Annotated in this window: 108 protein-coding genes, 2 tRNA genes and 1 pseudogene (2 of these 111 only partly in view); 43 read left to right on the forward strand and 68 right to left on the reverse strand. The window is 73.3% G+C overall.

Features of this window, described 5'->3' with window-relative positions; all coding sequences use genetic code 11:
* Nucleotides 1–495: the 3' portion of a DUF3090 domain-containing protein gene (locus PED38_RS02470; protein WP_270979508.1), read on the forward strand. Its footprint begins 63 nt before the window's first position; 495 of the gene's 558 nt are visible here — the last part of the coding sequence; the start codon falls outside the window, past its left edge; the stop codon is at nucleotides 493–495.
* Nucleotides 495–1,262, forward strand: a complete 768-nt coding sequence (locus tag PED38_RS02475; protein ID WP_270979510.1) for an SCO1664 family protein — start codon at nucleotides 495–497, stop codon at nucleotides 1,260–1,262. The genes PED38_RS02470 and PED38_RS02475 overlap by 1 nt, the downstream gene beginning before the upstream one ends.
* A 456-nt stretch (nucleotides 1,263–1,718) precedes the next feature.
* Here PED38_RS02475 and PED38_RS02480 read toward each other — a convergent pair whose 3' ends face one another.
* The 3 genes from PED38_RS02480 to ychF all read right to left on the reverse strand — a co-directional run bounded on the left by PED38_RS02480 (nucleotide 1,719) and on the right by ychF (nucleotide 4,720).
* Nucleotides 1,719–2,198, reverse strand: a complete 480-nt coding sequence (locus PED38_RS02480) for a hypothetical protein (protein WP_270979513.1) — start codon at nucleotides 2,196–2,198, stop codon at nucleotides 1,719–1,721.
* Nucleotides 2,199–2,209: 11 nt separating this feature from the next.
* Nucleotides 2,210–3,016, reverse strand: coding sequence for a hypothetical protein (locus PED38_RS02485; protein WP_270979516.1), 807 nt, complete (start codon nucleotides 3,014–3,016; stop codon nucleotides 2,210–2,212).
* Between the two features lie 630 nt (nucleotides 3,017–3,646).
* Nucleotides 3,647–4,720 (reverse strand): redox-regulated ATPase YchF, encoded by a 1,074-nt coding sequence (gene ychF, locus PED38_RS02490; protein WP_270979519.1) that lies wholly within the window; start codon nucleotides 4,718–4,720, stop codon nucleotides 3,647–3,649.
* 98 nt (nucleotides 4,721–4,818) lie between these two features.
* Between ychF and PED38_RS02495 the strand changes: the two genes are divergently transcribed.
* From PED38_RS02495 to fbaA, 3 genes are all read left to right on the forward strand, one after another.
* The gene (locus tag PED38_RS02495) at nucleotides 4,819–5,448 is read left to right on the forward strand and encodes a 3'-5' exonuclease (protein ID WP_270979522.1); all 630 of its coding nucleotides are present in this window, start codon (nucleotides 4,819–4,821) and stop codon (nucleotides 5,446–5,448) included.
* A gap of 88 nt (nucleotides 5,449–5,536) precedes the next feature.
* A complete protein-coding gene (locus PED38_RS02500) occupies nucleotides 5,537–6,916 on the forward strand; it encodes a DNA recombination protein RmuC (protein WP_270979524.1) in 1,380 nt (459 codons plus the stop codon).
* A 105-nt stretch (nucleotides 6,917–7,021) separates the two neighbouring features.
* Nucleotides 7,022–8,047, forward strand: coding sequence for a class II fructose-bisphosphate aldolase (gene fbaA, locus PED38_RS02505; protein WP_063072593.1), 1,026 nt, complete (start codon nucleotides 7,022–7,024; stop codon nucleotides 8,045–8,047).
* A 96-nt stretch (nucleotides 8,048–8,143) separates the two neighbouring features.
* On the opposite strand, the gene PED38_RS02510 is transcribed toward fbaA, so the two are convergent.
* Nucleotides 8,144–8,947 carry a DUF6264 family protein gene (locus tag PED38_RS02510; protein WP_270979526.1) on the reverse strand — a complete coding sequence of 268 codons (804 nt, stop codon included), beginning with the start codon at nucleotides 8,945–8,947 and terminating at the stop codon, nucleotides 8,144–8,146.
* Nucleotides 8,944–9,978 carry a 4-hydroxy-3-methylbut-2-enyl diphosphate reductase gene (locus tag PED38_RS02515; protein ID WP_270979893.1) on the reverse strand — a complete coding sequence of 345 codons (1,035 nt, stop codon included), beginning with the start codon at nucleotides 9,976–9,978 and terminating at the stop codon, nucleotides 8,944–8,946. The genes PED38_RS02510 and PED38_RS02515 overlap by 4 nt, the downstream gene beginning before the upstream one ends.
* 103 nt (nucleotides 9,979–10,081) lie before the next feature.
* Here PED38_RS02515 and xseA point away from each other — a divergent pair, with 103 nt between their 5' ends.
* From xseA to PED38_RS02545, 6 genes are all read left to right on the forward strand, one after another.
* Entirely contained in the window at nucleotides 10,082–11,398 is a 1,317-nt protein-coding gene (gene xseA / locus PED38_RS02520; protein ID WP_270979527.1) for an exodeoxyribonuclease VII large subunit, read from the forward strand.
* Between the two features lie 10 nt (nucleotides 11,399–11,408).
* Nucleotides 11,409–11,663: an exodeoxyribonuclease VII small subunit gene (locus PED38_RS02525; RefSeq protein WP_270979530.1), complete on the forward strand. Its 255-nt coding sequence runs from the start codon at nucleotides 11,409–11,411 to the stop codon at nucleotides 11,661–11,663.
* A gap of 2 nt (nucleotides 11,664–11,665) precedes the next feature.
* Complete coding sequence (locus PED38_RS02530; protein ID WP_270979533.1) at nucleotides 11,666–12,385, forward strand: DUF4245 domain-containing protein; 720 nt, start codon at nucleotides 11,666–11,668, stop codon at nucleotides 12,383–12,385.
* Nucleotides 12,382–13,044, forward strand: a complete 663-nt coding sequence (locus PED38_RS02535) for a carbonic anhydrase (protein ID WP_270979535.1) — start codon at nucleotides 12,382–12,384, stop codon at nucleotides 13,042–13,044. The genes PED38_RS02530 and PED38_RS02535 overlap by 4 nt, the downstream gene beginning before the upstream one ends.
* Nucleotides 13,045–13,125: 81 nt before the next feature.
* Complete coding sequence (locus PED38_RS02540) at nucleotides 13,126–14,553, forward strand: class II fumarate hydratase (protein ID WP_270979538.1); 1,428 nt, start codon at nucleotides 13,126–13,128, stop codon at nucleotides 14,551–14,553.
* A 16-nt stretch (nucleotides 14,554–14,569) separates the two neighbouring features.
* On the forward strand, nucleotides 14,570–14,848 hold the full coding sequence (locus tag PED38_RS02545; RefSeq protein WP_063072580.1) for a hypothetical protein: 279 nt from the start codon (nucleotides 14,570–14,572) through the stop codon (nucleotides 14,846–14,848).
* Between the two features lie 72 nt (nucleotides 14,849–14,920).
* On the opposite strand, the gene PED38_RS02550 is transcribed toward PED38_RS02545, so the two are convergent.
* Together PED38_RS02550 and PED38_RS02555 are read right to left on the reverse strand one after the other, a co-directional pair.
* Nucleotides 14,921–16,267 (reverse strand): PhoH family protein, encoded by a 1,347-nt coding sequence (locus PED38_RS02550; protein WP_063072591.1) that lies wholly within the window; start codon nucleotides 16,265–16,267, stop codon nucleotides 14,921–14,923.
* A 238-nt stretch (nucleotides 16,268–16,505) separates the two neighbouring features.
* On the reverse strand, nucleotides 16,506–17,291 hold the full coding sequence (locus tag PED38_RS02555) for an isoprenyl transferase (RefSeq protein ID WP_270979541.1): 786 nt from the start codon (nucleotides 17,289–17,291) through the stop codon (nucleotides 16,506–16,508).
* Nucleotides 17,292–17,372: 81 nt separating this feature from the next.
* Here PED38_RS02555 and trhA point away from each other — a divergent pair, with 81 nt between their 5' ends.
* Complete coding sequence (trhA, locus tag PED38_RS02560) at nucleotides 17,373–18,116, forward strand: PAQR family membrane homeostasis protein TrhA (RefSeq protein ID WP_270979543.1); 744 nt, start codon at nucleotides 17,373–17,375, stop codon at nucleotides 18,114–18,116.
* A gap of 23 nt (nucleotides 18,117–18,139) precedes the next feature.
* Here trhA and PED38_RS02565 read toward each other — a convergent pair whose 3' ends face one another.
* The 8 genes from PED38_RS02565 to mca form a co-directional block, all read right to left on the reverse strand.
* On the reverse strand, nucleotides 18,140–19,516 hold the full coding sequence (locus PED38_RS02565) for an extracellular solute-binding protein (RefSeq protein ID WP_063072577.1): 1,377 nt from the start codon (nucleotides 19,514–19,516) through the stop codon (nucleotides 18,140–18,142).
* A 60-nt stretch (nucleotides 19,517–19,576) separates the two neighbouring features.
* The gene (locus PED38_RS02570) at nucleotides 19,577–20,485 is read right to left on the reverse strand and encodes a carbohydrate ABC transporter permease (RefSeq protein ID WP_063072576.1); all 909 of its coding nucleotides are present in this window, start codon (nucleotides 20,483–20,485) and stop codon (nucleotides 19,577–19,579) included.
* A complete protein-coding gene (locus PED38_RS02575) occupies nucleotides 20,482–21,480 on the reverse strand; it encodes a carbohydrate ABC transporter permease (RefSeq protein WP_270979550.1) in 999 nt (332 codons plus the stop codon). The genes PED38_RS02570 and PED38_RS02575 overlap by 4 nt, the downstream gene beginning before the upstream one ends.
* A 156-nt stretch (nucleotides 21,481–21,636) precedes the next feature.
* Nucleotides 21,637–22,098, reverse strand: coding sequence for a hypothetical protein (locus PED38_RS02580; protein ID WP_063072574.1), 462 nt, complete (start codon nucleotides 22,096–22,098; stop codon nucleotides 21,637–21,639).
* A 151-nt stretch (nucleotides 22,099–22,249) separates the two neighbouring features.
* Nucleotides 22,250–22,519, reverse strand: coding sequence for a hypothetical protein (locus tag PED38_RS02585; protein WP_063072573.1), 270 nt, complete (start codon nucleotides 22,517–22,519; stop codon nucleotides 22,250–22,252).
* Nucleotides 22,520–22,685: 166 nt separating this feature from the next.
* A complete protein-coding gene (locus tag PED38_RS02590; protein ID WP_063072572.1) occupies nucleotides 22,686–22,952 on the reverse strand; it encodes a hypothetical protein in 267 nt (88 codons plus the stop codon).
* Nucleotides 22,953–23,058: 106 nt separating this feature from the next.
* Nucleotides 23,059–23,394: a hypothetical protein gene (locus PED38_RS02595; protein WP_214583887.1), complete on the reverse strand. Its 336-nt coding sequence runs from the start codon at nucleotides 23,392–23,394 to the stop codon at nucleotides 23,059–23,061.
* Nucleotides 23,394–24,314: a mycothiol conjugate amidase Mca gene (gene mca / locus PED38_RS02600; RefSeq protein WP_270979559.1), complete on the reverse strand. Its 921-nt coding sequence runs from the start codon at nucleotides 24,312–24,314 to the stop codon at nucleotides 23,394–23,396. Before mca ends, PED38_RS02595 begins: the two co-directional genes overlap by 1 nt.
* 67 nt (nucleotides 24,315–24,381) lie before the next feature.
* Here mca and PED38_RS02605 point away from each other — a divergent pair, with 67 nt between their 5' ends.
* Entirely contained in the window at nucleotides 24,382–24,876 is a 495-nt protein-coding gene (locus PED38_RS02605; protein WP_063072589.1) for a DUF4307 domain-containing protein, read from the forward strand.
* A 60-nt stretch (nucleotides 24,877–24,936) separates the two neighbouring features.
* Nucleotides 24,937–25,425 (forward strand): transcription elongation factor GreA, encoded by a 489-nt coding sequence (gene greA, locus PED38_RS02610; RefSeq protein ID WP_012299701.1) that lies wholly within the window; start codon nucleotides 24,937–24,939, stop codon nucleotides 25,423–25,425.
* Nucleotides 25,426–25,516: 91 nt separating this feature from the next.
* On the opposite strand, the gene ilvA is transcribed toward greA, so the two are convergent.
* Nucleotides 25,517–26,887: a threonine ammonia-lyase gene (gene ilvA / locus PED38_RS02615; RefSeq protein ID WP_063072588.1), complete on the reverse strand. Its 1,371-nt coding sequence runs from the start codon at nucleotides 26,885–26,887 to the stop codon at nucleotides 25,517–25,519.
* Nucleotides 26,884–28,119, reverse strand: coding sequence for an AI-2E family transporter (locus tag PED38_RS02620; protein ID WP_270979575.1), 1,236 nt, complete (start codon nucleotides 28,117–28,119; stop codon nucleotides 26,884–26,886). The genes ilvA and PED38_RS02620 overlap by 4 nt, the downstream gene beginning before the upstream one ends.
* Nucleotides 28,120–28,226: 107 nt before the next feature.
* Between PED38_RS02620 and PED38_RS02625 the strand changes: the two genes are divergently transcribed.
* Nucleotides 28,227–29,456 carry a winged helix-turn-helix domain-containing protein gene (locus PED38_RS02625; protein ID WP_270979577.1) on the forward strand — a complete coding sequence of 410 codons (1,230 nt, stop codon included), beginning with the start codon at nucleotides 28,227–28,229 and terminating at the stop codon, nucleotides 29,454–29,456.
* Between the two features lie 15 nt (nucleotides 29,457–29,471).
* On the opposite strand, the gene PED38_RS02630 is transcribed toward PED38_RS02625, so the two are convergent.
* Both PED38_RS02630 and PED38_RS02635 read right to left on the reverse strand, forming a co-directional pair.
* The gene (locus tag PED38_RS02630; protein WP_270979580.1) at nucleotides 29,472–30,038 is read right to left on the reverse strand and encodes a LemA family protein; all 567 of its coding nucleotides are present in this window, start codon (nucleotides 30,036–30,038) and stop codon (nucleotides 29,472–29,474) included.
* Between the two features lie 85 nt (nucleotides 30,039–30,123).
* A complete protein-coding gene (locus tag PED38_RS02635; RefSeq protein WP_270979583.1) occupies nucleotides 30,124–31,542 on the reverse strand; it encodes a glycoside hydrolase family 1 protein in 1,419 nt (472 codons plus the stop codon).
* Between the two features lie 268 nt (nucleotides 31,543–31,810).
* On the opposite strand from PED38_RS02635, the gene PED38_RS02640 reads away from it, so the two are divergent.
* Together PED38_RS02640 and PED38_RS02645 are read left to right on the forward strand one after the other, a co-directional pair.
* On the forward strand, nucleotides 31,811–34,024 hold the full coding sequence (locus tag PED38_RS02640; protein WP_270979587.1) for a hypothetical protein: 2,214 nt from the start codon (nucleotides 31,811–31,813) through the stop codon (nucleotides 34,022–34,024).
* Nucleotides 34,025–34,153: 129 nt separating this feature from the next.
* The gene (locus tag PED38_RS02645; protein ID WP_063072564.1) at nucleotides 34,154–35,593 is read left to right on the forward strand and encodes an amino acid permease; all 1,440 of its coding nucleotides are present in this window, start codon (nucleotides 34,154–34,156) and stop codon (nucleotides 35,591–35,593) included.
* A 123-nt stretch (nucleotides 35,594–35,716) separates the two neighbouring features.
* Here the strand turns inward: PED38_RS02645 and opgC are convergent, their stop codons facing one another.
* The 5 genes from opgC to PED38_RS02670 are packed head-to-tail and all read right to left on the reverse strand — an operon-like array spanning nucleotide 35,717 to nucleotide 42,317.
* The gene (gene opgC / locus PED38_RS02650; RefSeq protein WP_270979592.1) at nucleotides 35,717–38,338 is read right to left on the reverse strand and encodes an OpgC domain-containing protein; all 2,622 of its coding nucleotides are present in this window, start codon (nucleotides 38,336–38,338) and stop codon (nucleotides 35,717–35,719) included.
* Entirely contained in the window at nucleotides 38,338–38,772 is a 435-nt protein-coding gene (locus PED38_RS02655; protein ID WP_063072587.1) for an ATP-binding protein, read from the reverse strand. Before PED38_RS02655 ends, opgC begins: the two co-directional genes overlap by 1 nt.
* A 13-nt stretch (nucleotides 38,773–38,785) precedes the next feature.
* Complete coding sequence (locus tag PED38_RS02660) at nucleotides 38,786–39,124, reverse strand: STAS domain-containing protein (protein ID WP_063072562.1); 339 nt, start codon at nucleotides 39,122–39,124, stop codon at nucleotides 38,786–38,788.
* Nucleotides 39,121–41,073 carry a glycosyltransferase family 2 protein gene (locus PED38_RS02665; RefSeq protein ID WP_270979894.1) on the reverse strand — a complete coding sequence of 651 codons (1,953 nt, stop codon included), beginning with the start codon at nucleotides 41,071–41,073 and terminating at the stop codon, nucleotides 39,121–39,123. Before PED38_RS02665 ends, PED38_RS02660 begins: the two co-directional genes overlap by 4 nt.
* Before the next feature lie 47 nt (nucleotides 41,074–41,120).
* Nucleotides 41,121–42,317, reverse strand: a complete 1,197-nt coding sequence (locus tag PED38_RS02670) for a PP2C family protein-serine/threonine phosphatase (protein ID WP_270979597.1) — start codon at nucleotides 42,315–42,317, stop codon at nucleotides 41,121–41,123.
* Nucleotides 42,318–42,523: 206 nt separating this feature from the next.
* Here PED38_RS02670 and PED38_RS02675 point away from each other — a divergent pair, with 206 nt between their 5' ends.
* A complete protein-coding gene (locus PED38_RS02675; protein ID WP_270979600.1) occupies nucleotides 42,524–43,687 on the forward strand; it encodes an acyltransferase family protein in 1,164 nt (387 codons plus the stop codon).
* 48 nt (nucleotides 43,688–43,735) lie between these two features.
* Here PED38_RS02675 and PED38_RS02680 read toward each other — a convergent pair.
* The 9 genes from PED38_RS02680 to PED38_RS02720 form a co-directional block, all read right to left on the reverse strand.
* Nucleotides 43,736–43,809 (reverse strand) — tRNA-Leu (locus PED38_RS02680).
* A gap of 121 nt (nucleotides 43,810–43,930) precedes the next feature.
* Entirely contained in the window at nucleotides 43,931–45,418 is a 1,488-nt protein-coding gene (locus tag PED38_RS02685; protein WP_063072559.1) for an NAD(P)/FAD-dependent oxidoreductase, read from the reverse strand.
* A 37-nt stretch (nucleotides 45,419–45,455) separates the two neighbouring features.
* On the reverse strand, nucleotides 45,456–46,754 hold the full coding sequence (locus PED38_RS02690; protein WP_270979602.1) for a S8 family peptidase: 1,299 nt from the start codon (nucleotides 46,752–46,754) through the stop codon (nucleotides 45,456–45,458).
* Nucleotides 46,751–47,266 (reverse strand): DUF501 domain-containing protein, encoded by a 516-nt coding sequence (locus PED38_RS02695; RefSeq protein WP_063072557.1) that lies wholly within the window; start codon nucleotides 47,264–47,266, stop codon nucleotides 46,751–46,753. The genes PED38_RS02690 and PED38_RS02695 overlap by 4 nt, the downstream gene beginning before the upstream one ends.
* A complete protein-coding gene (locus PED38_RS02700; protein ID WP_270979604.1) occupies nucleotides 47,263–47,826 on the reverse strand; it encodes an FtsB family cell division protein in 564 nt (187 codons plus the stop codon). The genes PED38_RS02695 and PED38_RS02700 overlap by 4 nt, the downstream gene beginning before the upstream one ends.
* 175 nt (nucleotides 47,827–48,001) lie before the next feature.
* The gene (eno, locus tag PED38_RS02705; protein ID WP_063072549.1) at nucleotides 48,002–49,282 is read right to left on the reverse strand and encodes a phosphopyruvate hydratase; all 1,281 of its coding nucleotides are present in this window, start codon (nucleotides 49,280–49,282) and stop codon (nucleotides 48,002–48,004) included.
* 116 nt (nucleotides 49,283–49,398) lie between these two features.
* Nucleotides 49,399–50,706 carry a histidine--tRNA ligase gene (hisS, locus tag PED38_RS02710; RefSeq protein ID WP_270979605.1) on the reverse strand — a complete coding sequence of 436 codons (1,308 nt, stop codon included), beginning with the start codon at nucleotides 50,704–50,706 and terminating at the stop codon, nucleotides 49,399–49,401.
* Nucleotides 50,707–50,768: 62 nt separating this feature from the next.
* Complete coding sequence (locus tag PED38_RS02715) at nucleotides 50,769–51,404, reverse strand: TetR/AcrR family transcriptional regulator (RefSeq protein WP_063072547.1); 636 nt, start codon at nucleotides 51,402–51,404, stop codon at nucleotides 50,769–50,771.
* Between the two features lie 262 nt (nucleotides 51,405–51,666).
* Nucleotides 51,667–52,389, reverse strand: a complete 723-nt coding sequence (locus tag PED38_RS02720) for a MazG family protein (RefSeq protein ID WP_270979606.1) — start codon at nucleotides 52,387–52,389, stop codon at nucleotides 51,667–51,669.
* A gap of 165 nt (nucleotides 52,390–52,554) precedes the next feature.
* On the opposite strand from PED38_RS02720, the gene PED38_RS02725 reads away from it, so the two are divergent.
* On the forward strand, nucleotides 52,555–53,727 hold the full coding sequence (locus PED38_RS02725) for a hypothetical protein (RefSeq protein ID WP_270979608.1): 1,173 nt from the start codon (nucleotides 52,555–52,557) through the stop codon (nucleotides 53,725–53,727).
* Here the strand turns inward: PED38_RS02725 and mfd are convergent.
* The 4 genes from mfd to PED38_RS02745 all read right to left on the reverse strand — a co-directional run bounded on the left by mfd (nucleotide 53,710) and on the right by PED38_RS02745 (nucleotide 60,906).
* Entirely contained in the window at nucleotides 53,710–57,342 is a 3,633-nt protein-coding gene (mfd, locus tag PED38_RS02730) for a transcription-repair coupling factor (RefSeq protein WP_063072544.1), read from the reverse strand. The genes PED38_RS02725 and mfd overlap by 18 nt on opposite strands.
* Before the next feature lie 88 nt (nucleotides 57,343–57,430).
* Entirely contained in the window at nucleotides 57,431–58,018 is a 588-nt protein-coding gene (gene pth, locus PED38_RS02735; protein WP_063072543.1) for an aminoacyl-tRNA hydrolase, read from the reverse strand.
* A 135-nt stretch (nucleotides 58,019–58,153) separates the two neighbouring features.
* A complete protein-coding gene (locus PED38_RS02740; RefSeq protein WP_063072542.1) occupies nucleotides 58,154–58,792 on the reverse strand; it encodes a 50S ribosomal protein L25/general stress protein Ctc in 639 nt (212 codons plus the stop codon).
* 170 nt (nucleotides 58,793–58,962) lie between these two features.
* Nucleotides 58,963–60,906, reverse strand: coding sequence for a gluconokinase, GntK/IdnK-type (locus PED38_RS02745; RefSeq protein ID WP_254654583.1), 1,944 nt, complete (start codon nucleotides 60,904–60,906; stop codon nucleotides 58,963–58,965).
* Nucleotides 60,907–61,046: 140 nt separating this feature from the next.
* Here PED38_RS02745 and gndA point away from each other — a divergent pair, with 140 nt between their 5' ends.
* On the forward strand, nucleotides 61,047–62,501 hold the full coding sequence (gene gndA / locus PED38_RS02750) for an NADP-dependent phosphogluconate dehydrogenase (RefSeq protein WP_063072540.1): 1,455 nt from the start codon (nucleotides 61,047–61,049) through the stop codon (nucleotides 62,499–62,501).
* Nucleotides 62,502–62,571: 70 nt separating this feature from the next.
* Here gndA and PED38_RS02755 read toward each other — a convergent pair whose 3' ends face one another.
* Nucleotides 62,572–63,015 carry a hypothetical protein gene (locus PED38_RS02755; protein WP_131798141.1) on the reverse strand — a complete coding sequence of 148 codons (444 nt, stop codon included), beginning with the start codon at nucleotides 63,013–63,015 and terminating at the stop codon, nucleotides 62,572–62,574.
* 158 nt (nucleotides 63,016–63,173) lie between these two features.
* Here PED38_RS02755 and PED38_RS02760 point away from each other — a divergent pair, with 158 nt between their 5' ends.
* The gene (locus tag PED38_RS02760; RefSeq protein WP_063072538.1) at nucleotides 63,174–63,548 is read left to right on the forward strand and encodes a hypothetical protein; all 375 of its coding nucleotides are present in this window, start codon (nucleotides 63,174–63,176) and stop codon (nucleotides 63,546–63,548) included.
* A 49-nt stretch (nucleotides 63,549–63,597) separates the two neighbouring features.
* Here PED38_RS02760 and PED38_RS02765 read toward each other — a convergent pair whose 3' ends face one another.
* The 4 genes from PED38_RS02765 to PED38_RS02780 form a co-directional block, all read right to left on the reverse strand.
* A complete protein-coding gene (locus tag PED38_RS02765; protein WP_063072537.1) occupies nucleotides 63,598–64,575 on the reverse strand; it encodes a ribose-phosphate diphosphokinase in 978 nt (325 codons plus the stop codon).
* Between the two features lie 33 nt (nucleotides 64,576–64,608).
* Entirely contained in the window at nucleotides 64,609–66,135 is a 1,527-nt protein-coding gene (gene glmU / locus PED38_RS02770; RefSeq protein WP_081235129.1) for a bifunctional UDP-N-acetylglucosamine diphosphorylase/glucosamine-1-phosphate N-acetyltransferase GlmU, read from the reverse strand.
* 51 nt (nucleotides 66,136–66,186) lie between these two features.
* A tRNA-Gln gene (locus PED38_RS02775) sits at nucleotides 66,187–66,258 on the reverse strand.
* Between the two features lie 121 nt (nucleotides 66,259–66,379).
* The gene (locus tag PED38_RS02780; RefSeq protein ID WP_270979614.1) at nucleotides 66,380–67,240 is read right to left on the reverse strand and encodes a HEAT repeat domain-containing protein; all 861 of its coding nucleotides are present in this window, start codon (nucleotides 67,238–67,240) and stop codon (nucleotides 66,380–66,382) included.
* A 100-nt stretch (nucleotides 67,241–67,340) separates the two neighbouring features.
* Between PED38_RS02780 and PED38_RS02785 the strand changes: the two genes are divergently transcribed.
* Nucleotides 67,341–67,844: a MarR family winged helix-turn-helix transcriptional regulator gene (locus PED38_RS02785; protein ID WP_063072536.1), complete on the forward strand. Its 504-nt coding sequence runs from the start codon at nucleotides 67,341–67,343 to the stop codon at nucleotides 67,842–67,844.
* Between the two features lie 21 nt (nucleotides 67,845–67,865).
* Here the strand turns inward: PED38_RS02785 and PED38_RS02790 are convergent, their stop codons facing one another.
* From PED38_RS02790 to PED38_RS02800, 3 genes are read right to left on the reverse strand one after another with little or no spacing between them, the layout of a single operon-like run.
* Nucleotides 67,866–68,222, reverse strand: a complete 357-nt coding sequence (locus PED38_RS02790) for a TraR/DksA family transcriptional regulator (RefSeq protein WP_270979616.1) — start codon at nucleotides 68,220–68,222, stop codon at nucleotides 67,866–67,868.
* A gap of 7 nt (nucleotides 68,223–68,229) precedes the next feature.
* A complete protein-coding gene (locus PED38_RS02795) occupies nucleotides 68,230–69,237 on the reverse strand; it encodes an LLM class flavin-dependent oxidoreductase (protein ID WP_270979618.1) in 1,008 nt (335 codons plus the stop codon).
* 2 nt (nucleotides 69,238–69,239) lie between these two features.
* The gene (locus PED38_RS02800; RefSeq protein ID WP_333720432.1) at nucleotides 69,240–70,040 is read right to left on the reverse strand and encodes a LysE/ArgO family amino acid transporter; all 801 of its coding nucleotides are present in this window, start codon (nucleotides 70,038–70,040) and stop codon (nucleotides 69,240–69,242) included.
* Between the two features lie 69 nt (nucleotides 70,041–70,109).
* Here PED38_RS02800 and PED38_RS02805 point away from each other — a divergent pair, with 69 nt between their 5' ends.
* Nucleotides 70,110–71,006: a LysR family transcriptional regulator ArgP gene (locus PED38_RS02805; protein WP_081235127.1), complete on the forward strand. Its 897-nt coding sequence runs from the start codon at nucleotides 70,110–70,112 to the stop codon at nucleotides 71,004–71,006.
* 47 nt (nucleotides 71,007–71,053) lie between these two features.
* On the opposite strand, the gene PED38_RS02810 is transcribed toward PED38_RS02805, so the two are convergent.
* The 3 genes from PED38_RS02810 to PED38_RS02820 are packed head-to-tail and all read right to left on the reverse strand — an operon-like array spanning nucleotide 71,054 to nucleotide 73,696.
* Complete coding sequence (locus PED38_RS02810) at nucleotides 71,054–71,713, reverse strand: methionine ABC transporter permease (RefSeq protein ID WP_270979621.1); 660 nt, start codon at nucleotides 71,711–71,713, stop codon at nucleotides 71,054–71,056.
* 1 nt (nucleotide 71,714) lies between these two features.
* A complete protein-coding gene (locus PED38_RS02815; RefSeq protein WP_063072532.1) occupies nucleotides 71,715–72,752 on the reverse strand; it encodes a methionine ABC transporter ATP-binding protein in 1,038 nt (345 codons plus the stop codon).
* Nucleotides 72,749–73,696, reverse strand: coding sequence for a MetQ/NlpA family ABC transporter substrate-binding protein (locus tag PED38_RS02820; RefSeq protein ID WP_270979624.1), 948 nt, complete (start codon nucleotides 73,694–73,696; stop codon nucleotides 72,749–72,751). The genes PED38_RS02815 and PED38_RS02820 overlap by 4 nt, the downstream gene beginning before the upstream one ends.
* 343 nt (nucleotides 73,697–74,039) lie before the next feature.
* On the opposite strand from PED38_RS02820, the gene PED38_RS02825 reads away from it, so the two are divergent.
* Nucleotides 74,040–74,936: a hypothetical protein gene (locus PED38_RS02825; protein ID WP_270979626.1), complete on the forward strand. Its 897-nt coding sequence runs from the start codon at nucleotides 74,040–74,042 to the stop codon at nucleotides 74,934–74,936.
* A gap of 59 nt (nucleotides 74,937–74,995) precedes the next feature.
* A complete protein-coding gene (locus tag PED38_RS02830) occupies nucleotides 74,996–75,835 on the forward strand; it encodes a hypothetical protein (RefSeq protein ID WP_270979628.1) in 840 nt (279 codons plus the stop codon).
* A gap of 66 nt (nucleotides 75,836–75,901) precedes the next feature.
* On the opposite strand, the gene PED38_RS02835 is transcribed toward PED38_RS02830, so the two are convergent.
* The gene (locus PED38_RS02835; RefSeq protein WP_063072528.1) at nucleotides 75,902–77,719 is read right to left on the reverse strand and encodes an ABC-F family ATP-binding cassette domain-containing protein; all 1,818 of its coding nucleotides are present in this window, start codon (nucleotides 77,717–77,719) and stop codon (nucleotides 75,902–75,904) included.
* Between the two features lie 148 nt (nucleotides 77,720–77,867).
* Here PED38_RS02835 and PED38_RS02840 point away from each other — a divergent pair, with 148 nt between their 5' ends.
* The 4 genes from PED38_RS02840 (at nucleotide 77,868) to PED38_RS02855 (ending at nucleotide 81,842) form a co-directional block, all read left to right on the forward strand.
* The gene (locus PED38_RS02840; protein WP_270979630.1) at nucleotides 77,868–79,118 is read left to right on the forward strand and encodes an MFS transporter; all 1,251 of its coding nucleotides are present in this window, start codon (nucleotides 77,868–77,870) and stop codon (nucleotides 79,116–79,118) included.
* A 183-nt stretch (nucleotides 79,119–79,301) separates the two neighbouring features.
* Nucleotides 79,302–79,472 carry a hypothetical protein gene (locus PED38_RS02845; protein WP_270979631.1) on the forward strand — a complete coding sequence of 57 codons (171 nt, stop codon included), beginning with the start codon at nucleotides 79,302–79,304 and terminating at the stop codon, nucleotides 79,470–79,472.
* A 136-nt stretch (nucleotides 79,473–79,608) separates the two neighbouring features.
* Nucleotides 79,609–81,336, forward strand: coding sequence for a DUF2142 domain-containing protein (locus tag PED38_RS02850; RefSeq protein WP_270979632.1), 1,728 nt, complete (start codon nucleotides 79,609–79,611; stop codon nucleotides 81,334–81,336).
* Nucleotides 81,333–81,842 carry a GtrA family protein gene (locus tag PED38_RS02855; protein ID WP_270979633.1) on the forward strand — a complete coding sequence of 170 codons (510 nt, stop codon included), beginning with the start codon at nucleotides 81,333–81,335 and terminating at the stop codon, nucleotides 81,840–81,842. Before PED38_RS02850 ends, PED38_RS02855 begins: the two co-directional genes overlap by 4 nt.
* An 89-nt stretch (nucleotides 81,843–81,931) precedes the next feature.
* On the opposite strand, the pseudogene PED38_RS02860 reads toward PED38_RS02855, so the two are convergent.
* The 8 genes and pseudogenes from PED38_RS02860 to PED38_RS02895 form a co-directional block, all read right to left on the reverse strand.
* A pseudogene (locus tag PED38_RS02860) lies at nucleotides 81,932–82,234 on the reverse strand (DUF2304 family protein); the annotation flags it as partial.
* Nucleotides 82,231–82,965 (reverse strand): glycosyltransferase family 2 protein, encoded by a 735-nt coding sequence (locus PED38_RS02865; protein WP_270979634.1) that lies wholly within the window; start codon nucleotides 82,963–82,965, stop codon nucleotides 82,231–82,233. The gene PED38_RS02865 and the pseudogene PED38_RS02860, both read right to left, overlap by 4 nt.
* 76 nt (nucleotides 82,966–83,041) lie before the next feature.
* Nucleotides 83,042–83,734: an ATP-binding cassette domain-containing protein gene (locus PED38_RS02870; protein ID WP_270979635.1), complete on the reverse strand. Its 693-nt coding sequence runs from the start codon at nucleotides 83,732–83,734 to the stop codon at nucleotides 83,042–83,044.
* Nucleotides 83,734–86,010 (reverse strand): bacteriocin-associated integral membrane family protein, encoded by a 2,277-nt coding sequence (locus tag PED38_RS02875; protein ID WP_270979636.1) that lies wholly within the window; start codon nucleotides 86,008–86,010, stop codon nucleotides 83,734–83,736. The genes PED38_RS02870 and PED38_RS02875 overlap by 1 nt, the downstream gene beginning before the upstream one ends.
* Before the next feature lie 134 nt (nucleotides 86,011–86,144).
* Nucleotides 86,145–86,576: a molybdenum cofactor biosynthesis protein MoaE gene (locus PED38_RS02880; protein WP_063072522.1), complete on the reverse strand. Its 432-nt coding sequence runs from the start codon at nucleotides 86,574–86,576 to the stop codon at nucleotides 86,145–86,147.
* Nucleotides 86,573–87,127, reverse strand: a complete 555-nt coding sequence (locus PED38_RS02885; RefSeq protein WP_063072521.1) for a MogA/MoaB family molybdenum cofactor biosynthesis protein — start codon at nucleotides 87,125–87,127, stop codon at nucleotides 86,573–86,575. Before PED38_RS02885 ends, PED38_RS02880 begins: the two co-directional genes overlap by 4 nt.
* Complete coding sequence (gene moaC / locus PED38_RS02890; RefSeq protein WP_063072520.1) at nucleotides 87,124–87,621, reverse strand: cyclic pyranopterin monophosphate synthase MoaC; 498 nt, start codon at nucleotides 87,619–87,621, stop codon at nucleotides 87,124–87,126. Before moaC ends, PED38_RS02885 begins: the two co-directional genes overlap by 4 nt.
* Complete coding sequence (locus PED38_RS02895) at nucleotides 87,614–88,909, reverse strand: molybdopterin molybdotransferase MoeA (RefSeq protein WP_270979638.1); 1,296 nt, start codon at nucleotides 88,907–88,909, stop codon at nucleotides 87,614–87,616. The genes moaC and PED38_RS02895 overlap by 8 nt, the downstream gene beginning before the upstream one ends.
* Nucleotides 88,910–89,136: 227 nt before the next feature.
* Here PED38_RS02895 and PED38_RS02900 point away from each other — a divergent pair, with 227 nt between their 5' ends.
* From PED38_RS02900 to PED38_RS02915, 4 genes are all read left to right on the forward strand, one after another.
* Nucleotides 89,137–89,910, forward strand: a complete 774-nt coding sequence (locus PED38_RS02900) for an isocitrate lyase/PEP mutase family protein (RefSeq protein WP_270979640.1) — start codon at nucleotides 89,137–89,139, stop codon at nucleotides 89,908–89,910.
* A gap of 97 nt (nucleotides 89,911–90,007) precedes the next feature.
* On the forward strand, nucleotides 90,008–90,946 hold the full coding sequence (locus PED38_RS02905) for an MTAP family purine nucleoside phosphorylase (protein ID WP_270979642.1): 939 nt from the start codon (nucleotides 90,008–90,010) through the stop codon (nucleotides 90,944–90,946).
* Entirely contained in the window at nucleotides 90,943–92,007 is a 1,065-nt protein-coding gene (locus PED38_RS02910; protein WP_270979644.1) for an NAD-dependent epimerase/dehydratase family protein, read from the forward strand. The genes PED38_RS02905 and PED38_RS02910 overlap by 4 nt, the downstream gene beginning before the upstream one ends.
* A gap of 238 nt (nucleotides 92,008–92,245) precedes the next feature.
* Nucleotides 92,246–92,695 carry a hypothetical protein gene (locus tag PED38_RS02915; RefSeq protein ID WP_063072516.1) on the forward strand — a complete coding sequence of 150 codons (450 nt, stop codon included), beginning with the start codon at nucleotides 92,246–92,248 and terminating at the stop codon, nucleotides 92,693–92,695.
* A 28-nt stretch (nucleotides 92,696–92,723) separates the two neighbouring features.
* On the opposite strand, the gene PED38_RS02920 is transcribed toward PED38_RS02915, so the two are convergent.
* The 3 genes from PED38_RS02920 to PED38_RS02930 form a co-directional block, all read right to left on the reverse strand.
* Nucleotides 92,724–93,512, reverse strand: a complete 789-nt coding sequence (locus PED38_RS02920) for a glucose 1-dehydrogenase (RefSeq protein ID WP_063072515.1) — start codon at nucleotides 93,510–93,512, stop codon at nucleotides 92,724–92,726.
* A 79-nt stretch (nucleotides 93,513–93,591) separates the two neighbouring features.
* Nucleotides 93,592–94,620, reverse strand: a complete 1,029-nt coding sequence (locus tag PED38_RS02925; protein ID WP_270979646.1) for a CPBP family glutamic-type intramembrane protease — start codon at nucleotides 94,618–94,620, stop codon at nucleotides 93,592–93,594.
* 112 nt (nucleotides 94,621–94,732) lie between these two features.
* Entirely contained in the window at nucleotides 94,733–95,263 is a 531-nt protein-coding gene (locus PED38_RS02930) for a Dabb family protein (RefSeq protein WP_270979648.1), read from the reverse strand.
* Between the two features lie 167 nt (nucleotides 95,264–95,430).
* On the opposite strand from PED38_RS02930, the gene PED38_RS02935 reads away from it, so the two are divergent.
* From PED38_RS02935 to PED38_RS02955, 5 genes are all read left to right on the forward strand, one after another.
* The gene (locus PED38_RS02935) at nucleotides 95,431–96,531 is read left to right on the forward strand and encodes a hypothetical protein (protein WP_270979650.1); all 1,101 of its coding nucleotides are present in this window, start codon (nucleotides 95,431–95,433) and stop codon (nucleotides 96,529–96,531) included.
* A 476-nt stretch (nucleotides 96,532–97,007) separates the two neighbouring features.
* Entirely contained in the window at nucleotides 97,008–97,901 is an 894-nt protein-coding gene (locus PED38_RS02940) for a permease (protein WP_043588478.1), read from the forward strand.
* A 22-nt stretch (nucleotides 97,902–97,923) separates the two neighbouring features.
* Nucleotides 97,924–98,799 (forward strand): TIGR03943 family putative permease subunit, encoded by an 876-nt coding sequence (locus PED38_RS02945; RefSeq protein WP_254654581.1) that lies wholly within the window; start codon nucleotides 97,924–97,926, stop codon nucleotides 98,797–98,799.
* A 7-nt stretch (nucleotides 98,800–98,806) separates the two neighbouring features.
* Nucleotides 98,807–100,198: a hypothetical protein gene (locus tag PED38_RS02950; protein ID WP_270979653.1), complete on the forward strand. Its 1,392-nt coding sequence runs from the start codon at nucleotides 98,807–98,809 to the stop codon at nucleotides 100,196–100,198.
* A 29-nt stretch (nucleotides 100,199–100,227) separates the two neighbouring features.
* A complete protein-coding gene (locus PED38_RS02955) occupies nucleotides 100,228–100,611 on the forward strand; it encodes a cupin domain-containing protein (protein ID WP_063072511.1) in 384 nt (127 codons plus the stop codon).
* Nucleotides 100,612–100,733: 122 nt separating this feature from the next.
* On the opposite strand, the gene PED38_RS02960 is transcribed toward PED38_RS02955, so the two are convergent.
* The gene (locus PED38_RS02960; protein WP_063071052.1) at nucleotides 100,734–101,429 is read right to left on the reverse strand and encodes a hypothetical protein; all 696 of its coding nucleotides are present in this window, start codon (nucleotides 101,427–101,429) and stop codon (nucleotides 100,734–100,736) included.
* Nucleotides 101,430–101,692: 263 nt separating this feature from the next.
* On the opposite strand from PED38_RS02960, the gene PED38_RS02965 reads away from it, so the two are divergent.
* Nucleotides 101,693–102,397 (forward strand): PadR family transcriptional regulator, encoded by a 705-nt coding sequence (locus PED38_RS02965; protein ID WP_270979656.1) that lies wholly within the window; start codon nucleotides 101,693–101,695, stop codon nucleotides 102,395–102,397.
* A gap of 71 nt (nucleotides 102,398–102,468) precedes the next feature.
* On the opposite strand, the gene PED38_RS02970 is transcribed toward PED38_RS02965, so the two are convergent.
* The 4 genes from PED38_RS02970 to PED38_RS02985 all read right to left on the reverse strand — a co-directional run bounded on the left by PED38_RS02970 (nucleotide 102,469) and on the right by PED38_RS02985 (nucleotide 106,643).
* On the reverse strand, nucleotides 102,469–102,732 hold the full coding sequence (locus PED38_RS02970) for a hypothetical protein (protein WP_063071054.1): 264 nt from the start codon (nucleotides 102,730–102,732) through the stop codon (nucleotides 102,469–102,471).
* Nucleotides 102,733–102,847: 115 nt separating this feature from the next.
* Nucleotides 102,848–104,467 (reverse strand): molybdopterin-dependent oxidoreductase, encoded by a 1,620-nt coding sequence (locus PED38_RS02975; protein WP_270979657.1) that lies wholly within the window; start codon nucleotides 104,465–104,467, stop codon nucleotides 102,848–102,850.
* The gene (locus PED38_RS02980; protein ID WP_270979659.1) at nucleotides 104,464–105,726 is read right to left on the reverse strand and encodes a sensor histidine kinase; all 1,263 of its coding nucleotides are present in this window, start codon (nucleotides 105,724–105,726) and stop codon (nucleotides 104,464–104,466) included. Before PED38_RS02980 ends, PED38_RS02975 begins: the two co-directional genes overlap by 4 nt.
* Nucleotides 105,723–106,643, reverse strand: coding sequence for a response regulator transcription factor (locus PED38_RS02985; protein WP_254654485.1), 921 nt, complete (start codon nucleotides 106,641–106,643; stop codon nucleotides 105,723–105,725). Before PED38_RS02985 ends, PED38_RS02980 begins: the two co-directional genes overlap by 4 nt.
* Before the next feature lie 109 nt (nucleotides 106,644–106,752).
* Here PED38_RS02985 and PED38_RS02990 point away from each other — a divergent pair, with 109 nt between their 5' ends.
* The 3 genes from PED38_RS02990 to PED38_RS03000 are packed head-to-tail and all read left to right on the forward strand — an operon-like array spanning nucleotide 106,753 to nucleotide 108,835.
* Entirely contained in the window at nucleotides 106,753–107,460 is a 708-nt protein-coding gene (locus PED38_RS02990; protein WP_270979661.1) for a glycosyltransferase family 2 protein, read from the forward strand.
* Complete coding sequence (locus PED38_RS02995) at nucleotides 107,457–108,140, forward strand: TIGR04282 family arsenosugar biosynthesis glycosyltransferase (protein ID WP_270979662.1); 684 nt, start codon at nucleotides 107,457–107,459, stop codon at nucleotides 108,138–108,140. The genes PED38_RS02990 and PED38_RS02995 overlap by 4 nt, the downstream gene beginning before the upstream one ends.
* The gene (locus PED38_RS03000) at nucleotides 108,137–108,835 is read left to right on the forward strand and encodes a methyltransferase domain-containing protein (protein WP_063071059.1); all 699 of its coding nucleotides are present in this window, start codon (nucleotides 108,137–108,139) and stop codon (nucleotides 108,833–108,835) included. The genes PED38_RS02995 and PED38_RS03000 overlap by 4 nt, the downstream gene beginning before the upstream one ends.
* Here PED38_RS03000 and PED38_RS03005 read toward each other — a convergent pair.
* Together PED38_RS03005 and PED38_RS03010 are read right to left on the reverse strand one after the other, a co-directional pair.
* Nucleotides 108,784–109,272, reverse strand: coding sequence for a hypothetical protein (locus PED38_RS03005; protein WP_063071060.1), 489 nt, complete (start codon nucleotides 109,270–109,272; stop codon nucleotides 108,784–108,786). The two genes, PED38_RS03000 and PED38_RS03005, sit on opposite strands and share 52 nt — an antisense overlap.
* A complete protein-coding gene (locus PED38_RS03010; RefSeq protein WP_063071061.1) occupies nucleotides 109,272–110,501 on the reverse strand; it encodes a molybdopterin-dependent oxidoreductase in 1,230 nt (409 codons plus the stop codon). Before PED38_RS03010 ends, PED38_RS03005 begins: the two co-directional genes overlap by 1 nt.
* A 78-nt stretch (nucleotides 110,502–110,579) precedes the next feature.
* Here PED38_RS03010 and PED38_RS03015 point away from each other — a divergent pair, with 78 nt between their 5' ends.
* Nucleotides 110,580–112,028 (forward strand): glycosyltransferase family 87 protein, encoded by a 1,449-nt coding sequence (locus PED38_RS03015; protein ID WP_063071062.1) that lies wholly within the window; start codon nucleotides 110,580–110,582, stop codon nucleotides 112,026–112,028.
* 1 nt (nucleotide 112,029) lies between these two features.
* On the opposite strand, the gene PED38_RS03020 is transcribed toward PED38_RS03015, so the two are convergent.
* Nucleotides 112,030–112,337 carry the end of an ABC transporter ATP-binding protein gene (locus PED38_RS03020; protein ID WP_270979666.1) on the reverse strand. 745 nt of this gene lie beyond the right edge of the window, so the window shows 308 of its 1,053 coding nt (coding positions 746–1,053); its start codon lies beyond the right edge, outside the window — the gene reads right to left on this strand; its stop codon occupies nucleotides 112,030–112,032.

Below are 112,337 nucleotides of genomic sequence, written 5' to 3' on the forward strand. Positions count from 1 at the left end.
CCGGGCGCGCGCACGTTCTACTTCCAGGTGCGCTCCGGCCCGCAGCTGGTGACCATCGCCCTCGAGAAGCAGCAGTCCGCCCTGCTCGCGGAGAAGATCGACGAGATCCTCGACCAGCTCGTCACCGTCGAGGGCAACCCCTTCAGCGTCCCCACGAGCACGCCCCCGGAGCTCGTCGACAACGACCCGCTCGAGGACGTCGACGAGCGCTGGCGCACCGGCGCCATGGGCCTCGGCTGGGATCCGACGACGGCGCAGATCGTCATGGAGGCCTACCCCCTCGCGGACGACGACGACAGCGACGACTTCGACCTGCCGACCGCCGACGACGACGCGGCCGACACCGAGATGCTCGTGGTGCGGATGCCCGTCGGCGCGGCCCGCGCGTTCGCCAAGCGCACCCACGAGGTCGTCGGCGCCGGCCGCCCCATCTGCGCGCTGTGCGGCTACCCCATCGACCCCGACGGGCACGTCCACACCTTCCCCGACAACTGATGCCGGAGACGGACCTCGTCGCGGCCGAGCTGACGATCACCGGCCGGATCCGGACGGCGTCGAACGCGACGTTCCTCGGCACCATCGGTGACGTCGAGGTCGTCTACAAGCCCGTCGACGGCGAGAACCCGCTCTGGGACTTCCCCGACGGCCGGCTGGCCGACCGCGAGGTCGCCGCGTTCGCGGTCTCCGAGGCGCTCGGCTGGAACGTCGTCCCGCGCACGTGGCTCCGCGACGGCCCCCTCGGCGAGGGCATGGTGCAGCTCTGGCAGGACGAGGATCCGGACCAGGACGCCGTCGACCTGATCCCCGCGGCCGAGATCCCGGAGACCGGATACAAGACGGTCCTCGGCGGCGAGGACGAGGAGGGCAACACGGTCGCCCTCATCCACGAGGACACCCCGGCGCTGCGCCGCATGGCTGTCTTCGACGTGATCGTGAACAACGCCGACCGCAAGGGCTTCCATGTGCTCGCGATGCCGGACGGCCACCGCTTCGGCGTCGACCACGGCCTCACCTTCCACGCGGAGCACAAGCTCCGCACGGTGCTGTGGGGGTGGGTCGGGGATGCGCTGACCGCGGAGGAGCTCGAGGGCGTGGATCGGGTGCTCGCGGGGCTGGATGGGGAGCTGGGGCGGGAGTTGGCGGGGCTGTTGACGGTGGAGGAGGTCGCGGCGTTGCGCGATCGGTGCTCCAACCTGCGCTCGGAGGCGCAGTTTCCGGCGCCGGCCGGGCGGCAGTCCGCGGTGCCCTGGCCGCTCTTTTAGCAGCGCGCCGAAGACGTTCTTTGTCGCATAATGCGACAAACCGGCATTAGCTGCTGAGCATCGGAGGGGTGCTGGTGAGCGTTCCGGATACCGGAACGGCAGGCATCTGAGCATGATGTGTGTAGTACAAAGCTAGGCCAAGTGCCCTATGCGGACCGACTCGCCACGGCGCCGCACAGGGTTCGGTTACAGTGGACGAATATTTCGACGAACTGGGCCGCCTTGGCATTCACCCGGTAGTGCAGTAGTCATCGTCGAGGCGAATCATTTTCCGACTGCCCTTCCAGGTGAAGCGCACGCGGCCCACGGTCATCGACGGTCAAATCCTGCGCGCGGTGCCCTTGACGCGGGCGGCGACTGAAGGCACGGATGGCCACTGGTTGGATGTGACAATCCTTGTTTTTGCGCGATACGCGACCCTCGGGCAACGAGATGGCCTGGACGTCACATGGGCGACTACACCTTGCCCTTGTACGGATTAGGAGTACGAGCAGTCGCATTCCCACTGCGCTCCCAGGCGAAAGCGCTGTTGATGAGCAAAGCTGTTGCGATGAGAGTCACGAGCATGACGGGAATGGTGAAGGCCAGCACATAGCGAGTCCACATTTGCTCCGCCCACATTACCGAAACTGCACAAAGCAATGAAGCCGTTACTAGAACCGAGAAGCCGCCGAAGAGCACGAAGCGGATCGCGGACCCGAACCGCTCGACGATCCGCAGCGTGTACCTACCGCTGAGAGTCAGGACCGCGGTGCCACTCAGCGAGAGCCCACTCACGATCCCACCGATGGTGGCTACGTTTGTGAGGCCGGCCGCTAGCCGTTCGTCGCAGACGTCGGCCAGGAGCGCAGACAGTCCGATGCCCGCCCCAGCAACGACCGCTAGGCAGATCGCTAGCGTGATCCATAGCGAGTGGTCTCGCCTAGCCTCGGGCATGATGGGGTTCCTTAGTCATCGTTCATACGAAGCCCAACGAGGTCCGTCCGGTCAACGATGTATGCGTCGATGATAGATCCAAGCGCCGACAACGGCGTGAAGGCACGCGTGGTCCCGGTCCCGATGCGAACCTGCGTCTTCCGAGTCAGGCGGTGATGCAGAAGGTCAAGCTCGGTAGGCGGGGTGTCTGCTTCCGCTGTCACAGTGACCTGAGCCTTCTCAACCCGCCCCTGTAGTTCGCCAAAGTTCTGATTGAACCACTCGAGCATGATCTGCTCATCGCCGTGCGTGCTCTTCCCGCGGACGAGCGTCGCCTTGATCTCGATGCGAAGAGCACCTGGCGTCCGATTAGGACCGCGGAAGAGCGCCTTCACACCGCTCGCGTCATTGACAGCCGAGCCAAACTCGCCTGCATAGTTCACAAACTTCAGACCGTCAGCCTGTGAGAGCATCGCGACGCGCTCCTGGTCGATGACGGGACGAGCGAGCCAGGCGAAGTCTGGGTCGTCGAAGTCCCCGGCGGTCGCCTTAGTGAGCCAGTCCGCGAATGTCACGGCACGGGACGCGGATACCGACTCCGCGAGGATTCCGAACATGTTGCCAAATGGTAGGAACCACACGAAGAGGTTGTCGACTGGTTCCCAATCGTCGCCATCGAGACGCATAGCCTTCTGAGATCCCGATCGGACGTTCTCCTGGTTCGGTACGAAGTCCTTGCCGGAGGCTAGGACGATACCGTGGGTCACGTCGAGGTTCTCTCGTCCGACGGCATTGGGAACATCGCTTGTACCCAGTCCGTCGGCCCACTCTTCGGGCACCTGGAGGGGGTACGCGGTACCCGCCTGATCACGCCCGTCGATTACGTAATTCGTGCGCCTGTTGACGAAGCGGCGGAGCACGCCATCCCAATCGACTTCGTCAACACGAGCTCCGGTGCGCGCATCGACCAGACGCCAGTACTGGACCGTTCGCGTAACAGTTGTCTTCCGCGCCATGCCGGCCGGTTCCCTTCGTCGGGCGAGTAATTACCACCCGCTTTGCTGACGTTAGCTACGCGACGGCGGCATGTCGACCGCCAAAAAGGGGGGGTCCTGTCTCCGCAGGGACGAATGCCTACGCTCAATGACCCCGGACAGATGACTGAGCGGTCTCTGCGTGGTAAGACCGGGAGGGGGAGTCCATCGGCGAAAGGCACGGCAGAGGCAGTAGAGAGAGCACGCCTTCGTCTAGGCCCCGCTGCAGACACCAGGGCCGGCTGCTTGAAGTAGGAGGAATCGAGCCCTGCGGGGCCCCCTAGCGCCGCCTCGGATAAGGCGCGTCAGGGGCTGCTTCCACGGCCATAACCGCCGCGCTAGGGGACCTCTTCGGGGGCGCTCGCTCAACTCCTGCGGACTCGTAGCCCAACGCAGGGGCCTGAACGTCCGTATATCCGCACGACAGTTAAGAGGTCAGTTGTTGAACCGGAACTCCACCACGTCGCCGTCCTGCATGACGTACTCCTTGCCCTCGATGCGGGCCTTGCCCTTGGAGCGCGCCTCGGCGATGGAGCCGGTCTCGACCAGGTCGTCGAAGGAGATGACCTCGGCCTTGATGAAGCCCTTCTCGAAGTCGGTGTGGATCACGCCGGCCGCCTGCGGGGCCTTCCAGCCGCGGCCGATGGTCCAGGCCCGCGTCTCCTTGGGGCCCGCCGTCAGGTAGGTCTGGAGGCCGAGGGTCTCGAAGCCGATGCGGGCGAGCTGGTCGAGGCCCGACTCCTCCTGGCCGGTGCTCGCGAGCATCTCGGCGGCGTCCTCGGGGTCGAGCTCGATGAGCTCCGACTCGATCTTCGCGTCGAGGAACACGGCCTGCGCGGGCGCCACGAGGGCGGCCAGCTCATCCAGACGACCCTTGTCGCCGAGCACCTGCTCGTCGACGTTGAACACGTAGATGAAGGGCTTCGCGGTCAGCAGGCCGAGCTCGCGCACCGGCTCCAGGTCGATCTTGGACGCCGACAGCGGCTTGCCCGAGTCGAGCCACTCGCGGGCGGCCTTCGCGGTCTCGAGCACGACGGGCTCGATGCGCTTCGTCTTCAGCTCCTTCTCGTAGCGCGGCTCGGCGCGCTCGAGGGTCTGCAGGTCGGCGAGGATCAGCTCGGTGTTGATGGTCTCCATGTCGCTCGCGGCGTCGACGCGGCCGTCGACGTGCACGACGTCCTCGTCCTCGAAGCCGCGCACGACCTGCGCGATGGCGTCGGCCTCGCGGATGTTCGCGAGGAACTGGTTGCCGAGGCCCTCGCCCTCGCTCGCGCCGCGGACGATGCCCGCGATGTCGACGAAGGAGACGGGAGCCGGGAGGATCCGCTCGGAGCCGAAGAGGCCGGCGAGCACCTCGAGGCGCGGGTCCGGCAGGTTCACCACGCCCACGTTCGGCTCGATCGTCGCGAACGGGTAGTTCGCGGCGAGCACCTGGTTCTTGGTCAGGGCGTTGAAGAGCGTCGACTTGCCGACGTTGGGGAGACCGACGATCGCGATAGTGAGTGCCACGGGAGTCCATCGTACGGGGCGGGCCGGCTCCTCCCCCGCCCGCGGTCGGGCTGGGCTCTCCGGAGATCGGCGTCGGTCGTGCGTGGAACACTCGACCCATGCCGTTGGACTTCACCGCGATCGACTTCGAGACCGCCAACAACTCGTCGGCGAGCGCCTGCTCGGTGGGTCTCGTGAAGGTGCGCGACGGCGTCGTCGTCGAGACCGCGTCGTGGCTCATCCGGCCGCCCGCGGGGCACGACTCCTTCTCGGTCTGGAACACGCGGATCCACGGCATCGTCGAGGACGACGTGGCCGGCGCCGACGGCTGGGCCGACCAGCTGCCGCGCCTCATGGCCTTCGCGGGCGACGACCACCTCGTAGCCCACAACGCGCGCTTCGACATGGGCGTGATCCAGGGCGCGTGCAAGGCCACCGCGCTCATCCCGCCGCCGTACTCCTACCTCTGCAGCCTCCAGGTCGCGCGCCGCACCTACGAGCTCGACTCGTACCGGCTGCCGGTCGCCGCGCGGGCCGCGGGCTTCGAGGACTTCTCGCACCACGAGGCGCTGGCGGATGCGCGGGCGTGCGCCGCGATCGTCGTACATGCTGCCAGCCGCCATGGCGCCGCGTCGATCGCGGGGTTGGCCGAGGCGTCCGGCGTGGGCCTCGGCCGCATCGGCGCGCCGCGCACGCAGACCGTCACGCGGGCGTCGGCCGCCGCGACGCCGCCCATCGACTGGGTCTGATCCTCCCCAGGCCCGCCCCGCCGGATCCGCCCCTCGGGCGCGCGCCCCGCGTCCCGGCCGTGTCGGGGGCCGCTGGCACACTGCACGCATGGATCCCGTCATCGCCCTGCTCGTCGGCCTCGTCATCGGCCTGGCCGTGGGCGCGGTGGTCGGGATGGCGCTGTCGCGCGCCCGCTCGGGGGTGGATGCGCCGGGCAGCGCCGGCGAGGCCGCGCGCCTCGCTGCCGCGGAGGCCACGGTCACGGCGCTCCGCGAGCAGCTGCATCGCACGGAGCGGCTCGCCGAGGAGCAGGTCGCCCAGACCACCGCGCAGTTCGCCGAGCGCGCCCAGACGCAGGACGCCCTCCACCGCGAGCGGCTCGACGCACAGGAGTCCCACCTCCGCGAGCAGATCGGCCAGCAGGAGGACCGCATCGCGGAGCTGCAGACGCGGCTGCGCGAGATCCAGCGCGCCGAGGTCGCCCGCACCGAGGAGGACGGCCGCGTGCTCACCGCGCTCAGTCCGGTCGCTGAGAGCCTCAAGCAGGTGCAGGCCAAGGTGCACGAGCTGGAGGAGCAGCGCCGGCAGCAGCACGGCGAGCTGAGCGAGCAGCTGCGGAGCGCCACCGAGGCGGAGGAGCGGCTGCGCGCCACGGCCGAGACGCTCGCGTCCGCGCTCCGCTCGAACAGCACGCGCGGCGTGTGGGGTGAGACGCAGCTGCGGAGCGTCGTGGAGGCCGCGGGCCTCATCCACCGGGTCGACTTCGACGTGCAGACGTCCGTCTCCACGGCGCAGGGCGTCGGTCGGCCCGACATGGTCGTGCACCTGCCCGGCGGCAAGCACATCGCGGTGGACGCGAAGGCGCCCTTCACCGCGTACCTCGAGGCGAGCGCCATCCCCGCCTCGGCCACCGGATCCGAGGGCGCCCGCCGCGACGCGCTCATGAAGCAGCACGTGCAGGCGGTGCGCGACCACATCACGGCGCTCGGCAGCCGCGCCTACTGGGAGGGGCTCGACGCGAGCCCGGAGATGGTCATCGCGTTCATCCCGAGCGAGTCGCTGGTCTCGTCGGCGCTGGAGGCGGATCCGAGCATCATGGAGTTCGCGTTCTCCCGCCGGGTCGCGCTCTCCTCCCCCGTCACCCTGTGGTCGGTGCTCAAGACCGTCGCGTTCAGCTGGCAGCAGGAGGTGCTCACGGAGGACGCGAAGCAGCTCTTCGACCTGAGCCGCGAGCTGCACGCACGCCTCGCCACGAGCGGCGAGCACATCGCCAAGCTCGGCCGCTCGCTCACGGGCGCGGTCGGCGACTACAACCGCGTCGTCGGATCCCTGGAGCGCCAGGTGCTGCCCACCGCCCGCCGCCTCACCCGGCTCGACGAGTCCAAGGTCATCGGCACGCTCGAACCGCTCGAGGCCACCGCACGCGAGCTCACGGCCGACGAGTTCACCCGCCCCGCGTCCCCGGTCGCGGACACCCCCGCTGGGTAGAGTGGCGACCACGCGGGGCCCGGCCGCGGGATGCGCTCCCACCGGCCTATGGTTCACCGCGACAGCCGCACGGCGCCGCCGTGGATCCGCCGAAGGAGATGCACCATGCCCGTAGCAACCCCCGAGCAGTACGCCGAGATGCTGGATCGCGCCAAGTCCGGCGCCTTCGCGTACCCGGCCGTCAACGTCTCGTCGTCGCAGACCATCAACGCGGTCCTCCAGGGGCTCACCGAGGCCGGCTCCGACGGCATCATCCAGGTCACCACGGGCGGCGCCGACTACTTCTCCGGCCACACCGTGAAGAACCGCGCGGCCGGCGCGCTCGCGTTCGCGCGCTTCGCCACCGAGGTCGCCAAGAACTACCCCATCACGGTCGCGCTCCACACCGACCACTGCCCGAAGGACGCCCTCGACGGCTTCGTCCTCCCCATGATCGAGGCCAGCGAGGAGGAGGTCCGCGCGGGCCGCAACCCCATCTTCCAGTCGCACATGTGGGACGGATCCGCGATCCCGCTCAACGAGAACCTCGACATCGCGACGGACCTGCTCCCCCGCATGAAGGCCATCAACGCGATCCTGGAGGTCGAGATCGGCGTCGTCGGCGGCGAAGAAGACGGGGTCAGCCACGACACCGGCTCGCACCTCTACACGACCCTCGAGGACGCCATCTCCACGGTCGAGGCCCTCGGCCTCGGCGACAAGGGCCGCTACATGGCCGCGCTCACCTTCGGCAACGTGCACGGCGTGTACAAGCCCGGCGGCGTGCAGCTGCGCCCGTCGCTGCTCAAGGAGATCCAGGACGGCATCCAGTCGAAGTACGGCACGGGCGAGAAGCCGTTCGACCTCGTCTTCCACGGCGGATCCGGCTCCTCCGACGACGAGATCTCGGAGGCCGTCCGCAACGGCGTGGTCAAGATGAACATCGACACCGACACGCAGTACGCGTTCAGCCGCTCCATCGCCGACTCGGTGCTCCGCAAGTACGACGGCTTCCTCAAGGTCGACGGCGAGGTCGGCGACAAGAAGACGTACGACCCCCGCGCCTGGGGCAAGACGGCGGAGTCGGCCATGGCTGCCCGCGTCGTCGAGGCCACGCGCCAGCTCGGCTCGCACGGCAAGTCGCAGAGCTAGCGCGACCCGCGCGACGCCTGCGCGACGCGGCGTGAACGACGGAGGGGCCGGTCCACCAGGACCGGCCCCGCCGTCGTGCGCGCTGCGCGCCGGGTGCTACCCGCGGTTCATGACGAACTGCTGGAACGCCGGATCCGCCGTGAGCAGGCTCGACAGGAGCAGGGCGGAGACCACGGTCGCGACCACGACGCCGACCAGCGGGACCCAGAACGCGATGCGGCCGAGTCGGATCCGGCGGAGGGAGAGGGCCACGGTCGCCGCGAAGACGGACACCGTGATGACCAGGAGGGCCACTCCCACGGGGCCGGTCGCCGACGTGGGCGTGTACGCACCCGCGATGCCGAGGGCAGGGAACGCGCGGGAGAGGGCCCCCGGCAGGTCCGTGTACGAGCCCAGGCTGAACAGCAGGTTCAGCGCGCCCACCGCCAGCAGGGCGATCGTGACGGCGGCGTCGAGGCGTCGACCGGCACGGCGGGGCTCCTGCGTCGGCAGGTACCCCGGCCGACCGGGCTCGCTCGACGGACCGGGACCGGAAGTGGGACCGGCGGACGGCGAGAGCCGCGCCTGGCGACGCTCCGCCTCCGCGGCCTTCTCGGCGTCGCGGCGCTCGGCGAGCATCCGCTCGCGGGCGGCCTTGCGCTCCTCCGCCATCTGCTCGGCGAGGGTCTGCGGCGCGGCGGGTGCGGCGCCCTTCTTCGCACCGCGGCCCGCGGGGGCGGCGGGCGCATCGCGCTCCGCCTGCGCGCGGCGGTACTCGGCGGCCTCGGCGACGATGCGGGCATCCGCCTCCGACAGGCCGGACCCGTCCGAGGACGAGCCAGCGGACGACGACGACGACGCGTACTCGCCGTAGCGCGGGGCGGGTCGGCCGGGACGGCGCGGGCCGTCGTCGTCGCTCACGCGCGGGTGCGCCCGCCGATGGCGCGGGAGTCCGTGTTGCCGGACTGGTCCTTGCGCAGCTCCTTGGGGAGCGAGAAGACGAGGTCCTCCTCGGCCGTGACGACGGCGGTGACGTCGCCGTAGCCGGCGTCGGCCAGGTCGTCGAGCAGCTCCTGCACGAGGACCTCGGGCACGGACGCGCCGCTCGTGACGCCGACCGTCTGCACGCCGTCGAGCCACTCCTGCTTGACCTCGGACGCGTAGTCGACGCGGTACGACGCCTTGGCGCCGTACTCGAGCGCGACCTCGACGAGGCGCACGGAGTTGGAGCTGTTCGCGGATCCGATGACGATGACGAGGTCGGCGTCGACCGCCACCTTCTTGATGGCGACCTGGCGGTTCTGGGTGGCGTAGCAGATGTCGTCGCTCGGCGGATCCTGCAGGTTCGGGAAGCGGGCGCGGAGGCGGCGGACCGTCTCCATCGTCTCGTCGACCGAGAGCGTGGTCTGCGAGAGCCAGACGAGGTTGTCGGGGTCCTTGACCTCGATCACGTCGGCGTGCTCCGGGGAGTTGACCACGATGGTCTGCTCGGGCGCCTCGCCCGCGGTGCCCTCGACCTCCTCGTGGCCCTCGTGGCCGATGAGGAGGATCTGCATGTCGGCCTTCGCGAAGCGCACGGCCTCGCGGTGCACCTTGGTGACGAGGGGGCAGGTCGCGTCGATGGCCTGGAGGCCGCGGTCGGCGGCGCCCTGCACGACGGCCGGCGAGACGCCGTGCGCGCTGAAGACGACGTGGGCGCCCTCGGGCACCTCGTCGACCTCCTCCACGAAGACCGCCCCCATGCGCTCGAGCGTCGAGACGACGTGCACGTTGTGGACGATCTGCTTCCGCACGTACACGGGGGCGCCGTAGCGCTCCAAGGCCTTCTCGACGGCGACGACCGCGCGGTCGACGCCCGCGCAGTACCCGCGGGGAGCGGCGAGCAGGACCTTCTTGGGTCCTCCCACCGGGTTATCCTTGAGCCTGTTGCGGACGCCGGGCATCCGCGGCATCGACAGGCTGACGACGGGTGCTCCCACGAGTCGCTGGTCAGTGGTCGCTGTAGTCACGTGTCAATTGTATGCGCCCGATCTGGGCGTCGAGCGGGGTGGACGGATGAGCGAGACGCGCACGGTGTCGATGCCCGCGGCCGGCGCCCCCACGGTCGACGCACCCTGGCCCGTCTCGGTGCTCTCGGGCAAGGTCAAGGGCTGGATCGATCGGCTCGGCACGGCCTGGGTCGAGGGCGAGATCACGCAGTGGGGCGGATCCGGCGGCAACGTCTACGGGAAGCTCAAGGACCTCGACGTCGACGCCACCATCAGCTTCACCGTCTGGTCGTCGGTGCGCGCGAAGATCCCCGCGGACCTCGGCCAGGGCGCCCGCGTCGTCGCGCTCGTGAAGCCCAACTACTGGGTCAAGGGCGGCACGCTCACCATGCAGGTGCTGGAGATGCGCCACGTCGGCCTCGGCGACCTGCTCGAGCGGCTCGAGCGCCTGCGCCAGACGCTGCGCGCCGAGGGCCTCTTCGACGCCGACCGCAAGCGCCGCCTCCCGTTCCTCCCCGGCTGCATCGGCCTCATCACCGGCAAGGACTCCGACGCCGAGAAGGACGTGCTCCGGAACGCCCAGCTGCGCTGGCCGAGCGTGCGGTTCCGCGTCGTGCACACCGCGGTGCAGGGCGACCGCGCCGCGGGCGAGGTGACGCGGGCCATCGGCGTGCTCGACGAGGATCCCGAGGTCGACGTCATCGTCGTCGCGCGCGGCGGCGGCGACTTCCAGAACCTGCTCGTCTTCAGCGACGAGAAGCTGGTGCGCACGGCGGCCGCGTGCCGCACGCCGCTCGTGAGCGCCATCGGGCACGAGGCCGACCGGCCGCTGCTCGACGACGTGGCCGACCTCCGCGCGTCCACGCCCACGGACGCCGCCAAGCGCGTCGTGCCGGACGTGTCCGAGGAGCTGTCGCGCGTGCAGCAGGCACGGGCCCGCATCGGCATGCGGCTCACGTCGCAGGTGCGCGGCGAGATCGACCGCATCGAGCAGCTGCGCTCGCGTCCCGTGCTCACGAGCACGGCGTGGATCGTCGACTCGCGCGCCGAGGAGCTCGGCCGCTACATCGCGCGCTCCGCGGAGCTCGCGGGCCGCGTCGTCGAGCGAGGCGTGCAGCAGACGAGCGAGCTGTCCCGGCAGCTGCGCACGCTCTCGCCGCAGCACGTGCTCGACCGCGGGTACGCCATCGTGCAGACGGCCGACGGATCCGCCCTGCGCGCCCCCGCGGACGCCCCCGACGGCACCGGCCTCGTGCTGCGCCTCGCCGCCGGCGCGCTCGGCGCCACCTCCACCGGCCCCACCGACGACATCCCGTCGTCGGCCGCGCGCCTGCCCGCCTCGCCCGCCTCCGACGCCCGGCTCGCGTCCGGCCCCGAAAGCTAGGATCTCCCCCATGCCCACCAGCCCCGCCGACCCCGGCGCCGACACCGGCGCACGCCTGCCCGACGTCTCCGAGCTCAGCTACGAGGAGGCGCGCGACGCCCTGGTGCGCGTCGTGAACGACCTCGAGCAGGGCGCGACCACGCTCGAGGAGTCGATCGCCCTGTGGGAGCGCGGCGAGGCCCTCGCGGCCCGCTGCGAGGAGTGGCTGCTCGGCGCCAAGGCGCGCCTCGACGCCGCCCGCACCACCGCGTCCGACGCCGGCTGACCGTGGCGAAGGACCGCACGCCGAACGTCGTCGCCGAACTCGGCCGACCGGAGACCCCCGAGGAGACCGCCGCCCGCAAGGCCGCCCAATCCCGCCGGCACCGCGCCAAGCAGACGTTCCGCAACCTGCTGTACTCGCTCATCGTCACGGTCGCGACCGTCGCGGTGATCATCGCGCTCGTCCCCCGCTCGAACACCACGATCCTGCCCGACGTCGACTACGGCGCGGCGGCCTCCGAGGCCCAGGGCGGCTTCCCGCAGACGCTCGTCGTGCCCGACCTGCCGACGGCCTGGAAGAGCAACGACGCGGAGATCCGCCCGGCCGGCCGCGACGGCGTGGCCGTCTGGTACATCGGCCTCATCACGCCGAGCAACCGCTACATCGGCATCTCGCAGGGCATCGACGCGAACCCCACGTGGCTCGACGAGACGCTGCAGTCAGCGCCCGAGGTGAGCTCCGAGGAGATCGGCGGCCTCGAGTGGACGCTCTACGACAACGCGCGGGCGGAGGATCCGGGCAACGTCGTCCTGGCCGCGAGCGCGGTCGAGGGCGACAGCACCTACGCGATCTACGGCACGGCCGACGCGAACGAGCTGCGCACGGCGATCGAGGCGGTCGCCGCCGCGCGCACCGCCCCGGCGGGCACGACGCGGACACCCGCGCCGACGCCCAGCGACGGCACCACCAGCACCACCGCACCGGAAGAGGGGATCGAGGGATGACGGATCAGGCAGAGACCGTGCAGGAGCACACCGTGCAGGCGCCCGCCACAGTATGGGCGGAGATGGTGGAGGGCAACGCGCGCTTCGTCGCCGGCACGCCCGAGCACCCGCGGCAGGACGTGGAGCGCCGCGCCGCGCTCGCCCACGTGCAGCGCCCGGTCGCCGCGCTGTTCGGCTGCAGCGATTCGCGCCTCGCCGCCGAGATCATCTTCGACAAGGGCCTCGGCGACCTCTTCGTGATCCGCAACGCCGGCCAGATCATCTCCGACTCGGTGCTCGGCAGCCTCGAGTACGCCGTCGGCGTGCTGGGCGTGCCGCTCATCGTGGTGCTCGGGCACGACGAGTGCGGTGCCGTGCGCGCCGCCATCGAGAGCGCGGCGCCGGGAGCCGAGGTGCTGCCGCCCCACATCGCGAACCTCATCGCGCCCATCGCGCCGGCCGTGCGCCGGGTCGCGGGCGACCACGTCGTGCCCGCCGAGGTCGACGCGGGCGAGGTCGGCCGCCAGCACCTGCGCGGCACCGTGACCCGCATGCTGGAGGCGTCCGAGATGATCTCCGACAGGGTGGCGGCCGGTAGCCTGGCCATCGTCGGCGCCAACTACAAGCTCCTCGAGGGCACCGCGGTGCCCGACGTCATCGTGGGCGACATCCCCCGCTAGGGGCCGTCCGCGCTGATCCGCACACCCCGGCGGCCCCTCCGGCCCCGGCGCATCACCCGTCCCGAAGGAGAGAGAAACAGCGTGGTCGACACTTCCCCCGGATCAGACAGCGGCACGACGGACGAGTTCCGCATCGAGCACGACACGATGGGCGAGGTGCGCGTCCCCAGGACCGCCCTGTACGCCGCCCAGACTCAGCGTGCCGTCGAGAACTTCCCCATCTCCGGCCGTGGGCTGGAGCCCGCGCAGATCCAGGCGCTCGCCCGCATCAAGCGCGCCGCCGCGATCGTGAACGGCGAGATGGGCATCGTCGACGCCGACGTCGCCCAGGCCATCGTCGCCGCGGCGGACGAGGTGGCGGGCGGATCCCACCACGAGCACTTCCCCATCGACGTGTACCAGACGGGCTCCGGCACGAGCTCCAACATGAACATGAACGAGGTCCTCGCGGCCCTCGCCACGGCGTCGCTCGGGAAGCCCGTGCACCCGAACGACCACGTCAACGCGTCGCAATCGTCGAACGACGTCTTCCCCACCTCGGTGCACGTCGCCGTCACGGGCGCGCTCCTCGCCGAGCTGATCCCCGCCCTCGAGCACCTCGCCGAGGCGCTGGAGACCAAGGCCGAGGCGTGGAAGGGGCTCGTCAAGGCGGGCCGCACGCACCTCATGGACGCGACCCCGGTCACGTTCGGGCAGGAGTTCGCGGGCTACGCGCGCCAGATCCGCCTCGGCATCGAGCGCGTCCGCACCGCGCTCCCCCGCGTCGCGGAGGTCCCGCTCGGCGGCACGGCCACCGGCACGGGCATCAACACGCCGCTCGGTTTCCCGCAGAAGGTCATCCAGGTTCTCGCGGACGACACGGGCCTGCCCGTCACCGAGGCGCTCGACCACTTCGAGGCGCAGGGCGCGCGCGACGGCCTCGTCGACGCCTCCGGCGCGCTGCGCACCCTCGCGGTGAGCCTCACCAAGATCTGCAACGACATCCGCTGGATGGGCTCGGGCCCCAACACGGGCCTCGGCGAGCTGCACATCCCCGACCTGCAGCCCGGATCCTCGATCATGCCCGGCAAGGTCAACCCGGTCATCCCCGAGGCCGTGCTCATGGTGTGCGCGCGCGTCATCGGCAACGACGCCACCGTCGCCTGGGCGGGTGCGTCGGGCCTGTTCGAGCTCAACGTCGCGATCCCCGTGATGGGCTCGTCGCTGCTCGAGTCGATCCGCATCCTCGCCTCCTCCACGCGCCTGCTCGCCGACAAGACCGTCGACGGCCTGCGCGTCAACGAGGAGCACGCGCGGGCGCTCGCGGAGTCGTCGCCGTCGATCGTCACGCCGCTCAACCGCATCATCGGCTACGAGGCCGCGGCGAAGATCGCCAAGCACTCGGTCGCGCAGAAGATGACGGTGCGCGAGGCGGTCGTCGACCTCGGCTACGTCGAGCGCGGCGAGATCACCGAGGAGCAGCTCGATGCGGGCCTCGACGTGCTGCGGATGACGGCGCCCGGCCTGTAGCCGCGAGGGTCGAGGCATGACCGCCGACCGGGGCTCCGTGGAGGAGCCGCGCACGCCGCTCGCGGCGGTGGACGCGGCCATCGCCGCGCACCCGCTGTCGTCGGAACGGGTGACTCGGGCCAACGCGATCATCGAGGCGTCCGACCGCGACGACAAGGCAGCCGTCGAGGCGCGGCTAGCCGAAGAGGGCCTCCCCGGGCTGGCGGAGCTCGGGAAGATCCAGGTGCGCCACTCGGTCAGCTGGTGGAGGCTGCACCGCCGACGCCGCAAGATCCTCGCCCGGCTCGACCGCTAGCGGAACCAGGACGCCGACGGGCGCCGCTCCCCTCGGGGACCGGCGCCCGTCGTCTTGCGGGGAGCGGGAGGATCACATGGGGTCGCCGTCGAGCAGCCCGGTGACGAGCGCGGCGATCGCGCTGCGCTCCGAGCGCGTCAGCGTGATGTGCCCGAACAGCTCGTGGCCCTTCAGCGTCTCGATCACGCTCGCGACGCCGTCGTGCCGGCCGACCCGCAGGTTGTCGCGCTGGGCCACGTCGTGCGTGAGCACCACGCGCGAGTTCTGGCCGATGCGGCTGAGCACCGTGAGCAGCACGTTCCGCTCCAGCGACTGCGCCTCGTCGACGATCACGAACGCGTCGTGCAGCGAGCGCCCGCGGATGTGGGTGAGCGGCAGCACCTCGAGGATCCCCCGCTCCACCACCTCGTCCATGACGTTCTGCGAGACCACCGAGCCGAGGGTGTCGAACACGGCCTGCGCCCACGGGTTCATCTTCTCGGTGGCGTCACCCGGCAGGTAGCCGAGCTCCTGGCCGCCCACGGCGTACAGCGGCCGGAACACCATGATCTTGCGGTGCTGCTGCTTCTCCAGCACCGCCTCGAGCGCCGCGCACAGGGCGAGCGCCGACTTGCCGGTGCCCGCGCTGCCGCCGAGGGACACGATGCCCACCTCGCGGTCGAGGAGCAGGTCGATCGCGAGCCGCTGCTCGGCCGAGCGGCCCTTGAGGCCGAAGACCTCGCGGTCGCCGCGGACGAGGTGCACGGTGCCGCGGCGCACGACGCGGCCGAGCGCGGGGCCGCGGTCGGAGCGGAGCACGACGCCCGTGTTGACGGGCAGGTCGCCGACCGCACGGGTCTGCACGGTGCCGCTGTCGTAGAGGTCGGCCATCTGCTCGGCGGAGAGCGTGACGTCAGCCATGCCCGTCCATCCGCTGTCCACGGCGAGCTCGGCGCGGTACTCCTCCGCCATGAGGCCGATGGAGGCGGCCTTCACGCGCAGCGGCATGTCCTTCGAGACGACCGTGACCGCGAGGCCCTCGGTGGAGAGGTTCAGGGCGACCGCGAGGATCCGCGAGTCGTTGTCCCCGAGCTGCAGGCCGTTGGGGAGGCCCGCCATGCTCGAGTGGTTGAGCTCGACGCGCAACGTGCCGCCCGCGTCGCCCACCTCGATGGGGAAGTCGAGCCGCTCGTGCTCCTCGCGGAGCTGGTCGAGGTGGCGGAGCGCCTGGCGGGCGAAGTAGCCGATCTCCGGATCGTTCCGCTTCGACTCCAGCTCGGTGATGACGATCACCGGGATGACGACCGCGTGCTCCGCGAAGCGGAAGAACGCGCGCGGGTCGGACAGGAGGACGGAGGTGTCGAGCACGTACGTGCGCTCGGCCTGCGGCGTCCCCTCCCCTCGGCTGGCGCGTCGTGCGGTGCTGCTCTGGCTGTCCATCGGGGCCACGGGCCACTCCATCCCCGAGCGTTCGCGCTCGGATCCTGACGGCGATCGGGCCACGGTGGCGAGAAGAGATCCAGCGGCCCTCTCGATCGGGCGCCATGCCCGATGAGTGGAACCTACGTCGCGCACCCGCGCGGTGACCAGTGCGACGCGGGTCCGGATGTGTCGTGGACATTAACTCTTGCTCCGCGCGGCCGGCCGACGCGACGGCGGCGAGCGCGGGGCGGCCGCCTCAGGACCCGAAGCGGCGCTGGCGCGAGGAGTAGTCGCGGAGAGCGCGGAGGAAGTCGACCTCGCGGAGGTCCGGCCCCAGCGCCTCCATGAAGTACAGCTCGCTGTGCGCCGACTGCCACAGCATGAAGTCGCTGATGCGCTGCTCGCCCGAGGTGCGGATCACGAGGTCCGGATCCGGCTGGCCGCTGGTGTACAGGTGCTCGCCGATGAGGGCCGGCGTGAGGAGCCCCGCGAGGTCCTCCAGCGTGCCGCCCGCGAGGTGGTGCGCGAGCACGATGCTGCGCATGGCGTCCGCGATCTCGGTGCGCCCGCCGTAGCCGACCGCGAGGTTGATGTGCAGCCCGGTGTTGCCCTTCGAGCGCTCCTCGGAGGCGTCGAGCCGGGCGATGAGCTCGGGCGGCAGGCCCTCGTCGGATCCCACGTGCTTGACGCGCCAGTCGCGGTGCTCGGAGAGGTCCTCCGCGAGCTGGCCGATGATGTCGATCAGCGCCGTGAGCTCGTCGCTCCCGCGGCCCGTGAGGTTGTCGGTGGAGAGCAGGTAGAGCGTCGTGACCTTGATGTCGAGGTCGTCGCACCACTCCAGGAACTCGAGGAACTTGGCCGCGCCGGCGCGGTGCCCGTGGGCGGCGGACTCGAGGCCCAGCTGGCGGGCCCAGCGGCGGTTGCCGTCGAGGATCATCGCGATGTGGTGCGGCAGCGAGCTGCGGTCGAGGCCGCGACGGATGCGCTTCTGGTACGCCCGGTAGAGCAGACCGCGCCACGGTCGGATCGGCTTCTCTCGCACGGAGGCAACGCTATCCCACGCGCCCGGGAGCCCGGATCGCCCGCCCGGGTGACGTCCCCCGGGCTGTCCTACACTCGCAGGATGACGCGCGACGCCTCCTCCTCCTCGCCGCTCGGCGACACCCCGGAGGAGGACGCGTCGGTCGCCCACCTCCCGCTCGTGGAGGACGCGCAGGACGTCGGCCCGGAGCCGAAGCCCACCTGGCGCGGCTGGCTGCACGCGGGCATGACCCCGGTGGCGCTCGTGCTCGGGATCGTGCTCATCGCGGTGGCCGACGGCGCCGCGGCGCGCATCGCGTGCGCCGTGTTCGTCGCCTCGTCGCTGCTGCTGTTCGGCGTCTCCGCGGTCTACCACCGGTTCGACTGGTCGCCGCGGGCGAAGATCCTCCTCAAGCGGATGGACCACGCCAACATCTTCCTGCTCATCGCGGGCTCCTACACGCCCATCACGGTGCTGGCGCTGCCGCACGAGAAGTCGGTGCTGCTGCTCTGGCTGGTGTGGTCGGGCGCCGCGCTCGGCGTGCTCTTCCGCGTGTTCTGGATCCACGCCCCGCGCTGGCTCTACGTGCTGCTCTACCTGGTGCTCGGCTACGCGTCGCTGGTGTTCATCGTCGACTTCTTCCGCGCCGACGCCGCCATGATGACGCTGATCCTCGCGGGCGGCCTCGCCTACACGGTCGGCGCCGTCGCGTACGCGCTGAAGCGGCCGAACCCCTGGCCCGGCCGCTTCGGCTTCCACGAGATCTTCCACGCGTTCACCCTGGTGGCGTTCCTCTGCCACTGGACGGGGATCCTGCTGGTGGCGACGCACCCGCCCGTCGTCTGATCAGGCGGGTGCGTCGGCGCCCGCTACAGGTACGGCTGCACGTTCTCCTTGTAGGCCGAGGTGAGCTGCGTCGCGGCGGCCGGGAACACGGCGGCGGGATCCGCGCCCTGCGAGAGGATCTGCGCCCACGGCTGCTGCAGGTAGGTGTCGCCGTTGGGGATCAGCGTCCGCGCCCAGTCCTGCGAGCGGACGTGCTCGAGGCTGTCGTACACGGTGCGGAAGGCCGGGTTCGACGCCCAGAAGCCCGTCAGGTCGGACGACTCGCCGGCCGAGGTGCGCACCGGGGCATAGCCCGTCTTCTTGGCGAAGGCGACCTGCTGGTCGACCTCGGTGACGTGCTTGATGAACATGCCGGCGGCGAGCTGCTGCTCCTTGGTCTTGCTGCCGACCACCGCGAGGCCCGTGCCGCCCGTGGGGACGAACTGCCCCTGCGGACCGCCGGGGAGCACGCCGGTGCCGACGGGGAACTTGGCGCTGGCGGTGACGATGCCGACGGCACCGGCCGAGGCGATGGTGCACGGCGCGAGGCCGCCCGCGAAGTCGACGGCGGTGTCGCCGCTGGCCGCCGCGACGTTCGCGATCTTGGAGTCGAAGACGAGACCGCGGGCGTAGCCGGCCGCCTCGAGGGTCTCGGGCTGGTCGAGCTTCAGGTCCCAGCCGTCGGAGTACTGGCCGCCGCGACCCCAGAGCATGTTGCTCATCGCCCAGGTGCCGATGGATCCCTGCGGCAGGCGGACGGCGGGCGTGCCGCCGGCGGCCTTCATGATCGCCGGCGCCCACTCCTCGAGCTCCGCCCAGGTGTCGGGCGCGCGGTCGGGCAGGCCGGCCTCCGACCAGATCGACTTGTCGTAGTAGAAGATCGGCGTCGACCGGGCGTACGGCACGGCGTAGCGCGCGCCGCCGTAGAGGTAGTCGTCGAGGAACACCTTGTTGTAGTCGTCGAGCTGGAAGTCGAGGTGCGCCATGAGGCCGTCCATCGCGATGGACTGCTTGTTGACCATGTAGCGGAACCACCAGGTGTCGCTCGCGTTCACCATGTCGGGCATGCTGTCGGTGCCCGCGGCCGCCTGCAGCTTCTGCGCGATCTCGTCGTAGCTCGCGCCGCCCGTGACGACGTTGACGGTGATGCCCGTCTTCGCGAGGAAGTCGGCGGCGAACTGCGCCTCGAGGTCGGAGGTCTGGCCGGGGTGCGTCGTCCACCAGGTGATGTCCTTCGCGGGCTGCACGCCCTCCCAGTCGGTGTCGGGCGCGGCGGTCGCCGCGGCGCCGCCGACCGAGGGGCCCGAGCAGGCGGCGAGGAACGCGGTGCCGCCGAGCACGGCGCCCATCTTCAGGACGTCGCGGCGGTCGAACGGGCGGGAGGCGGCGGCGCGGAAGGCCGAGCGCGGGTCGATGGGCATGCTTCTCCTGGGGATCGGGTCGGTGCGCGGGATCGGGAAGGGGGACGAGGGAGGGCGGGCTCAGCCCGTGACGGCGCCGGCGGTGAGGCCGCCGACGATGCGTCGCTGGAACACGAGGAAGACGGCGAGCACGGGCAGCGTGACGATGACCGTCCCGGCCATGAGCACGCCCCAGTTCGTGATGCCCGTCGTGTCCTGCAGGAGGGTGAGGCCGACCGGCAGGGTCATCATCTTCGGGTCGGTCGTGACGAGCAGCGGCCACAGGTAGTCGTTCCACTCGCCGACGACGGAGACGAGCGCTACGGCGGCGATCGTCGGGCCCGACATGGGGATCACGAACGACCACAGCCGGCGCAGGTGACCCGCGCCGTCCATCGACGCTGCCTCGAGCACGGAGCCGGGCAGCGTGAGGAAGTGCTGGCGGAAGAGGAACGTGCCGTAGGCGCTCGCGACGCCTGGGAGGATGAGGCCCGGGTAGGTGTTGATCCAGCCGAGGCCCGCGATGACCTGGTAGTTCGGGATCATCACGATCTGCTGCGGCACGAGGAGCGCGAGGATCACGACGCCGAACCACACGTTCTTGAACGGCACGCGGATGAACACGAGCGCGTACGCGGTCAGCAGCCCGAGCAGCACCTTGAGGCCGGATCCCACCACCGTCTTGATGACGCTGTTGGTCGCGAGCGTGGAGAAGGAGACCGTGTCGGACGCCCTGGCGTAGTTCGAGGGCGCGAACGACGACGGCAGCAGCTTCAGCGGCACGGAGTAGATCTCGCCGAAGTCCTTGAAGCTCGTGAGCACCATCCAGATGAGCGGCAGCAGCATCACGAGGACCGCGAGCGCCAGCGCGAGGTAGGTGCCCGCGAGCGGCGGGCGGGCGGATCCGGAGGCGCCGGGTCGACGTGCGCCGCGCCGACGCGGGGCGCCGGGCACCGCCGCGGGCTCGGGGCGGGTGAGGGTCGCGGTCACGAGTAGTGCACCTTCCGCTGGACGACGACGAGCTGGACGAGCGTGACGACGAGCAGGACGAGGAAGAGGATCGTGGCGACGGCCGACGAGTAGCCGGCCCGTCCGGCCACGAAGCCCTCGTGGTAGATCTGGTACATCATCGTGGTCGTGCCCTGCAGCGGACCGCCCTTGGTCATCGCGCTGATGAGGTCGAAGGTCTGCAGCGAGCTGAGCAGCGTGGTCACGCTGAGGAAGAACGTCGTGGGGCTGAGCATCGGCAGCACGATGCGCACGAAGGTGCGCAGCCGGCCGGCGCCGTCGAGGGCCGCCGCGTCCATCAGGTCCTTCGGCACCGCCTGGAGGCCCGCGAGGTAGATGAGCGCGCAGTAGCCGAGGTCGCGCCAGACCTGCACGGTGGTCACCATCGCGAGCGCGGCGCCCGGGTCGTTGTACCAGTCGGGCGAGGGCAGGCCGAGGGCGGACAGGCCCGCGGAGATGAGGCCGAAGTTCGGGTCGAAGACGTAGAGCCAGAGGAAGCCGACCGCCACGCCGGAGAGCACGTAGGGCGCGACGATGATGGTGCGGACCGGGCCGCGCAGCTTGATCTTCCGGTTCAGCAGCGCGGCGACGCCGAGCCCCAGCGCCATCGAGCCGACGACCGTGACGCCCGTGAACACCAGCGTGACGCCGACGACCGTGGGGGTCTGCGGATCCTGGAACCAGGCGACGTAGTTGGCGAGGCCGACCTCGCGCGCGACCTGCGAGCCGATGTTCCACTGCAGCGTGGAGTAGTAGAAGGACTCGAGCAGGGGCTTGTAGGTGAAGACCGCGAGCAGCAGCACGTTGGGGCCGACGAAGGCGAGGAACAGGAGCCCGTCGCGGATCCGGCCCGGCTTCCGACGACGGCGGGCGCCGGATCCGGGACGCGTGCCGGCCGGCTGGGCGGCCGTCGGGTCCGGCGTCGACACCGCCTCGGGCGTCGGCGCGACCCGGGTGGGCGCGGGGGCGTGCGTCACGTCGGACCTCCTCGTGGAGCAGGGGGAGGGAACGTTCCCTCCTTGCCTGGCCAAGCTAAGGAGGGCGGGTTAATGGCGGGAGTCGCGCAGGTGGCGAACGGGCGGACGAGCGACGGCCGGCGCCCCCTGGACGGGGGACGCCGGCCGGCGCGCCGATCAGCCGCGTGGAGTCGGCTGGTCGTCCGAGCTGACCATCCAGTTGCGGTAGTCCGTGTACATCAACCCGACGCCGCGCTTCGTCTTGAAGGCCTCGCCGCACCACGGGCCGGTGTAGCTGGTGATCTTGTACGGACCCTGGGGCACGTCGACCTTGATGTAGGGCCAGGCATCGATCCCGGGGACGTAGGCGCCCATCGAGTAGCACTGGTTGAAGGTCGAGTCGGGGAAGCCGGGGAGGCCATGGATCCTGATCGACCTGACGTTGGCGCCGCGCGGGGTCCAGTGCGTCTGGAGCTGGACTCGGACATACGGGACCGTCGCCGCCGATTGCTCGAGCGTCTGGGCGGATGCCGGCGCAGCACCGATACCGGCCGCGAGGACGATCGCGAGCGAGGCGGCGAGGGCACCCGCCATGCGGAACCGTCGAGGCGAGGTGGTCGAGGGGGATTCGAGGGTCATGTGGGTGTGTCTCCTATGTCGTGCGGACGATGGGATGTGGGAACCAGGGGAGGTGACGGCCGGGGCGCCCGGGTGGCGAGCCAGCGCGCGAGCGACGGCCGGCGCCCCTCGGATGGGGACGCCGGCCGTGGGCGGGCGGCTCAGCCGCTGATCACCCGTGCCCGTGGTGGTTGCGGATCCAGCCCCCGACCGAGGGCAGTCCCGAGCCGTCGAAACCCGGGTCAGCCGGGCTGTGGTTGTGTCCCATGGCGATGACGCTGGCTCCGTCCGAGGCGGCGGTCGCGGAGGCGGACGCGGATGCGTGCGCGATGCCCAGGCCGACCGTTGCGGAGAACGCGATCGCGGCGAGGGCCGTGATGGATGCGGCGCGGACGGGACGCAGCGGGGATCGGCCCGGGGTCGTGGTGGATGACGTGTTCATGGAACTCCGTTCTCGTGGGGACCAGGAGACTACGGACCCGACGGGCCGCGGGTCGTCGAGCGTGCACAGCACGCGGACGGGTCTGTGCGCGAGGCGGGCGGACGAGCGACGGCCGGCGCCCCGCATGGGGACGCCGGCCGTCGGACGGGTGATCAGCCGGTCGCCATCAGCCGTGGAGGTCGCGGTGGCCCCAGGTGCTCCTCGGGGGCGCCCACTCGTACTCGGGATGCGGCTCGGGCTGGCTGTGGTTGTGGCCCATGGCGCTGACGTTGACCCCATCCGGAGCCGCGGACGCGGTCGCTGCGGCGGATGCGTGGGCGATGCCGAGGCCGACCGTGGCGGAGAGCGCGATCGCGGCGAGGGCCGTGACGGATGCGGCCCGGACGGGGCGAAGCGGGGATCGGCCCGAGGGCGTGGAGGATGTCGTGTCCATGGGACTCCGTTCTCGTGGGGGTCACGAGAATACGGGTCCGAGGCCCAGGCGGGCCGACGGGCGTCCACAGCGCGGGGGCGGACCCGCCACCCGGCAGGGGCGTCGTTCAGCCGCGCGGCGGACCCGCGGGAGCATCCGGATCCGCGGGGTCGTCGCCGTCGGGGTCCGTCGTCCTGCGGTCCCGCTCGGGCGCGGAGTCGCGGGCGAGGTCGGCCTCGAGCTTCTCCGCCTCGAGCCGGCCGCGGATCTCCTCGCGGTAGCGCGTGCGGCGGATCCGGCGGGTCATGTCGACCATGAGCAGCAGCACCATGACGGCCACGAAGAAGATCGCGATGAAGCCGACGGGGCCGGGCGAGACCGTGTCCGGGTCGAACTCGGCCGTGGGCGTGGGGCTCGGGGTCGTGGCGGCGACGGCCACGCGGAGGAGCAGGTCCCCGCCCATCAGGCGCGCGCCGCCCGGTCGGCGACGGGCGCGGCGTCGGCGGCCGCGGCGGCCGCGGCGTCGTCCGCGATGCCGGCGAACAGGTCGTCCTCGGGCTCCGGCACCGGCACGCGCGACTCGACGAGCTGGAAGTCCTCGAAGGGCCAGGCGCGCTGCTGCAGGTCGCGCGGCCAGCGGAAGAACGTGCTGTCGGGGGCGACCTGGCTCGCGTGCGACAGGAGCGCGCGGTCGCGGGCCTCGAAGTGGTCGGCGACGTGCACGCGCGTGGTGGAGAGGTCGGGGCGGTCGCCCATCCAGCCGAGCATCTCGTCGACGGCCTCGAGCATCTCGGGGCCGGCGTCGGAGGCGACCAGGTGCTCGCGCACGGCGCGGATCTTGGTGCCGTTGAAGATCCGGTCGAAGTAGAGCTTGGAGACCTCCCACGGCTCGCCCGCGTCGGGGTACGAGCCCGCGACGCCGGACTCGCGCCAGGCCTCCATGGCCACGACGTGCGCCTGGATGTGGTCGGGGTGCGGGTAGCCGCCGTTCTCGTCGTACGCCACGAGCACGTGCGGGCGGAAGGCGCGGACCAGGCGGATGAGCGGCTCGGCGGAGACCTCCACCGGGATGCTCGCGAACGACGCGGGCGGCAGCGAGCCGTCCTCGCGCGCCATGCCCGAGTCGACGTAGCCCAGCCAGCGGTGCTGCACGCCCATGACGGCCTGCGCACGCGCCATCTCGATGCGGCGGAGGCCCGGCAGGTCGCGCTCGGCCATCGCGCGGTCCTCGAGACCCTCGTTGAGGATGTCGCCCGCCTCGCCGCCCGTGCAGCTGACGACCATGACCTCGGCGCCCTCCTGCGTGTATCGGGTGTACGTCGCGGCGCCCTTGCTCGACTCGTCGTCGGGGTGGGCATGCACGGCCATGAGGCGCAGGGTCACGGGGCTCCAAGGGTGGGGAATGTAGTCTTGATCCCCAGAGTACAAGGTGCGTGTGGAGGAGATCGCCGTGACGACCGAGTCCCGCTCCCCCGCATCCCCGGGCCCCTCCGCGGGCCCCTCCATGGACGACGACGAGACCGTCGAGCACCGCGTCCCCGCCCCCGTCTCGACCGCCGCGCTCGACGAGCGGTACGGCCGCACGCGTCCCGCGCGCATCCGCCAGCGCTGGCTCTACGGCATCGCCGGCGGGCTCGTCGCGCTGGTGTTCGGCGCCTGGGTGCTGTGGGCCGGGCTCGACCAGGCGTCCGGATCCATCGACGCCACCGACCGCGCCTTCGACGTCGTCGACGCGCGCACCATCGACGTCACGTTCTCGGTCGTCATGCCCGCCGGCCAGGAGGCGTGGTGCGCGGTGCAGGCGCAGGACGAGCAGCGCTCCATCGTGGGCTGGAAGGTCGTCGAGCTGCCCGCGCAGGACGGCGTCGAGCGCACCGAGACCGTGCGCCTGCGCACCACCGGGCCGGCCGTCACCGGGTTGATCCACAGCTGCTGGCCCGCCTAGAGTGGGGGATTCGCCTCGACGGATCCGTCGGGGCGTCCGTGCGAGTGCAAGGAGTCCATCGTGGCGCAGGAGCAGGCAGTCACCTGGCTGACCCAGGAGGCGTTCGACCGCCTCAGCAGGGAGCTCGACACCCTCAGCGTGCAGGGCCGCGAGGAGATCGCGAAGAAGATCGAGATCGCCCGCGAGGAGGGCGACCTCAAGGAGAACGGCGGCTACCACGCCGCCAAGGAGGAGCAGGGCAAGATCGAGGCCCGCATCCGCCAGCTCACGCAGCTGCTCCGCACGGCCGAGGTGGGCGACGCCCCGGAGAGCCACGGCGTCGTGGAGCCCGGCACGGTCGTCACCGCGCTCATCGCCGGCGACGAGACGAAGTTCCTGCTCGGCAACCGGGAGATCGCGGGCGACAGCGACCTCGACGTCTACAGCGAGCAGTCGCCGCTCGGCGCCGCCATCATCGGCTGGGAGGTCGGGCAGAAGGGCGCGTACACGGCGCCGAACGGCCGCGAGATCCCCGTCGAGATCCAGGCCGTGGAGAACTACACGCCGTAGCGCGTGCCGTCACGACGAGAGGGGACGCGGACCGCATGGTCCGCGTCCCCTCTCGTCGTCCCGGGCGGCCCCGCCCGATGCGCGCCGACCGTCAGTCGCGCAGGAGCCGGGGGTCGTAGCCCGCGTCGCGGAGGCGCTGCACGACCTCGGCCGTGTGCTCGGAGCCGCGCGTCTCCACGCTCACCTCGAGCTCGACCTCGCTGATCTGCAGACCCCGGCCGTGCCGCGTGTGCAGCACCTCGACCACGTTCGCGTTGGCCTCGGAGATGATCTGCGAGGTGCGCGCGAGCTGGCCCGGACGGTCGGGCAGCATGATCCGCAGCTTCACATAGCGGTCGGAGGCGGCGAGGCCGCGGCTGATGACGCGCTCCATCATGAGCGGGTCGATGTTGCCGCCGGAGAGGATCACGACGGTGCGGCCGGCGTCCGTCACGAGCCCGGCGAGGATCGCCGCGACGCCCACCGCGCCCGCCGGCTCGACCACGAGCTTCGCGCGCTCGAGCAGCAGCAGCAGGGCGCGGGCCGTGTCGTCGTCCTCGACCGTGACGACCTCGTCGACGCTCTCCCGGATGATGTCGAAGTTGAGCAGGCCGGGCTTGGCGACGGCGATGCCGTCGGCGATGGTGGGCGTGATCTCGATCTCGGTCGGGCGGCCGGCGGCGAGGGACGGCGGGTAGGCGGCGGCGTTCCGCGCCTGCACGCCGACGACGCGGATCGTGCGGCCCTCCTCGGCGGCGCGCAGCTTGAGCGCCGTCGCGACGCCCGAGATGAGGCCGCCGCCGCCGATGGGGACGACGACCGTGTCGACGTCGGGCGTCTGGTCGAGGATCTCGAGGCCGAGCGTGGCCTGCCCCGTGATGACGTCCTCGTGGTCGAACGGCGGGATGAGCACGGCGCCCGTCTCCGCGGCGAACTCGGCGGCCGCGCGCAGGGGCTCGGCGACGCTGTGGCCGCGGAGCACCACCTCGGCGCCGTACTGGCGCGTGGCCTGGAGCTTCGGCAGCGCGACGCCCACGGGCATGAAGATCGTGGCGCGGATGCCGAGCTCGCGCGCCGCGAAGGCCACGCCCTGCGCGTGGTTCCCGGCGGAGGCCGCCACGACGCCGCGCGCCTTCTCCTCGTCGGTGAGGCGCGAGATGCGGTTGTAGGCGCCGCGGATCTTGTACGAGCCGGTGCGCTGCAGGTTCTCGCACTTGAGGTGCACGGGGCTGCCGAGGATCTCGGCGAGGAACCGCGACGACTCCATGGGCGTCACGTCGGCGACGCGGCTCACGACCTCGCGAGCCGCCTCGATGCGCGCGAGCGTGGGCGCGGATCCGCGGGGCAGCTCCCCCGCCAGCGCCGCCGTCTCCTCCCCCAGCTGCGACGGGTCGATCTCGTCCCCGACGGCGCGGAGCACCGGGGCGTCGGCGGGCACGGCGGCGGGACGGGCGTCGGATGCGGCGGTGGCGGCGTCGGTCATGAGGTGCGCTCCCTGGGGGTCGGACGGCGGGTGGCGTGCGAGGCGTCGGCGGGGACCGCGGGCGGCGGCGGTTCCCGATCGCCGCGCCACGCCCCGCTCGCGACGTGCTTGACCATCGAGTTGAGCGTGGCGACCAGCGGCACGGCGAAGAACGTGCCCGCGATGCCGCCGACCATGCCGCCCGCGGCGACGGAGAGGACGACCGCGAGGGGGTGGACCTTCACGACCGACCCCATGATCAGCGGCTGGAGCACGTGGCCCTCCACCTGCTGCACGATGAGCACGATCGCGATCATGATGAGCGCCTGCGTCAGCCCGTTGTAGACGAGCGCGACGAAGACGGCGAGCGTGCCCGTGACGACCGCGCCCACGATCGGGATGAACGAGCCGAGGAACACCAGCACGCCGATGGGGATCGCGAGCGGAACGCCGATGATGGCGGCCCCGCCTGCGATGCCGACCGCGTCGATGAGCGCCACGAGCACCTGCACCTTGACGAAGTTCTGCAGCGTCGCCCAGCCCGCGCGACCGGCGCCGTCGACGGCCGGGCGCGCCAGCCGCGGGAACAGCCGCACGACCCAGCGCCACATGCCCGCGCCGTCGATGAGGATGAAGAGGGTGGAGAACAGCACGAGCAGCACGCCCGTGAGCACGTGCCCGAGCGACGACGTGACCGACAGCGCGCCGCTCACGAGCGCGCCCGCGTCGCGCTGGATCGCGTCGACCGCCTGCTGGTACGCGTCGTTGAGCTGCGCTTCGGAGAGCTGGAGCGGCCCGTCGATGAGGAAGCCGCGCACGTCGGCGTAGCGCGTCAGCGTCTGCGCGCGGATGGAGTCGTACTGGCCGATGATCTGCGTGGTCACGAGGTACACGAGCGCGGCCACCGCGACGATGACCCCGATCTCGGAGACGGCGACGGCGAGCCACTTCGGGACGTGGTGCCGCTGCATCCAGTTCGAGATGGGCACGAGGAGGGCCGCGAGCACGATGGCGAGGAACAGCGGGATGACCACGTACTCGAGCTGGATCACGAGCCAGGCGACGACGCCGAGCACGCCGAGGATGAGGAGCAGGCGCCACGCCCACGCGCCCGCGATGACCATGCCGGGCGGGACGGTCTCGGCGACGGTGCGCGCGACGGGCTGGACGGTGTCGATGTCGGGCTCGACGCGGGGCTCGGCCGCACGGGCGGCAGCCGCGGCGCGCGCGCGGGATCGCTGGCCGAAGATCATGCTGGGAGTCTAGGACGGGGCTCCGGTGCGGCCGTGCGGGGCGCGGCCCGTGGCCAGCCGCGCGGGTGCGGACGGCGTCCGTCGGGGGCCGCCGGTAGCGTCGATCCATGCCCGACACCGTCTCCCCCGCTCTCGCCCGCCGCGTGGCCCTCGCGGCGCAGGGGCTCGGCCGACCGCATCCGGCAGCCCCCGGCTCGCGCCGCCTCGCCGCCGAGGTGCGCCGCCTGGCTCTCCTGCAGATCGACTCGGTCAACGTCTTCGAGCGCAGCCACCACCTGCCGATGCTGGCGCGCGTCGGACCCTACGACCGGTCCGCGCTCGACCGCATGCTGTTCGGCGGCCGCGGGGCGTTCACGGAGTACTGGGCGCACCAGGCGGCGGTCCTGCCGGTGGACGACCTGCCGCTGTACCGCTGGCGGATGGAGGCGGAGCGCGCGCGGCGCATGCGGCCCGGATCCTGGGCGCGCGAGCACGCGCCGCTCCTCGCCGAGGTCCGCGCGGAGCTCAGCCGCACCGGCCCGGTGCCGGCGAGCGCGATCGAGCACGAGGCGAACGTGCGGACCGGGCCCTGGTGGGGCTGGTCCGACGTGAAGCGCGCGCTGGAGTCCATGTTCGCGTGGGGCGAGATCGCGAGCGCCGGCCGGCGCGGGTTCGAGCGCGTCTACGGCCTCGCGGAGGACGTGCTGCCCGCGGCCGTCCGCGATCGCGTCGTGCCGGAGGAGGACGCGGTGCGCGAGCTCGTCCGCCGGGCCGCCGTCGCGCACGGCATCGGCACGGCGGCCGACCTCGGCGACTACTTCCGGCTGTCCCGCGCGGCGACCGACCGCGCGCTCGTCGACCTCGCCGACGCGGGCGAGGTGCTGCCCGTCACGGTGCCGGGCTGGGAGGGGCGCGGGCGGCCGCTGCCCGTGTGGCTGCACCGCGACGCGCGGCTGCCGCGGCGCATCCGCACCGAGGCGCTGCTCTCGCCGTTCGACCCCGTGGTCTGGTTCCGCGAGCGGGCGCTCCGGCTGTTCGACCTGCACTACCGGATCGAGATCTACACGCCGGCGGCGCAGCGGGTGCACGGCTACTACGTGCTGCCGGTGCTGGTCGACGACGAGATCGTGGCCCGGGTCGACCTCAAGAGCGACCGGCAGGCGGGCGTGCTGCGCATGCAGGCATCGTGGATCGAGGGACGCCACGATCCCGACGCCGTCGCCGAGCGGATCGCGCCGCTGGTGGAGCGCGCCGCCGCGTGGCAGGGGCTCGGGGAGGTGGGCGTCGTGGACCGGGGCACGCTGGCGCCGGCGCTGCGCGCGCGCCTGCCGGGGATCGCGGCGACGTCCGTCGGCTGAGAGGGGCGCGGTCCGCTAGAACTGCACGCGCGGCGGCTCGGCGATGGACGCGAGGCTCGAGACCTCGTAGAAGTCGCGCTCGCCGAAGCCCAGCCCGCGCACGAAGAGCGTGTTCGGGAACTGCGTGATCTTGGTGTTGAGCTCCCGGACGCCGCCGTTGTAGAAGCGGCGCGAGGCCTGGATCCGGTCCTCCGTGTCGACGAGCTCGCCCTGCAGCTGCAGGAAGGTCTGGCTCGTCTGGAGCTGCGGGTACGCCTCGGCCACGGCGAACAGCGACTTCATCGCGCCCTGCAGGCGCTCCTCGGCGGCGCTCGCCTCGCTCGGGTTGCCGGCGCTGATGGTCGCGGTGCGGGCCGACGTGACGGACTCGAACACCTGCCGCTCGTGGGTCGCGTAGCCCTTGACCGAGTCGATGATGGTGGGCAGCAGGTCGGCGCGCCTCTTGAGCTGGACGGTGATGTCGCTCCACGCCTCGTCGACCCGCACGTTGAGCGCGACGAGGGCGTTGTAGGTGGCCCAGAGGTAGATGCCGACGAGCACTGCCAGGAGCACGACGACTCCGAGCGCGATCCACGATTCCATGCCCGCGAGTCTACGCGCGGCCCTGTGCGCGACCTCCGCGGGATCCCCCGGCGCACCCGTACTGGGGGCGTCGGCCGGCCGGGCGTCAGCCGCGGGCGCGCAGGGTGTCGCGGAGGAAGCGGTACGAGGTGCGCGGCGTGCGGTCGGAGGTGCGCGGATCCACCCGCACCAGGCCGCGCGGAGCCGTGTGCCCGGCCTCCCACTCGAAGCCGTCGAGCAGGCTGCCCGCGATGACCGCCTCGAGCCGGACGCCCGCGGCCGGTCCGCCGGGGCCGACGGCCGCGAGCGCCTGCACGAGGTGGTCGGAGATCGCGTGCGCGCGGCCCGGGTCGCGCCGGGTGCCGTCCCGGTCGTCCACCTGCTCGGGGTGGGCGGCGTCGAGGCCGGACAGCACGACCGGGGGCAGGGCGTCGCCGTAGCGCGCGCGGAGATCGGCGAGCACGACGGGGACGAGGTCGGGCGCGACCGGGTGCCCGTCGAGGGTCGCGGGGTGCTCCGTCCACGGCAGCTCGACGAAGGGCAGGGCGGCGGATCCGGCGACGAGGCGCGGGACGGCGGCCACGCGGATCGGGTCGGCGAGCTCCACGCCGTAGAGGTCGAGCGGCTGCGCGATGGTGCGGAGGTCGGACGGGTCGACGCGCGTCAGCCGCGCGAAGGCCTCGGCGTGCGGGCCCTCGAGGTCGGGGTAGCGGCCGAGGAGCACGGCGTCGGCGAAGAGGTCCTGGTGCAGGGCCCGGGCGGCGACCGCGGCGGCCCGGTCGTCGTCGTCCGCGGAGGCGGCCTCGACCACGCGGTGCGCGTGCACGATGCCGATGCGGGCGGAGGAGCGCGATCCGCGGATCGCCTCCGCCGCGAGGCCGTGCGCGAGCAGCTGGTGGTGCACGGTCGGGAGGGCGTCGAGCCCGAGGCGGGATCCCGGCGCGTGGGTGCCGGCGACATGGCCGCCCATCGTGGTGAGCGCGGGCGTCCGCAGGGTGGTCCAGTCGGGCACGCGGTCGGCGAGCGCCTCCGCCGCCAGGTAGGCGAGGTCGCCGAAGCGGAGCGCGGTGTCGCGGTGCAGCCAGCCGCCGCGATCCTGGAGCTCGACCGGCAGGTCGTGGTCGTGCAGCGCGGCCTGGGGGCGGATGCCCGCGGCGAGCAGCGCGTCGACGAGCTCGTCGTAGAAGCCGATGCCCTCGCGCCGGAGGCCGCCGCGCGCCTCGGGCTGGATGCGGGACCACGAGATCGAGAAGGAGAGCACGTCGACGCCGAGCTCGGCCGCGAGCGCCACGTCCTCGGGCATCCGCGCGATGTGGTCGGCGCCGCGCTCGGGGTCGCCGCCGCCCGCGACGGCATCGCCGCGTCGGGCGAACGCGTCCCAGACCGACTCGGTGCGGCCGCCCTCGTGCGCGCGGCCCTCCACCTTGGCGGCGCTGGTGGCGACGCCGATGCGCGGACCGCCGGCGAGGAGACCGGCCAGCTCGTCGGGCGTGGGGCGGTCGGGGACGGCGTCGGGTCGGGGCACCCCGTCAGTATCGGGCACGCGGACGGCGGCTCCCGACGGAGGCCGCGCCCATCGCGCATGCGAGGCGCACGGACCGGGCATCCAGCTTGCGGGACCACTTCCGTCACGGGCGGTGCGGGCGGTTGACACGCCCGGACGATCCCGCATGAATGGGTGCACGGTGCGGTATCGGGCGAAGATCGAGGGACGCCCCTCCACGGGATCGGCGGGGGGCGATGTCCGGCGATCCCGCACGACGGCGAGGGCGCCGCGTCCGGCCCTCGAGCCGATGGCCCGCTTCGCCGCCCTGCTGGTGCTCGTCGCCGCGCTGGCCGCGGGCGGCGCGACCGCGGCGACGGCCGTCACCGGCGACGCCACGCCCACCCCGAGCCCCTCCCCCTCCGGTGCGCCGCTCCCCGCGCCGACCGTCCAGACCCCCGCCTTCTCGACCGACGGCGCGATCACCGTGACCGGCACGCGTGCGTCCGGCCAGGACGTGCAGGTCACCATCGCGAGCGTGCCCGCCGCCGTCACGCTCCCCACCGCCACCACCTGGCGCGCGACCGCCACCGGCGTCCCCGACGGGCAGAGCCCCGTCCGCGTCACCTCCGCCGGGCAGGAGGCGACCACCACCGTGTCCGTGCTGCGGGCACCCGGCGTCAACAGCTTCCCCGTCGTCACCACCGGGGTGGTCAGCGGCACCGGTTTCCCGGGCGCGACCGTCGATGCGCGCTCCGGCTCCGCCTCCTGCCGCGCCACCGTCGGCTCCTCGAGCACGTGGGCCTGCCTCCTCGCGCCGCCCCCGCCCTCGGGCACCGCCGTCCCCGTGACCGCCACCCAGAGCACCCCGTGGAGCACCGGGACGCCGGCGGTCGGCCGCGGGTCGGGCAGCTTCGACACGACCGCGCCCGGCGCCGCGGTGATCACGGCGCCCGCGGCCGGCGCGACGGTCGACGCCACGGGCATCACCATCTCCGGCACCGCGGACGAGGACGGCGCGACCGTGCGCGCCTACATCAGCGGGTACGGCGACTCGGCGTGCGCGGCCCAGGTGTCCGGACGCGCGTGGTCGTGCACGACGGGCACGCTGCCGCCCGGGCCGCTCGGGATCACGGCGACGGTCACGGATCCGCTCGGCAACATCAGCACGCTGGCGGCCGAGGTGCGCGTCACGGTCGTCGCGCCGTCCGGCACTCCGACGCCGAGCGCCTCGCCGACGCCGAGCGCCACGCCGACCCCCCGGGCCACCGCGTCGCCCGACGGCGCGACGACCGCGCCCGCGCCCGGGTCCGGCGGCGGCGCGGGCGGCGGTTCCGCCCCGGGCGCCGGCCCCTCCCCCGACGCCCGGCCCGGGTCCGGCGCCCCCTCCGCCGCGGCGCCCGGGACCTGGAACGCGCCCACGCGATTCGGCACCGCGCTGCAGCCGCTGTCCGCGGCCTTCACCGACGGCCGCGGCCTCCTGCCGCTGCTGCTCGCGCTCGGAGCCGTCCTGCTCGTCGCGCTGCCGGCGCTGCTCGTCCGCGGCGCGCTCATCTCGCGCTTCGGCGGCCGGCACCGCTCGGCCGAGGACGTGACGCCGCTCCGGATCGTGCCGCGCGGGGACGCGGGCACGCTCACCACGCGCGCCGCGGCCGCCGCCATCACCGACTCCCCCGCCACGACGGGGCAGCTGCTCGTGGTGGGCGGGCGCGTCGACTCCGCGCCCATCCCGATCCCGCCCCGGCGCCTCCCGGAGCCCACCCTGCTCGGCACCCGTCCGCCCCGAGAGCCCGGCCGCGCCGGACGCTGGGGCGCCGCGGCCGCCGCGCTCGTGCTCGCGGCCGCGCTGGCGTCGCTGTCGCTGCCCGTCGGATCCGACCCCAACGCCGTGCGCCTCTTCCTCGCCGCGCTGGTGGGCCTCGCCGTCGTCAACGGCGTGGGCGTCGTCGCGGTGGCGTCCGTGGCCGGCCGCGTCGGCGCCGCCCCCGCCCGCGTGCGCGCCGTCCCCGCGCTGCTCGTGCTCTCCGTCACGGCCGTGCTCCTCTCGCGCGTGCTCGGACTCGCCCCGCCCGTCGTCCTCGGGCAGGTGCTCGGGCTCGTGGCCGACGACCGCGACGACCGGTCGCGCGCCCGCCTCGCGCTCGTGCAGTCCGGCTCGCTCGCGACGCTCGGCCTCGTGTCGTGGATCCTCTACGGCCTCGTGCCCGCGGGCGGCGGCATGTGGCCGGAGACCGCGAACGAGCTCCTCAGCGTCATGACGCTCGCCTCCCTGAGCTCGGCCGCGCTGGCCCTGACGCCGGTGTCGCTGGTCCTCGGCCGCTCGCTGATCCTGCGCTCCCTCCCGCTCTGGGCGGTCGTCAGCGTGGCCGTGCTCACGCTCGGCTTCGCCGCGGTCGCCACCACCGCGCGCGGGGTCGACGCCCGCCTCTGGATCACCGCCCTCGTGATCGCCGCCGCCTTCGCCGCGGTCAGCGTCGCGGTCTGGCTCTGGATCCGCGTGGTCGAGCCCTCCGTCCGCTCCTAGCAGCGCCCCGTCCCGCCCGTCCCGATGCCACGCCGCGCCTGGTGCGGACGCGGAGCCGGGTCCACACTGGGAGGCGCCGTCAGAGCCGACGGCGCGATCCCCCGGTGGGCGACCCGACAGGAGCGGAGCATGAGCGCAGCGAGCACGTCGTTCTGGACGGCCCTGACGAGACGGAAGCCGGTGGAGGCCATCGAGGCCGAGCCGGGCGCCGGCGAGGAGGGCGGCCTCACCCGCTCGCTCGGCCTGTGGCAGCTGACGGCCATCGGCGTGGGCGGCATCATCGGCACGGGCATCTTCACGCTCGCGGGTACGGTCGCCAACCAGACCGCGGGCCCCGCCGTCCTCATCTCGTTCCTCATCGCCGGCATCGCGAGCGCCGCGGCCGCGCTCTCCTACGCGGAGTTCGCGGGCATGATCCCGCGGGCCGGCTCCGCCTACACGTACGGCTACGCGGCCCTCGGCGAGATCGTCGGCTGGTTCATCGGCTGGGACCTGCTGCTCGAGTACACCGCCATCGTGGGGGTGGTCGCCATCGGCGTCTCGGGGTACGCGGGCTTCCTGCTCGACCACGTGGGCGTCGACCTCCCGGCCTGGATGCTCGGCGCCGCCGGCACGGGCGAGGGCCACGTGGTCGACCTGTTCGCCGTGGTGCTCTGCCTCGGCACCGCGTTCGTGCTCACGCGCGGCATGAAGAGCGTCGGCCGCTTCGAGCTGTACCTCGTGGGCCTCAAGGTCGCGCTCGTGCTGGTGATCGTGGTCATCGGCTTCACGCAGATCACCGGCGCGAACTACCAGCCGTACTTCCCCTTCGGCGCGGCCGGCGTCTTCACCGGCGCCGCCACCGTGTTCTTCGCGGTCTTCGGCTACGACGCCATGAGCACCGCGGCCGAGGAGTCGAAGGACGCCACGAAGCACATGCCGAAGGCGATCCTGCTGTCGCTCGGCATCGCGATGGCGCTCTACGTGCTGGCGACGATCGTGCTGACGGGCATGCAGAAGTACAGCGAGATCGACCCGAAGAGCGGCTTCGCGACGGCGTTCGAGTCGGTGGGGCTGCCCGCGGTGGCGAACGTGGTGGCGGTCGGCGCGATCGTCAGCGTCGTCACCGTGATGCTCACCTTCATGCTCGGCGCCAGCCGCGTGTGGTTCTCCATGAGCCGCGACGGGCTGCTGCCGAAGTGGTTCGCCGTCACCGACCGGAAGCGGAACGTGCCCACGCGCGTGACGTGGATCATCGGCATCGGCTCGGCCCTGTTCGCGGGCTTCCTGCCCATCACCGTGGTGGCGGAGCTCACGAACATCGGGATCCTGCTGGCGTTCGTGGTGGTGTGCGCGGCCGTGATCGTGCTCCGCTACAGGCGGCCGGAGATCCCGCGGACGTTCCGGCTGCCGCTCATGCCGGTGGTGCCGATCATCGGCATCGGCTTCTCGCTCTGGCTCGTCTCGTCTCTGCCGTGGGAGACGTGGGTGCGGTTCGCGGTGTGGCTCGTCATCGGGCTCGTGATCTACCTCACCTACTCCCGGCGCAACTCGGTGCTCGCGCCGGACAGCCCGCGCAACCGTCGCTGACGGCCGGCGACGCCCGCGGCGGTCCAGCGGCGGCTGCCCGCTCGTGCCGATGACCTGGGTGATGGATGTCCGGGAAGGGGTGCGGAGCGCGGGTCGGCTCCGTGCGGATCCGACCCGCGCCGATCAGGTGGGGATGACCTTGAAGAGCACCTTGCGCGTGACCATGAACCAGATCGCCGCGAGCACGAGCGTGTGGACAACCGCCCCCTGCCAGGGATTCGACCTGTCGAGGAACGGCAGGCTGCCGACGATCAGCACGAAGAACACGTGGACGATGAACACGTAGAGGCTCGCGGATCCGAGCGGCGTGTAGAACCAGCCGAACGCGCGGTCGACCGGCTTCCACACCCGCGTGAGGAATGTGTACGCCACCACGAGCATCAACCCGAGGTCGATGAGGCGGCCCGGCTGCAGGAACGTGCGCTGGTACATCGACTCGTACAGCGACGAGTAGAGGCCCTCGGGGACGCCCGGGATCGCGACCCCGTAGGTGTGCCCGGCCCAGAGCACCGCGAGGGCGCCCACGTACGCGACCACGAGGATCGACACGAGGACGCGGCCCAGCCGTCCCGTGAGCGCGCGCGTGATCTGACGGCGGTAGTAGCCGATCACCATGCCGTTCAGGAACGCGACCTGCCAGGTGAGCAGGGGGAAGACGTCCTCGAACATCGACGGCAGCACGCGGATGTCGAACTGCGCGTTGAGCACGTACGCGGTCCAGCTGGCGATGAGGACGACCCACCACATGCGGCGGCGGAGCAGCCACACGATCCCCGGGACGAGCAGGGTCAGCACCACGAACAGGCCCATGATGTTGAACACCCACGGGCCCATTCGCAGCAGCAGCAGGTCGCGGATCGCGTACCAGGGCGGCGGGTAGTCGAGGAGCCGGTCGCCGTTCGGGTAGAGGTCGTAGACCTGGCCGGAGGTGACCTTGCCGTCCGCGCCCGTGCCGCGGTCGGTGAAGGTGGTGATCACGTCGGTGGCGAGGAACGGCACGAACGTGAGAGCGAAGACGATGACGACCACGGCGATCGCGACGATGTACTGCTTGAACGCGCGGCGCAGGATCGAGACGAGCGCCTTCATCTCGCCGAACTTCTTGACCGCCATCGGGTAGACCATGCCCAGCACCAGGCCGGAGAGCAGCACGAACATCTCGGCGCCCGTGATGGCGCCGATCGCGTTGATCGTCACGTACGAGTAGGGGCTCGCGACCTCGATGTGGGTGATGACCACGGCCACGATGGTCCAGCCTCGGAACAGGTCGAGGCGGCGGTCGCGGGGCGAGTTCTCGTCCGGGTAGCGCCAGCCGGGCTTGAGGCGGCCGATCGGCCCGGAGATCACGAAGAGGAGGAGGAGCACGACCGCGCACAGCACGATCCAGCCCATCTGCTCGTCCTCGGGCGATCCGGGGTCGCGGTACTGCGCGGTCGCGACGTTGGCGCGCTCCTGGTCGAAGACCTGCGTGACGGGACCGAGGGTCGCGGTGGCCGGATCCAGGTGGGCGCGGAGCGCGGATGCGATGTCCGCGTCGCCCGTGGCGCGCCAGTCGACGACGGCGTCGTCGGCCTCCGCCTCCTTCCGCTCGACCTCCCGCCAGACGACCATGCCGATGCCGGGGTGGTCGGCGCGCGTCTCGGCGGAGAGCACCTGCTCCCACCAGCCGCGCTTGACGTCGGCCTCGCTCGCGCCATCGGTGCGCGCGGGGTCGTAGAGCGCGCCGGTCTCGATCACGGCGGGCTTGCCCGTGCCCTCGATCCACTCGGCCGCGAAGTCGCGCCCGGTGCCGCCCTCGTCGGCGTAGCCGTACTCGCCCGCGAGCTCCCGCGCGAACTTGCCCTCCTCGGGCACCACGTTCTTCCCGAACTCCTGCTGCGGGATGACCTCGCTGCCGAGGTACTCCTGGGACGGCTGCCCGACGGAGAAGTCCTGCTCGGAGCCGAAGTGCGAGGCGGACAGGCCGACCCAGTCGACGGCCTCGTCGCCCGGCCAGTAGGGGCGGTAGGCGTCGTCGTCGACGTCCACGCGGCCGTTGCCGTCGGTGTCGAGCTCGGCGATGGGCCGGGTGGCGGAGGAGTCGGTGAGCCCGTCGGCGGATCCGAACGGGTACCCGGCCGCGTAGGCGGGCGACCACACGGTGACGGCGCCCGCGTCGGAGGCGTGCACGGCGTCGGCGATCTGCCGGAACGCGGATATGTACGCGGACGGCTGCTGGCCCCAGGGGGTCCACGAGCCGTTCATCTCGGGGGCGAACCGCACGAGCGCACGGGAGTCGTAGCGCTCGCGGAGCGCCTCGAGCCGGTCGGTGAGGGCGGTGGCGTCCGCGGCGGTGAGCTCGGCGAGCGGCTCGGTGGGCTCGAGGGTGAGGAAGAGGAGCGACCCCTGCTGCGCGGCCTGCTGGGCGAACTGGTCGAGGTAGGTGACGTCGTCGGATCCGAGGGGGTAGCGCACGGACTGGCCGAGCACGGCCGGGGTGGCGCCCAGGCGATCGGCGTAGCTCTGCGCGTCGTCCGCGGTCCAGTCGATGATGCCGCCGAACCACGGCGCGGCCGGCCCGCGCGTGAGGTCGACCTCGTCCACGGGCGCCGCGGGCGCCGTCGCGGTCGGCTGCGGCGCGGCGAGCGCCGCCGTCGCGGGCACGACGGCGATCGCGAGCGCGACCATGGCCGCGGCCCAGCGGCGGATCCCGCCCCGGGCGGGTGCGCCCCACCGCGCCCGGTCCCGTCTCCCGATGCCGCGCATCAGCCGCGGAGCCTGACCAGCCGCCAGCGGTTGCTGCCGTCGGTGCGCTCGTACGTGAGGTCGTCGAGGATCGCCTGGGCGAGCGCCAGCCCGCGGCCGCTCTCGCTGAGGTCGTCGGGCATGGACACCTCCGTGAGGTCGACGACGGCCGGCTGTCCGTCGTCCTCGAACAGCGCCACGATGCGGTCGTGCTGGCAGACCACGGTCATCGTGAAGGTCACGGGGTACCCCGCGCGCTGCCCCACCGCGACGCCGTGCTCCACCACGTTGCCCGCGATCTCGACCACGGCCGTCTCGAAGAGCATCCGCTCCTCGTCGCTCACGTCGAAGGCCTGGTCCCACACCGCGGCGATCACGGCGTGCACGGCCGCGAGGCTCTCGTCCACCGCGGGGAGCGTGACGTTCGCGCGCACCGGCGGCGCGTGGTGGGTCATGCCCTCCATGTCCTCACCGGTCACCGAACACGCCCTCGGGGGCGTCGTGCACGGTGAGGACGCGGTTGAGGTTCGTCAGCTCGAGCACCGCCCGCACCTGCGCGTTCGGGCGCGCGAGCCGGAGGTCGCCGCCCGCCTGCCGGGCGCGCTTGAGGCCCGAGACGAGGGCGCCGAGACCGGAGGAGTCCATGAACTCGGTGCTGCCGAGATCGACCACCACGAAGGGGCGCCCGCCGTCGATGACCTCGGTCACGACGGTGGTGAGCTGACGGGCCGACACCATGTTGAGGCGCCCGGTCGGCGTCACGACGCTGACCTCCGTGCCCTGCTCTGCCACTGCGATGTCGATCATGCGTCCTCCTTGGCCGGCGTGAAGCCCCGGTAGCGGGCCGCACGGATGATGATGCTGAAGATCGCCAGGTCGAAGACGACCCAGGCGAGGTTGGTGAACGTGCCGAGCGGCGTCGCCTGTCCGACCGCGAGGCGGAGGAGGCCGATCGCCGAGGCGACGATGAGCGCGCCGATCACGTAGAGCTGCGGCTTCACCAGGTCCCAGCGCGGCTTCCCGCTCTCGGCGCGCACCTTGGGCGTCACGGCGAAGTCGAGGGGCTTGCGGAAGAAGACGTTGGCGACAGCGGTGGTGACCGAGGAGATCCACACCGGGAAGAGCGCGAGCGAGTACTGCTGCCCGCGCCAGGTGCGCTTGCCGCGGCCGACCACCGCGAACAGGAGCTGGTTGACGAAGAGGAACGGGATCAGGCGGAAGAAGAAGTCGGTCGAGAGCGCCTGCACGGGGAGCACGCCGAAGACCAGGTAGATGATGGGCGCCGCCACGTAGACGAGGGCGGTGAAGCCGGAGAAGTAGCTCCACATGGTGGCGAAGTACATGAGCCGCTGCGGGATCGAGAGCGCCTTCTGCAGCAGGGGGTTCTCGCGGAAGAAGACCTGGATCGTGCCCTGCGCCCAGCGGAGGCGCTGCGTGAGCATCGTCGGCAGGTCCTCCGGCGCGAGCCCGTAGGCGAGGACCTCGTCGTGGTACGCCGACTTCCAGCCGAGGCCGTGCAGGCGCATGCAGGTGGCCATGTCCTCGGTGACGGAGATGGTGGCCAGCGGCATGATCGACTGCGCGTCGTCGTCCCGGTGCACGTCGATGTCGCGGATGATCGCGCGCACCGCGTCGAGCGCCCCGAGCGGCGACCAGTCGCGCTGGGCCAGGCGGGTCATGGCGCTGTCGTCCACGAGCGACACCGCGTCGCGGTCGGCGGAGTGCCGGCCGGCGAGCGCGGCGATCTCCGCGAGGTCGGCCTTGAGCGCCGACATGTCGTCCTGCACCATGCGCGCGGCGATCGAGTCGACGCGCTTCTGGAAGCGGTACGTCACGTCCGCGAGGCGCTGGCCGCGGCGGAGCTCGGCGCGGGCGCGGCGCACGTCGTAGGTCACGTCGTCGAGCGCCTTGCGGAGGTCGACCTGGTCGGGCTCGAGCTCGGCGCGCGCCTTGTCGAGCACGTCGTTCGCGGTGCGGAGCGCGCGGAACACGCTGATCTCGGTGTCGGTCACGTAGCGGGAGACGCCGAGCAGCATCAGGGCCTCGCGGCGGAGGATCGCGTTGGAGCCGCAGAAGAACGCGGCGTTCCAGCCGTCCTTGCCCTGCTGGATGGGCCCGTAGAACAGGGGCGCCTGGCTGCCGAGCGGATCCGCGTCGGGCACGTTCACGAACACCTGCGGCGTCTGCACGAGCGCCATGCGCCGGTCGTCGAAGTAGCCGAGGGTGCGGTCGAGGATCTCGGGCTCGGGCACCTGGTCGGCGTCGAGGATGAGCATGAACTCGCCCTCGGTCGTGAGCAGCGCGTTGTTGAGGTTGCCGGCCTTCGCGTGCCGGGCCCGGCCCGACCAGTCGGCCGAGCGGGTGATCCAGCCGATGCCCTCGGCCTCCGCCAGGTCGCGCAGCTCCGTGCGGTTGCCGTCGTCGAGCACCCACGTCTTGTGCGGGTAGCGGATGCGCTGGGCGGCGCGCGCGGTCTCCATCACCAGGTCGAGCGGCTCGTTGTAGGTCGCGATGAACACGTCGACCGTGAGGCCGGGTCCGGGCACGGGCGGCTTCGGGCGGTCGCGGGCGCGCCACATGGTGAGGCCGAACAGCAGCGAGTCGATGAGGCTGTAGGTCTCGGCCATCACGAGCGGGATCGCGATCCAGAGCGCCTCCGGGTTCACGGAGAACAGCAGGCGCCAGATGATGTAGTTGAGGCCGAGGATCGCGGTGATCACGGCGAGGATCCGCACGATCGCGAAGCGGACCGTCATGCGCTGGGCGCGCGGACGCCGCGGCGCCGCGGTCGTCGTCGTGGTGCTCATGCGCGCTTCACCGCGAGCACCGTCACGTCGTCGAGGGGCGTGCCGGCGGAGGCGAGGATCCGCACCCGCTCCACGAGCGCCGCCACCCCGCCCGACTCGCGCACGAGGCCGCCGATCAGCTCGAAGGCGGGGGTGCTGCCGCCGAACATGTCGAACAGGCCGTCGCTGAAGGTCACGAAGGTGTCGCCGTGGGCGAGCACGACGTGGCGCTCCTCCCACTGGTGCTCGGGGATGATGCCGACGGGCATGTCGGTCGTGCCGAGGTGCGTCACGCCGCCGCCCGGGTGCACGACGATCGTGAGGCCGTGCCCGGCGTCCGCGTAGCGGAGGAGGCCCGAGGCCTGGTCGAGGTGCCCGTGCTGCAGGGTGACGAACGCGCCCGTGCGCTCGAGGTCCGCCTCGAGGGAGCGCGCGGCGTCCGTGACGAGGAGGCCCGTGTCCTCCAGCACGCCGGCGCCGAAGCGGTCGGCCGTGGCGGCGATCCCGCGGAGGACGGCGCGCACGGTGGCCGTGAGGATCGCCGCGCCCGTGCCCTTGCCCATGACGTCCGCGATGGCGAAGCGCAGGCCCGACGGGGTGCGCTCGTAGTCGTAGAAGTCGCCGCCGACGACCTGGGCGGGCACGCACACGGCGGCGATCTCATATCCCGGCAGCTGCACCTCGGCCGCGGGCAGCAGCGCGGACTGGACCGCGTGCGCGCGCTCCATCTCGGCGCTCGCCACCAGCTCGCGCTGCGCCCACTCCGCGAGCTCCTCGAAGAGGGCGAGCTGCGCCCCGTCGAGCGAGCGCGGCCGGACGTCGTAGAGGCAGAAGGTGCCGACGACCACGCCCTCGGTGTCCCGCAGCGGATGCCCGGCGTAGAAGCGGATGTGCGGCTCCCCGGCCACGCTCGGCAGGTGGCGGAAGACGGGATGCATCTGCGCGTCCTCGACGACGAGCAGGCGCTCCTCCCGGACGGTGGTGTCGCAGAAGACCGTGCTGATGGGCGTCTCGGAGAGCTCCGCGCCCGCACAGGAGGCAAACCACATGCGGTCGTGGTCGGCGAGCCCGATGGTCGACAGCGGCACGTCGAACGCCGTGCGGGCGAGCCGGGTCACACGGTCGAACCGCTCCTCGGGCGGCCCGTCGAGCAGTCCGAGCGCCTCGACGGCACGTTGCGCGGCGAGTGCCCGCGCGTCCTCGATCAGAGTCATCCCCGCCCCTTCGCCGTCATGGACCCCCGTCCACGGCACCCGAACCCCGCGGGTGCCTCAACCATACGTGCGCGGAAGGATCGCGTACTACCTCAGTGGCCGCTCGGCGTCGAGATAGGTGGTCGTCTCAGTGGTGGGCGGGTGGGGGCGGGCCGGGTGGTCTCCGTCGGAACCCATCCGCGTCGCTGTCCGCGGGGCGCGGCCGTGTGCAAGGCTGCACTGATGACGAGCACCGCCGGCATCGCATCCCGCCGCCAGGAGCTGACGGGCTGACGGGGATCCGCGCCCTCGCGGCGGCGTGGGTGGTCGTGGAGCACTTCCGGCTCGTGCTCTACGGGTTGTTCCCCTCCGCGCAGGAGGTCATCGGCCCCTGGGTCCGCTCCGGGTTCCTCGGCGTCGAGATCTTCTTCGTCCTGAGCGGCTTCATCATCGCCTACAACTACGCCGACCGGTTCGCGACGCCCTCCTGGTCCGGCTACCGCGCCTTCCACGAGCTGCGGTTCGCGCGCATCTACCCCGTGCACCTCTTCACGCTGCTCGCCATGCTCGCGCTGGTCCTCGGAGCCCGCATCCTCGGTGTCGCCCTCTCCGCCGACGGCGGCTACACGCCGCTCTCGTTCGCCGTCAACCTCCTGAACGCGCAGACCGTGTTCGGCCTCTCGGCCTGGAACGGCCCCGCGTGGTCGATCTCCGCGGAGTTCGCGGCCTACCTCGCGTTCCCGCTCATCGCGATCGGACTCGTGCGGCTGCGCACAGCAGCGTCGGGCTTCGGGGCAGCGGCGCTCCTGGTCGTGGTGGGCGCCGCGGCGATGCTCGCCGCCGGGGCGCTGGTCATCGACTCGCCCTCCGCGTTCCTGCTCATCTGGCTCCGGATCGCGTTCGAGTTCACCGCGGGCTGCTGCCTCTTCGCCGGCTGGCGCTGGCTCGGCGACCGCCGCTTCGGGTGGGGCTGGGACGTGACCGCCGCCGTCAGCGTCCTCGCGCGCGCCGTCGCACTCGCCTCCATGGGGGTCGAGGGCACGCAGCCCCTGTCGACGCTGCCCGTGATCGCCCTGTTCGTCCTCGCCTGCGCGGGCGCCACGGGGCCGGTCGGTCGGCTGCTCAGCTCGCGGCTGCTCCTCTGGGGAGGCCGGATCTCCTACTCCGTGTACATGACCCACTTCATCGTGCTGATGGTGCTGGGGGCGCTGCTCCCCGTCGGGCGTTTCGCGGATGCCGGCACCGGCGTCAAGCTGGCCATCCTGGTCGGCCACTACGCCGTCGTGGTCGCCGTGGGGGCCGCGTGCTACCACCTCGTCGAGGAGCCCGCGCGGAAGGCCGTCCGGTCGCGCATCTCGCGTCGGTCCCGGGGCCCCGCCGTCCGACCGTAGCCCGGGAAGCCGCGCGGACGCCCGGCTTCCCGGACCCCTTGCGAGCAGTACCCCCGGTCGGACTCGAACCGACACTGCGGCGATTTTAAGTCGCCCGTCTCTGCCAATTGGACTACGGGGGCATGGCGCCGGGGCGCTCCCGACAGCCTACGGTCGGCGAGCGGATCCGGCGCCCACGCACGACGACGGCCCGCAAGCGGATGCCTGCGGGCCGTCGTCGGTGGAGCTAGAGCGTCACGCGGATCAGGCCGTGCGGTCCTCGTCCTGCGTCTCCGCGCTGGGCGAGGAGCTGTAGCTGCCCGCGAGCGCCGGGGACTTCTCGCCCTCGGTGGGGGCGTCGGCCTTCTCCTCGGCGGCCTTCTTGGCCGGCGCCTCCTCCTTCTTCGCGGGGGCGGCCGGAGCGGCATCCGCGGCGGGGCGCGGGCGCGACGCGAACGTCTCGAACGCGGTGCGGGGGGTCTCGCGCGCCTCGAGGGAGACGATGTCGCGACCCCAGACGAGGTTGTTCAGCCAGCCCGTGACGACGCGCGCCTTGCGCTCGAAGGACGGGATCGCGAGCCCGTGGTAGCCGCGGTGCATGACCCAGGCGGGGAAGCCGGTGATGCCGAGCTTGCCGGACTGGAACGCGCCCTGGTAGAGGCCCAGGCCCGCGACGGCGCCGAGGTTCTTGTGGAAGTAGTCGGTGATGCCCTCGCCGCGGATGCTCGCGGTGAGGTTCTTCGCCATGAGCTTGCCCTGGCGGACGGCGTGCTGCGCGTTGGGCACGCAGAAGCCGCCGACGCCGCCGCCCGTGAGGTCGGGGGTGGCCGCCACGTCGCCGGCGCCCCAGGCGTCCGCGACGATGCCGTCGTCTCCCTCGACGCGACCGTCGGCGCGCACGCGCAGGCGCCCGCGCTCCTCGATGGGGAGGTCGGTGTTCTTGAGCATGGGGCTGGCCATGACGCCCGCGGTCCAGACGATGACGTCGGACTCGAACGACTCGCCGGTCGACAGCTCGACGACGCCGCCGACGGCGGACTTGAGCTGCGTGTCGAGGTGCACGAGCGCGCCGCGCTCGGCGAGGTTCTTGAGCACCCAGTGGCTGGTCTCGAGCGACACCTCGGGCATGATGCGGCCCATCGCCTCGATGAGGTGGAAGTGCGTGTCCTCGAAGTCGATCTCGGGGTACTTCTTCACGAGGTCGGTCGCGATGCTGCGCATCTCGGCGAACACCTCGATGCCCGCGAAGCCGCCGCCGACCACCACGAAGGTGAGGAGGCGCTCGCGCTCGGGCCCGGCCGGGAGGGTGGCCGCGCGGTCGAAGTTCGCGAAGATGCGGTCGCGGATGGCGACGGCCTCCTCGATGGTCTTCAGGCCGATGGCCTCGTCCGCGACGCCCGGGATCGGGAACGTGCGGGAGACGCTGCCCGCGGTGACGACGATGATGTCGTAGGAGAACTCGTACGGCTCGCCCACGGGCGGCGTGATGGTCGCCGTCTTCGACGCGTGGTCGATGCCGGTCACCTTGGCGGTGACGACGTTGGTGGTGCGCAGGTGGCGTCGCTGGGACACCACGGCGTGGCGCGGCTCGATGGATCCGGAGACGACCTCGGGCAGGAACGGCTGGTACGTCATGTACGGCAGCGGGTCGACCATGGTGACCTCGGCCTCGCCGGATCGGAGGTGCGACTCGAGCTTCCATGCCGTGTAGAAACCGGCGTAGCCGCCGCCGACGATCAGGATTTTGGGCACGATGGATGACTCCCTGCAGATTGTGGTCGGAATCAGGCTACTCCCTCCGGAGCAGCCGTCTGAAATGCCGCACGGCCACCACGGACATCGCCGCCGCCGCGCCGGCGAAGAGGGACAGGACGAGGGCCGGGATCCCCGCCTGCCGGAGCGCGCCCACGGTCGGCAGCGGGTCGGCGGCGGGGTCGGCGGGCGCGGCGTCCGCGGGCACCGTGGGGGCCGGATCCGCCGTGGCTCCCGCGTCCGGCGTCGGCGTCGCGACGGGCGCGCGACGGTACAGGCGCACCCACTCCTCGAGGTCGCCGAGCGGCTTGCCGCTGGCGGGCGCGACGTCGGCGGTCACGGCGGCGGCCGCGTCGACGAGCCCGCGGCCGTAGATCTCGGGCTGCCCCTTCTGCCGGGCGGTGGCGAGCACCCGCTCGACCACGTCGTCGGCCTTCAGCTCCGGATGCGCGGCCCGCACGAGCGCGACCACGCCGGAGACGAGCGGCGCCGCCCCGCTCGTGCCGCTCCACTGCACGTAGCCGCCGCCCGGGGCGACGCCCACGAGCTGCTCGCTGGGCGCCGCGACCGCGATGGTGATGCCCTGCGACGACGCGTCGAAGCTGGCGGCACCCGACCGGTCGACGCCCGCGACCGCGAGCACGCCCGGGATCGTGGCGGGCGCGCCGACCTCGGTCGTGCCGCTCCCCCGGTTGCCGGCCGCCGCGACCACCACGACGTCGTGCTGGTACGCGTAGAGGAAGGCACGGTCCCAGCTCTCCGGCCAGTCGAGCGAGTTGCGGGTGAGGGACATGTTGATGACGCTCGCGCCGTTGTCGACGGCCCAGCGCACGGCGTCGGCGATCTGCGCGTCCTCGTCGCGCGCGCCCGGCGTCGGCCCGCCGAGCGCGACCGAGACGCTGAGGATGCTGGCCGCGGGGGCGACGCCGATCACGCCGGAGCCCGTGCCGGTGCCGCGGCCGGCCAGGAGCGAGGCGACCATCGTGCCGTGCTCGCTGGAGGCGCCGACCGGCCGGGTGCCCCCCGCGGATCCGACGCCCGAGACGTCCGTGCCGCCGACGACCGCGCCGCGCAGGTCCGCGACCGAGGCGTCGACGCCCGTGTCGATGACGGCGACCTTCACGCCCTCGCCGCGCGTCGTGCTCCACGCGCGCTGGACGCCGTAGTCGGCGAGCCAGTACTCCCGCTCGCGCACGGGATCCGCGACCGCGGGCGACGCGGCGGCCAGCACGGAGGCGAGCGCGAGCACCGCGACGACCAGCCCGCGGGCGGCGCGATGCGGCGACCCGGCGGGCGTGCCGGCGGCGCGGGCCCGGCCGGCGCGTCCGCGGATCATGCGGCGTCGTGGTCGGCGCACTCGCAGACGTCCGGCGACCAGGAGGCGCGGGCCAGCGCGATGTCGCCGATGGGGTTCACGCCCGGGCCCGCAGCCAGCGCGTGGCCGGCGAGGGCGTGCAGGCACTTGACGCGCACGGGCATGCCGCCCGCGGAGACGCCCGCGAGCTCCGGCACGACGAGGATCGACTCGCGGTCCGCGAGATAGGACGCGTGGGCCGCGGCGTACGCGTCGCGCATGGCTTCGTCCTCCGCGAGGTCGTCCTGGAGCTCCGCCATGACGTGCTCGGCCTCGAGGTGCGAGATCGCGGCGGTGGCCGCGGGGTGGCACAGGTAGTAGAGCGTGGGGAACGGCGTGCCGTCGCTGAGGCGCGGGGCCGTGCTCACCACGGTGGGGTTGCCGCAGACGCAGCGCGCGGCGATGCCGACGACGTCGCGGGCGGGACGGCCGAGCTGGGCGGACACGACGCGGACGTCGCGCTCGGAGGGCGGGTCGAAGGGGGGTCGGGTCACTGGTCGCCTCCCTGGACGGATCCCTGGAGCTGTTCGGGCGGGGTGTCGCTGAGTCCGCTGGTGAGGGCGGAGCCGAGGAGGGCCTGGACCCAGTCCTGCTTCGTCTCCTGCAGGTCGTCGCTGATGGGGGCGCCGTCCGGGGTGGTGGTGGCCGCCGCCTGGCCGCCCGTCGCGGGCAGGCCGCGCACGAGGTAGCTGGTCTCGCCGGGCATCACGTAGAAGAGGCGGTCGCGCACCTGCGCCTTGAGGAAGGCGGGGTCGTCGTAGCGGGCGCGCTGGTCCTGGAGCTGCGCGATGGTCTGCTTCTGCGCGTCGACCGCGCTCTGCAGGCTGCTCAGCTGCTGGCGCTGCTCGAGGTAGATGCGCAGGCCCGGCGCGAGGACCACGACCGTGAGGACGAGGAGCACGAGCACCATCGCGGAGAACCCGGAGAAGCGCATGCTGCGGAGCCAGTTGCCGGCGGGCGCGTCGCCGTCGGGCAGGGTGACGGGGACGCGCTCGGTGCGCGGGCGCTCGGACCGGCGGGACCGGAGGGCGTCGAGGCCGGGGAAGCGGGCCATCGGTCCTCCTTCGTGTGTCGGTGGTGCGGGTGTCGCGGTGGTGCGGGTGCCTGTGCCGCGATGCGGCGGGACGGCGGCGGCGGGACGGCGGGCCTCCTGGCCCGCCGCCCCGCCGCGTCGTCGGTGGTGCGCCGCCGGTCCGCCCGCCCCCGAGGGCGCGGGCCGACCGGGCGGATCAGCCCTGGAAGCGCGGGAAGGCGCCGCGACCGGCGTAGACCGCGGCGGCGCCGAGGTCCTGCTCGATGCGGAGGAGCTGGTTGTACTTCGCGACGCGCTCGCTGCGGGCGGGGGCGCCGGTCTTGATCTGGCCCGCCTCCACCGCGACCGCGAGGTCGGCGATGGTGGTGTCCTCGGTCTCGCCCGAGCGGTGCGAGAGCACCGTGGTGTAGCCGCTGCGCTGCGCGAGGGCGACCGCGTCGAGCGTCTCGGTGAGCGTGCCGATCTGGTTGACCTTCACGAGGATCGAGTTGGCGACGCCGCGCGTGATGCCGTCGGCCAGGCGCTTCGGGTTCGTGACGAAGAGGTCGTCGCCGACGATCTGCACCTTCGAGCCGAGCTCGGCGGTGAAGTGGTCGTAGCCGGCCCAGTCGTCCTCGTCCAGCGGGTCCTCGATGGTGATGAGGGGGTAGGACGCGACGAGGTCCGCGAAGTACGCGGTCAGGTGCGCCGCGTCGACCTTCTGGCCCTCGAACGTGTAGGCGCCGTCGGAGTAGAACTCGCTGGACGCGACGTCGAGGCCGAGCGCGATCTGCTTGCCGGCGGTGAAGCCGGCGGACTCGATGGCCTCCATGAGCAGGTCGAGCGCGGCGCGGTTGCTGTCGAGGTTCGGGGCGAAGCCGCCCTCGTCGCCGAGGCCGGTGGACAGGCCCTTCTCCTTCAGCAGGCTCTTGAGCGCGTGGTACGTCTCGACGCCCCAGCGCAGGCCCTCGGAGAAGGTGGACGCGCCGACGGGGAGGAGCATGAACTCCTGGATGTCGACGTTGGTGTCGGCGTGCGAGCCGCCGTTGATGACGTTGAGCATCGGGACGGGGAGCGTGTGCGCGTTCGGGCCGCCGAGGTAGCGGTAGAGGGGCAGCTCGGCCGAGTCGGCCGCGGCCTTCGCCACCGCGAGGGAGACGCCGAGGAGCGCGTTGGCGCCGAGGCGGGACTTGTTCTCGGTGCCGTCGAGCTCGATCATCGTGGCGTCGATGATGCGCTGGTCGGCCGCGTCGAGGTCCTGGATGGCGGGGGCGATCTCGTCGCGCACCGCTGCCACGGCCTTCTGGACGCCCTTGCCCAGGTAGCGGCCCGCGTCGCCGTCGCGCAGCTCGTACGCCTCGAACGCGCCGGTGGAGGCGCCGGACGGGACGGCGGCACGCGTGAACGTGCCGTCCTCGAGGAGCACCTCGACCTCGACGGTCGGGTTGCCCCGGGAGTCGAGGATCTCGCGTGCGTTGACTGCTTCGATGGCTGCCACGGAATGGTCTCCTTGCGTTGCGGTGGGGGGGTGGGAAGTCGGGTCCATCCTAGCCGCGGGCCCCTCGCGGGCCGCGGGCGACGGCGCCCCCGCGCAGGTGTCGCGCAGGTGACGGATCAGCCGCGCGGGCCGCCGTCGAGCGAGCGCTCCTGGAGGCTCGCGGCATCCGCCGTGTCGGCGTCGACGGCCGCGAACGTGCGGAAGCCCTGCTGCTTGAGCGCCTCGAGGAGCGGCGCGACGTTCTTCGGCCGCGGCTCCAGCCGCACCCGGCGCCCGGACGCCACGAGCTCGGCCTTGAGGCGCGCGAGCACCGCGACGGGCGCGCGCCGGTCGTGCACGAGGGCGATCGCGTCGGCGTCCTCCGCGGCGGGGAGGACGGCCAGGTCGACGATCCGCTCGAAGCCGATGGAGAAGCCCGCGGCCGGCACGTCCTGGCCGAGGAACCGGCCGATCATGCCGTCGTAGCGGCCGCCGCCGCCCACCGAGCTGCCGGATGCCGGGTGCGCGATCTCGAAGATCGTGCCCGTGTAGTAGCCCATGCCGCGCACGAGGGTCGGGTCGAAGCGGAGCGTGACGCCCTCGGGCAGGCCGACGAGCGCGTCCGCCAGGGTCTCGAGGTCGGCCACCGCGTCGGGGTCGACGCCGGCGGGGAGGATCGCGGTGATCGCCTCGGTCGTGAGCGGCACGCCGCCGTCGGCGAGCGCGGGCTCGATGCGCTCGAGGATCCCGCCGAGCACGGCCGCCGCGTCTGCCCCGCCCTCGGCGAGCTCCGCCACGACGCCCGCGGCGCCGATCTTGTCGAGCTTGTCGATGCTGATGAGCGCCTGCGCCTGCCGGTCGGGCGCGAAGCCGCAGAAGTCGAGGATCCCGGCGAGGAGGCGCCGGTCGTTGACCCGGATGGTGCAGCCCGTGAGGCCGAGCGCCGCGAGCGTGGCCGCGGTGGCGGAGATCAGCTCGACCTCGGCCAGCTGGCCGGCCTCGCCGATGATGTCGATGTCGCACTGCATGAACTGGCGGTAGCGGCCCTTCTGCGGGCGCTCGGCGCGCCAGACGGGCGCGGCCTGGATCGACCGGAAGACGCCCGGCAGCTCCGCGCGGTGCGAGGCGTAGAACCGCGCGAGCGGCACCGTGAGGTCGAAGCGGAGGCCGAGGTCGGACAGGGCGAGCACGTCGCCCGCGTCGGCGGCCGCGTGCAGGTCGTCGCCCGAGAGGCCGCGCTTCAGCACCGAGTAGGCGAGCTTCTCGTTGTCACCGCCGAGGCCCGCGTGCAGCCGGCCGGACTCCTCCACGACGGGCGTCTCGATCTCGTCGAAGCCGTGCGCGCGGTAGGTGCGGCGGATGATGGCGAGCGCCTGCTCGCGGCGGGCCTTCTCGGCGGGCAGGAAGTCGCGCATGCCGCGGGGCGGCGTGATCTGCTGGGGCATCCCCCGATTCTGTCAGGCGGCGGGCGGGCGTCCGGCGCGCCCTCAGTCGGCGCGGCGCGCGGTCAGTCGGCGCGGTGCCGGTCGGGCGAGCCGGGGGCGCGCGGGCGGTCCGGCAGGTCGAGCCACGGCCGGATGCGCGGGACGAACGCGTCGACGAGCGCCTCGAAGCCGCGCATGGCCCGGACGCGGTCGCCGGAGATCACGAAGTCGAACTGGAGGCCGTACGACCCGGCCTGGAGGAGGTCGGCCGTGTCGACGGCGACGTCCTCGGGTACGCCGTGCGCCGTCATCCAGTCGAGCCCGAAGCGCCGCCACGCGGCGACGCTCGCGATGGCGTCCGGGCGCACCTGGCCGTCGCGGCTGCGGAGGAGCGCGGCCTCGAACTCGAGCCGCTGGAAGTCGCGGTTGACGTCGGTGAGCCGCCAGCGCCACGCCTGCGTCGCCCAGGCGCGCAGCTCGGTGGCGGGGATCGCGCGCGGATCGCCGTCCACCATCTCCGCCTGGCGCACGTCGATCGCGTCCATCGCCGCCTCGAGCAGCCGCGCCTTGGATCCGAAGTGGTAGACGAGCACGAAGGTGCTCTCGCCGAGCGCCTCGGCGAGGCCGCGGAAGGTCACCGACTGGAGCGGGTGCGTGCGGAGGTGGTCGAGGATGTGGGCCAGCAGGTCCTGGCGGCGATGCGGATCCGGAGCTGCCACCCCGTCACCATAACGCCTGTGATGGACGCTCGACGAAGGCCCGTACGGTGGTGGGGCTCGGACTGTCCGCCGTCTCCTTCGGGTGGATGCGGCGGACCAGGCGCCCCGGGATCGGGTAAATCCCGGGCCGCGCCCCCGCGGGCCGGACGACGCGTCACGCGCTCCGGCCCGCGTCGGCGCTCCCGACGCCGGCCGGGCCCGGCTCGACCTCGCCTCGACGCCCGAGCCCGAGCCCCTGCCCGATCCCGTGCCCCGCCGGGTGTCAGCTCCCGGCGGGATCCACCTCGCGCGGCGGCTCGGCCGCGCGGATCTCGTCCGTGAGCGACCGCAGCGTCGTCCGCAGCGCGCGCTCCGCGTCGAGCCCGCGCGATCTCGCCGACACCACGACCGCGAGCAGCAGCCGGCCGAGGTCGTCCTCGTCGTCCACCGGGATGGCCGCGGGCGCGTCGGGGTCGAGCAGGCCGATCCGCTCCGCTCTGCCGAGCAGCTTGTCGGCGAGCGCGAGCGGCGGCATGCCCGCGGGGATCCCGTCGAGCACGCTCGTGCGGGCCGACTTCTCCCGGTCCTTGGCGGCGCCCCAGACGCGGAGGACCTCCTCCACGGTGTCGGCGCGCTCGTCGCCGAACACGTGCGGGTGGCGGCGCACCATCTTGTCCGTGGCGGTGCGCGCGACGTCGGCGAGGTCGAAGCCCTCCCCCTCCGTGCGCGCGATGTCGGCGTGGAAGACCACCTGGAGGAGCACGTCGGCGAGCTCCTCGCGCATGCCCTCCACGTCGCCGGTCTCGATCGCCTCGACCAGCTCGTGGCTCTCCTCGATGAGGTACGGCACGAGCGAGCGATGCGTCTGCTCCCGGTTCCACACGCAGCCGTCGGGCGCGCGGAGCGCGGCCATGGCGTCGGCGAGGGCGGCGACGGCGACGGCCTCGCTCGGGTCGGATGCGGGGGCGGGGGCGGCGGATGCGGACGGGATCGCGGGCTCGCTCATCCGGCCAGTCTCGCATCGGGGTCTATGCGGTTCGGGTCCCTTCGCCCCTGGGCGGCGCGGAGTCCCAGGCACACTCTCGTGCCCCCTTCGGCTCGTAGGAACCAGATTTGCGAGCCGTATTGCCACTAGTACCTTCTTTGCCAGAGGAGCAGGCGAGGAGACCTTGTGACAGAGAACCAGACAGACGCACTTCCGGCACGACGGCGCGACGTGCACATCCGCACGTCCGCGGGAACGGTGATGTTGTTCTTCGTGGGAGTATCCGTCGCAGGTCTGCGGAATTCCGGGTCTAGCCAACAGCCACTGCGGTTCGAGTGGATTGCCGAATGGGGCAAGGCACTCAACCCTTCGTCGATCGCCGCGAACTCGCTGTTCCTCGCGACGACCCTCGTGCTCTTTGGAATCTCGGTCGGGGGCCAAGCCACCTTCGAAAGCCAACGACACAAGGCGAGTATTCGCAGAAGCGTCGGCTGGATAGGGGTGCTCTTCGCGTCAGCCGCGCTCGCACTCTGCGTATTCGAGATAGCCGCGGTGATCGTCGCGCCCGAAACAGCTCCACTGTTGGTTGTGACCATCCCTACGGGGATCGCATGCTGGTATTTTGGGGTCGAAATCGGTCGTTACATCGTGCCCGATTTCGCGGTGCAGCTCAAGGACACCCAAGCGAGCCTGAAGAGTGCAAAAGAACGTAAGGAAGACGCCCCGGCGGCGGCTAGCACCACAGCGATCGCATACGCGACGACCTGCGCGTACGGAGTGCTCATGGGGTGGGGAACCGCAGCCGTAGCCGGACAGCATGGTCTCCCGTTCTGGACTGCCTTCGGCCTGTCGAGCGCATACTCGACCATGGCCTTGATCCTCCTGATGGAGCTGAGCGCAGACACTCTCGTGACGGAGAAGCGCCTTGGCGCGTTCGCCATAAGAGTTGCAGCCTATCTGATGTACGTGATGATGTTCGCGATAGTCGATCTCAGCATCCTCGCGACCTCCGGAGTCGGCGATGCAGAAGGCCTGCTCATCCTCTTCATCAAGCTCGCAGCACCCGCGCTCTTTCTTCGGCTTCCCGCCGAGACTCCCCAATGGATTATTGATGTTTCTCTTTCCGGAGCCCTGGCGGGCATTTACAAAAGAAATGTCGGTCAGGCGGTCACACGATTAGAGGCCAGAGTCAGCCGACTCAAGGCTCGGGATGCGGAGACCGCGACTGTGGCCCAAGCCCAAGCCCAATTCCTAGCTCAGGTGAACCACTGCGTCCGTTGCGCTCGCTCCCCACGCCGGGTCGGCGGCGCCCCGGGAAACGACGTGATCGCCCGCCTCCTATCACGCCTTCGGCGCTGACTCCTTCGCCGCCGGCGCCGGCTCCACCGTGAAGACGGCGTCGAGCAGCTGCCTCACCCAGTCCACGAGCTCGGCGTCGGGGAGCGGCTCGCCGTCGCGCTTCGGCAGCGGCACCGTCACGGCGTTCGTCTGCGCGAACAGCTTGCTGCCCGGGTACATGCGCTGCAGGCGCACCTGCTTGCTGTCGGCGAGGTCGGCCGGCGCGATGCGGAGGTTCGGCCCCATCGCGACGACCTCGCTGAGCCCGGCCCGCTGCGCGACGCGACGCAGGCGCGAGACGCGCACGAGGTTGTCGACCTCCACGGGCGGCTCGCCGTAGCGGTCGGAGAGCTCCTCGATGACCCGGTCGATCTGGTCGTCCGTGGCCGTGGGCGAGGCCGCGGTGGAGAGCTTCTGGTACGCCTCGAGGCGCAGCCGCTCGCTGTCGACGTACTCCTCGGGGATGTGCGCGTCCACCGGCAGCTCGAGCCGCAGCTCGGTCTGGCCCTCGGCGACGTCGCCGCGGAACGTGGAGACGGCCTCGCCGATCATGCGCAGGTAGAGGTCGAAGCCCACGCCCTGGATGTGGCCGGACTGCTCGCCGCCCAGCAGGTTGCCCGCGCCGCGGATCTCGAGGTCCTTGAGCGCGACCTGCATGCCCGACCCCAGCTCGTTGTTCGCCGCGATGGTGGACAGCCGGTCGTGCGCGGTCTCGGAGAGCGGCTTGTCGGCGTCGTAGAGGAAGTACGCGTACGCGCGCTCCCGGCCGCGGCCGACGCGCCCGCGCAGCTGGTGCAGCTGGCTGAGGCCGTACTTGTCGGCCCGGTCGATGATGAGCGTGTTCGCGTTGGCGATGTCGAGGCCGGTCTCGATGATGGTGGTCGACACGAGCACGTCGAACTTGCGCTCCCAGAAGTCGACGATGACCTGCTCCAGCATCGCCTCGCTCATCTTCCCGTGCGCCACGGCGACGCGCGCCTCGGGCACGAGCTCGGCGAGCTCGGACGCGACGCGGTTGATGCTCGAGACGCGGTTGTGCACGAAGAACACCTGACCCTCGCGCAGCAGCTCGCGGCGGATGGCGGCGGCGATCTGCTTCTCGCTGTTCGGGCCCACGAAGGTGAGGATCGGGTGCCGGTCCTCCGGCGGCGTCGCGAGCGTCGACATCTCGCGGATGCCCGTGACCGCCATCTCGAGCGTGCGCGGGATCGGCGTGGCCGACATCGCGAGGATGTCGACGTTGGCCTTCAGCTTCTTCAGCGCGTCCTTGTGCTCGACGCCGAACCGCTGCTCCTCGTCGATGATGACGAGCCCCACGTCCTTGAACGCGATGCTGCCCGTGAGCAGGCGGTGCGTGCCGATGACCACGTCGACGGAGCCGTCCTCCAGGCCCTTGATGGTCTCGCGCGACTCCTTGTCGGTCTGGAAGCGGCTGAGCTGGCGCAGGTGCACGGGGAACCCGGCGAAGCGCTCGGAGAACGTCTCGAAGTGCTGCTTCACGAGGAGCGTCGTGGGCACGAGCATCACGACCTGCTTGCCGTCCTGCACGGCCTTGAACGCGGCGCGCACCGCGATCTCGGTCTTGCCGAAGCCGACGTCGCCGGAGACGAGGCGGTCCATCGGGATGGGGCTCTCCATGTCGCGCTTGACCTCGTCGATGACGGTGAGCTGGTCGGGCGTCTCCATGAAGGGGAACGCCTCCTCGAGCTCGCGCTGCCACGGGGTGTCCGGCGGGAAGGAGTGCCCGCGCGACGCCATGCGCGCGGAGTAGAGCTTCACGAGCTCGACGGCGATGTCGCGGACGGCCCGGCGCGCCTTGCCCTTGGCGGCGGCCCAGTCGCTGCCGCCCATCTTGCTGAGGGCGGGCTCCTCCCCGCCGACGTAGCGGCTGAGGAGGTCGAGCTGGTCGGTGGGCACGAAGAGCTTGTCGCCCGGGTAGCCGCGCTTCGAGGGCGCGTACTCGATGACGAGGTACTCGCGCCGCGTCTTCACGGCGTTGCGCCCGCCCGAGGAGACCTCGCGCTGCGTCAGCTCCACGAACTTCCCGATGCCGTGCGTGGTGTGCACGACGTGGTCGCCGGTCTTGAGCTGCAGGGGATCCACCACGTTCTTGCGCCGGGTGGCGAGCTTCTTGACCTGGCGGCTGTCGTAGCCGGCGGCGCGTCCGTAGAACTCGCTCTCGGTGAGGAGCGCGAGCTTCACCTCGGGCATCTCGAAGCCCGCGTCGATCGCGGAGCGCAGCAGGTAGGCGATGCCGGGCTCGGGCTCGGCGGGGAACTCCTCGACCACGCGCGCGGGCACGCCCGCCTCGCGCAGCACGGTGTCGGCACGCTCGACGAGGCCGGATCCCTGCGCCACGACGCCCACGCTCCACCCGGCGGCGAGGCGCTCGCGCACGTGCTCGATGGCGCCGTCGGCGTTGCCCGCGAAGCTCGGCACGGGATCCGCGTCGATGCGCACGGTCATGACCTCGTCGATGCCGAGATCCTCCGGGAGCACGTCGGTGGCCTGGAAGCCGGACAGGGTCCACCAGCGGCGCGGGCCGCGCGCATCCCGGAGGCGGCCGAGCGAGAGGAAGTCGCCGGACGCGAGGTCGATGGGCGCCTGGGCTCCCGCGGTGGCGGCGTTCCACGCGGCGTCGAGGAACTCGCGGTTCGTGTCCGCCAGGCTCTGCGCGCGCGTGGAGACGCGCTCGGGCGAGACGACGGCGATGGCCGCGTCCACCGGGAGGTAGTGCGTGACCGGCACGAGCCGGTCGACGAGCGCCGGCGCCAGCGACTCCATGCCCTCCACCGGGATGCCCTCCGCGATCTTCGCGAGCATCTGCTGCAGGTTCGGGAACTCGTGCTGCATCTCGCGGGCGCGCTGGCGCACGGGCGCGCTCAGCAGCAGCTCGCGGCTCGGCGGCAGCTCGACCGAGGTGATCTCCTCCTCCAGCGAGCGCTGGTCGGCGACCGCGAAGGGCCGCATCTGGTCGACCTCGTCGCCGAAGAACTCGACGCGCACGGGGTGGTCGGAGACGGGCGGGAAGACGTCGAGGATGCCGCCGCGCACCGCGAACTCGCCGCGGCGCGTGACCATGTCGACGCGCGAGTACGCGAGGTCGACGAGGCGGACCGCGAGCTCCGACAGGTCGTGGCCGCGACTGCCGGTGGCGAGCTGCACGGGCGGCAGCTCGGTGAGGTTGTCGGCGACGGGCTGCAGCGCGGCGCGCACCGAGGCGACGATGACGAGCGGGCGCACCTGGTCGGCCGGGACCTCGCGCGCGCCCTGGCCGAGCGCGGCGTGCCACTGCTCCATGCGGCGCAGGGCGTGGATCCGCTTCCCGACGATCTCGGCGCTCGGGCTGAGCCGCTCGTGCGGCAGCGTCTCCCAGGCCGGGAACTCGAGGATCTCCGCATCCGGCAGCACGGCGTCGAGGCTGCGGCGCATGCCCTCCGACTCGCGGCCGGTGGCGGTGACGACGAGCAGGCACCCCGGGATGCCGCGCTGGATGCGCTGGCGCAGGAGCCCCGCGAGCAGCGGCCCCTGGAGCCCCTCGGTGAGGGAGAAGTCGGCGTCGCGGGAGGCCGATGCGAGGGCGTCGTCGAACGTGGAGGCGCGCGAGAGCGCCGGGATCAAGCCCTGGAGGATCACCCGACAATCGTACGCGCCGCCGCCGACACGCTCGCCGTCGTCCGCCGAGGGCGGACGGACCCGCACCGGACGGGAGCGGGCCGGGTGGTCAGGACGCGGCGGTGTGGAAGCGCAGCTGCGCGGCGATGAGGCCGTCGGAGGCGATCATCTCGATGGCGTCGGCCGCGTCCTCGAGCACGTTCGGCAGCACCTGCCGCTCGGTGGAGGAGAAGGGCTTCAGCACGAAGTCGGCGGCGTCCTGGCGACCGGGCGGGCGGCCGATGCCGATGCGCACGCGCGTGAAGTCGCCCGTTCCGGCGGAGGAGATGATGTCGCGGATGCCGTTGTGGCCGCCGTGCCCGCCGCCCTGCTTGAGCTTCATCGCATCGAACGGGATGTCGAGCTCGTCGTGCGCGACCACGAGCTGGGAGGCCTCGAGCGAGAAGTACTTGAGGAGGTTGGCGACCGGGCCGCCGGACAGGTTCATGAACGAGCTCGGCTTGGCGAGGATGAGCTTCGGCCCGCCGGGCACCGCGCGGCCCTCGGCGACCTGCGCGTTGGCGCGGTGCGAGCGGAACGTGGCGCGCATCCGGTCGGCGAGCACGTCGAGGGCCATCTGCCCGACGTTGTGCCGGGTGCCCGCGTACTGCGGGCCGGGGTTGCCGAGGCCGACCACGAGCAGGGTCCGGTCGTCCACGTGCGCTCTCCTCGGTCGATCATGCGCATCCGGGGCGGATGCGCGGAGCCCGCCGGCCGCGGCCGGTGTCCCGGACGGCGGCCGACGGGCTCCGTGGTGCTGGTCGTGCGTGCGCGGCCGGGGCCGCGGCGGGTGCTACTTGTCGTCGCCCGACTGGTCGCCCGTGGCGCCGTCGTCCGTGACGCCGACACCGGCGTCGCCCTCGGCCGCCGCGTCCTCGGCGTCGGTCGTGAGGTCGAGCTGGGGCACGGAGACCGCGAGCACGAGCGTCTCGGGGTCGGTGACCAGCGTGGCGCCGGCGGGCAGGGTGACCTGGCCGGCCGTGACCTGCGTGCCGTCCTCGAAGCCCTCGATGGAGACGACGAAGCTCTCGGGGATGTGCGTGGCCTCGACCTCGACCGTGATGGACGTGTTCTCGAGGCTGTGGATCGTGCCCGGGTAGGACTCGCCCTCGACGTGGATCGGGACCTCGACCTCGACGCGCTCGCCCTGGCGGACGACGATGAGGTCGACGTGCTCGATGATCTGGCGGACCGGGTCCTTCTGGACGTCCTTCACGAGCGCCAGCTGCGGCGTGCCCTCGATGTCGAGCGTGATGATCTGGTTGGCCTTGCGGATGATGAGCATGAGCTCGTGGCCCGGCAGCGTGACGTGCTGCGGGTCGGTGCCGTGGCCGTAGATGACCGCGGGGATCTTGCCGACCGCGCGGATCTTGCGCGCCGCGCCCTTGCCGAACTGCGTGCGCAGCTCCGCGGTGAGGTTGTTGTCAACCATGGTGTCGCTCCTAGTGCGGCCCGTGAGGGCTCGCGTCGTGTGCTTGTCGTCTGCTCGAACGCTTGCGCGTGAGGAATGAGGTGCGAGCCCCGTCCACCGCGTCGATAACGGACCGCCGCCGTGCTCGCGCACGGCTCCCGCGATCCCTCGCCGAAGTTCAACCCCCGATGCTACCGGACGGACGGCTCCCCGGTCGACGTCCCGTCGTCGCGCCGGGACGCGGGCGCGGCGGGCGACGGGTCGGCCGGCCCGGGAGACCCCGGCGCGGGCGGCGTCGACTGCCCGACGCGGAGGCGCAGGCCGTCGTGAACGCCGTCGACGACGTCCTCGAACGCGACGGGGGTGCCGAGCGTGGCCGACACGTAGACGCTCACCACGGTGGCGAGCGAGAGGAACGCATCGTCCACCGTGACGCCCGCGGGGCGGCCGGTGCGGAGCGCGTCCGCGATGTCGTCGTACTGGCGGTAGTGCCCCTCGAGGTAGGTGTTGTCGAGGCGCGGCGAGCGCGGCAGGTCGGCGTCGTGCATCTCGAGCTCGGCGTCGTTGCGCACGTCCGCCTGCGCGGGCACGCCCGACTCGGGCGCCGCGTGGAAGTAGGTGAGGGAGCCGGCCTCGATCACGGCGGATCCGCGCGTGCCCTGCACCTGCACCCGGGTGTCGAGACCCGGGTAGCCGGCGGTGGTCGCCTGCATGGTGGCGAGCGCGCCCGACGCGAAGCGGATCACGGCCACCGCGACGTCCTCCACCTCGATGCCGTCGTGCGCGAGCAGCGCCGTCTGCGCGTAGACCTCGACCGGGCGGCCGAGGTAGGAGACGAGCAGGTCGAGCGTGTGGACGCCCTGGTTCATGAGGGCGCCGCCGCCGTCGAGGTCCCAGGTACCGCGCCAGTGGCCGGAGTCGTAGAAGCCCTGGCTGCGCCACCACGGCGCGCTCGCGACCGCGGAAGTGAGGCGGCCGAGGCGGCCCGAGCGCACGGCCCGGTCGACCACGACGCTCGACGGGTTGAAGCGGTGCTGGCTGATGACCGTCGAGAGGATCCCCCGCCCGGCGGCCTCGCGCGCGAGCTCGGCGATGCGGCGACCGCGAGCCAGGTCGACGTCGAGCGGCTTCTCGATGACCACGTGGAGCCCCGCGGCGAGCGCCTCCTCGGCGAGGCCGATGTGCAGGCCGCTCGGGGTGCAGATCACGACGAGCTCGGCGGCGTCCTCGCGGATGAGGTCGCCGAGGCGCGCGAAGACCCGCGGGCGCTCCGCGTGCAGCTCGTCGACGACCACGTCCGCGAGCTCCTGGGCTGTCGCGTCGGTGACGTCGACGAGGGCCGCGACCCGGAAGTCGGGGTGCTCGGCGAGGACGCGCGCGTGGTGCGTGCCGATGACGCCGCAGCCGACGATCGCGACCCGGATGGGCTCGTGCACGGCGGCGGCGGGGGCGCCGTCGGCGACGGTCGACGGGGAGGCCGCGTCGGCGCGGGGCACGTCGTCGTCGGATCTGGCCTCCCGCACGAGCGCGGGGACGTCCGCCTCGGGCACCGCGGCCGCGGGCTCCGTCGAGGTGGCGGGGGCGTCGTCGAGCCGCCCGGGCGACGCCGTGCGCCCGCCCGGGAGCAGCTCGCGCACGGCGGCGTCGGCGAGGGCGACGGGGTCGTCGGTGATGTCGAGCGTGATGCCCTGCTCGTCGTCGCCGAGCGGCTCGAGCGTGCGCAGCTGCGACGCGAGGAGGCTCGACGGCATGAAGTGGCCCTCGCGGGAGCCCAGGCGCTCGGCGAGCAGGTCGTGGTCGCCGGCGAGGTGAACGAAGACGGCGTCGGGCGCGGCGGCGCGGAGGATGTCGCGGTAGTCCCGCTTCAGCGCGCTGCACGCGACGACGGGCCCGCCCTCGGGCCGACCGGCGAGCGCGCGGCCCACCTCCTCGAGCCAGGGGCGGCGGTCGTCGTCGTCGAGGGCGTGGCCCTCGGCCATCTTGCGGCGGTTCGACTCGGGGTGCAGGTCGTCGCCGTCGAGGAACGGGACGCCGGCGTCCTGCGCGAGGATCTCGCCCACGGTGGACTTCCCGGAGCCGGAGACCCCCATCACGATCACGGGCGGGAACGGGCGGACGGCGTCGATGCGGATCACTCCCTGCGGTTCGGTGAGGAACTCGTGCGGCGCACCCACTGTGGAGCGCCCGTCCATCCTACGAGACGCTCCCCGACGTCCCGCTGACGGTCGGGGGCCCGCGAGTAGCCTGAGCACGACTGTCGACAAGGAGGCATCAGATGTCAGATGACCAGCAGGGCACGGCCAACATCGGCGTGGTGGGACTCGCGGTGATGGGGTCGAACCTCGCCCGCAACCTCGCGAGCCGCGAGGGCAACACGGTCGCCGTGTACAACCGCACCACCCAGAAGACCACCGACCTCGTCGAGGAGCATCCCGAGGCCGGCTTCGTCGCCGCCACCACGATCGAGGAGTTCGCGGCGTCGCTCCAGCGGCCCCGTACCGCGATCATCATGGTCAAGGCCGGACGCGGCACCGACGCCGTCATCGAGCAGCTGACCGAGGCGTTCGAGGAGGGCGACATCATCGTCGACGGCGGCAACGCGCTGTTCACCGACACGATCCGCCGCGAGAAGGAGGTCCGCGCGAAGGGCCTCCACTTCGTCGGCGCCGGCATCTCCGGCGGCGAGGAGGGCGCGCTCAAGGGCCCGAGCATCATGCCCGGCGGCACGGCCGAGGCGTACGAGACGCTCGGCCCCATCCTCGAGTCGATCGCCGCGGTCGCGGAGGGGAAGCCCTGCGTGACCCACATCGGCACCGACGGCGCCGGCCACTTCGTGAAGATGATCCACAACGGCATCGAGTACGCCGACATGCAGCTCATCGCCGAGTCGTTCGACCTCCTCCGCCGCGTGGGCGGCCACGAGCCGGACGCCATCGCGGACGTGTTCGAGGAGTGGAACGGGGGCGACCTCGAGTCGTACCTCATCGAGATCACCGCCGAGGTGCTCCGCCAGACGGACGCGTCGACCGGGAAGCCGCTCGTCGACGTCATCGTCGACCAGGCCGGATCGAAGGGCACGGGCGTCTGGACGGTGCAGAACTCGGTGGGCCTCGGCGTGCCGGTCGGCGGGATCGCGGAGGCCGTGTTCGCGCGCGCCGTGTCCTCCAAGCCCGAGCAGCGGAAGGCCGTGCAGGCCACCATCACGAGCCGTCCGGATATCCAGTCCGGCGGCGACACCTTCGAGGACGACGTGCGCGCCGCGCTCTACGCGAGCAAGGTCGTCGCGTACGCGCAGGGCTTCGACGCGATCATCGCGGGCGCGAAGGAGTACGGCTGGGACATCGACAAGGGCAAGGTCGCGGAGATCTGGCGCGGCGGCTGCATCATCCGCGCGCAGTTCCTCAACCGCATCGTCGAGGCGTACGAGAAGGACTCGGGTCTCGCGACGCTGCTCGAGGACCCGTACTTCGCGAAGGCCGTCGCCGACGGCGAGCAGGCGTGGCGCCGGGTCGTCTCGGTCGCCGCGCTGTCCGGGATCCCGGTGCCCGGCTTCGCGTCGGCGCTCAGCTACTACGACTCGCTCGCCTCCGAGCGCCTGCCCGCCGCGCTCGTCCAGGGCCAGCGCGACTTCTTCGGCGCGCACACGTACCACCGCACCGACAGGGAGGGCACCTTCCACACGCTGTGGTCCGGCGACCGCTCCGAGGTCGAGGCGGAGGACACGCACTAGGCGCACCACCCCGTGACATGCACGAGCCCGCCGGTCGAGGACCGGCGGGCTCGCGCACGTCAGGGGACGCTCACCTGTGCCAGAAGGAGACGCCCGCGGCACCGCCCGGGTACTTGGCGTCGTACTTCGAGGTGTACTTGTAGATCAGGTTGACGTCCATGTCGTAGCAGAGGTCCGACCCCCCTTCCGCCCCCACCCGGGTGCTGAAGACCTCGCACGTCACCATGACGAAGGAGAGGCGGCCGCTCGACGTGGGGTAGGCCTGGTCGTAGTAGGCGCGCATGAAGTCGATCTTCTGGGAGCACGTCTCGTTGTTCTCGTCGTCCTTGTAGATCTTCGCCACCAGACCGGTGCCGTAGTTGCCGCCCTTCGCGGAGTTGAAGACCCCGCACACGCGGTAGTTGGGCTGTGCATTCGCGGCGGTCGCCGGGCCCATCACCGCACCCGTCACCCCCAGCCCGATCGTGAGCAGCGCGGCCGGCATCATCGCCGCCGCGCGCATGGCATTCCTCATCGCTCTCGTCCTTCCGTCCTCGTCGAGGGAGACCGCGGACCGTGCGCCGCGGTCGCCGGCAGCGTATGCGCGCCCCCGCCCTCCACGCGCGGATGCCTCACACGTGAGCACCCAGCGCGGCATCCGCTCGGCTGCGGGCCTCTGTCAGACTGGACGGGATGGACGACGACGAGCACCCGGAGCTGGCCGGCTACGAGCCGCACGGCCCGCGGAGCCTGCGCAGCAAGCGGACGCTGCTGGTGATGCGGGTCGTCGTCGTGGTCGGGATCGTGAGCCTGCTGCTCCCCGGCGCCGTCACCATGGTGCGCGTCGGCGCGAGCACGGCCGACATGGCGTGCGCCGACTTCGTGCAGTTCGAGCGGCCCGACTCCCCCTCGTACGAGGTGCGGTTCCAGCTGTTCGGCCCCGGCGTCGTGGGCTACGAGTGCTACACGAAGTACGCGTTCGGCGGCGACGAGCACATCGTCTCGCTCGGGGTCATCCCCTCGGGACGCGTCGCGCGCGAGGTCGTGGAGCGGAACTCGCGGGACTGATCCGGGAGCCGCCCGCGCGGGCGGCGCACCGGGGTCCGGCGCTGGATTCCTAGGCCGCGCCGTCGAACATGCTCGTGACGGATCCGTCGTCGAACACCTCGTGGATCGCGCGGGCCAGCAGCGGCGCGATGGGCAGCACCGTGAGCTTGTCCCAGCGCTTCTCCTGCGGGATCGGGAGCGAGTCCGTGACCACGACCGAGTCGATGTGCGGGCTGTTCAGGATCTGCGTGGCCGGGTCGGAGAAGACCGCGTGCGTGGCCGCGACCACGACGCCCGTGGCGCCGTTCTTCTTCAGCGCCTCGGCAGCCGAGACGATGGTGCGGCCGGTGTCGATGAGGTCGTCCACCAGGAGGCACACCCGGCCGGCGACGTCGCCGACGATCTCGTGCACGGTGACCTGGTTGTGCACCTTCGGGTCGCGGCGCTTGTGGATGATGGCGAGCGGGGCGCCGAGCTTGTCGCTCCAGATGTCGGCGACGCGCACGCGGCCCATGTCGGGCGACACGACCGTGAGGGTCTTGGAGTCGAGCACGGAGCGCATGTGCTCGAGGAGCACGGGCATCGCGAAGAGGTGGTCGACGGGGCCGTCGAAGAAGCCCTGGATCTGCGCGGCGTGCAGGTCGACCGACATGATGCGGTCGGCGCCCGCGGCCTTGAACAGGTCGGCGACGAGGCGGGCGGAGATGGGCTCGCGGCCGCGGCCCTTCTTGTCCTGACGCGCGTAGGGGTAGAAGGGCGCGACCACCGTGATGCGCTTGGCGGAGGCGCGCTTCATCGCATCCACCATGATGAGCTGCTCCATGAGCCACTCGTTGATGGGCGCCGTGTGCGACTGGATGACGAACGCGTCGCTGCCGCGCACGCTCTCGTCGTACCGGATGTAGAGCTCGCCGTTGGCGAAGGTCCGCGCGTCCGTGTGCACGAGGGTCGTCTCGAGCTCCTCCGCGATCTGCTCGGCGAGCTCGGGGTGGGCTCGACCGGTGACGATCACGAGCCGCTTCTCACCAGCAGTCTTGATTGCGGACACGGGACTCCGTTTCGTCAGTGCTGCTCGGTGTTCTCAGGCGTCGGACGCGTCGTCCTCCCGCCCGTCGGCGGCCTCGACGGCGGCCCGGGCCTCGGGGGTGCCCGGTCGCTTGGCCTCGGTCCAGCCGACCATGTTGCGTTGCGGCGCCACCGAGATGCCGAGTGCGCCGGGCGGGACGTCCTTGCGGATGACGGCACCGGCACCCGTGTAGGAGCCGGTACCGATCCTAACCGGTGCGACGAGGACGTTCCGCGAGCCGAGGTGCACGTGGTCGCCCACCTCCGTGTGGTGCTTGGCGTGCCCGTCGTAGTTGGCGAAGACCGCCCCCGCGCCGATGTTCGTGTGCGCGCCGATGGTCGCGTCGCCGACGTAGCTGAGGTGCGGGACCTTGCTGTGCTCGCCGATCTCGACGTTCTTCGTCTCGACGTACGCGCCGATCTTGCCGTCGTCGCCGAGGCGCGTGCCGGGGCGCAGGAAGGAGAACGGGCCGACCGTGGCGCGGGCGCCGATGACCGCGAGCTGCGCGTCCGTGCGGCGGACCACCGCGTCCTCCCCCACCTCGGTGTCGCGGAGCGTGGTGTCGGGGCCGACGGTGGCGCCCGTCGCGACCGTGGAGGCGCCTAGGATCTGCGTGCCCGGGAGGATCGTGACGTCGGCGGCGAGCGTCGCCTTCACGTCGATCCAGGTGGTGCGCGGGTCCTCGATGGTCGCGCCCGCGAGCTGCCAGCGGCGGATGATGCGCGCGTTCAGCTCGGTGGCCGCGGCCGTGAGCTGCACGCGGTCGTTGATGCCGGCGACGAGCCAGCTGTCGCGCACGGGCAGGGCCTCGATGGCGCCGCCCGCGCGGCGGATCACGTCGGCCGCGTCGGTGAGGTACTTCTCGTGCTGCGCGTTCTCGGTGCCGATGGCGCCAAGGGTCTGCCGGAGCGCCTCGGCGTCGAAGACGTAGACGCCGGCGTTGACCTCGTCGATGCGGAGCTGCTCGCCGGTCGCGTCCTTCTGCTCGACGATGGCCTCGAACGCGCCGTCCTGGCCGCGGATGATGCGGCCGTTGCCGGTCGGGTCCTGCAGGCGGGCGGTGAGGAGCGTGAGGTCGTTGCGCGCCTGGCGATGCGCGGAGACGAGCGAGCGCAGCGTCGCGGCGTCGAGCAGGGGCACGTCGCCGGACAGCACGACGACCTGGCCCGTGAAGCCGTCGGGCAGGGCGGTGATGCCCATCTCGACCGCGCGGCCGGTGCCGGGGATCTCGTCCTGGTCGACGACGAGGGCCTGGGGGGACAGCTCCCGCACGACCTCGACCACCTGGTCGCGCTCGTGGCGGACCACCGTGACGATGTGGCGCGCGCCCAGCTCCTCGGCCGTCGCGAGCACGTGGCCGACGAGCGGCAGGCCGGCGAGGCGGTGCAGGACCTTGGGGAGGCGCGAGCGCATGCGGGTGCCCTGGCCGGCCGCGAGGATCACGACGGCGATGGAGGGGCTGCGCGGCTCGCCGTCCACGTCGAGCTCGCCCGTCACGATGGGGATCTCGCGGGTCCTCGGCGTGCTGTCTGAGTCGGTCATGCGCTCTCCCTGATCTGCTCTGCGTCTGTCCGGCGCGGCCGGATGGCGTCGCTCCGCCCCCAGGATTCGAACCTGGACCTCACAGCTCCAAAGGCTGAAGTGCTGCCGTTACACCAAGGCGGACCGCTCACGGCCCGGCCGTGCGCAGGTCGAGTCTGCCAGACGGGGGTGATGCGGTCCGCCGGGTCGGAGACGGCGCGCGGGGGCGGACGCCGTGCCCGCGCGGCCCCGGGATGCGCTCGGCTCAGCCCTCGCGGGCGAGGCGCGCGGCCCGCGCGGCCCGGGCCTCCTCGAGGCGGGACCGCCGCGGCGGTCGGGCCGCGAGACGCTCGGCCACCGCGCGGATCCGCAGGTCCTCGGCGGACGTGGCGCGCTGGATGGCGGCCCGTGCGTCCTCCCCGTCGATCGCCCCCAGCGCCATGAGGGCCGACACGGCCGCCTCGGCGTCGGCGTCCTCCGCGGCCGAGCCGAGCGCCGCCACGGCCGGATCCGCATCCGGGCTCCCGATGCGCCCCAGGGCCTCCGCGGCCTGCGCGCGCACCACCGACCGCGCGTCCCCGAGGGCCACGACGAGCGTCGGCACGGCGGTTGATCCGAACGCCGCGAGGACGTCGGTGAGCGCGTTCCGCGCCTCCGCGTCCGCCGCCCCGAGGTGCGCGGCGACGAGCGGTACCGCGCGGGCGTCGCCGATCCGCGCGAGGGCCCAGCGCGCCTTCGCGGCGACGGCCTCGTCCGCGTCGTCGATGAGCGGCACGAGGTCGTCGACCGTCGACGGATGCGCGATCTTGCTCAGGACGTGCAGCGCCTGCGTGCGCACCCCGCTGCTCCGGTCGGCGCCGAGCGCCTGGCGCACGCCGGGGATCGCGGGCGCGCCGACGCGGGCCACGGCCCAGGTGAGGGTCTCGCGGACGAAGAAGTCGGGCTCGGCCCAGAGCCGCTCCAGCACCGCGCCGAGGGTCGCCTCGTCCGCCCGCTCCCCGAGGGCGAGCGCCGCCTCCTGCCGGACGTCGCGGTCGGGATCCGCGAGCGCGGCGACCAGCGCCGCGGGGGCGGTGGTCGGCTCGGTGGGGCGGGAGGGCTGGTCGGGGGATCCGCTCGGCGACATGGGCGACAGGATGGCAGCCGACGACGCGGGAGGAGCAGCCCCTCCCCCGCGGGTGCGCCGGCGGCGCGGGCGCGAGTGCCGGGACCGGCATGATGGGGGGATGCCCAGCCGCGACGAGGTCGACCGCATCGTCGACGCGTGGCGGCGCGAGCGGCCCGACCTCGACTTCTCCCCGCTCGAGGTGCTCTCGCGGGTCGGCCGGCTGTCGCGGCTGCTCGAGCGCGCACGGCGCTCCGCGTTCCAGGAGTCGGAGCTCGAGTCGTGGGAGTTCGACGTGCTGTCCGCGCTCCGGCGGGCGGGTGATCCCTACCAGCTGAGCCCGAAGGCGCTCCTGCAGCAGACGCTCGTCTCCTCCGGCACGATGACGAACCGGATCGACCGGCTCGTGGCGCGGGGGCTCGTGGAGCGGCGGACGGACCCGCACGACGGGCGCGGGATCCTCGTCGTCATGTCGGACGCGGGGCGCTCGCGGGTCGACACCGCGATCACGCGGCTCGTGGCCGAGGAGGCCGAGCTGCTGGAGACGATGGCGGCGGGCGACCGGGACGTGCTCGCGGGGCTGCTGCGGCAGCTCATCCTCGACTTCGACGACGACGGGGCCTGAGCGGCACCTCGTGGCGCGCGCTCAGGCGTGCGCGACGCAGCGGCGCGCGGCCGGGCGGATCTCCAGCCGGCCCGCCGGGATCGGCTCGCCGCAGACCTCGCAGCGGCCGTAGGCGCCCGCGTCGAGGCGGGCGACCGCGGCGTCGACGTCCGCGAGGCGCACGCGGGCCTCGCGGATCATCGCGTCGGACTGCGAGCGCGCGAACGCGAGGGTCGCGCCCTCGGGGTCGTGCTCGTCGTCGGAGTTGGCGTCCTGGCGCGCCTCGACGATGGCCGCCACATCGCGGTCGAGCTCGCGGATCAGCGCGAGCGTGTCGGCCCGCAGCGCGGCGAGGGCCGCGCGCGGATCCGGCGGTGCCGGCGCGGCGTCATCGGGCACCGGGCCCCTACGCGGCGACGAGGGCGTGCGCGTCCGCCATCAGCTCGACCGAGCGGAGGCGCTCGGGCGTGCGCTGCGAGGCGTGACCGACGATGACCTCGTCGACCCCGGCCTGCTCCGCGAACCGGTTCGCGTAGTCGGACACCTCGGCGCCCGTGCCGATGCCGGTGTAGGTCATCATGCTGGCGACGTGCGCGCCGACCGGGGCCTCGAGGAGGCGGTCGAGCTCGTCGTCGGTGAAGGTCTGCGTGGCCGGGATCTGGCCGCTCTGGCGGAGCAGCATCATCAGGCGCGCGCGTCGGACGGCGGCGAACTGGCGCTCGGCGTCGGCGCGGTCGTCGGCCGCGATGGCGTTGATGCCCGCGATCGCGTACGGCTCCTGGAGCTGCTCGGACGGGCGGAAGTCGCGGCGGTAGATGCGGATCGCCTCGAGGAGGGCGTCGGGAGCGAAGTGCGACGCGAAGGCGTACGGCAGGCCGAGGGCGGCGGCGAGCTGCGCGCCGAACAGCGAGGACCCGAGGATGTAGAGGGGCACGCGCGTGCCCGCGCCGGGCGTCGCGGAGACGCCGGGGACCTGGCTCTCGCCGGAGAGGAAGCCCTGCAGCTCGACGACGTCCTCGGGGAAGCGGTCGGACGATCCCGGGTCGCGGCGGAGGGCGCGGAAGGTGGCCTGGTCGCTGCCGGGGGCGCGGCCGAGGCCGAGGTCGATGCGGCCCGGGTGCAGCGTCTCGAGCGTTCCGAACTGCTCGGCGATGGCGAGCGGCGAGTGGTTCGGGAGCATGACGCCGCCGGAGCCGAGCCGGATGGTGGACGTCTGGCTCGCGACGTGGGCGATGAGCACGCTCGTCGCGCTCGACGCGATGGTGGCCATGTTGTGGTGCTCCGCGTACCAGACGCGGCGGTACCCGCTCCGCTCGGCCTGCTGGGCGAGGGCGACGGAGGCGGCGAAGCTGTCGCGGGCCGTCTCCCCGGGGGCGATGGGGGCGAGGTCGAGGATGGAGAGCGGGACGGTCATGCTCATCTCAACAGCGCGGGGGCCTCGACTGTTCCGAGCTCGTCGGGAGCGGGGACGGCGGGCGCGTCCGCGGGCGGCGTCGCCACCGCGCGCCGCTTCCGCCGCGCGGTCGACCACGCCGCGACGACGCCCGCGAGCAGCGCGCAGACGGCGGTCGCGAGGAGGATCCGCGTGCCCTCCCCCGGCCCGGCCGGCACGAGCGGCAGCAGGATCTGCACGGCGAGCACGAGCATCACCCCGGCGATCACGGTGTCCAGCACGCGCCACGCGGCCGGCCGCGCGAGCACGGGCGCGAAGACGCGCGCGGCGGTCGCGAGGAGCGCGAACCAGACGCAGCTGGCGACCATCGCGCCCGCGCCGAAGGCCCAGCGGCCGTCGCCGTGGCCGGCGGCGACGGATCCGACGAGGAGCACCGTGTCGAGGTACACGTGCGGGTTCAGCCAGGTGAGCGCCAGGCACGCGGCGACGACGGCGCCGAGCGAGCGGGGCGCGGAGGCCGCGATCGCCAGGCCCTGCGGCGCCGCGGCGCGGAGGACGGAGAGCGCCGCGTAGCCCGCGAGGAAGCAGGCGCCGAGGACCCGGATCACGACGATCGCGAGGGGCGCCGCCTCGATGAGCGCGCCGATCCCGCTCACCCCGAGGGCGATGAGGATCACGTCGGAGACCGCGCAGATGAGCACGACCGGCAGCAGGTGCTCGCGCCGGGTGCCCTGCCGGAGGAGGAACGCGTTCTGCGCGCCGATCGCGGCGATGAGCGAGAAGCCGAGCCCGAAGCCGGACAGCGCGTGCGCGAGGGGGTGCATGAGGACCACGGTAGGTGCGGGCCGCGCATCAGACCAGCTCATGTTCCTCAGGCACCGTTAGCATCGCTGATGATGGACATCCGCACCGAGCACCTGCGCACGCTGGCCGCCGTCATCGACACCGGCACGCTCGACGCGGCCGCCCGCGCGCTGCGGCTGACGCCCTCCGCGGTGAGCCAGCGGATCACGGCGCTCGAGCGCAGCGCCGGCCGCGTCCTCCTGCGCCGCACGCGCCCCGCGACCACCACGGAGGCGGGCGACGCCGTGCTCCGGCACGCGCGCCAGGTGCTGCTGCTCGAACGCGACCTCGACGGGCTGCTCGGCGTGGGCGGGTCGGACGCGCCCCGCGCCGGCACCGCGGCCGTGCCCGTGGTCGTCAACGGCGACTCGCTCGCCTCGTGGCTGCTGCCCGCGTTCGCGGCGCTCGCGACCGAGACCGGCCAGGCCGTGGAGGTGCTGCGCGAGGACGAGCACCACTCCCTCGACCTGCTGCGCGACGGATCCGCCATGGCCGCGGTCACGAGCGTGAAGGACCCCGTGCAGGGCTGCACCTCGGAGCGCCTCGGCCGGATGCGGTATCGCGCGCTCGCGACCCCGGCCTACGTCGCCGCGCACCTCCCCGACGGCCCGACGCCCGGCGCGCTGGCGGTCGCGCCGCTCGTCATGTTCGACCGCAAGGACGCGATGCAGGACCGCTGGCTCCGCGGCCGGCGCGCGCCCGCCGGCCAGCCGCGCCACTACGTGCCGTCGTCGGCGGAGTTCGTCACGGCCGTCACGCTCGGCATGGGCTGGGGCATGCTGCCGGACCTGCAGAGCGAGGAGCTCGTCGCGTCGGGTGCGCTCGTGCCGCTCGACGCGGGATCCCACGTGGACGTGGCGCTGCACTGGCAGCGGTGGAGCGTCGACTCCCCCGTGCTCGCCGACCTCACCCGGCACGTGCGGGCCGCGGCCGCGTCGCTCCGGTAGCGAGCGGGCGGCCGCGGGTCGTGCCGGCCGGGCGGGCGGGCGCCGGATCAGCGCCGGAGCGCCGCCCGGGCCAGCCGGTTGCCGAAGAGCTGCACCACCTGCACGAGCACGATGATGATCAGCACGGCCGCCCAGGTGACGACCGGTTCGAACTGCCGGTAGCCGTAGACGATCGCGAAGTCGCCGAGGCCGCCGCCGCCGACCGCGCCCGCGACCGCCGTCATGTCGACGATGCCCACGAAGACGAACGTGTAGCCGAGGATCAGCGGCCCGAGCGCCTCCGGGAGCAGCAGCGTGAAGATGATCCGCACGGGGCTCGCGCCCACCGACCGGGCCGCCTCGATCACGCCCGGCTGCACCGTGAGCAGGTTCTGCTCCACGATGCGGCTGATCGCGAACGACGCCCCGAGCGACAGCGTGAAGATCACGGCCGGCTGCCCGATGCCGCTGCCCGTGACGGCGCGGGCGAGGGGCTGGGCGGCGACCAGGAAGATCACGAACGGGATGGGGCGGAAGGTGTTGACGACCACGTTGAGCACCGCGAACACGGGCCGGTTGGCGAGCAGGCTGCCCGCGCGCGTGAGGTAGAGGCCGAGGCCCATGATGAGCCCGCCGAGGCCGCCGAACAGGAGCGTGAGCAGCACCATCGTGAGCGTCTCGACCGTGGAGCGGCCGAGCAGGGGCAGGAGCGGGGTGAGCGCGTCCATCTCAGACCACCTCCGTCACGGTGACGCCGGCCCGGTCGGCGGCGAGCACCTCGTCGATGCGCGGGGCGTCGCCCGTGAGCGCCAGGGTCAGGTTGCCGAAGGTGCGGCCCTGGACGTCGGTGATGCCGCCGTGCACGACCTCGAACGCGACGCCCGCCTCGGCGAGCGCGCGGAACACCTCGGTCTGGGTGGCGCCGCCGTCCGCGAAGGACAGCGTGACGAGGCGGCCGGGGTGCCGGTCGCGGAGCCGCGCCACCTCCTCCGGCTCGGGCACGCCCGCGACGACCGTGGAGACGAAGCGACGCGCGGCGTCGCTCGCGGGCCGGGAGAACACGTCGAAGACCTCGCCCTGCTCGATCACGCGGCCCGAGTCCATGACGGCCACGCGGTCGGCGATGGACTTGATGACCTCCATCTCGTGGGTGATCACCACGATCGTCACGCCGAGCTCCTCGTTGACGCGGCGGAGGAGCGCGAGCACCTCGCCGGTGGTCTCGGGATCGAGCGCGCTCGTGGCCTCGTCGGCCAGGAGGATCGCGGGGCTCGTCGCGAGCGCGCGGGCGATCCCGACGCGCTGCTTCTGGCCGCCGGAGAGCTCGTCGGTGCGCGCGTGCGCCTTGTCGGCGAGGCCGACGAAGTGCAGGAGGTCGCTGATCCGCCGCTGCTGCGCGTCGCGCGGCATGCCCGCGACCTGCAGCGGGTACGCGACGTTGCCCCAGACCGTCTTCGACGTGAAGAGGTTGAACTGCTGGAAGACCATGCCGATGCCGAGGCGCAGCTTCCGCAGCTCGCGCTCGGGTAGGTCCTGGATCTCGCGGCCGTCGACCGCGACCGTTCCGGACGTCGGCCGCTCGAGCGCGTTCACGAGCCGCACCAGCGTGCTCTTGCCCGCGCCGGAGTAGCCGATGATGCCGAACACCTCGCCGCGGCGGATGTCGAGGTCGACGTCCGCGAGGGCGGCGAGGCCCGGCTCGCCCTTCGCGCGCGGCGGGTAGGTCTTGCCGACGCCCCGCAGGGAGACGTGCGGGGCGTCCGTCATCGAGCCGCCTTCTGGTCGGCGACGGCCTTCTCGGTGGTGGTGAGGAGGTCCTGCAGCTCGGCCTGCGGGGTCTTCAGCGGCACCGCCGTGCCGCCCGAGTTCGCGACCAGGGCGTCGATCACCGCGGGGGTGTCCTCGAAGATCCGCGCGAGCTTGACGTACGTCTCGTTCGTCGCGTCGTCGGCCCGGCTGGCGAAGACGTTGACGTACGCGAGCGCCTTGGGGTCGCTGGGGTCGTCCTGGGCGAGGGCGTCGTCGGCGGTGAGGCCCGCGTCCGTGATGAAGTCGTTGTTGATGATGACGGCGTCGGCGTCCGGCAGCGAGGTGGCGGTGAGCGCGGCCTCGACCGTCTTGACGGTGACCTTCGAGGCGGCCTGGTCGACGTCGTCGAGCGTGGAGACGCTGGATCCGCCGCCCTTCAGCGTCAGCAGGCCCTCGCGCTGGAGCAGGAGGAGGCCGCGCGCGAGGTTGGACTCGTCGTTGGGGAGGATGACCGTGCCGCCCCGCGGGATCTCGTCGACCGAGCCGTGCTTCTGCGAGTACAGCCCGAGCGGGTAGATCGCGGTGGCGCCGACGGGCGTGAGGTCGTCGCCCGCGCCCTCGTTGTACTGCGCGAGGTAGACGAGGTGCTGGAACTGGTTGAGGTCGATCTCGCCCTCGGACAGCGCGGGGTTCAGCTGCGGGTACTCGGAGAAGTTCACGATCTCCACGTCGATGCCCTGCTCCTTCGCGGCGTCGACGAAGAGCGGCCACTGCGGGTCGCTCGCGCCGACGACGCCGATGCGGACGGCCTTGCCGCCGCCGGAGAAGGCGCCCGTCGCGAAGAGGACGGATCCGACGACCGCGAGGACCACGATGACGCCCACGATCGCGATGGCGAGCCGGTTGCGCCGCTTCGGGGCGTCGATCAGGGGTGCCGGGGTGGGCGATGCCGGGGTGGTCATGGGGTCCTCTCGGTGGTGCGCGGTGCGGGGCTGCGGGTGCCGGTGCTGTCCGGCGGGGGTGCGTGGTGCGGGTGCTGCTGCGGGCGTGCGGATGCGGGCGTGCGGATGCGGTCGGTCGGCGGCGTGCGGGAGCGCGGTCCCGCACGGGCGCGGGCCACGACGCCGCGGCGGCAGCGGACGACGCGCGCCTCGCGGGGAGCGGGGACGCCGCCCGTGGCCGGTCGCCGCGTCCCTGCAGCACCTCGACGGTAGGTCGCGGCGGCACGGGATGTCGAACCGGGCCGTAACACGGGGACACCGCGGAGGCCCGCGCGATGTGGCAGGGTCGGCCACGGAGGTGCCCATGCACGACGACGACGACGACGTCTCCGCGCTCCCCCTCGAGGAGCTGCGGCGCCGGGTCTACGCGCAGGGGGCCGACGAGCGCGACGAGCGGTGGATCCGGGCGGCCGCCGAGCTCGCCCGCCGCGAGCGCGCGTCCCGGCCCGTCGCGGCCGCGGACGCGGACGCGGACGCCGCAGCGGACGCGGACGCGGACGCCGCAGCGGACGCGGACGCCGACGGCGACGCCGGCGGGTCCGACGGCGCCCCGGACGCGGACGGATCCGACGCCGCCTCGCCCGCATCGCGCCGCCCCTCGCGTCGCGGCCTCGTCGGCGCGGCCGTCGCCCTGCTGGCGGTCGGCCTCCTCGCGGGCGGCGCGGTCCGCGCGGCCGTGAGCGCCGGATCCTCGGACGCGACGTCGGACGCCGGCTCCGGCGCGACCCCGGTCCCCGGCGCCGATGCGCCCCCGGCCGCCGCCGGATCCGCCGCCGCGTCCGCCAGCCCCGGCACCCCGGCGCTCCTCGGCCCCGACTCCACCTCCGACCAGCGCAGCCGCCCGGTCAGCGCGGTGTTCGACGGGCCGCAGGAGGACGCCGACCGCCCGCCGAAGGCCGTCCGCGCCGACGTCGACCCCACCTCCATCCGCGCGGTGCAGACGAGCGTCGGCCTGTACGCGGGGCTGTCGACCACGGGCGACCCCTGCCTCCTCGTCTTCCCGAGCGGCGGCGCGGGCGTCGTCACGTGCGCGTCGCCCGACCGCGTCGCGTCCGACGGCCTGCGCATCGCGTGGACGACCGAGTTCCCGTCCCGCAACCGGGACGGCTCGACGGGCATGATCACGGGCGACGTCGAGGCGGCGTGGGCGGGCGACGGCCTCATCACGCTGACGACGCCGGACCGCATCCTCGCGTACTGAGCGGACTCCGCGGCCGCCGCCGGCGATGTGGGAGGGTCGGCGCGGGAAGGGGAACGCGCATGCACCCACGCACGTCCGGCCACGACGACCGCGGGCTCCGCTCGATGACGACCGACGAGCTCCGGCGGGCCGTCTACGCGCAGGGGGCCGACGAGTCCGACGAGCGGTGGATCCGCGCGGCCGCCGAGCTCACGCGCCGCGAGCCCGCGTCGCGGGCCGCGGAGGACGCGGACGCGGACGGCGCCGACCCGGCGTCCGACGCCGCCGAGGCGGCTCCCCCGACCCGCTCCCGCCGCGCGCTCGCGTGGGCCGGCGGTGCGCTCGCCCTCGGGCTGCTCGCCGGCGCGGGCATCGCCACGGGCCTCGGCGGATCCGCGGCCCCCGGCGCCGACACCAGCGCGACGCCGTCCGCCGACGCGTCCGCGTCCGCTTCCGCGGAGGAGCCGCCCGATCCCGCGCGCGTCCGGTCGCTCCTCGGCAGCGACATCACGCGCACCTCCGGCGGCATCACGGTCGAGGAGATCCTCGCCCGCCCGCAGGAGCAGGCCGACCGGCCACCCCGGTCGCCGGGCGGCGACGTCGACCTCACCACCATCCGGGGCGTGCAGACGAGCGTGGGCCTCTACGTGGCGCGCACGATCTCCGGCGACGCATGCCTGCTCGTGTACCCGTGGAGCGCATCCCGTCCGGGCCCGGACAGCAGCCCCGGCTCCGGCGTCGCCTCGTGCGCCCCGCCCGCGCAGCTCGCGGTGTCGGGCCTCGAGGTCACGTGGATCGCGGACATGCCGGTGCGCCGGTTCGACGGCGGCGTGGGCATGCGCGGCGGCGGGCTCACCGCCGTCTGGGCCGCGGACGGCCGCCTGACCCTGAGCTCGCCCGACGTCCCGCTCGCGTACTGACCGGCGGGACGGATCGATCCCGCGGGACGGATCGGCCCGGCGTGACGGATGGTCCCGGCCGGCGGATCAGCCCTCGAGCAGCTCGCTGAGCTCCATCCAGCGCGACTCGAGCGCCTCGACGTCGGCCTCGATGGCGCGCACGCCCTCGTTCAGCTTGCCGAGCCCGTCGTAGTCGTCCGGATCGTGGGTCGCCATGGCGTCGAGCGCCTGGCGGCGTCGCACGTCGGCCTTCTCGAGCTTCCGCGTGATGCTCGCGAGCTCCTTCTGCGCGTTCCGCAGCTCCGCGCCCTGGAGGGACGACCCGCCGGATCCGCCGAGCGTCGCGGTGGCCTGGCCGCCGACCTCGTCGGGCCGGGCGATCGTCGACCGCTCGGCGTTCGCCGGCTGGCGGCGGAGCTCGAGGTACTGCTCCACGCCGCGCGGGAGGTGGCGGAGGCTGCCGTTCATCACCGCGTACTGCTGGTCGGTGACGCGCTCCAGCAGGTACCGGTCGTGGCTCACGACGAGGAGCGTGCCGGGGAAGGAGTCCAGCAGGTCCTCCATCGCCGCGAGCATGTCGGTGTCGAGGTCGTTGGTGGGCTCGTCGAGGATGAGAACGTTCGGCTCGTCGAGCACGATGAGGAGGAGCTGGAGGCGGCGCTTCTGGCCGCCCGACAGGTCCTTGACGGGCGTGGACAGCTGCGCGCTCGTGAAGCCGAGGCGCTCGAGCAGCTGGCCGGGCGTCATCTCCTTGCCGCCCGCGACGTACGTGGTGCGCTGGCGGCCGATGACGGTGGAGACGCGGTCCTCGAGCACGTCCTTCAGCTCGTCGAGCTGCTGCGTGAGCACGGCGACCTTGATGGTCTTGCCGCGCTTGACCCTGCCGGTCGTGGGCTGGAGCGTGCCCGCGACGAGCGACAGGAGCGTGGACTTGCCCGCGCCGTTCACGCCGAGGATGCCCGTGCGCTCGCCGGGTGCGATGCGCCACTCGACGTCCTTCAGGATCTGCTTGTCGCCGTAGCTGACGGACACGTCGAGCAGGTCGACCACGTCCTTGCCGAGCCGCTGCATCGCCATCGACGCGAGCGAGACGGTGTCGCGCGCGGGCGGCTCGTCGGCGATGAGGGCGTTGGCCGCCTCGATCCGGAACTTCGGCTTGGCCGTGCGCGCGGGCGCCCCGCGGCGCAGCCACGCGAGCTCCTTCTTCATCAGGTTCTGGCGCTTCGCCTCCGAGACGGCGGCGCTCCGGTCGCGCTCCACGCGCTGGAGGATGTACGCCGCGTAGCCGCCCTCGAACGGCTCGATGAGGCGGTCGTGGACCTCCCACGTGGCGTTCGCGACCTCGTCGAGGAACCACCGGTCGTGGGTCACGACGATGAGGCCGCCGGAGCTCGGCGCCCACCGGCGGCGGAGGTGGCCGGCGAGCCAGGCGATGCCCTCCACGTCGAGGTGGTTGGTGGGCTCGTCGAGGAAGAGGAGGTCGTGGTCGCCGATGAGGAGCTTCGCGAGCGCCACGCGGCGGCGCTGGCCGCCGGAGAGCTCGGCGACGTCGGCGTCCCACGGCACGTCGGACGCGAGGCCGTCGATCACGTCGCGGATGAGGGGGTTGCCCGCCCACTCGTGCTCGTCGATGCCGCCCACGATCGCCTGGCCCACGGTCTGGCCGTCGGGCAGCGTGTCGCTTTGGTCGAGCACGCCGACCGTGACGCCGCGGCGGCGCGTGACGCGGCCGCGGTCGGGCTCGAGGCGCCCGGCGAGGAGGGAGAGGAGGGTCGACTTGCCGTCGCCGTTGCGTCCGACGATGCCGATGCGGTCGCCCTCGTTCACCCCGATGGTCACGTCGTCGAAGATCACGCGCGTCGGGAACTCGAGGTGGAGCGCTTCGGCTCCCAGCAGATGGGCCACCGCACGAGCCTAGGTGACCCTCGCCCGGGGAATTCCCGCGAGCGGTCCGCCGTTGGCTCCCCTCGTGGCCCGGGAGGGCCGCGCGCTCGACGGGGAGCGGCCCGCCCGGCGGCTCGTCGCCGGGATCCGCCGACCGCGAGGAGCGCGCATGACCACCGACACCCGAGCCGTGACCGCCCGCCGCGAGCCGGTCGCCGGCCTCCTCGTCTACGCGCTCACGCTGCTCGTGCTCATCGCCTCGGGCGCCGCGCCCTCGCCCCTCTACCCGGTGTACCAGGAGGAGTGGGCGCTGCCGCCGGTGGTGCTGACGGCCGTCTTCGCGGTCTACGTGGCCGGCCTCCTCGCGACGCTGCTCACCGCCGGCCGCCTCTCGGACCACGTCGGCCGGCGCCCCGTGATCCTCGGGGCCCTCGCCGTCTCCACGGTCGCGATGCTCGTGTTCGCCTTCGCGCACGACGGGCTCGCGCTCGTGGTCGCCCGCATCCTCCAGGGCCTCGCGATCGGCCTCGCCACGGGCGCGCTCGGCGCCGGCATGATCGACCACCAGCCGTCCCGCCGCTCGGGCCTCGCCGCGTTCCTCAACGGCGTCGTCCCGCCGGCCGCGCTCACGGTCGGCGCGCTCGGCAGCGGCTTCCTCGTGGCCTACGGCCCCGCGCCCGAGGAGACGGTCTTCGTGGTGCTCGCGGCGCTCATGGTGGCGGCCGGGATCGCCGTCGCGTGCGTGCCCGAGCGCCAGCCGCGTCGGGCCGGGGCTCTCCGGTCGCTGATCCCGTCGGTCGCGGTGCCGCGCGCCGCCCGCTCGGTCTTCACCGCGGTCGTCGGCGGCATGATCGCGAGCTGGGCGCTCGGCGGCATGTTCCTGGCCTTCATCGGATCCGTGCTCGGCGACACCTTCGGCCTCCACAGCGCGGCGCTCACGGGCGCGGCCATCGCGCTCTTCACGGGCACGGGCGCGATCACCGGCATCGTGATCCGCACGCGCGACGCCCGGCGCAGCCTCGTCGTCGGCGTGGTCGCGCTCGTGCTCGGGCCGGTCGGCCTCGTCGCCGCCATCTGGACCGCGTCGCTCCCCCTCTTCGCGGTCGCCGCGGTCGTGGGCGGCGTGGGCTTCGGCGCCGGCTTCCAGGCGGGCCTCCGGCTGGTGCTCGCCGAGGCGCCGGTCGCCGAGCGCGCGAGCCTGCTCTCCTCGGTCTACGTCGCGAGCTACCTCGCGTTCGGCGTCCCGAGCGTGGTCGCGGGGGTGTTCGTGCAGGCCGACGGCCTGCCGATCGTCCTCACCGTCTACGGCGCGTTCGTCGCCGCGAGCGCCCTGGTCGCGCTCGTGCTGCAGCTCGTCGGCCGCCGCACGCGCCGGGCCGAGCGGATCGCCGACGCGCTCGACGCCGCCGCCGTCTCCTGATCGCTACCGCGCGCGGGGGCGCGCGGGGCGCGGATCGGGGTGCGCCCTGTCGTCCTGCCGGGGTCGCGGGCGGGACGGTCCGGGGTAGCATCGGGGCGCCGAGCGGCCCGCTGCACCTCCTCCGCCGCTCGCCCCTCCGGTCGGGATCCCGTCCGGCCGCGCCCGAACCGAAGGAAGACCCCCGTGGCATTCATCGTCGTCCTGCTCGTCCTCTGGCTGATCCTCACCGTCGTCGGCTTCGCCATCAAGGGCCTCGTCTGGCTCGGGATCATCGGCATCATCCTCGTCGTGGGCACCATCGTTCTCGGTGCCCTCCGTCGCCGCTACAACGCGGCCAAGACGCCCAAGCCGTAGGGGTCGCGGGGCGGCGGGGCCGCGCGGGCGACGGGCTATCCTCGACTCGGACCGCGGTACCGCTCTGGCGCCGCGCCGTCCGCAGGGTGCCCGCCGGCCGCTCCTGTCCGCACGCGCAGCACATCCCGGAGAACCCATGACGCGAACGCCCCCGCACGCCCGCGCCCCGCACGTCGACGGCCGGCAGCGTCGGGCGTCGCTCCTCGTGTTCCTCGCGGCCCTCATCGGCATCGGCGTGGTCAGCGCGCTCTGGGCGGTCACGATGCCGCTCGGCGCGAGCCCGGACGAGCCCGCGCACCTCAATAAGGCGGCGTCGGTCGTGCGCGGCCAGTACCTCGGGGACGTCACCGACGATCCGCAGGTGCGCATCGTCCAGGTGCCCGCCGGCGTCGCGTACTCGGACCCCGCCTCGTGCGCCCGGCACCAGCCGGACACCACGGCCGACTGCGCGCCCGGGTACCCGCCTGGGGACGCGGCCGACGAGATCGTCACCACCCAGACGAGCGCCGGCCTCTACGACCCCCTCTACTACCTGCTCGTCGGCTGGCCGACCCTGATCTGGGGCGGCACCACCACGGGCGTGTTCGGCATGCGCCTGGTCAGCGCGCTCCTCTGCACGCTGCTCTCGGCCGCCGCCATCGCGTACCTCGCCCGGCTGCCGCGCCCCGTCCTCCCCGTCATGGCCGCGTTCGCGGGGCTCACTCCCACGGCGTTCTCGCTGTTCGGCGCCGTGAACCCGAACGGGTTCGAGGTCGCGGCCACGATGGCGTTCGCCGCCGCGTACGTCAGCGGGCTCGTCCGCGGGGGCCCGGTGAGCTGGCGCACCGCCGCGTTCCTCGCGGTGACCGGCGGCGTGCTCGTGCACGCGCGCGGCCTGTCGCCCATGTGGCTCGGCCTGGTCGTGGTCGCGGGCGCCTGCCTCGTCGGCTGGATCCGGTTCTGGGCCTACCTCCGCCGGCCGCAGGTGCTCGCCGCCGTCGGGGTCGTCGCCGCGTCCACCGGGCTCGCGCTGGCGTGGATCCTCAACACGGGCTCGCTCGCGGCCGTCGGCGTCTACGAGGGGGCCGGCATGAGCTTCCAGAAGGGCTTCACGATCATGCTCGAGCGCACCTTCGACTACGCCCGCGACATGGTGGGCGACTTCGGCTGGCTCGACACCGCGATCCCGTCGTACGCGGTGTTCGCCTACTTCGTGGGCTGCGGCGTGCTGGTGGCCGTGGCGATGATGGTCCCCGCGCCGCCCGGCGGACGTCGCGCGGTCCTGGTCGGCCTCGTCGGCTTCCTCATCCTGCCCGCGCTCGTGCAGGCGTCGTCGGTGACGACGTCCGGATTCGTGTGGCAGGGCCGGTACAACCTGCCGGCGTACGTGGTGCTGATCCTGATCGCGGCCGTCGTCGCGGCGCCCGCCTACGACCGGGTGACCGCCCTCGTGCGCCGCCGGATCCTCGTGCTGGTCGCCGTGGTGCACGGCCTCGCCGCGTTCGTCGCCCTGATGACGTTCCTGCGCCGCAACTCGGTCGGCCTCAGCGCCTCGTGGGCCGATCTGCTGTTCCGCCCGCGCTGGTCGCCGCCGGTCGTGGGGGTGGAGCCGTGGATCGTCGCGATGGCCGTCGCCTCCGTCGTCGTCGGCGCCGCGGTGCTGCTCGCCGTGGTGGCTGCCGGACGCGGAGCGCCTGCCGAATCGCCGGGCCGCCATGCCGCGACCACGGGCACGGTGGCGGCCGCGGCCGCGGCCCACCCGGCCGTCGTGCCCGGATCGCGCCCCGGCGGCGCGGGCGATGCCGGCGAGCCCGATGCCGGCGAGCCGTCCGCGGCGTCGCCGCGTGCCACCCGGCCCGGCGCCGACGGGTCGTCCCCCGCGTGAGCACCGGCATCCCGGGCCGCATCGCGCGCTTCCGCGCCGGCCGCCTCTACGGGCCCTTCGTCTACCTCGCCGTGGGCGGGGTGGCGTTCGTCGTCGACCTCGGCCTGCTCATCGTCTGCCGCGACGTGCTCGGCTGGCCCCTCAGCGGCGCCAGCGCCACCTCGTTCTGGGCGGGTCTGCTCGTCAGCTATGTGATGCAGCGCTTCCTGACGTTCCGCCACCAGCGCTCGGACTGGCACAGCCTCTGGAAGTACGCGGTGCTCGTGGCCGTGAACTCGCTCGCGACCGTGCTCATCATCGAGCTGTTCGACCGCATCGGCGCCGGCTACATCGTGGGCAAGTTCGTCTCCACGGCGCTGACGACGCTGTGGAACTACGCCGCCTACCGGTTCTGGGTGTTCGCGGACCGGTCGGCGGGGGCGCCGGTCGCCTCGGATGCCGAGACCCCCGGAGCCGACGGCGACGCCGCGCCGGGCGCGCGCCCCGCGGAGCCGACGGCGGGCTGATCCCGGGACGCCGCGGCCTCGGCCGCGTCGCGCGCCGCCCGCGCTTCGCTCTCCAGGTCGTGCAGCCGGAGGTCGGTCATCGCGCTCTCCTCCGCGAGGCGGCGCACCTTGTCCTCCAGGTCGGTGAGCTCGGCGCTGAACTGCACGCACACCAGGAAGATCACGACGATGCTCGCGAAGAACGCGAGGTTGAGCGGCTCCTGCACGCCCAGGAACGCGGCGAGGCCCGAGAGCAGCGGCGGGAAGACGCTGATCACCAGCGCGACCACGCCGGCCACCAGCCACCACACGGCGTGACGCTCGCGGAGTCGGCGGCGGCGGAGGCGCTCGATGACGACGCCCACGGCGAGCAGCGCCGCGACGAGGGTGAAGACGTAGCTGGTGGGGTTCACGCGGTGACCGCCTTGATGGATCGGTTGATCGGACGGATGAGGGCGATCACGAGCGCCATGCCGGCGCGCGCCAGGTAGATGGCGGCCTTCGCCGGGTTGTGCGACGCGACGCCGCCGGCGCGGGGCCGCATCGACACGGGCACCTGCTCGATGGTGAGGCCGTGGCGGGCCGCGATGACGAGCGACTCGACCGTGTCGCCGAGGTACTCGGCCGGGTAGTTCTCGGCGAAGAGCGCGATGGCGCGCGGGCCGGAGCCGCGGTAGCCCGAGGTCGTGTCGGTGAGGGGCGTGCGCGCGATGCGGCTGAGCGTGAAGCTGAGGAACCTCATCGCCCACTTGCGCGGGCCGGAGACCTCGTAGTCGCCCTCGCCCGCGAAGCGCGCGCCGATGACGACGTCCTTGCGCTGGAGGGCCTCGAGCAGCTGCGGGACGCTCTCCGGGTTGTGCTGCCCGTCGGAGTCGATCTGGATCACGTTGTCGAAGCCGTGCCGCTGCGCGTAGCGGAAGCCCGCGCGCATCGCGCCGCCGACGCCGAGGTTGAACGGGAGCTCCAGGACGCGGGCGCCGGCCGCGTGCGCGACCTCGACCGTGCGGTCCTTCGAGCCGTCGCTGACGACGAGGCACGCGATGCCGGGCAGGGTCCCGAGGACCTCCCGCACGACCGCGCCGACCGCCTCCTCCTCGTTGAACGCGGGCATGACGATGAGGGTCGTGCTCAGGCTGGCGGGCATGCCACGAGGGTAGCAACAGGTCGCGCGGCGCCCGCACGGGATCGCCGGGCCGGCCGGCCGAGCGACGCCACCCGGGCTAACGCGGGCGCTCGAGCGACACCACCCGGCTGCAGGCCGCGGCCACCTCGGGATCGTGGGTGACGATCACGACGGCGGTCCCCCGGCGGCGCATCCCGTCGAGCAGGTCGAGCACACGCGCGCGGTTCGCCGGATCCAGAGAACCGGTCGGCTCGTCGGCCAGCACGAGGGCCCGCGGCCGGAGCGCCAGCCGCGCCAGCGCCAGGCGCTGCTGCTCGCCGCCGGACAGCTCGTAGACGCGATCGCGGGCGTGGTCGGCGAGCCCCACCGAGGCCAGGGCCTCCTCGCGCCGGTCGGCTCGCGACCGCCGCGTGCCTCCCGTCCACGCCTGGGCGACGCGCAGGTTGCCCTCCGCGGTCTCCTCGTCCAGGAGCGCGAAGCTCTGGAACAGGTACCCGATCCGCTCCGCAAGCAGACGACGCGCACCCCGGGATCCCGGACGCGGGGCGGGCCGGTCGAAGAGCCGCAGGTCGCCGGACGTCGGGCGGTCGAGGAGCCCGATCATGTTCAGCGCCGTGGACTTCCCGCACCCGCTCCGACCCGTCAGGGCCACCATCTCGCCCGCCTCGACGCGCAGCGACAGCCCGCGCACCACCTGTCGTCCGCGGAACGAGCGGGTGACGTCGGTGAGCTCGCAGACCACCGTGCCGGGAGCCGCGGGGATGACGTGCGTGGATCCGGTCTCGTGCATCAGAAGGCTCCCTTGAGGATGTCGACGGTGCGGCGTCGCTCGAGGCGCACCGCCCACGCCGCGGAGACGACCAGCTCGATGGCGAGCACGGCCGCCGTGGTGATCAGGACCCCGCCGACGCCCGCGTCCGCGCTGCTCCCGTCCGCCGCCGTCGCGGTGCCGAGGCCCGCGTAGCCCGACGCGTGCGCGGCGAGCGCGGCACCGAACTGGACCGCCCAGATGGCGCCGAGAACGCCGAGGGGCTCCGCGTAGCGCCGCACGAGCCCGTGGCCGAACATCCGGCGGATCACGATCCGGCGGGAGGACCGCTCGAACATCAGGCCGACGCTCTGCAGGGTCAGCACGAGGACGCCCACGAGCGGGAGCGCACCCACGAGGGCGAGGAGCCGCAGCTCGTCGTCGAGGCGCTGCACCTCCGCCGCCTGGTGGTCGTCGAGGGTGGTCAGGTGGGTGAGGTTGTCATCCAGATGGAGGCGCCGGAGCGTCGTGGCGAGCTCGGCCAGCGTGGCGTCGGTGGAGCCGCCGTCGAGACGGACCTTGAGGGCATCGCCGATCCCGCCGCTCATCATGTTCGCGCGGTCGAACCCGACGCTGCCCGCCCGGGTCATGACCTGCACGACGGGGTCCGTCACGTTCCCGCCGTCATCCGCCCCCACCGACGGGTCGAAGGCGAAGAGGCGCTGGCCGGGCTGTGTCCAGATGATCCGCACCTGCTGCCTCGACGTGTCGAGCCCCCCGTCGCGATGGAAGAGGGATCGGTCCGCCTGCCCCATGCCGCGCCGCGCGTCCTGGAAGGTGCGCCGCAGATCGTCCTCCCGTCCGCGCATCGTCGCCGGGACGAGCACGGTCCAGTCCGCGTCCTCCTCGTCGACGACCACGGGCTCCCCGTCCTCGCCGAGGACCGGGAAAGCCGTCAGGTAGGCGGGGTTGACGACGAGGGAGGCGGGATGCGTCGATCCGCCGCGCGACCCGCCATCCGGACCCGGGCCATCAGGGGCCCGCAGCCCCGACGCGTCGACGTACAGCGCGCCACGCGCATCGAGCTCGTCGTAGAGGTCGTACGCCTCGTTCGCGAGGCGGCCCAGGTCCGACCCGCCCCCGGTCTCGCCGTCGTCGCCGATCGCCTGCGGATGGAACACGGCGTAGCCCGAGGCGCGGCTCCAGCTGCCGACCAGCTCCTGCTGGTGCCGGATGACCTGGACCTGCGATGCCGTGGTGGCGCCCGTGATCACGAGCGCGACGGTCGCGGCGGCCTTGAGCGTCGTGCTGGTCCAGAAGAGCGCTCGCGTGTCCTTCCGGTCCTTCAGGGCGTCCGCGATGCGCAGCCGTCGGATCGTGACGCAGGTGAGGGACGAGGCGACGAGGAGCGCGCCGAGGAGCCGGGCGACCGCGCCGCCGACGACGACCGCCAGCGCGACGGTGCTCCCGGGCACGAGGGCCGTGGCCGCCACCGCGACCGCTCCGGCGCTGCCCACGGTGAGGAGCAGGAGCCGGCCCGTGATGAGGAACCACACCTCGAACGTGCCGCGGCCGTGCAGCCGGAGCACGCCCGTGCGCCGGGCCTGCGCGAGCTGGCGGTAGAGGATGAGGATGACGACGAACAGGAACAGGATGACGACGACGGCGGTCACCGGCTCGACTCCGCCCGTGCTCGATCCTCCGCCGCTGTGCGGCGTCGCCAGGAGGTCGGCCGTGAGGGCCGCCTGGGGAGCGCGCTCGTCCACGAGCGCGGCGACGCGCTCCAGGAATGCGCGGCAGTCCTCCCGGGACCGGCACTCCATGCGGTACGCGCCGTCGGGCAGCAGGGTGTCGAATGCGGTGCGCAGGGGCCGGATGAGGAACCGGTCGTCCTCGCCGAGGTCCGCGATGGTGCCGACGGCCGAGGGGTCGCCGACCGCTGCCGTGGCGACGGAGCCGGTGCTGCCCCGGGACTCCTCCGGCGTGAGGAAGCGGCCCGTCGACAGCGGGAAGGCGCTCGGGAGCTGCGATCCGTCGGCGAGGAGCACGTAGAGCGTCGTCTTCTCCTGCGCGCCGTCGACGCCCTCCGCCTGGCGGATGACCGAGACGCCGGTCTCCTGGGCGGCGGTGGCGAAGGCGTCCGCGACGATGCCCGGATCCGTCGTCTCGGGCAGGACCGGGACGACGAACGGCGAGCCCCACCCCGCCGCGACCGCGTCGCGCGCCGCGCGGTCCCGCATGTCGGCGTCGACGGCGGCGGATCCCGCGACGACGAACGTGAGCACCACGCAGAGGACGACGAGGAGCCTCGAGATCATCGGGCTGTGGGGGAGGACGATCCGCTCCGCCGCACGAGGTGCCCTCCGGTCGGGTCGGCGAGCGCCGATGACCGGAACCTAGGACACCGGGTCGGCGCCGCGCGCGTCTGTCCACATGCCCACCCGCACGCGGCTCAGCCCAGCGACGCCACCCACTCGCTCGTGCCGTCGTCGAAGGCCTGCTGCTTCCAGATGGGGACGCGCTGCTTGACCTCGTCCACCAGGAGGCCGCACGCGGCGAACGCGTCAGCGCGGTGCGCGGAGGAGACGGCGCAGGTGAGCGCGACGTCGCCGATGCCGAGGCGGCCGATGCGGTGCTCGACGGCGATGCGCACGTCGGGGTACCGGGCCGAGACGTCGAGCGCGACCTGCTGGATCGCCTGGCGGGCGGCCGGATGCGCGGAGTAGTCGAGCCAGAGGACGCCGCGGCCGTCGTCGTGGTCGCGCACGACGCCCTCGAAGGTCACGACGGCGCCGGCGTCGTCGGCCCGGACGGCGTCGGCGCAGTCCTCGACGCGGATCGCGCCGCCGGCGATGCGGGCGAAGAGCACGCGGTCGGCGGTCACGAGGCGGCTCCCGCGTCCACAGACGCGGCGGCGGGTCGCGTGTCGGCGTCCGCGTCCGTCGCCGGGTGCACGGAACCCCGGATCTGCGCGAGCACGTGGTCGAGGATCCCGTCGAGCAGCCCCAGCCCGTCGCGCACACCACCGGGCGAGCCGGGCAGGTTCATCACGAACGCGCCGCCCGCGACGCCCGCGTGCCCGCGGGTGAGTACGGCCGTCGGCGTGTGGGCCGTGCCGACGCGGCGGGCCTCCTCCATGATCCCGGGGAGCTCGAGGTCGAGGAGCGGCCGCGTCGCCTCGGGCGTGCGGTCGGTGGGCGTGACGCCGGTGCCGCCGGTGGTGAGGATCACGCGCGCGTCGCCCGCCACCGCCTCGGCGAGCGCGGACGCCACCCCGGGTCCGTCCGCGCGCACGAGCGGACCGACGACCTCGAAGCCGCGCTCGGCGAGCCAGGCGGCGATGACGGGTCCGGTGCGGTCCTCGTACTCCCCTGCGGCAGCACGGGTGGAGGCGACGATCACGACCGCCCGGCCGCGCGGATCCGCGGCGCTCACGCCCGCTCCCAATCGCCGGACTTGCCGCCCTGCTTCTCGCGCACGAGCACGTCGGTGATGACGGCCCGCGCGTCGACGGCCTTGAGCATGTCGTAGAGCGTGAGCGCGGCGACCGAGGCGGCGGTGAGCGCCTCCATCTCCACGCCCGTGACGCCCGTGGTGCTCACCGACGCGACCACCGTGAGCCGGTCGTCGGCCCCCGTGATGTCGATCTCGATCCGGCCGATCGGCAGCGGGTGGCAGAGCGGGATGAGGCTCGAGGTCTGCTTGGCCGCCATGATGCCCGCGATGCGGGCCGTGCCGACCGCCTCGCCCTTGGGGAGGTCGCCGGAGATCACCGCCGCGACCACCTCGGGCCGCGTGACGAGCACGGCCTGGGCGACGGCGCGGCGCTTCGTGACGGCCTTGTCGGTCACGTCGACCATGTGGGCGGATCCGTCCTGCCGCAGGTGGGTGAGGGACGGCGTGGCGGCCGGCGTGGCGGGATCAGTCATCGATGCTCCAGACGGTGACGGGGTCGCCGGCCTCGAGCCGGGCGACGTCCGCAGGGATGTGGACGAGGTGGGTGGCGGTCGCGTACGCGTGCAGCAGGTGCGATCCGGGCCCGCCGACCGCGACGACGCGTCCGTCGGCGTCGAGGCGCCCGCGCCGCACCTGGTGCTTGCCGGCGGGCGAGTCGAGCGGCTCCGCCAGCGGCAGCTCGCGGGACGGGCGGTCGGGATGCGCGTGGCCGGCGATCCGCCTCAGCACCGGACGGAGGAACAGCTCGAAGGAGACGAGCGCGCTGACGGGGTTGCCGGGGAAGGCGACCACGGTTATCCGCGCGCCGCCGACCTCGGCCGTGCCGAGGCCCTGCGGCCCGCCCGGCTGGACCGCGACGGAGGCGAACTCGACGCCGCCGCCCTCGAGCACGTCGCGCACGACCTCGTAGGCGCCGGCGCTGACGCCGCCCGTCGTGATCAGGAGGTCGACGCCGGTCGCGGCGTCGCGGAGGGCGTCGCGGACCCGGTCGGGGTCGTCGGACGCGACCCGCAGCGGACGGACCGCGGCGCCGGCGTCCTGCAGGGCCGCGGCGAGCGCGATCGAGTTGGCGTCGTGGATCTGCCCGGGCGCGAGCTCCTCGCCGGGGCCGCGCAGCTCGAGACCGGTGGAGAGGAGGAGCACGACGGGGCGGCGGCGGACCGCGACGCTCGCCACGCCCGCGGACGCGAGGACTCCGAGGTGCGCGGGCAGGAGGCGCGTGCCGGCCGCGACGAGGACGCCGCCCGCGGCGAGGTCGCTGCCCTGCGCGCGGACGAACGCGCCCGGATCCACGGGTGCGGTGAAGGAGACGGTCGCGTCCGCGGCGCCCTCGTCGACGAAGCGGTCGGGCGTCGCGGCCTCGATGGGCACGACCGCGTCCGCACCGGGCGGGACGGGCGCGCCGGTCATGCAGGGGGCCGCGGTGCCGGGCGCCAGCGGCTCGGGCGCGACGCCCGCGGGGATGCGCGGGGCGATGCGGAGCGTCGCCGGACGCGCGTCGGTCGCGCCCGCGAGGTCGGCCGCGCGCACCGCGTAGCCGTCCATCTGCGAGTTGCGGAACGGCGGCAGGTCGAGGGGGCTGGCCACGTCGCGGGCGAGGACGCGGCCGACGTGGCGGTGCGGATCCGCCGAGAGCGCCTCGGCGGAGACCGGCAGCTCCTCGGGCGGCAGCTCGGCGAACGGCGCGAGGAGGGCCTCGACGGCGGATCGGTGCTCGTCGACCGTGCGGCGTCGTCGGTCCGCGGGGCGGTCGGGGGTCATGAGCCCATCATCCCCCGGGGCGGCGGCGCTCGCCGTGCAGATGATCGCCGTGGTGGCGGCGGGGACGGGGCTGCTCGTCGCCGCTGTGCGCTCGGCGGCCGGTCGCCGGCGCTGAGCTGCGGCCCCGCATGGGTCCGCCGCTCCTCCCCAGGCGCCGGCCGTACGCGCGTGTCCGGGTCCCGAAGCCGCCCCTGCCGCCCGCCGCCCGGCCGTCCTAGGGTCGGACCATGACCATCGCCGCCCGCGGGCAGAACCTCGTCGACCTCCACACCGCACCCGAGCTCCTCCGGGTGGTGAACGTGTGGGACGCCATCTCGGCCGCCGCCATCGGCTCGCTGCCCGAGACGAAGGCGCTCGCCACCGCGAGCCACTCCATCGCCGCCACCTTCGGGTACGAGGACGGCGAGAGGATCCCGCTCGACCTCCACCTCGACATGATCGGCCGCATCGTCGCCGCCGTCGAGCAGCCCGTCTCCGCCGACCTCGAGTCGGGCTACGGCGATGCGGGCGAGACCGTGCGCCGGGCCGTCGGCGTGGGCGTCGTCGGCGCCAACCTGGAGGACGGCATGCGCCCCCTCGCCGACTCGATCCGCGCGGTCGAGGCCGCCGTCGCCGCCGCGCAGGCCGAGGGCGTCCCGTTCGCGCTCAACGCCCGCACCGACGCCTACGTGCTGGGCGGGGACCGCGACCGGTCCGACATCCTGGCCGACGCCGTCGAGCGCAGCCGCGCGTACCTGGCCGCCGGCGCCACGTCGATCTTCGTGCCCGGCCCGCTCACCGAGGACGAGGTGCGCACGCTCGTGGACGCGCTCGGCCCGCAGCGCCTCACGGTCATCGGCGTCCCCGGATCCCTCTCCCCCGCCCGCTTCGAGGAGTTGGGCGTCGCCCGCATCTCCTACGGGCCGTGGACCCAGCGGGTCGCGCTCACGGCACTGCAGGACACGGCGAAGGACCTGTACGCGGGTGGCGCGCTGCCCGAGGGGACGCGCCCGCTCAACTGAGCGGGTCACGTCCGCGTCGAGCGGGGCGCGGCGGATGCGGTCGAGCCCGCGTCCACCGCGCCCTGGTTGACTGGCCACCCACCCGAAGGAGCACGACGTGACCGACACCCCCGCCGCGGCGCCCGCCGCATCCGCCCCCCGCGCCGAGATCGGCGTCATCGGCGGCTCCGGCCTCTACGCGCTGCTCGACCCCGCCACGAGCGAGTCCCACCGCATCGAGACGCCGTTCGGCCCCACCTCGAGCGAGGTGACCGTGGGCGAGCTGGCCGGGCGGCGCGTCGCGTTCCTCACGCGGCACGGCGCGGACCACTCGGTCGCGCCGCACCTCATCGACTACCGGGCGAACGTGTGGGCGCTCGCGTCGCTCGGCGTCACGGCCATCGTGTCGTCGTCCGCGGTGGGCGGCGTCTCGCCGGACTACCCGCCGGGATCGCTCGTGCTCACGGACCAGCTGCTCGACCGCACGTGGGGCCGACCCGACACCTTCTTCGACCAGGGCGTCGTGCAGCACCTCTCCGCGGCGGATCCCTTCGACCCCGAGCTGCACGGCCTCGCCGCCGCCGCGCTCGTGGAGTTGGAGGGCGGCGACCGCGCGGATCCCGCGGGGCCGCTCCGTACCTCCGGCACGGTCGTCGTGATCCAGGGGCCGCGCTTCTCCACCCGCGCCGAGTCGCTGTGGTTCCGCCAGGCGGGCGCGCACATCGTCAACATGACGCAGTACCCGGAGGTCGTGCTCGCGTCCGAGCTCAACATCGGCACGGTCAACCTGTCGTTCGTCACCGACGCCGATGCGGGCCTCGCGCCCCTCCCCGGCGAGCAGGGCGACGCCGTCACCGCCGAGCTGGTGTTCGCCCGGCTCCGGGAGGCGCAGCCGCGCATCGTGCGGGCGATCGAGGCGGTCATCCGCGCGATCCCGGCCGACTACCGCGGCCGGCCGCTCATCGACCGGGACGCGGTGGCGTCCGTGCTCGCGCGACCCGTCACCGGCACGGCGGGCTCGGCAGGCACGACCGACGCGGACGGGGCGCGCTCGTGAGCGACGGGATCCTCCTCGTCACGGGCGGCGCCGGGTTCATCGGCGGCACGGTCGTGGCGGCCGCGCTGGCCGAGGGGCGCCGCGTGCGCATCCTCGACTCGCTGCGGGCGGACGTGCACGGCGGCACCCCCGAGATCGACCCGCGGGCGGAGCTCGTGCACGGCGACGTCACGGATCCGGACCAGGTGGCCCGCGCGCTCGACGGCGTCGACGCCGTGTGCCACCAGGCCGCCAAGGTCGGCCTCGGCGTCGACTTCCTCGACGCCCCCGACTACGTGCACACGAACGACGGCGGCACCGCCGTGCTGCTCGCCGCCATGACGCGCGCCGGCATCGACCGGCTCGTGCTCGCGAGCTCCATGGTGGTCTACGGCGAGGGCGCCTACGCGGGCGCAGACGGCCCGGTGCGCCCGCCCGCGCGCCGCGTCGCCGACCTCGACGCGGGGATGTTCGATCCGGTCGATCCCGCCACGGGCGAGCCGCTCGTCCCCGCGCTGATCGGCGAGGACGTGCCGCTGGATCCGCGCAACGTCTACGCCACCACGAAGCTCGCGCAGGAGAACCTCGCCAGCTCCTGGACCCGCGCCACGGGCGGTCGCGCGGCCGCCCTCCGGTACCACAACGTGTACGGGCCGGGCATGCCGCAGAACACCCCCTACGCGGGCGTCGCGTCGCTGTTCCGCTCGGCGCTCGCGCGCGGCGAGGCGCCCCGCGTCTTCGAGGACGGCCGGCAGCGCCGCGACTTCGTGCACGTGCGCGACGTCGCCGGCGCGAACCTCGCCGCCCTCGCCTGGACCGCGGATCGCGAGGCCGGGTCCTTCCGCGCCTTCAACGTGGGCAGCGGCACCGTGCACACCATCGGCGAGATGGCGGAGGCGCTCGCGCGGGAGGCGGGCGGATCCGCGCCCGTCACCACGGGCGAGTACCGGCTCGGCGACGTGCGGCACATCACGGCCTCCTCCGAGCGGCTCCGCACGGAGCTGGGATGGGCGCCGCAGGTGGGCTTCGAGGAGGGCATGCGGGAGTTCGCGAGGGCGCCCCTGCGGACCGCGGTCGGCTGAGCGCCGGCCCACCGCGCGTGCAAGGGCGGGCCGGGAAGGCCGCGCGTGGCGGGCGTGTCGCGCGACTGGGGCGTGCCGCTCTCCGCGGCCGCCGCGGCAGCCGCGGCGTCTGCGGGCGAGGCGGCTCAGGCGCCTGCGGGCGAGGCGGCTCGGGCGTCGTCCCCGGGTGCCGATCGGCGGGGCATCACGGTACCCCCGGCGGACGAGACCACCGGCGCGCGCCCGCGAGACTGGTCGCATGACCCCCGCTGCATCCCGCCGCGCCGCCATGCGCTGCGGCATCGCCCTGACCGTGAGCGCCGCGACGCTCGCCCTCACCGCGTGCTCCGACATCACCGACGACCTGGCCGACATCTACGCCATCACCTACGAGGTGACCACGACGGGGGCGGCGGACGGCGGGCTCGCGGATGTCTCCTACGCGGAGGCGGCCCGCCGCGGTCACCCGTCGATCGTGAAGGAGGTCGGCACCGTGTCCTTCTCCCCCGGCGACGACTCGGCGAGCTCGATCTGGTCGGCCGAGACGGTCGTCACCGCGGAGGACTGGGCCTTCGTCCAGGCGACTCCGCGGGACGGCGAGGCGCTGACCTGCCGGATCCTCGTCGACGGCGTGAAGGAGATCGCCTCCTCGACGGCCGCGGCGGGCCAGCCCGTGACGTGCCAGGTGCCCACCGCGCCGTTCAGCTGACCCGCGCCGGTCGCGCCGGGCCCGCCGCTCAGTACTTCGCGGACTGCCCGCCGTCGATCGGCAGCACGGCCGCGTTCACGTACGCGGCGTCCGAGGACAGCAGGAACGCGACGACCGACGCGATCTCCTCCGCCTCGCCGTAGCGCTTCGTCGGGTTGCCCTGGATGAACTGCTCGGCGGCGCCGCGCGGGTCGTCGGCGCTGATCTGCTTCATCGACGCCTCGACCATCGGCGTCCAGATGGCCCCGGGCGCGATCGCGTTGACGCGGATGCCGAACTCGCCGTACTCGACGGCGGAGTTGCGGGTGAGGCCCACGACGCCGTGCTTCGCCGCCGCATAGCCGGACTGGTTGCCGACGCCGCGGATCCCGCCGACGCTCGCGGTGTTCACGACCATGCCGGAGCCCTGCGCGCGCATCACGGCGAGCACCTTCTCGAGGCCGAGGAACACGCCGCGGAGGTTGATGGCGACGACCTTGTCGAACTCGGCGGCCGTGAAGTCCTCGGTGAGGTTCTGGCGGCCCTCGATGCCGGCGTTGTTGAAGAAGCCGTCGATGCGGCCGAAGCGCTCGATGGTCTGCTGCACGTAGGCGTCGACGTCGGACTCCTGCGACACGTCGGCGATGACGGTGAGGACCTCGGCGTCGGGCGCGGCGGCGGTGACGGCCTCGACGGTGGCGGCGAGGCCCTGCTCGGAGATGTCGACGAGGGCGAGGCGGGCGCCCTCGGAGGCGAGGCGGACGGCGGCGGCGCGGCCGAGGCCGGATCCGCCTCCCGTGATGAGGACGACCTGGTCGGCGAAGCGGGTGGTGGTCATGGGGTCTCCTGACGAGTCGGGGACGGCGGCCCGCGTCTCGTGGGCGGAGCCACTGGTCCATGCGATCGCATGGACATACCTACCGTAGGTCGGGATCCTGGGCACCGCCTCCGCGCACCGCCCGCCGCTCGGGCGCCCGCCGCTCCATCCCCCACCGCACCGCGACGAAGACGATGCCGGCGAGCACGATGTGCACGAGCACCAGCGCGATCGCGTCGGGCTCGGCGAACGCGACGTCCCAGCCCGACGACGCCCAGGCCATGCCGCCCAGCAGCACCCGGGTGACCGTGAGCTGCGTCCAGTGGAACGCCATCGCGATGAGGAGCGCGCCCTCCACCGGGATCCGCCGTGCGGCGATGAGCGCGAGCCCGAACAGCCCGAGCTGGAGCACGTACACGACCGCGTCGTTCCCGGCGGGAATCGGCGTGAAGGCGCCGGTGTCCGACCCCGCGAGCGTCCGCACGATCCAGCGGCCGGACTCGATCACGACGCCGGTGGCGGGGAAGAGGGCGGTGGTCACGAGGGTGGCGACGACGAGGCCGGTGCCGTCGCGGAGGTTCGTCCACATGTACCCGCGGAGGGCGAGCTCCTCCGGGATCGCCTCGTAGAGCGCGAGCACGAGGCCGTTGAGGAGGAGGAAGCCGACGAACGCGGCGGCGTCGATGCCGTCGACGCGGATCCAGCCGAGGAGGCCGGCCGGGACCCAGACGACCGCGCCCGTCACCGCGCCCACCCCGACGCCCAGCGCGATCGGCCGCCCGATCCGCCGCGAGAGGCCGAGGGACGCGAGGCTCCGGCGATCGAGCCGCCGGCGCAGGAGCACCACGGCGGGCACGACGAGCGCGGACATCAGCACGGCCTGCAGGACGATCCTGGCGAGCAGGCCGGCGCCGGTCGCCTGCTCCACCACGTCCGTGATGCCGATTGCCAGGCCGAGACCCACGCCGAGCACGACCCAGGCGAGGAGCGCGACCGCGACGGCGCGGATCCACGACTGCGGGCGGCGCGTCTGCGCGTCGAGGCGCGGATCCGGCGCGAGGGCGGCCGGGTCGTCCCGGTCGGCCGATGCGTTCGGGCTGGAGGCGGAGGGGCGGGCGGATGCGGGCACGGAACTCGTCTCGTCGGCGGATCGTGGGCGGCGGGCGTCCTCACCCATGCTGGCCGCAGGGTCCCCGGCGCGCGACCCCGACGGCGGCCTGGCCCGCTTCTGGGGCGCGGGATCAGGCCGCAGACGCCCCCGCTTGGCCGCCGGCCGACGTCGCCGCCTCCGGCTCCGTCGCCGCCTCCGGCTCCGTCGCCGGCTCCGGCTCCGGCTCCGGCTCCGGCTCCGGCTCCGTGAAGTCGAACACCAGCACCCCGTGCGGATCCGGCGCCAGCAGCCGCCCCACGAACCCCTTGAAGGCGGCGTGCTGCACATCGATGCGCGCCGGATCCGCGATGAGCGGCTCCCCGAGGTAGAGGTTGCGGTCGCCCTCCGAGGAGAAGGTCAGCACGAAGCCGAGCTCGAAGCCGCGACCGACGCCCTCGGGGCTCGACTGCCGACCGGCGTGAAGCGAGCGGATGTACGGGCCGGACCCGTCGGGGTGCGGCGAGTCGGCGAGCGCGCGGAAGCGGCGCTCCACGTCGTCGCGGTCGGCGGGCGTCGCGTCGTCCCGGAGCCGGAACAGCACGACGTGGTGCACGAGGCCGGGGACGTGGTCGCGGGCGGTGAGCTGGGCGTCGGTGAGGGCGGGGCGGGCGTCGGTGGTCATGTCCGGATCATGGCCCGATCCGGCCGGGTCGGCGCGGAGGCCGCCGACTGACCCGGATGGGGCCTCGCCACGGCGGGACCACCGCCGTACCGTGGGCGGTACCCGCACGACCGCACGGCCGCACGGACGCACGGCCGCGGCGTCCGGGCCCGCGACGAGGAGGCCGCATGTCCGACCCGCTCGACGGCCTCGACCCCGACGCCGCCCTCGCCCGGCGCCTCCGCGACGATCCCGATGCCGCGCGCCGTCTCGAGGGGCTGCGACGCACCGCCTACGGCCGCGACGGATCCACCGCGCCGCTCGTCGAGGTCCCCGCCGACCTCCGCGCGCGCACGGGGTACGACGAGGCCGAGCTGCCGGCGCCGCTCGTCGCGCTGCTCGCGGCGGAGGCACGGCTCGTCGACGAGGGCGCGGCGCTGCTCGCGGCGGAGCGGCCCGCGGTCACGGCAGCGGACGCGGACGCGGCTTCCACGCCAGCGGCTCTCGACGACGACCGCACAGCGGACGCCCCCGTCGCCGCGCCCGCCCGCCGCCGGGCGCTCCGACCCGGTCCGCTCGCGGTTCTCGCGGCCGGCGTCCTCGTGCTCGCCGGGCTCGGCGTCGCCTCCGCCGCAGGCCTCCTCGACGTCGGCCGCACCACCGCCTCGCCGCCGCCCTCGAGCGGCGGCTCCACCGCCACCGCGACCGCCACCCCGCGCGGCCAGGCGATGGGCACGCCCGACGGCCGACGCGGATCCGTCGTCCCCGACTTCACGGCCGATCCACCCGTCCCGGTCCCGCAGACCGATGCCGAGCTGGCCGAGAGCCTGCAGGTGCGCGCCGATCAGGCCTGGCGCCTCGTGCTCGACCAGGAGCCCGACGCGGTGCGGCCCGACGTGCAGACGGAGCGCGTGGTCGACGAGGAGGACCACATCGACCAGCAGATCGCCTGCCTGCGGGACGCGGGCGTCACGGCGTCCAGGGTCGGAGACGACAGCTACGAGCTGACCGACGCGGATCCGGTCGCCGTCTACGTCTGCCAGGTCCGCTTCCCCCAGCGGGAGGCCGGCCCGCGATCCGACGCCGAGCTGGCCTACATCCACGACTACTACCTCTCCTACCTGATCCCCTGCTACGCCGCGGAGGGGAGGCCCTACACCGGCGAGGTCCCCGCGGTCGAGGACTTCATCGCCGCCGTGCGCGCCGAGCGACCTTGGACCCCATTCCCGCGCGCCATGGACGAGCGGATCGCCGAAGCGTGCCCGGTGCTCCCGGCGGCCTACCGGTGACGGCGGCGGCCGCGACCGCCGCGGTCGGGGAGACCGGTGACCCCCGCGCGCGCCGCCCCGCCGCCGCCGCACTCACGGAGGTCCGATCCCCCCGCGGTTAGGGTGGATCCCGTGCGCGCGACCCCCGGACCCGGCCCCCGCGCCACCGGTCCGCGATGACGGACCGGCACAGCCCCTTCACCCCCGACGACGACGGCGCCTCGCCCTTCGACCGGCCCGCGCGCTCCTCGCGTCCGCGACGCGAGCGGATCCGCGACCGACGTGCCCGCGACGCCGAGGCGGGAGCCGGCCCGGCGACCGGCCCGGCGACCGCGACCCTCACGGCCCCGCCCCCGCCCGCCGCGCACGACCACCCCCACGACCACGACACCCCGCGCCCGTCCCCCACCGGGATCCGCACCGGCCTCGTCACGGGCCTCGCCCTCGTCCTCCTGCTGCTCGCCCTCCGCGCCGCCTCCCCCGCGCTCGGCGACAGCGTGCTCCCCGACCGCCTCCAGGACCTCGTCACGCTCTCGGTCAGCGTCATCGTGGAGTCGCTGCCGTTCGTGATCCTCGGCATCGTCCTGTCGATCGTCGTGCAGGTGTGGGTGCCGCCCGGCGTCATCGAGCGCCGCCTGCCGCGGAACCCCTTCGCGCGCCGCGCCTGCATCTCGTTCCTCGGCATGGCGCTGCCGGTCTGCGAGTGCGGCAACGTGCCGCTCGCGCGCGGCCTGGTGGTGCGCGGCTTCACGGTGCCGGAGTCGATCACGTTCCTGCTGGCCGCGCCGATCCTCAACCCGATCACCATCATCACGACGCACGCGGCCTTCGGCTGGGACGGCTGGATCCTCGTGGCCCGCCTCGTCGGCGGCTTCCTCATCGCGAACGTGGTCGGCTGGCTGTTCAGCCTCCACCCCGAGCCCGACCGGCTCCTCACCGACGAGTTCCGCGCCGAGTGCGCGCTGCCGGACCCGCACGCGCACGGCGGCGCCCGCGTCCGGAAGTCGATCTCGCTGTTCGGCCGCGAGGCGACCACGATCATGCCGGCGCTCGTCATCGGCTCCCTGCTGGCCGGCCTCATCCAGGTCGCGGTGCCGCGCGAGGTCCTCGTCACGCTCGGTGGCAGCCCGATCCTCTCGGTGCTCGCGCTGATGCTCCTGGCCTTCGTCGTCTCCGTCTGCTCCAACGTCGACGCGTTCTTCGTGCTCTCGTTCGGATCCGTGTTCCTCCCGGGCGGCATCGTCGCCTTCCTGGTGTTCGGCCCCGTCATCGACGTGAAGATGCTCGCGCTCATGCGCACCACCTACTCGACCCGCACGCTCGTGATGATCACCTCGGTCGTCGCGCTGATCAGCCTCGCGCTGGGATGGGGAGTCAATGCCATCGCCTGACGACCGGACCGACGGACACCCGATGCCCGCCGACGCGAGCGCCGCGGACACCCGCACCGCCGACCGCGCGGCCCCCGCCCTCCGCCGCGCCCGCCGCCGCCGTGCCGCGGGCGGCCGCGCCTCCTCCACCGTGGGCCTCGTGCTCCTCGCCGCGTGCATCGTCTCGACGCTGTGGCTCACGATCACCGGGCAGCTCGGCCTCTACATCCACCCGCGCTACTTCGTCTTCACGGCGATCATGGCGGTCATCGGCCTCGTCGCCACCGTCGCCGGGTTCGCGCTCCGCCCCGCCGAGGCGGCCGACGACCACGATCACGCGCACGACCACGACGGCGGCGGATCCGCGTCGCCCGCCGCCCGCCGCACCCTCCGCGCCCGCGCCTCCCGCGTCGCCGTCGCGACCGTCGTCACGATCACGGTCGTCGCCGTCCTCGTGCTCCCGCCGCGCACGCTCACCCAGAGCACGGTGACGCAGCGTGCCCTCAACTCGAGCACGGTCTCCTCCGACGCCGCGCCCGACCAGGAGCTCCTCGGCACGAGCGACTTCTCCACGCTCGGCGTCAAGGACTGGTCGCAGCTCCTCGCGCAGACCACGGACCCCACCTTCTTCACCTCGAAGTCCGTCGACATCACGGGCTTCGTCAGCGCCGACCCCGACGACCCGGAGGACGTCTTCTACGTGACCCGCTTCGTCGTCACCTGCTGCGCGGTCGACGCGCAGCCCGTCGGCGTGCCCGTCTACCAGCCCGGCTGGAAGTCGACGCTCCAGACCGACGAGTGGGTGGAGGTGAAGGGCCCCTTCGCCTCGAACCCGAGCGCGAAGAGCCGGCAGCCGCTGGCCGTGATGCCGCAGGGCGTGACGAAGGTCGACCAGCCCGCCGACCCCTACGTCTACTGAGCCGTCCGTGACCGACGCCGCCCGATCCCCGCGCGCCTTCCGCCGGGCGTTCACCGCCGTGATCCTCGTGCTCGTGCTCATCGCCGGCGGCCTGCTCGCGGTCGCCGGCAGCCAGGGGCCGCGGCTCGTGCGCACCGACGTGGATCCGCTCGCCGTCGTGCAGCAGTCGCGCCAGCGGCTCGTGCTCGCGGCGAACCGGCCGGTGGCGCCGCTCGACGCGTCCCGCGTGCGGATGGAGCCGGGCGCCGACTTCACCGTGGACACGCAGGCCGACCGCATCATCCTCGACTTCACGCGCCCGCTGGCGTACGACGCCGACTACACGGTGTCGATCGACGGCGTCCAGGGCGTCGGCGGCGGCCCCGCGTCGGACCTCGCGACGTCGTTCCGCACGGGCGACCCCGGCATGTACGTGCTCGTCCGCGGTGGCGAGCAGCAGGCCGACCGCATCCTCCGCCAGGACGTCGCCGGGAGCGGCGAGGGCACGAGCGACGTGGTGTTCCAGGCCACGAAGATCCAGGAGTACGCGGTCGTCGGGAAGTCGCTCGTGGTCGCGACGCTCCAGGACGACGGCACGAACGGGCTCGTCATCGCGGCGCTGGACGGATCCGGCCAGGCCGACCTCCCCCTGCCCGGCCGCGGCGCCCTCGACGACCTGCACGCGGAGGACGCGGGCACCACGGTCGGCTTCCGCTTCACGAGCGCGGACGGCGGGCCCTACGACGACACCCTCATGGTCGACGACGTGGGCGCCGGTGCCGCCCCCGCTGCCGTGACGGGCCTCGACGGACGGGAGCTCAGCGTGCAGGCGTGGGGCTTCGTGCCCGGCCGCCCGCAGCTCGTGGCGCACGGGCAGGACGGCGACCTGTACCTCGTGACGGTCGACGGATCCACGCCCATCGTGCCGCTCGGCCGCCACGGCACGCTCGGCCCGTTCTCGGCGGACGGCACGCGGCTCGCGGTCACGGATCCGGGTTCGACGACCGAGATCGACCTCCGCACGGCGCAGCAGACGCGGCTGCCCACCGAGACCGGCGGCGCCGACCTGCAGTACGACGGCGCGATCTCGTTCGTGCCCGGCGACGACGCCGCGGTGCTCCGCGTGCGCACGTCCCTCGACGCCGGGACCGGCACCGCCACGCAGCGGCTCGTGGTCGTGCGCGACGGGAAGGCGAGCGACGTGTACGTGCCCGCGGATCCCCGGACCCGCATCACGGGCCTGAAGGTGACGCCCAACGGCCGCTTCGCGCTGCTCGAGACCGTGCCGGATCCGGCCCGCGGCGCGAGCGACGACTACCCGCGGAACCCGCGCGACTCGACCGTGACCACGCTCTTCGTCGAGCTCGCCACCGGCACGGTGACCCGCAGCGTGGCGGGCTTCGCGGTCACGATCGGCTGATCCCGCGCGGACCGTCGGAGGATGGACCCATGACGCATCCTCCCGTGACCGACATCGCCGCCGAGCTCCGCGAGGTGACCGCCCACTGGACGCCCCGGGTCGTGGGGCGGGTGAACGACCAGTACGTGAAGGTCGCGAAGCTGCTCGGCGAGCTGACGTGGCACGCGCACGACGCCGAGGACGAGATGTTCCTGGTCGTGTCGGGCCGACTCCGCATCCAGCTGCCCGACGACCGGGAGGTCGTGCTCGGACCCGGCCAGTTCCACGTCGTGCCGCGGGGCGTGCGGCACAACCCGGTCGCCGACGAGGAGGTGGAGATCGTCCTGATCGAGACGGTCACCACGGCGCACACCGGCGAAGTGGTCGTCCCGGGCACGGTTCCGGTGGAGCGCCAGGTCGGCGACTTCCGCTGACGCGAGGTCGCGGGATCCGCCCCCGCACGCACGACGGCCCCGGCTCCCGATGAGGGAGACGAGGCCGTCGATGCGTTCTGCTGTGATCGCAGGTGGTGCGTCCCGGCGGAGCCGGGTGGGTGCTACTTGGTGTTGACGGTGATCTTGGCGATGCCGACGACGAGCTTGTCGGTGACGGCGTCGGTCTTGAAGGTGCTGTTCAGCAGCGATGCGGCGTCGGGGCTGATCTTGACCGTGGTGCCCTCGAGGACGGCCTTGTCGCCCTCCATCGCGAGGGGCTTCAGGGTCGTGCCGTCGAGGTTGAAGATGTAGACGTCCTTCATGACCTCGCCGTCGCCGACCTGGACCGAGCCGGTGAGGCGGCTGGTGCCGGGGTCGATGACGAAGTCGGTGAGCTTCACGACGGTCGAGCCGGCGGTGAGGCTGATGCCGGAGCCGGAGTGGTCGATCTCGCCCTGGACGTAGGGGCGGTAGGACTGCTGCGGGTCGAAGTACTTCACGTTGCCGCCGGTGATGGGGAACGCGAGAGTGCCGGTGGCGCCGTCGAGGGTCGCGGTGCCGATGACGCCGGGGGTCAGGCCCAGGGTCGTGAGGGCGCCAGTGAAGCCGGAGTCGAGCGTGACCTTGGTGTCGACGCCGGTGAGCTTCGGGATCGTGGCGAGAGCGGTCGGGTTCGCCTCGGTCGTCGCGGTCGCGGCGGGCTTCGACGAGGACGAGGAGGACGAACCGGAGTCGGAGGGGGTCGAGCAGGCCGCGAGGCCGACGACGAGGAAGCCGGCGGTGGCGAGGCCGAAGACGGACTTGGTGAGGTTGCGCATGATGATTCCTTCGCTGTGTGGGCTGGGATCCACCCGGTTCCCCCGGGCGACACAGGGACTTCGGCGCCGCGGCGGATCGGGTTGGGGCGGGTTCTCCATTCCCAGGTTCTGGCCAGGTTCGCGGGGCGCTCCCCCGGGATCACGGGGAACCGCTGCCCCCGTCGCCGATGCGGGGATTGACTTCCGACTGTCGGCGACATATCGTCGATGCATCGCGACAGCACGCCGCGATCCCCACGCATCCCGACCGGAAGGAGCGCGACATGCGCACCCACGACCAGAACCCGCACCACGACCACCACGACCACGACCGCGACGGCGTCCCCGCCGACCGCCACGAGCCCCGCAGGCAGCACCACCGCGGCGGACGCCCGCGCATCATGCCGGGCCACCCGCTCGCGCGCGGCTTCCGCCCCGGCGACGGCCCCGGCTTCCCGGGGTTCCCGGGCATCCCGGGCATGGGCGGCTTCGGCGGCCCCGGATTCGGCGGTCCCGGATTCGGCCCGGGCCGCGGACGCGGCGGACGGGGACGCGCCCGCCGTGGCGACGTCCGCCTCGCGATCCTCTCCCTCCTCGCCGACGCGCCCTCGAACGGCTACGGCCTCATCACCGGCATCGCCGCGAAGACCGAGGGCGCGTGGCGGCCGAGCCCCGGATCCGTCTACCCGACGCTCCAGCAGCTCGTCGACGAGGACCTCATCGTCGCCGACGAGACCGGGGCCAAGAGCGTCTACTCCCTCACCGACCAGGGCCGCGCCCACGTCGAGGAGCACCAGGCCGAGATCGACGCGGCTTGGGCCGCCACCACCGACAGGTCCGAGGGCGAGGACGCGTTCCAGACGAGCCTCATGAAGCTCATGGGCGTCGTGAAGCCGCTGATGCACGACGCGACCGACGCCCAGCGCCAGGCCGCGGCGGCGAAGCTCGACGAGACGCGGCGCGCCCTGTACGCGATCCTCGCGGACTGACCCGGGCGCACGCTCCCCGCACGACGACGGCCCCCGCATCAGCGGGGGCCGTCGTCGTGCGTCGGGGCGGATCAGCGGATCGCTGCGCCGGTGTCGAGGTCGTCGCCGGCCTCCAGGTCGGGCCCGTCGGACTGGGTGATGTCGATGCCGAGCCCGCCGTCGGCGTCCTCGTCGTCGAGCGCGGTCGCGTCCTCGTCGTCGAGCGGGACGACGCGCTCGGCGTCGATGGCCTCCTGCGCCTCGCGGGCGTCGGTGCCGACGAGCTCCTCCTCGTCGATGCCGGTGTCGTCCAGGTCGCGGTCGGCGGGGTCGCGCGGGTTCTCGATGTCGCTCACGGTGCTCTCCTCTGCTGGTCGATGCGGCGCGGTGGCGCCGTGCCTCGACGCTACGCGCCCTCGCTCCGCGCGTGCTGGCCCGGTGCGTCCCGGGAGCGCCGCACGGGGACCCGGATCACCCCGCGTTGACGGTGATCCGGTGCCAGCCGGTCGCGCCGTCGGGGGCGGGCGGCACCTCGTCGGCGGTCTGCGTGGCGCCCGTCGTGTCGGTGGCGCGCACCTCCACGCTGTGGGATCCGCTCGCCGCGTCCCACGCGTACGACCACTGCCGCCACGTGTCCGCGCCCACGCCGTCGCCGAGCGTCGCCTCGACCCAGTCGCCCTCGTCGACGCGCACCTCCACCTTCTGGATGCCGGTGTGCTGCGCCCAGGCCATGCCGGCGATCGCCGTGCGGCCGGCGTCGACGCGCGCGCCGGAGCGCGGGGTGTCGATGCGCGAGCCGGTCTTGATCGGGCCGCGCTCGGTCCAGCCGCGCGTCGACCAGTACGCGACGTCCTCGGCGAACGTCGTCACCTTGAGCTCGGTCACCCACTTCGTGGCGGAGACGTAGCCGTAGAGGCCGGGCACCACCATCCGCACGGGGAAGCCGTGCTCCTGCGGCAGCGGCTCGCCGTTCATGCCGACCGCGAGGATCGACGCGCGGTCGGGATCCGTGAGCGCCTCGAGCGGCGTGCTCGCGGTCCAGCCGTCCTGGCTCGTGGACAGCACCATGTCGGCGCCCGCGGTGGGCCGGGCACGCTCGAGCAGGAGGCGGATGGGGTAGCCGAGCCAGAGCGCGTTGCCGATGAGGTTCCCGCCGACCTCGTTCGAGACGCAGGTGAGGGTCGTCACGTGCTCCTCGAGCGGGAGGGCGAGCAGCTCGGCGAACGTGATCTCGACCTCCTGCTCGACCATGCCCGTGATCCGCAGCGTCCAGGAGGAGGCGTCGACCGACGGCACCTGCAGCGCGGTGTCGATGCGGTAGAAGTCGGCGGCGGGCGTGACGAAGGGGGCGAGGCCGGGCACGCCGAGCTCGGCGGTCGCGGGGATCGCGGCGGCGGGAGTCGTCGCGCGCGGCAGCACGAGGGTGCGGCGGAAGTCGTCCACGCGGGCGGAGGCGGCGTTGATGCCGCGGGCCACGGATCCGGCGACCACGGACGCGGCGCCGGCGACGACCGTCATGAGGAGGAAGGTGCGGCGCTCGACGCGCGCGCCGGATCCCGGGGTGAGGGGCGCGCGCTGGGCCGGGCGGGCGATGCCGCGCACGGGCTCCGCGGTCTGCGCCGAGTAGGAGGCCGAGCGGGTCGCGGCGTCGCGCCAGTCGCGGAGGCGGTCGGCGCCGCGGTGGAGGACGAAGACGCCCGCGATCATGCCGACGACGGTCGGGATCGCGGCGGCACCCGTCGCCCCGGCGCGCGTGGTGGCGGCGAGCACGGCGACCCCGGCGAACAGGGCCAGCACCACCACGCCGAGCGGCGGACGCCGCACCTGCAGGATGCCGGCGAGCGCGGCCGCGGCGAGCACCACGAACCCGAGCACGACGATCAGCGCGACCTTGTCCCCCGTGCCGAACACGGCGATCACCGCGTCCTTGACGCCCGCGGGCACGAGGTCGATGACGAGCGCGCCCACCGCGAGCACCGGGCTCGCGGTCGGCGCCACGAACGCCGCCGTGATCTCGGCGACGGCCAGCACGGCGAGCGCCGCGACGATCCCCAGGAACGCCGACCACGCGCGGAGGGCGGCGCGGGTCACGAGGCGACCGGCTTGCTGTACGGCAGGATCACGTCGAAGCGGCAGCCGCCGTCGATGTTCTGGACGGTGACGTCGCCGTCGTGGGCGCGGACGATGCCGCGCACGATCGCGAGGCCGAGGCCCGCGCCGCCGCCGCCGGACGCGTAGCCGCCGTCGTGCGAGCCCTCCGCCTGCACGGCCGGATCCGGTGCCGCGGCCTCCGCGGACGAGGCGGGGAAGTCGGGTCCGAGGGCGGCCTTCGCGGCGGCGCTCGCGCCGTACGCGCGCGGGGTGCGGGATCCGGTGCTCCGCCAGCCCGCGTCGAACACGCGTGGGAGGTCGGCCTCGGGGATGCCGCCCGCGGTGTCCTCGACGGAGAGCACGGCGAGGTTGCCGGAGTCGCGGTGCGCGGAGATGACGATGCGGCCGCCCGGCAGCGACTGCTGGATGGCGTTCATGACGAGGTTGCCGACGACGCGCGACAGCTCGCGCGGATCGCCCTGCACCACGAGGTCGTCGTGCGCGGTGACACCGCGGAGATCGACCTTGCGCGCCTGCGCGACCGGGCCGAGCTCGGCCACCGTGTCGCTCACGACGTCGTAGAGGGAGACGCGCTCGACCGCGAGCTCGAGGCTGCCGGAGTTGATCCGGGACAGCTCGAACAGGTCGTCCACCATGCCGTTGAGCCGGTTCGCCTGCACGCGGATCTGCCGGAAGTAGCGGTGCACGTCGTCGACCATGCCGTCCTCGAGGGACTCGGCCATGGCGCGGATGCCGGCGAGCGGCGTGCGCAGGTCGTGCGACATCCACGCGATGAGCTCACGGCGGCTGCGCTCCTGCGCCTCCATGCGGTCCCGGGCGTCGGCGAGGCGGCGGTTGGCGGCGCTCAGCTCGCGGGCCAGCTGCGCGAACTCGGTGCTGGTGGGGCGGCCGGGCTCGACCGCGGCCTCCTCGCCCATGGACGCGGCGTACCGGCCGAGCTCGCGGCTGCCGCGCACGAGGGTCATGCCGAGCATCGCGGCCATCACGAGGGAGACGAGCGCGGAGACCGCGGCGACGGAGAGGAAGGCGGTGAGGCCGGCGTCGTCGACGAGCATGCCGGCGGTGACGGCGACCATGCCGCCCACGACCGAGAGCACGGCGGCGAGCGCGACCACGCAGATCTGGAGCACGAGCGACCGGCGGCGGAGCAGGCGCAGCAGCACGCTCGCGCCGAGGCCGACGATGGCGGCGCACACCAGCGCCGTCAGGACGACGATGAGGAAGGAGTCGGCGGTCACGCGTCGTCCCCGGCGGCGGCGGGGGCGGATGCGGCGGCGGCGTCCGCGGCAGGGTCGTCGGCGACGGCGGCAGCCCCGGGAGCAGGCGCGGCAGCGGCATCGGGCGCGGCAGCGGCATCGGGCGAGGCCGCGACGGGCGCCGCGGCGTCCGGGTCGAACCGGTAGCCCACGCCCCAGACGGTGCCGAGGAGCACGGGGTGCGCGGGATCGGCCTCGATCTTCTCCCGCAGGCGCCGCACGTGCACCGTGACGGTGGAGAGGTCGCCGATCTCCCAGCCCCACACGGAGCGGAGCAGGTCGTCGCGGCCGAAGACGCGGCGCGGGTTCCGCAGCAGGAAGGCGAGCAGGTCGAACTCGCGCGAGGTGAGGGAGAGCATCGCGCCGGCCTGGTGGATCTCGCGCGCGCCCAGGTCGAGCACGAACGGGCCCGCCACGAACGGCGGCTCCGGCACGGCCTCGGGCACGGTGCGGCGGAGCACGGCGCGCACGCGCAGCACGAGCTCGCGCGGGGAGAAGGGCTTGGCGAGGTAGTCGTCGGCGCCGGCGTCGAGGCCGTTGACGCGGTCCTCGCCCTGCCCGAGCGCCGTGAGCATCACGACGGGGACGGGCGAGTCGGGGTTCTCGGCGCGGATCCGGCGGCACACCTCGAGGCCGTCGAGCCCGGGGAGCATGCGGTCGAGCACCACGAGGTCGGGCATCCGCTCGGTCGCGACGCGCACGGCCTCGAGGCCGTCGGCCACGGTCTCCACCTGGAAGCCGGACGCCTTGAGGTACCGGCACACGACCTCGTTCACGGTCGGGTCGTCCTCCACCACGAGGATGCGGCGGCCGCGGAGCGGATCCTGCCGGGTCGCATCGGGCCGCGCGGCGTCGGGGCGGGCGGTGTCGGCGCGCGCGGGGTCGTAGGTGGGGCTCACCCGGCCAGACTATGCGCGCTCCCTGGGGCCGGACCCGCGCGGTGTCCGGCTTGCGAGCGAGCCGTCACCCCTGCGCGGACGCCCACCCGCGTGCTCCTAGGCTCGACGGATGACGCAAGCGCTCGTGGACGTGGTCCTCCCCTGCCTCGACGAGGAGGGGGCCCTGCCCTGGGTGCTCTCGCGCCTGCCCGAGGGGTACCGCGCGATCGTCGTCGACAACGGATCCACCGACCGCTCCGCCGAGGTCGCCCGGGAGCACGGCGCGCTCGTGGTCGCCGAGTCGCGCCGCGGGTTCGGGGCGGCGGCGCACGCCGGGCTCGAGGCGGCGACCGCGCCGCTGGTCGCGTTCTGCGACGCCGACGCGTCGATGGATCCGGCCCTCCTCCCCCGCGTCGTCGACCCCGTCCGCCACGGCGAGCGCGACCTCGTGCTCGGCCGCCGCGTCCCGTCCGCGCGCGGCGCGTGGCCGCTTCACGCGCGCATCGCGAACCTGGAGCTCGCGCGGCGGCTGCGGCGGATCACGGGCGTGCCGCTGCACGATCTCGGGCCCATGCGGTGCGGCCGGCGGGAGGATCTGCTGGCGCTCGGGATCCTCGACCGGCGCAGCGGCTATCCGCTGGAGATGCTGCTGCGGGCGTCGGCCGCCGGGTGGAGCATCCTGGAGGTGGACATGCCGTACGCACCGCGCGTCGGGCGGTCCAAGGTCACCGGCACCGTGCGCGGGACCGTCACCGCCGTCCGCGACATGTCGCGCGTGCTCGCCGAGGCGCGGGCCGCCGCGGCGGGCGCCCACCAGGCACCGGGAGGATCCGCATGACCGCCGTCGTCGTCATCGCCAAGGAGTGCATCCCGGGCCGCGTGAAGACGCGCCTGCATCCGCCGTTCTCGCTCGAGGAGGCGGCCGAGCTCGCCTCCGCCGCCCTCGCCGACACGCTCGCGGCCGTCGACGACGCGGCCCCCGAGCGCCGCGTCCTCCTCTTCGACGGCACGACGCCGCCCGCCGAGGCCGCCGGCTACGACGTCATCCCGCAGGTGGCGGGCGACCTCGACGAGCGCCTCGCCGCCATGTTCGACGCGCTCGACGGTCCCGTCCTCCTCGTCGGCATGGACACCCCGCAGCTCACCGCCGACCTCCTCCGTCCCGTGCTCGACTCGTGGGCCGACGGCGCCCGCGGACCCGACGCGTGGTTCGGCCCCGCGAACGACGGCGGCTTCTGGGCGCTCGGCCTCCGCGAGCCGGACGGCGCGCTCGTGCGCGGCGTGCCCATGTCGCGCGACGACACCGGAGCCGTGCAGCTGTCCCGCCTCCTCGACGCCGGGCTCGACGTCGCGATGCTGCCCGAGCTCACCGACGTGGACACCGTCGACGACGCGCGCGAGGCCGCCGCCGCCGCACCCGCCCATCGCTTCGCCGCCGCGCTCCGAATCCTGATGACCGGCCCGGGCATCCCCGTCGCCGCCGCATCGCACGCCGCACCGCAGAGGGATCCCGCATGAGCCTGGCAGTCGACCACCCCGAGGACCGCGCGACCGCGCGCGACCGCACCTTCGGATCCGGTGGCGGCGAGCCGTACGCCCGGGCGCTCCGCGACTCCGGCGAGGTGCTGTTCCTCTCCCTCACGGCGGACGACGACAGCGCCGAGGTCATCGACATCAGCCGGTGGAGCGCCGACGCCGACGCGGTGGACGCGAGCCTGCTCGCCGACGCCTGCGGCCCGGTGCTCGACATCGGCTGCGGCCCGGGCCGCATGGTCCGCGCCGCGATGGACGCCGGGCTCGGCGCCCTCGGCATCGACGTCTCCCCCACCGTGGTCGAGATGGCCGCCGGCCAGGGCCTCCCCGTCCTGCACCGCTCCGTGTTCGAGCGGCTCCCCCGCGAGGGCGGCTGGGGCACGCTCCTCCTCCTCGACGGCAACATCGGCATCGGCGGCGACGCGGGCGCGCTCCTCGTCCGGTGCGGCGAGCTGCTCGACGACGAGGGCGCGCTCGTGGTGGAGACCCACCCGGATCCCTCGCGCGACCGCACGTTCGAGTGCACGGTCGAGGACGGCCAGGGCCGCGCGAGCGATCCCTTCCCCTGGGCGCAGGTCGGCCGCGACGCGGTCGCGCGCCTCGCCGAGGACGCGGGCCTCGCGCCCGCTCAGTCCTGGGTGACCGGCGGCCGGTCCTTCTCGCGCCTCGTCCGCGCGTAGACCACCGCGACCACGGCGGTCGCCACCGCGGTGGCGACCCACATGAGGGCGAGCCGGGGCGCGTAGTCGGCGATGAGGATCGTCGGGTTGTCGTTCCCGATGGCGCGCGCCCGGATCTCCGGGATGACGACGACGGTCATCACGGCCATCACGATGACGCCCGCCTGCACGATCACGAGCGCGCCCGGTGGCAGCCGGCGGCCGGCTCTGCGCAGCAGGAGGCCCGCGACGAACACGACGGGCGACAGGATCGCGTCGTGCACGAGGATCGCGACGAGCAGGAAGACGGCGACGCCGACGACCTGGTCCGGACGCTGGGAATCGAGGAGCACGAGCGCGCCGAGGACGAGGCCGGCGACGCCCACCGCGACGAGCGCGATCCGGGCCGCGAGCACGCCGCGGGATGCGGGCGCGGGGACGGTTCGTGTGCCGGTCATCACATCGCCTCCAGGGTCGAGAGCCACTTGGTCTGCAGCACGCCGGGCCGTCCGGGCGCGATCATGCGCGCCGGGTAGCCGTGCTGGATGTCGAGGGGCGCGCCGTCGAGCTCGAGCGCCACGAGGGTGAGCGGGTCGCGCACGTACTCGGGCCCCATCTCGGTCCGGCGGAAGCCGCCGCGCTGCTCGAGGCTCGTGACCCGCAGCCGCGCGCCGGGGTCGGCGCCGACCGCGTCCATCAGGTCCGTCAGGCGCACGCCGCGCCAGGTCGCCGACTGGCTCCAGCCCTCGACGCACGCGATGGGGAGCGTGGCGGTGACGAGCTCCATGGCGCGCAGGTCGTCCATCGTGAAGGCGCGCGACGCGGATCCGGCGGAGACGGTGAGCGTCCATCCGGGATCCACCGCCGTCTCGGTCACACCCGCGGCCTCGGCCGTGCGGTTGACGGGGAGCGCCTGCGGGCCGGTGCCCATGACGCGCGGGCCGAAGGCGTTGAACGGGGCGAGGAGCCGGAAGGACTGGCCGGCCGTGAGCCCCACGACCGCGGCCACCGATGCGCCGACCGCGACGAGGAACCCGCGGCGCGCGACGGGCGCAGGCGCGACGGGCGCGCCGTCGATCCAGGCGGTGACGCGGCCGGTGAGGCCGCGAGGAGCGCGCGCGTCGCGCGCGGCGGGATCCGGCGCGTCGTCCACGATGGGCGACTCGTCGGCCTGCCCGCGCCGCCAGTGGCCGGCGATGGCGGGCAGCTTCACGCCGATGTGGATCGCGAGCGAGCCGATCACCACGAACGCCAGCGCGTAGTGCGTCTGCCGGAAGTAGAAGGGGAACGGCACCCACTGGAAGGTGTTGAGGAGGCCCATCGTCACCTCGAGGAGCGATGCGCCCACGAACACGGCGATGGACGCGCGCTCCAGGAACGAGACGACCCCGGTGACCGGCGGGTACGTGAGCAGCTCGGGGAAGACGATCCAGAGCTTGGCGAGCAGCAGCGGCACGCACGCGATGCCCGCGGTGATGTGGATGCCCTGCGTCACCCGGTACAGCGAGACGGGCGCGGTGGGGAAGCGCATCCACGGCAGCGGGTCCTGGAGGAAGTGGCTGTAGAGGCCCGTGCCGAAGCAGACCAGGAAGGCGAGGCCCAGCAGGCGGCCGATCACGACCGCCATCCGGGTCGTGCGGGCGGGCGACGCGAGCCGGCGCCGTGCCTCGTGCATCAGCGTCCGCATGGGGGCCTTCCTTCGTCTGCCGGACGACCGGTGAAGCCCGGTCGGCGGTCGTCGAGCCGCGCGACGTCACAATGGGGTGTGCGCACCGCCCTCACCGCCTTCGTCCTGCTCGTGATGTCCGTGCTCACCGGGTGGTCGGTGATCGCGTTCGATCTGTTCGGCGACGCCGACGACGAGGCCTTCTTCCGTCGCGAGGGTGCCGCGCCGTTCTTCTGGCTCGTGGTCGTCATCTGGGTGGTGTTCGGAGCGGCGGTCCTCCTGGTGCGGAAGCTGCCGGCGAGAGCCGCCGTTGCGCTCATCATCCTCGGATCCGTGGGTCTCGGCGGCGCCGCGCTGGTCGGACCGCCGAACACCAGCACTGATTCCGCGCGATACGCGTGGGACGGCATCGTGCAGAACGCGGGCGAGTCGCCGTACCGGTACACGCCGGCCGATCCGGAGCTCCGCGACCTCCGGCCCGAGTGGCTCTATCCGAAGACCGTCGTCGGGTCGGACGGGGCCGCCACCTGCGAGGGGAAGCGGATCATGGGCGTCCGCGAGGAGGAGACGCACGAGCCCATGTGCACGGCCCTCAACCGCCCGAAGGTGCCGACCATCTACCCGCCCATGGCCGAGCTGTTCTTCGCGGGCGTGCGCGCGGTCGTGCCCGTGGGCGCCGAGTACGCGGCGTTCCAGGTCGCGGGCCTGGTGATGATGACGGCCGTCACGCTCCTGCTCCTGCGCGCGCTGCGGAAGCGCGGCAAGCCGCTGTGGTGGGCGGCGCTCTGGGCGTGGTGCCCGCTCGTGGCGAGCGAGGTCGTGACCAACTCGCACGTCGACGCCCTCGGGGTGCTGCTCGCGCTCGCGGCGTCGCTGCTCGTCGCGGGCGGGATGCGCTGGCGCGGCGGCATCGCGCTCGGGGCGGCGATCGCCACCAAGCTCATCCCGGTCATCGCGGCGCCGGCGCTCCTGCGGAAGCAGCCGTGGAAGGTGATCACCGCGGCGGTCGTGACCTTCGCGCTGCTGTACGTGCCGTACGTCATCAGCACCGGGATCGCGGTGCTCGGCTACCTGCCCGGCTACCTGCAGGAGGAGGGCTACGACGACGGCGGGCGCTTCCCCCTCATCGAGCTCGTGGTGCCGGGGCGGTTCGGGCTGATCGCGGTCGCGCTGATCCTCGCGGTGACCGCCGGGCTCGTCTGGCGGCGGACGGACCCGGCCGATCCCTGGCTCGGCCAGCTCGTGATGATCGGCGTCACCCTCCTCGCCGTCAGCCCGCGCTACCCCTGGTACGCGCTGCTGCTCATCCCGTTCATCGCCATGACGGGCCGCGGCGAGTGGTTCGCGGTGGTGGCGGCGCTCGCGCTGCGGCTCTTCGCGCCGGACGAGGAGGCGTGGCAGATCGCGCTCGGGGCCGCGCTGGCGATCGTCGTGGTCGGCTCGCTCGTGCGCCTCGGGCCGGACGGGCGACGGCGGCTCGTCCCGGCGGCCGTGCGGCGGCGGCTGGGCCGGGATCGCGTGCCGGCCGACGGACCTCCCGCGCGCTGACTCAGCTCCCGCGCGGGATCCGCGCGCGCAGGCGCTCTCCGGCGGCCGGTCGGAGCGCGGCGAAGGCCACGGCGTCGAGCTCCGCGGTGACCTCGGCGCCCGCGTCCGGCATCAGCTCGCCGGCGTCGGTCGCGGCGAGGCGCAGGGTGACGCGGATCCGCCCGGCCGCGGCCTCCACACGGCGGACGACGCCGGCGATCTCGACGTGGGTGGCGCGCTCGGGCCCGGCGTCGGATCCGCGCGCCAGCCGCACGTCGGCGGGCGCGGCGAGCAGCACGACCCGGCGCCCCACGGCGTCCCGGCCCTCCA

It is taken from the genome of Clavibacter sp. CT19, from assembly GCF_027858075.1.
Classification (GTDB): domain Bacteria; phylum Actinomycetota; class Actinomycetes; order Actinomycetales; family Microbacteriaceae; genus Clavibacter; species Clavibacter tessellarius_A.

Coding starts and splice junctions, on each gene's coding strand:
- PED38_RS02815 (WP_063072532.1), bottom strand. CDS start 72,752: ATGACGGACGCCCCGCACGTCTCCCTGCGGGGCGTCGGCAAGACCTAC.
- PED38_RS02875 (WP_270979636.1), bottom strand. CDS start 86,010: ATGATCTCGAGGCTCCTCGTCGTCCTCTGCGTGGTGCTCACGTTCGTC.
- moaC (WP_063072520.1), bottom strand. CDS start 87,621: ATGACTGATCCCGCCACGCCGGCCGCCACGCCGTCCCTCACCCACCTG.
- PED38_RS02785 (WP_063072536.1), top strand. CDS start 67,341: ATGCCCAGCCGCGACGAGGTCGACCGCATCGTCGACGCGTGGCGGCGC.
- PED38_RS02945 (WP_254654581.1), top strand. CDS start 97,924: ATGCCCGCCGACGCGAGCGCCGCGGACACCCGCACCGCCGACCGCGCG.
- PED38_RS02690 (WP_270979602.1), bottom strand. CDS start 46,754: ATGATCCGCGGACGCGCCGGCCGGGCCCGCGCCGCCGGCACGCCCGCC.
- PED38_RS02625 (WP_270979577.1), top strand. CDS start 28,227: ATGCCCGACACCGTCTCCCCCGCTCTCGCCCGCCGCGTGGCCCTCGCG.
- PED38_RS02995 (WP_270979662.1), top strand. CDS start 107,457: ATGACCGCCGTCGTCGTCATCGCCAAGGAGTGCATCCCGGGCCGCGTG.
- PED38_RS02700 (WP_270979604.1), bottom strand. CDS start 47,826: ATGGCCCGCTTCCCCGGCCTCGACGCCCTCCGGTCCCGCCGGTCCGAG.
- fbaA (WP_063072593.1), top strand. CDS start 7,022: ATGCCCGTAGCAACCCCCGAGCAGTACGCCGAGATGCTGGATCGCGCC.
- opgC (WP_270979592.1), bottom strand. CDS start 38,338: ATGCGCGGCATCGGGAGACGGGACCGGGCGCGGTGGGGCGCACCCGCC.
- PED38_RS02935 (WP_270979650.1), top strand. CDS start 95,431: ATGTCCGACCCGCTCGACGGCCTCGACCCCGACGCCGCCCTCGCCCGG.
- xseA (WP_270979527.1), top strand. CDS start 10,082: ATGAGCGAGACGCGCACGGTGTCGATGCCCGCGGCCGGCGCCCCCACG.
- PED38_RS02665 (WP_270979894.1), bottom strand. CDS start 41,073: ATGACGGTCCGCTTCGCGATCGTGCGGATCCTCGCCGTGATCACCGCG.
- PED38_RS02800 (WP_333720432.1), bottom strand. CDS start 70,040: ATGCACCCCCTCGCGCACGCGCTGTCCGGCTTCGGGCTCGGCTTCTCG.
- PED38_RS02965 (WP_270979656.1), top strand. CDS start 101,693: ATGCGCACCCACGACCAGAACCCGCACCACGACCACCACGACCACGAC.
- PED38_RS02825 (WP_270979626.1), top strand. CDS start 74,040: ATGCACGACGACGACGACGACGTCTCCGCGCTCCCCCTCGAGGAGCTG.
- PED38_RS02795 (WP_270979618.1), bottom strand. CDS start 69,237: ATGACCGTCCCGCTCTCCATCCTCGACCTCGCCCCCATCGCCCCCGGG.
- PED38_RS02515 (WP_270979893.1), bottom strand. CDS start 9,978: ATGCCGCGGATGCCCGGCGTCCGCAACAGGCTCAAGGATAACCCGGTG.
- PED38_RS02660 (WP_063072562.1), bottom strand. CDS start 39,124: ATGATCGACATCGCAGTGGCAGAGCAGGGCACGGAGGTCAGCGTCGTG.
- PED38_RS02580 (WP_063072574.1), bottom strand. CDS start 22,098: ATGACCCTCGAATCCCCCTCGACCACCTCGCCTCGACGGTTCCGCATG.
- PED38_RS02670 (WP_270979597.1), bottom strand. CDS start 42,317: ATGACTCTGATCGAGGACGCGCGGGCACTCGCCGCGCAACGTGCCGTC.
- PED38_RS02630 (WP_270979580.1), bottom strand. CDS start 30,038: ATGGAATCGTGGATCGCGCTCGGAGTCGTCGTGCTCCTGGCAGTGCTC.
- PED38_RS02595 (WP_214583887.1), bottom strand. CDS start 23,394: ATGGGCGGGGACCTGCTCCTCCGCGTGGCCGTCGCCGCCACGACCCCG.
- PED38_RS02550 (WP_063072591.1), bottom strand. CDS start 16,267: ATGGACAGCCAGAGCAGCACCGCACGACGCGCCAGCCGAGGGGAGGGG.
- glmU (WP_081235129.1), bottom strand. CDS start 66,135: ATGACCGACTCAGACAGCACGCCGAGGACCCGCGAGATCCCCATCGTG.
- PED38_RS03010 (WP_063071061.1), bottom strand. CDS start 110,501: ATGCGGACGCTGATGCACGAGGCACGGCGCCGGCTCGCGTCGCCCGCC.
- PED38_RS02495 (WP_270979522.1), top strand. CDS start 4,819: ATGCCGTTGGACTTCACCGCGATCGACTTCGAGACCGCCAACAACTCG.
- PED38_RS02640 (WP_270979587.1), top strand. CDS start 31,811: ATGGCCCGCTTCGCCGCCCTGCTGGTGCTCGTCGCCGCGCTGGCCGCG.
- PED38_RS02805 (WP_081235127.1), top strand. CDS start 70,110: ATGATGGACATCCGCACCGAGCACCTGCGCACGCTGGCCGCCGTCATC.
- PED38_RS02585 (WP_063072573.1), bottom strand. CDS start 22,519: ATGAACACGTCATCCACCACGACCCCGGGCCGATCCCCGCTGCGTCCC.
- PED38_RS02840 (WP_270979630.1), top strand. CDS start 77,868: ATGACCACCGACACCCGAGCCGTGACCGCCCGCCGCGAGCCGGTCGCC.
- PED38_RS02645 (WP_063072564.1), top strand. CDS start 34,154: ATGAGCGCAGCGAGCACGTCGTTCTGGACGGCCCTGACGAGACGGAAG.
- PED38_RS02545 (WP_063072580.1), top strand. CDS start 14,570: ATGACCGCCGACCGGGGCTCCGTGGAGGAGCCGCGCACGCCGCTCGCG.
- hisS (WP_270979605.1), bottom strand. CDS start 50,706: ATGCCCCAGCAGATCACGCCGCCCCGCGGCATGCGCGACTTCCTGCCC.
- PED38_RS02780 (WP_270979614.1), bottom strand. CDS start 67,240: ATGTCGCCGAGCGGATCCCCCGACCAGCCCTCCCGCCCCACCGAGCCG.
- PED38_RS02810 (WP_270979621.1), bottom strand. CDS start 71,713: ATGGACGCGCTCACCCCGCTCCTGCCCCTGCTCGGCCGCTCCACGGTC.
- PED38_RS02475 (WP_270979510.1), top strand. CDS start 495: ATGCCGGAGACGGACCTCGTCGCGGCCGAGCTGACGATCACCGGCCGG.
- PED38_RS02920 (WP_063072515.1), bottom strand. CDS start 93,512: ATGACCACCACCCGCTTCGCCGACCAGGTCGTCCTCATCACGGGAGGC.
- PED38_RS02565 (WP_063072577.1), bottom strand. CDS start 19,516: ATGCCCATCGACCCGCGCTCGGCCTTCCGCGCCGCCGCCTCCCGCCCG.
- PED38_RS02915 (WP_063072516.1), top strand. CDS start 92,246: ATGACCCCCGCTGCATCCCGCCGCGCCGCCATGCGCTGCGGCATCGCC.
- ilvA (WP_063072588.1), bottom strand. CDS start 26,887: ATGACCGACGCCGCCACCGCCGCATCCGACGCCCGTCCCGCCGCCGTG.
- PED38_RS02955 (WP_063072511.1), top strand. CDS start 100,228: ATGACGCATCCTCCCGTGACCGACATCGCCGCCGAGCTCCGCGAGGTG.
- trhA (WP_270979543.1), top strand. CDS start 17,373: ATGACGCGCGACGCCTCCTCCTCCTCGCCGCTCGGCGACACCCCGGAG.
- PED38_RS02930 (WP_270979648.1), bottom strand. CDS start 95,263: ATGACCACCGACGCCCGCCCCGCCCTCACCGACGCCCAGCTCACCGCC.
- PED38_RS02895 (WP_270979638.1), bottom strand. CDS start 88,909: ATGACCCCCGACCGCCCCGCGGACCGACGACGCCGCACGGTCGACGAG.
- PED38_RS02535 (WP_270979535.1), top strand. CDS start 12,382: ATGACGGATCAGGCAGAGACCGTGCAGGAGCACACCGTGCAGGCGCCC.
- PED38_RS02620 (WP_270979575.1), bottom strand. CDS start 28,119: ATGATCTTCGGCCAGCGATCCCGCGCGCGCGCCGCGGCTGCCGCCCGT.
- PED38_RS02870 (WP_270979635.1), bottom strand. CDS start 83,734: ATGCACGAGACCGGATCCACGCACGTCATCCCCGCGGCTCCCGGCACG.
- PED38_RS02830 (WP_270979628.1), top strand. CDS start 74,996: ATGCACCCACGCACGTCCGGCCACGACGACCGCGGGCTCCGCTCGATG.
- PED38_RS02755 (WP_131798141.1), bottom strand. CDS start 63,015: ATGAGGAATGCCATGCGCGCGGCGGCGATGATGCCGGCCGCGCTGCTC.
- PED38_RS02990 (WP_270979661.1), top strand. CDS start 106,753: ATGACGCAAGCGCTCGTGGACGTGGTCCTCCCCTGCCTCGACGAGGAG.
- PED38_RS03005 (WP_063071060.1), bottom strand. CDS start 109,272: ATGACCGGCACACGAACCGTCCCCGCGCCCGCATCCCGCGGCGTGCTC.
- PED38_RS02865 (WP_270979634.1), bottom strand. CDS start 82,965: ATGCCCGCCAGCCTGAGCACGACCCTCATCGTCATGCCCGCGTTCAAC.
- PED38_RS02655 (WP_063072587.1), bottom strand. CDS start 38,772: ATGACCCACCACGCGCCGCCGGTGCGCGCGAACGTCACGCTCCCCGCG.
- PED38_RS02760 (WP_063072538.1), top strand. CDS start 63,174: ATGGACGACGACGAGCACCCGGAGCTGGCCGGCTACGAGCCGCACGGC.
- PED38_RS02525 (WP_270979530.1), top strand. CDS start 11,409: ATGCCCACCAGCCCCGCCGACCCCGGCGCCGACACCGGCGCACGCCTG.
- gndA (WP_063072540.1), top strand. CDS start 61,047: ATGTCAGATGACCAGCAGGGCACGGCCAACATCGGCGTGGTGGGACTC.
- PED38_RS02960 (WP_063071052.1), bottom strand. CDS start 101,429: ATGCGCAACCTCACCAAGTCCGTCTTCGGCCTCGCCACCGCCGGCTTC.
- PED38_RS02850 (WP_270979632.1), top strand. CDS start 79,609: ATGACGCGAACGCCCCCGCACGCCCGCGCCCCGCACGTCGACGGCCGG.
- PED38_RS02480 (WP_270979513.1), bottom strand. CDS start 2,198: ATGCCCGAGGCTAGGCGAGACCACTCGCTATGGATCACGCTAGCGATC.
- PED38_RS02590 (WP_063072572.1), bottom strand. CDS start 22,952: ATGGACACGACATCCTCCACGCCCTCGGGCCGATCCCCGCTTCGCCCC.
- PED38_RS02500 (WP_270979524.1), top strand. CDS start 5,537: ATGGATCCCGTCATCGCCCTGCTCGTCGGCCTCGTCATCGGCCTGGCC.
- PED38_RS02820 (WP_270979624.1), bottom strand. CDS start 73,696: ATGACCACCCCGGCATCGCCCACCCCGGCACCCCTGATCGACGCCCCG.
- PED38_RS02740 (WP_063072542.1), bottom strand. CDS start 58,792: ATGGTTGACAACAACCTCACCGCGGAGCTGCGCACGCAGTTCGGCAAG.
- PED38_RS02720 (WP_270979606.1), bottom strand. CDS start 52,389: ATGAGCGAGCCCGCGATCCCGTCCGCATCCGCCGCCCCCGCCCCCGCA.
- PED38_RS03000 (WP_063071059.1), top strand. CDS start 108,137: ATGAGCCTGGCAGTCGACCACCCCGAGGACCGCGCGACCGCGCGCGAC.
- PED38_RS02900 (WP_270979640.1), top strand. CDS start 89,137: ATGACCATCGCCGCCCGCGGGCAGAACCTCGTCGACCTCCACACCGCA.